Source organism: Flavobacterium sp. LC2016-23, assembly GCF_009674775.1.
GTDB lineage: Bacteria > Bacteroidota > Bacteroidia > Flavobacteriales > Flavobacteriaceae > Flavobacterium.
This window is the reverse complement of the sequence record NZ_WKKE01000004.1, coordinates 115,344-230,686: the sequence shown is the minus strand read 5'-3', so window position 1 is coordinate 230,686 and position 115,343 is coordinate 115,344. Positions and strand designations below refer to the sequence as shown.

The following is a 115,343-nucleotide window of genomic DNA, read 5'->3' as shown; positions in this document are numbered from 1 at the left end:
ATTATTCCGGATTTAAAATTCAAGTCTGCTTTTTCATTGGAGTATTCCAACTTAGTTGAGGATTCTTACGTTCCGTCAGGCACAAATAAATCTAAAACAGGTGAAGGTATTTTTGCGACCTATGAGGAAACCAACTGGCTTGTTGAAAATACTTTAAACTACAATAAACAATTTGGCGAAAAGCATAATTTCGGAGGTATTTTAGGCTGGACAATACAAGAAAATGAAACTCGTTTTTCAGACCAGTCCGGCGTAGGATATGCTACCAACACAACATCCAGTATTTCAGCAGCAAGTACAATTATTGCCAGTACTTCGGGTAGAAATCAATACGGTTTGCAGTCTTTTTTCGCGAGAGCAAACTATGTTTACGATGATAAATATATTGCATCATTTACGGTGAGAGCTGATGGTTCTTCCCGTTTTGGAGAGAACAATCAATACGGTTATTTTCCGTCAGGATCATTGGCGTGGAGAATCAACAAAGAGAAATTCTTTAAAATTGAAAGCATTTCTGATCTTAAAATCAGAGCCAGTTACGGACTAACAGGAAATCAGGAAATTGGTTCAAACTGGAGAGGAACTTATACTTTGAATGCTAATTATAACGGAGTTCCCGGAATAGCCCCTAATCGATTAGAAAATCCGGACCTGGGCTGGGAAAAAACAAAACAACTCGATATTGGTTTAGATTTTGGATTGTTTAAAAACCGAATCAATTTTACGGCTGATTATTTCAACAAACAGACAGATGACCTTTTATTGCAGGCTAAAGTTTCGGGACTTACAGGCTTTAATTCTGTTTATCAAAATGTTGGAGCCATAGAAAATAAAGGATTTGAATTTGGAATTAATGCTGCTGTCTTTGATGGAAACGATTTTAAATGGAATACAGGAGTAAATTTAACGTTGCTTGACAATAAGATTAAAAAATTAATCAATGACGGAGAAGAAGTAGGAAGAAATCATATTCTTAAAGAAGGACAGGAGGTTAGTACTTTATATTTAATTAAATTCTTGGGTGTGGATCCGCAAACCGGAGATGCAAAATTTGATGACGTGAATAAGGATGGAATTATTGATTTCTCAGACAGGCAGATTGTTGGTGGCGCATTACCCACTTATTTTGGCGGATGGAGCAATAATTTTACTTACAAAGGATTTACCCTGACAGCAAACTTCGTATTCTCCGGAGGAAATAAAATATTCAATCAAAGCCGACATGTTTATGACAATTATGGTTATACAAAAAGCGGTATACCCTATTCTAATATAAGCGAAAGAGTATATGATAATTATTGGAGAACGCCAGGCCAAATTACTGACGTACCAAGACCATCTACAAAAGATGGACAAATGCAGCGTTTTAGCACTCAGTTTTTGGAAGATGGTGATTACATACGATTGAAAACTTTAAGTCTTGCTTATAAATTGCCTTCTAATGTCATTCGCAAAATGGGGTTGACTAATCTTTCTCTTTACCTGCAAGCCCAAAATTTATTTACCATCACAGATTATTTAGGTTTTGATCCTGAGGTTTCTACAAATACCTCGAGTCAGCAAGATTTGAATAGCATGCAAGGGGAAGATTTTGGCACTTTAGGTCAGGCGCGCACCTTTACATTAGGATTAAGTACAACATTTTAAAATTTAAAATCATGAAAAATAAAAAGATATATTTATTCTTGTCTATGTTGCTTGCCTTTACAGTTTTAGGATGTGACGATGTATTGGACACGAAATTAGATGATGAAATACCGGCGGAAACTGCAATAACTGATAATATTTCATTAAAAGCCGCCGCTGTGGGGTTATATGATCTGATGCAAAGCGGCACGTACTATGGTGGTGAATTCATATTGGCACAGGAATTAACAGGCGGTAATGCTGATGCAACAGGCTTTCAGGAACGTTTTGTGCAGTTGGATAATGCCATTGTTCCGCCATCAAATGCTTATATTCAAAGCAATTGGGTAAATGTTTATTCACTTGTTAATGCGAGTAATTTAATTTTGCTAAAAATGAAAGAGCTTCAGCTAAATGATGATAATGCTAAAGGTACGGCACTTTTTTGCAGGGCATTAGGCCATTTTGATGCATTGCGTCAATTTGGACAATTTACAGATCTGAACTCAAAATATGGAATTCCTGTTTCAACTACATATTTGGATGCAAAATCGGCTACTGAAGTTTCCAGATCTACTGTTGCTCAGTCTTATCAGCAGATTATTTCAGATTTAAAAGAAGCAATCGCAATTTTAAAATATGACAGTAATAGATTTTTCATTACAAAAGCGGCAGCTGAAGCTTTGCTGGCAAGGGTTTATTTATATCAAGGTGATTATGATAACGCTATATTGTACGCCAGTAAAGTAATTAGCAACACTACGTATAAATTAAACACAAAATTTAATGATATTTATGATGTTGAAGGTTCGGCAGAAGCAATATTAGAATTACAGTTTTTAGGAATTGACGGTAATAGTTTAACGGAGTATTTATCCGTTTCGCCTCCGGAGGTTTCAGCTGACTATAGTAATTTTTTCAAAGCCATGGACGATGACAATGACCCAAGAAGCTATAAATATTACGATTCAGGAAAAGAAGTGTATTGCGATAAATACGGAACCCGTGACAGCGAAATAGATGGAAACGCAATTATCATTAAACTTTCAGAAATCTATCTAATTCGCGCAGAGGCATTAGCCAAAAAAAATCCCCAAGATTTAACTTTGGCTTTGGCTGATTTAAATGTGGTGCGTCAAAGAGCACTGCCTGCCAAACCTTACACTTTGGCGGATATTCCAAATCCAGATGCTTTTGTTAATGTTCTGATTGAAGAAAATAAAAGGGAATTGGGCTTTGAAGGACATCAGTGGTTTACGATGGTTCGATTAGGAAAGGCATCCTCAATTTTAAATATTCCTGCTTTTAGAACAACCTATCCGATCCCACAAAATGAAATTACGATTGCGCGTGGCAAATTAGAACAAAATCCAGGATATTAAAAATACCCACAGGAAGCTGCTAATGCGGAATTCATCAAAAAAAATGTATTTCGCTTAGCAGTCTTCTTTAAAATTTAAGAAAAAAGAAAAAAGAAAAAAAAATGATAAATAAAATACCATTTGCACTTTGTATACATGGAGGCGCGGGTGTAATAACGCCTGAGAATCTATCACAAGCAGATAAAAAGAAAATAAAAGAAGACTTAATTCTTGCTCTTAATGCAGGAGAAGCAATTTTAGCAGAAGGCGGTAATGCCGTTGATGCGGTTACAGCTGCAGTTGTAGTTCTGGAGAACAGTATTCATTTTAATGCAGGAAAGGGAGCCGTTTATTCCCGGGAAGGCAAGCATTTGCTGGAAGCGTCAATAATGGATGGTGCTACTTTAGAGGCCGGGGCAGTAGCGAACAGTATGAAAATTAAAAACCCTGTTTTATTTGCCAAAAGCTTACTGGAAAATAAAGAACTTATAATGATATCTGGTGAAGCTGCTGATAATTTGGCAGAACAAACTAATCATGAATTAGTGGAAAACAATTACTTTGACACTGATTTTAGAAAAGAACAATTTTTGGAGGCGAAAAAAATTTCTGAAACAGCAACTTTTCTGGATCATTCTAATTTAAAGATGGGAACTGTTGGTGCTGTTGCTCTTGACAGAAATGGCAATATAGCTGCCGCAACTTCGACTGGAGGAATGACCAACAAATTGGACGGACGTATTGGTGACTCTGCAATTATTGGAGCTGGTACTTATGCCAATAATAAAACTTGTGGCGTATCATGTACAGGCGTTGGAGAATATTTTATCAGAGCCACAGTCGCTTCAATGGTTTCAAATTTAATGGAATTTGGAAAAATGTCTTTGGAGCAGGCAACTGAAACAACCATCAAAGGACATTTGACACAGCTGGGAGGAGAAGGAGGGCTTATAGCAATTGACAAGGATGGAAATGTTAATTTTTCTTATAACTCTGAAGGAATGTATCGGGGTTACGTTAGTGAGAAAAATAGTGAGAAGAAAGTTTTTATTTGGGATCTGGAAGAAAAAAATTAATAGCAAAGAATGAAAACTTTCAAACCATTAGCAATGATAATTTTACTCATAAGTTTATCGTGCAAATCAAAACAAAATACTTCGGTCAGGCAAGAAAATTTACCCGCAGGCAAAATTGTAAAAAATACAGCCAAAGGAACGTTATTTATAATGGGAGGCGGTAAAATATCAAAATCACTTATTGAGGAATTAATAAGCACCAGTAATTTAAAAAATGACGATTTTATTGTAATACTTCCAATGGCAAGTGAGGAGCCAGACTCTGCGTCATACTATGCTAAAAAAAGTTTTGTTGAAGTACAAGTCAATCCTGATAAAATAAAAACATTCAATTTAAAAAAAGAGCAACAAAGCATTTATCAGATTGATTCTATAAAAAAAGCATCTTTAGTTTACATTACCGGCGGTGACCAAAATTTATTTATGTCCCAAATTCTTCACACACCGGCATACGATGCCATACACACCGCATACCTAAATGGTGCAACAATTGCCGGAACTAGTGCTGGTGCTGCTGTAATGAGCCGTGAAATGATAACAGGTATTGAGTATAAACATTCTCAGTACAGCGGTAACTTTCGAACTATTGAATCAGAAAATTTTGAGATTAAAGAAGGACTTGGACTAATGCCCTCTGCAATAATAGATCAGCACTTTATTTACAGAATGAGAATGAACAGACTGCTTTCAGTTGTCTTAGAGCATCCTGATAAAAAAGCAATTGGGATTAATGAATCAACTGCCATAATTGTTCATGGTGACTCGGCAGTAGTCGCTGGAGAATCACAAGTTATCATTTTAAAAAACCCGAATAAAAATAGTGTTAAAACAAAAAATGGTCTTTTGGGCGGTGAAAATATTCTTATAGACATTCTTCTGCCCGGAGAAAAATTTAAACTTTAAAAAAAAATGAAACTACTACAAAAATTTCCAGATACAATCACTATTATTTTAGTGATCACTATTCTTTTTATTGGTTTAACCTGGGTTATTCCTGCAGGAGAATTTGACAGGCTACAGGGAAACAATACTGAGAAAATTATTGCAGGTTCGTACAAACATGTTGAAGCATCTCCTCAGGGAATTAAAGCTTTTTTAGAAGCTCCGATTAAAGGTTTTATTTCGGCATCGCAAATTATTGCTTTTGTCTTTTTAGTCGGAGGAGCTTTTTCCATCATAAATCTGACAGGCGCCATAAATGCCGGACTTTTTAATGTAATTGTGTTTAGTCAAAAAAAACCAAAACATAAAATTTTCATTATTCCTTTTTTAATTATATTATTTTCTTTTGCCGGTGCTACTTTTGGAATGAGCGAAGAGATTTTAATCTTTATTTTAATTACGGTGCCCATGGCAAAAGCAATGGGTTATGATGCAATTGTTGGTGCCGCTATTCCAATTGTTGGTACTGGTGTAGGTTTTGGAGGAGCCTTTAGTAACCCGTTTACTATAGGTATTGCGCAAGGTATTGCACAAATTCCAATTTTTAGCGGAATGGAATACAGGATTTTTGTCTGGTTTGTTTTAACAACTTGTGCTTGCGTTGTAATTACGCATTATGCAATAAAAATTCAAAAAAATCCTGAGAAAAGTCTATTATTTGGTAGTATTGATGAAAAAGAGAAAAGCAATGTTGAGGTGTCAGATTTTAAACTGAACGGCGCAAGGAAAATAATTTTATATGCGCTTTTTGCTTCAATTATCATATTAATTTATGGGGTAAGTAATTATGATTGGTATATAAACGAAATTGCGGCTTTATTTTTAGCCTTAGCCATTTTTGTTTCCATTATTTATAGAATGTCTATGTCGAAAGCTATAGATGCTTTTGTCTGCGGAGCTAAAGATATGATGACTGCAGCTTTGGTAATTGGACTAGCTAAAGGACTTTTAATTATTACACAGGAAGGCAAAATTATTGATACTATACTTAATTCCATTGTATCAATAACGCAGGACACGCCGAAGGCTATTTCTGCTGAATGTATCTTTTTTTTCCAATCGTTTTTAAACTTTTTTATTCCTTCAGGATCAGGACAAGCTTCTTTAACGATGCCTATTATTATTCCAATTTGTGATGCATCAGAAATAAGCAGACAAATGGCAGTCCTTACTTTTCAATTGGGTGATGGCTTTACTAATCTTATCATTCCAACAAGCGGCGTTACCATGGGAGCACTTTCTTTGGCTAAGATACCCTACAGTAAGTGGTTTAAATGGATGCTGCCTAGAATGTTGGTGTTTTTAATAGCATCCATGTTGCTGATTCTTCCGCCTTTATATTTATTTAATTGGTAAAATCAAACTCAAATGAAAACACTAACGATAACTTTTCTGTTGATTTTAAGCGCATGCTCTTCTGAAAACAGCCCGGAAAATTCAGTTCCAAAAACACCAGTAGTGAAAAACTACATGTCCTATTTTACAGGAAATAAAGTAGATAAAATTACTTTCCCACAAGGCGGAATCTGCTTAATGGGAGGAGCCACTGAAAATGATGAGGCAATGAAATGGTTTTTGCAAAGGGCAGATGGCGGAGATATTTTGATATTAAGAACTTCTGGATCTGATGGTTATAATTCTTATTTATATACTTCTCTGGGTATTGCCGTTAATTCTGTTGAAACGATTGTCTTTAAGAATGCTGAAGCGAAGTCAGATAAGTATATACTGGAGAAAATAAATAATGCAGAGGCGATTTGGTTTGCAGGGGGAGATCAATGGGAATATATTTCGTATTGGAGAAACACTCCAATTTCTGAAGCAATTAATAAAGCTATCACCAACAGAAAGGCAGTTGTTGGAGGAACCAGTGCCGGTATGGCTATTCAGGGAGGTTTTTATTTTTCGGCTCAAAACGGGACGATAACTTCCCAAGAAGCATTACTGAATCCTTTTGATACTAAAATTACAGTATCAAATGATTTATTTTTAGATAATACCATATTAAAAGATGTAATTACCGATACACATTATGATAATCCTGATAGAAAGGGAAGACATGTGACTTTTTTAGCCCGAATTATAAATGATTATAAAGTTCAGGCAAAAGGAATTGCTTGTGATGAATATACATCGGTATGTATAGACGAAAAAGGAATCGCAAGAGTCTTTGGTAATTATCCCTCAAAGCAAGATGCCGCCTATTTTATAGTGCCAAATTCGGAAATTCCAGATAATAAGCCAGAAATTTTTAAACCAAATAATCCATTGGAGTGGAACCAGGGTCAAGCTGCAATTAATGTGTATGAAATTAAAGGAACCAGTACAGGAAGTAATACATTCAATTTGAATAATTGGAAGGACGGAAAAGGAGGTATCTGGAAAAAATGGTTTGTAGAAAACGGTAAATTGAAAGAGTAAAGATGCAGAAGGGAATGTTTTTTAGAGCAAGCACTAAAAAACCAAGTAGGAATAAAATTAAGAAGAAATCATTTTTACCTTCAAAATATAATAGCGTTATGTTGCAATTAAATATAAAGAACGAAACGTCAAGATTACGTGCCGTAGTTTTGGGCACAGCCGTTCATAATGGGCCGACTCCATCTGTTGATGAAGCCTACGATCCCAAATCATTGGAACATATTAAAGCAGGAACCTATCCGATTGAAAAAGATATGGTTGCTGAGATGGCAGCTTTTAATGCTGTGTTTCAAAAGTATGATATAACTGTTTATCGCCCCGAATCGATAGAAAACTACAATCAGATTTTCGCTAGGGATATTGGTTTTGTTATTGATGATACTTTTGTGAAATCTAATATTTTACCGGACCGAGAAAGAGAACTGGATGCCATTCAATATGTAATTGACCAGATGGATGCAACAAAAGTGGTTCGTCCGCCAGAAGAAGTTCATATTGAAGGAGGAGACGTAATGCTCTGGAATGATCATATTTTTATCGGAACGTATAAAGGAAGCGATTATAAAGATTACATTACTGCCCGGACTAATATGCATGGAGTGAGGTATATTAGAGAATTGTTTCCTCATAAAATTGTCAAAGAATTTGATTTGGTAAAATCTAAATTAGAAGCCAGAGATAATGCTTTGCATTTAGATTGCTGTTTTCAGCCAGTAGGAAAAGATAAAGGAATTATTTATAAAAGAGGTTTTCGCGAGGAAGCTGATTATTTGTATCTGGTAAATCTTTTTGGAAAAGAAAATCTGTTTCATATTGAGAGAGAAGAAATGTACCATATGTTTTCGAATGTCTTTTCGATTGATGAAAATGTAGTTGTTTCCGAGAAAAATTTTACGCGTCTGAACAATTGGCTTCGGGTCAATGGTTTTACTGTAGAAGAAATTCCATATGCAGAAATTGCCAAACAAGAAGGTTTGCTAAGATGTTCCACTTTGCCATTAATTAGAGACTAAAAAATGAGTTTCAGGTTTCAGGTTCACGTTCTTTACGAAACCTGAAACCTGAAACCTGAAACAAAAAAATATAAAGATTATGAAACAAACAACAAATGCAATCGTAATGATTCGTCCGGTTGCTTTTAGAATGAATGAGCAGACGGCAGTAAATAATTACTATCAAAAAGTATTAGACGGACTTTTGTCAGATACAGTAAATGCAAAAGCACAGCAGGAGTTTGATGCTTTTGTTGAAAAACTAAGAGCTGTAGGAGTTGATGTAACAGTTATTGAAGATACGCTGGAAACGGATACTCCGGATAGTATTTTTCCAAACAACTGGGTTTCTTTTCACGAAAAAGGAGATGTAATTCTTTATCCAATGTTTGCTGAAAATCGCCGTCGCGAGCGTCGTGAAGATATTTTAGATACTCTTCAGGAAAAAGGTTTTGAAATTTCTACTATTATAGATTATACATCGGCTGAAGAAGATGGTTTTTTTCTGGAAGGAACAGGAAGCCTGCTTTTAGATCGTGCCAATGCAAAAGCATACTGCGCATTATCACCACGCGCCGATAAAGAATTATTCATTAAATTTTGTGAAGATTTTGAGTATGCACCTGTTATTTTTAAAGCTTTTCAAACTGTTGACGGGGAACGTAAACTGATTTATCACACTAATGTGATGATGTGTTTAGGGGAAACTTTTGCAGTGATCTGTGCAGATTGTATTGATGATAAAAAAGAGCGTAATATGGTTTTGGAGAATTTAAAAGCTGATAAAAAGGAAGTTATTTTAATTACAGAAGATCAGGTCAAAAATTTTGCTGGTAACATGTTGGAAGTAAGGGGGGAAAATGATAAAAAATATATCGTTATGAGCGCATCGGCACATCACAGTCTGACTTCAAAACAAATTAGACAATTAGAAAATCACGGTGAAATTTTGAGTTCAAGCCTGGATACCATCGAAGCTTGCGGAGGCGGAAGCGCCAGATGCATGATGGCTGAAGTTTTCTTGTCGAGGCCTCCCGGTACTTTACGCGAAAAAATAAAAGTTAATTTCAATAAATACTAAAGGTCATTGTTATCCAAAAGACATAATTATTCAGTCAGTATATTTCAAATTAAGATTTGCCCTTAGGAATAGATTGAGTGCGCAGGCATTTCTAATTAAAGCAATTAGTAATTTTCCAGTCTTCATCTGCCGGTGGCATACCTTGGGCAGGATAAGATTTACCATGTTTATTTTTATTGCACTGCTTTCCTTTCAGCTCCACGGCTATCAGAATGAAGCGAAATTTGCTATTTTGATTGCTTCAGTGCTGGCAGGAATTGGTGGCTTTCTGCTTTTAAAACTTTATAATAGAAAGCAAAAAAAGATTGTATGAGTAATGTTTCTTTATTGTTTTTTGAAAAGTTCGACATCTTTAACCATAAGCCTTTGATTGAGCCAGTTTCTCAGCTTTTCCTGATCGGGTATGCTAAGGCTGCGCGGGCTGTCATAAATCACTGCAGTTAAGGGGATAAGGCTGTCTTTCTGAGTCGTTAAAGTGCTTTTTGTTATTGATAATGAAATGATAGAAGGAAACAGCGCGCGGCTTTCTTTCAGCAGCTGCTTGCTGTCAAATTTATTTGCAGCGAGCTGCTTTTCGAGCTGCATAATTTTTACATCCTTTAAGTTCATTTCGTTCTCGCTTCCTTTTATCTGACTCAGAATATCGCCCTTAAGTGCATTAAACCTGTCTGTTGTATCTTGCCGGATAAACAGATAGGCGCCTTTGAGGTACTGATTATCATTAATTTTATCTTTTAATGCTTTTATTTCAAGCGAATCAAATCTTTTGGAGAGAAAAGCCAGTTCTATTTTCTTTTTCTTTGGATTAAAATCGGTTTTTTTATACACTACTGTATAGCCTTTGCTGCTGAACTCATTTTCTATGAAAAGCTCCACATTTTTTTTAAACTGCTGTTCCCTGTATAAAGAGAAGGCAAGGTAACCGCTGGGCAGAAGCATGGCGGTAATAAGAAAGGCAATGATAAATTTTACCCTTTTCTGCTGTTTTTCGTCCACTTGTTTTACGGCCGGATAATTAAGGTATTTTATAATTAAAAAAGTAGCAATACCGATAAATACACAGTTGATGCAATAGAGATAAAAAGCGCCTAAGAAGAAGGTCCATTGCGAAGTAGCAATTCCGTATCCGGCCGTACATAATGGGGGCATGAGTGCAGTGGCAATGGCTACTCCGGGAATAGGATTTCCTTTTTCAGCTCTTGTTATGGCAATAACTCCGACAATCCCTCCAAAAAAAGCGATCAGGATATCATAAATATTCGGAGAGGTCCGGGCCAGTAATTCGGACTGTACGTCCTTAAAAGGACTCAGGTAGAAATATAAGGTTGAAACCGTTAGGCTGACAGCCGTAGCATTTAACAGGTTTTTCAGTGATTTTTTTAAAAGTTTGAAATCATAAATACCCAGAGCAAAACCGGCACCCAGAATAGGCCCCATCAAGGGTGAAATAAGCATCGCACCGATAATTACCGCTGTAGAATTTACATTCAGCCCGACTGAAGCCACAATAATCGCACAGGCGAGTATCCATAGATTGGCGCCTTTAAATTCAATGTTCTTTTTAACATTTTCAAGCGTTCTTGCCCTGTCATCTTCTCCCTCTTTTAAATTTAATATGTCCGTGATTCGTCTCATGATTTTTTTATTACAAATAGTACTATTGTCTTGCATTCTTTCTTAAAGATAAAAAAATAATACCAAAGGTCTTTTAAATTAAGTTTTAAAAACGTTTTCGGTTCTTAATATCCCATTCTCAATCAGGCTTCTTCAATAGTTATTCTAAGTCTATTATTTTTCAGTGAGTATATTTAAAATTAAGATTTACACTTAGTTACCGCGATGTTGAAGGAATAATCAGGATTAGAGGAGTGCTTGTGGATCATGCCATTATTCAGCGTTAGGTTTGTAAGTTTACATCTTTCATTGAATCATAGATGATCAAGAGAAAAGGCAGAGTGGAGGCGATTTGGAAATTGAATGAGACCTATATCAAAATAAAAGGTATTTGGTGTTATTTATATCGAGCGGTAGATAAACCAGGTAATACTGTGGACTTTCTTTTGACCAGAAAAAGACAGAGAATGAGTGCGTAGTCATTTGTAATTTTAAATCAATTTATACATAAGTAGTTTAATTTCTAATTACTAGTCATGTTTGATTCTGAAAGATGTGGCAGAATCAGATATCTTCATACTATCTTTTAGAAGTAATATCTTTTAAGTGGAGAATTGGAACTACGGATTTAAAAACTTTCAATTTGCAAAAGAATCGTACTTACTAGCTTGGACTGTCAAATATTCCAGAACTGTAAGACTTCGGTAATAAGGTTTGGTTCTGTTTGCACTGTTGTTATTTTGTTTAATAAAAATCGATTTATATTAAACAAAATAGTAGATTTGCAATATAGTTTTAAAACCATATAATGAAAGATATACACCAGGAAACAGAGTTCTGTTCTAATGATACAGCGATAATCAGTCAAGGCCTTATCGCTTCCAACGTCGCTACACCGATTAGAGAAGATGCTTTTAACGTTTCCAATGAGGAAAAAAAGAGCAGGATTGCAGTACTTTTTAAAGAAATCATGGAAGTAATGGGGCTTGATCTGAGCGACGACTCCCTTCGGGGAACTCCTGAAAGGGTAGCAAAAATGTATATCGAAGAGATATTCTCCGGGCTTGATCCTGCCAATAAGCCTGCAAGCACACTCTTTTTGAATACCTATGCTTATAACCAGATGATCATCGAAAAGAATATTACGTTATATTCCTATTGCGAACATCATTTCGTGCCTATTATGGGAAGGGTACATGTGGCCTACATATCTTCAGGCAAGGTCATAGGTTTATCCAAGCTCAATAGGATTGTTCAGTATTTCGGCAGGCGTCCACAGGTGCAGGAGCGACTGACCAACCAGATCGGCGCTGAACTTGCTTCGGTACTTGAGACCGATGATATTGCTGTGATTGTGGAGGCAAAACACCTTTGTGTCTGCTCGCGGGGAGTTGCTGATGACGCCTCATCTACCACTACAGTTTATTATGGCGGACGTTTGAGTACTGCCGATAAAATTGCAGAGCTGCACAATTACCTGTTCCGTTAAGTTGCTGCTGGTATTTCTTATTGTATTTTAAAAGGCTGGCCCTAACGCAACGGCATTGGGGTCTAAGGTACTGGTATATTCTTTGACCGAGCGGTAGGTTTGCAAGTTGCTATAATGATTTTTTTCAACCAGACTGCTACAGCGACCGCAGATAATCAGTTGGCTGTTTTCTTGTTTTAATACTTTTTCCTGCATTTCGCCTACATATCGGCTTGTATCGCCCGGTGATTGCTCTATGGTAAGGTAGGTTACAAAGGTGACGTTACCGAAAATCCTGCCAATGTTCACGATATCCTCCATTGGTACACTCTCTCCCAGATATACCGTATGGAAACCGTAATATAGCAGCTCATAATTGATGAGCATCAGTCCAACCTCATGGATTTCGCCTTCCGGGAGGTAAAGTACATAGGTTCGGTCTTTTATGGTGTTTTCCTTAATCTGCTGCCGTTCTATATTCAGTATTATTTTTTGCTTGATAAGGTTACTGATAAAGTGTTCATGTGAGGCAGTAATTGTATGGGTCTGCCAGAGCATACCCATCTCGTCGAGCAATGGGATGAAAGAATCGTAAAAAATATCCCGGAAGGATTTGGTATTCAAAAGGCTGTTATAGGTAGCAAGGAATAAGCGTGTATCAAAATTCATCATTGCTATTTTGAAATCACTTATAGCATGATCGTTTACTGTCTTATCGGTCAGGATTTCCCGAACCAGTTCAGGAATACGGCCTTCCGCCATTTTTGCAATATGACTTATTTTGTAACCGTGGCTGTTTAAGGTACAGATGTTTAAAATCTTTTGCAGGCTCGCGGTGTCGTAAAGCCTGAAATTTGCACTGGTACGGATGGGCTTCAGAATTGCATACCTTTTTTCCCAAATACGTATGGTGTGGGCCCTTATACCGGTAAGGTGTTCAAGGTCTTTTATGGTAAAAGTGTTCTTTATGTTGTCCATCTGCTTTTGAAAATTGTTAAAAAAAACTTACTATGTTCCAACATATGGTACCCCTGTGGTTATCGCTTCTGACTCACGACTGACTTATGCTGCTCTATCACGGCCTTAGCCGCGTCCTCTCCTGATAGTAGTGCAGCATTTAGTGAACCGTTGGCAAGCATATCACCTGCAAGGAAAATGCCTTCGGAGACTATTAGATTCTTTGGTCTGTAGGACACATCTTTTAAGTCGGGTAACGCCTTGGGGATATGATATAACTTTACAAACCTAAGATTCGTAAATCCGCAATGCTCCAGCAGTTCCGCTTGTACTTTTTCAATTAGTTCCTTATTTTCCAAAGCGTGTTTTTTTACGATGGTTACCGAAAGCATCACCTCGTTATCCTTTTGAGTAGCGACCCTTTGGGCGTAGGAGAGGGTATTGATGATTGCGTCAGGCCCCGGAATCAGACCTATCAGTTGTTGATTACCTGCGGGATGTGCTGCCTTGAAGTATAATGTTGTACATTTTTTCCACAAGATCGCGTCAGTGTTGTATCCGGACAGCACTTTGTTCGAATTCGTGGCCAGTATAATGTAATCGGCCTCAAGAACCTCGCCGCTTTCGAGATGTATACGCCTGCTGTCCTGTTCGATTTTTACCACAGTTGTGCTTGTCCTGATTACCGATCTGGTCAAGGGTCTGGCAAGCGCTTGTGCGACATCGTTTATGCCATTTGCCGGCACGGCTGCTTTCCCCTGGCTAAACATCTTATAAATGAATTCGAACATCCTAGAAGAAGTAGAGAGCTTGTCTTCCAGATAAATGCCCGTGAAGAACGGCATGAAAAAATTCTCAATTATAACAGGGCTAAAGCCATACGCTTTAAGGTATTCAAGAGTTGAAATTTCGGGGGTGTCGAATATTTCATCGATTGTCTTTGCTTTAAGATGCCTTGTAAGGCGGTATATCAGGAATTTATCCTTCATGGAAGCAGCAGGCGAGAGTAAGGTTTTCAGCAGCATTGAAGGCTTTCGTAAAGGGTCTCCCAATAGAGATTGCCTACCGCCCCTAAAAATCACAGCCCCTGGCTGGAAATAGGTGAGATTCAGGCTGGCAAGGTCAACATATCTTTTTACAGCGGGATAATCGGTCAAAAGTACCTGGAACCCATGATCAAGGGCATATCCTTCGATGATGTCGGTCTGCAGGCGTCCCCCAATTTTTTTCTCAGCTTCCAACACTGTGGCAGAATAGCCATTATCTTCAAGCACCCTTGCAGCAGCCAAGCCGCTTGCTCCGGCTCCTATTATATATACAGATGGATTTTTAAGCATATTTTGTTTAATCTAAATCGGTTAAAGTGAAACAAAAATACGCTTTTAAAACGTTTGATTGGCATTAAATAATTTAATAGATAGTGAGCCGCCGGGTTCTGTCGCATCTGCGAATAACTTTTGCATTTAGAATTTTAAACCTATCGGAAAATGAATACGAAAAGTTAGTGCTATGTGAAGTCTATTATATCGCACGCAGCATATTTTAAGCTTAGGTTTAGTTATCGGCATGTTGAAGATATCATGAAAATGCGGGGAGTTGATATTGAATTTCGATTGAACTTGTTTTCTAAAAGAAGTAAAAAACAAGACCAGGCGTGCAATTTGATTTTTTTGTGCCAATACCGTTACTGTAGAAAATGACAATTTAACCGGAGACAAAATCACCATTCAGGCTACTGATAAACACTTGTTTTAAGACGGTTAAGATTGTCGTATAAATAAGCATATCCGCGTAATATAGGCGTCGCATCTGAAGTACTGCTCCAAAAGGCATCCGCTGTATTTCAGTTGTAAAGGCTTTATCTACGTGATAGTAGGTGTATTGTTGTAATTGATTTTAAAAGCAAATAAATGCTTTGCATCTCCCGTTTTGCTTAAGGCAGCAACATCATTAATGCCTGTCAGCCAGTCACGGATGTTATAGGTATAATTGATCTCCAGCACATCTTACCATACGTCTGATATATTTAATTTTAGCAGAATAATTTACGAATTTGGTTTTTAGTTCTAAAGTTTATCTACTCGACTGTTATAGTTATGAAAGCGTTTTTTATCTATTACTCGGTATAAGATTACATAAGGTACTTACATGTCTTTTTTATAGTATAATATTTACTTGTGCTCAAACACATTTTGAAATTGTATAAAAAATATTAAAAATACGTAATAAAATACTTTCAAAAGTTTAAAATACTGTGTTCGAACACATTTTTTTCTGGTAATTTATTGAAAATTAAAGTACAATATTTACTTTAGTAAGAAATAAGCTTGTTTATAGTGTTTCAAGAAAGAATAAAACAGAATATTAATTACTGTTTTTATCTTCTAAAATTGAAATAAAGGACAGGCATATTTGAAATAGAAAATATTGCAATATTTTATATATAATTTTTTTGAGTTATACACTTAGCTGCTTTTTGATAATCAGTTGATAGAAGTTGGTTTTTCCATTTAATGTTATAAACAACTATAATGATTGACATTAGAACAACACTTAGTAAAATAAATAGCTAATAATAAGTTCTTTCTAAAATTACTTAAGTGTATAACTCAATATTTTTTTTAATTGTTAAATCCAAAATATCAAATTATGAAAATCAGAAAAATTACATTTATTATTTTATTGTGTTTTGTGCAGGGCTTTGCCCAGACGTATGTCTCTACAACCGGAAATGATGTTACAGGAACAGGAACGGCTGCCTTACCATTCAAGACCATTGCAAAAGGAGTTCAGGTGGCTCCGTCCGGCGGAACCGTATTGGTTTTATCAGGAACATATCCTGTTACAGGACCTATTTTTGTCGGGAAACCACTGACGATTCAAAAAAGCGGTTCGGCTGCTGTGGTTATTAACGCTTCCGGCTGGACAAGCTCGGATACCTATGTATTGGGAATTGTCAATACAAGTAGCGTGACCGTTGATGGTTTGACTATTTCGAATAAAATCGCAAACGGAAGTAAGGGAATTTGGATTTTAGCCAATTCAGGCGCAACGGCTAATCTAAACAACATCACGATCAAAAACTGCATTGTAAAAAATATCGGATGGATCAGCAACAATCTTTCGTCAATTCCTGCCAATAGCGGGATTGTAGCCAATGCCATTAAAGTTGACGGAGGGAATGCCACGTATGCGATTACCAATGTTAAAATTGAAAATAATGAAGTAGCGAACTGTGCCACCGGTTGGGGAGAAGCCGTAACCGTAACCGGAAATGTAAATGGTTTTTCGGTTTCAGGAAATACGGTTTATGATATTGCCAATATCGGAATTGTTGCTGCCGGAAATTATACATCGACAGGGGCGACAAGCAATAACCAGGCAAGAAATGGTGTGATCGCTTCCAATGAAGTTTTTAATTGTATGAGTGCCGTTGCGAATAGTGCCGGTATTTATGTAGACGGTGCCTTAAATTGTACGGTACAACGAAATGAAGTGTACCGATGCGGAGTCGGAATTGCAGTGGGTTCTGAACAGAATAAAGCCACAGGAAATGGTGGTCAGTCTACCGGACATATTGTAAATAATAATTCGGTTTATAGTAATGTAGTGACCGGAGCTATTTTTGGCGGGGTTATCGGAAGCGGATATACCACAAGTGTCGGGAATACTAAAATTTTTAATAACACTTTTTATAAAAACAGAACAGGAGCGGTTATTAATGGCGTTACGACTATTGCAGGTGTTGCCGTGGGAACAATTGCTGATATTTATGGAGGTGAAGTCCATCTTCAGAACAGCTCGGGAATTACCTTCAAAAATAATATTTTGTATGCTACAACGGGTAAAAAACTGCTTCTGGCTTCTTCCGGTTATACCGTATCAAGCTTTGTATCGAACTATAATTTATTTTACAGAGAAACCAATACGGATTTTACTATTGATTTAACAGGAGTAAGTTTCAACGGAAGTTCAACTACAGGTTCTTATAATCCAACGACATTTGCGACAGCTACAGGTCAGGATGTTAATTCAGTAGTAGGATTGCCCGGATTTGTAAATGCAGCGGCTTTTAATTTTACTTTAGCTTCCGGAGCTTTCGCCACAGATAAAGGAGATCCGACTTACAACAGCACGTATTCCGGTACCTTAGATTTTGACGATGATATCCGTAAGAGAAATGGCAGAATCGATATTGGCTGTTCTGAATTGCAGACAGGATCGACCGCTAAAAAATCTGCAGCAGTGGAAGTAACCAAAGAAATCACCCCGGGCTTTGCTGTTTTTCCTAATCCGGCTTCAGACGTAATTACGGTTAATTTTGGCAAAGAAATTAAGACCGCAACCATTTCTGTATTGGATCTAAACGGAAGAGTACTTGCAAAAGGAGTGTATAACGGGGTCAATACGGCAACCCTTAGCGTTTCTGATTTAGAGAAATCGCAACTGGTTATTCTTCAGATTAATGCTGATAACGAAATCAGTAACAACAAAGTATATCTGAAATAAGACTAATTTTTAAGGGGCAAAAGAGATTTTTCTTTTTTGCCCCTTTTTTTATTTTTAAAATTTCGTACCTTTTTAAAATGAAAAATTACACTGTCAATCGTATCGAAGAAAACATTCTGCAAATAAATGGTTTGGGGGATAATCCGCTTTGGCAACAAGCCACAATACTTACCGATTTTAGTTCTCCGTGGGATCATGAACAAGTGGAAAAAATTGAATTTAGAGCTTTATGGGATCTCGAAAACATTTACTTTTTGTACACTGTTTATGATACTAATATTCATATCGACAGAAAAGATGATTCTGTGCACAGCATTGCAGAGTCAGACAGGGTCGAAATTTTTTTCAGGACAGATGCAGCACTGAATCCTTATTACTGTTTAGAAATTGATCCAACACCCAGAATCATGGATTTTATTGCCTATCCGGATAAAAAGTTCGATTATGCCTGGAATTGGCCTGCAAATGATATTAGTGTAAAATCACATACAAAAGACGATTATTTCGTGGTCGAAATAACCATAAGTATTCAGTCTTTAAAATACTTCCATTTAATTCAAAACAATATTATTGAAGCCGGACTTTTCAGAGCTAAATACAAAAAACAGCAGAATAACATGTTTGAACCCACCTGGATTTCATGGGTAGATCCGGATACGGAAACGCCTAATTTCCATATTTCCAGCTCTTTTGGTACTTTGACTTTAGTTTAAAATTAGCTGAATGCTGATTTAAACGCAAAGTGCGCTAAGGTTTACGCAAAGCACGCTAAATTATTTCTCGCAAAGTCTGCTAAAGTTTGTCCAAAGCAGGCTAAATTATTCGCGCAAAGTCGCAAAGTCGCAAAGCTTTTTTTAGTTTTTCTTTGCGACTTTGCGTGATTAAAAAAACAGCTTTGCGAACCCTGCGTAAACCTTAGCGAACTTTGCGGTTAAACCATTCTATAAAAAATAATCTTTAGCATTTTCGGTATTGATAATATCAATGGGCAGCAATTTTTCGGCACTGATTTCTTTTTCAAAAATAAAGTGTTCAATGAGACTGGTGGTTCCTAAATACGCCTGTCTTTTCGGATTTTGGTGAATCAAAAAGTCGATTGTTTTATTATTCAGATATTCAAGATTATCCTCAAGTAGATCATAACCTACAAGCGCTATTTTTCTTTCAGGATTTTTAGCAATAATTTTTGCTACCTGATATGCTTTTGAAGTCGTAACAAAAAGACCGCTAATGTTTGGATTAGCTTCCAGATATTCTTTAAGCGTTGTTTTAAATTGCGGATGTTTTACCTTAAAAGTTTTGATTTCAAATTTTCCTTTACCAGACTGGTCAAAATAATCCCGGAATCCTTTTTCCTTTTCCTGCATGTGAATGGCATTCTCATAATCTTCATCGATATGGACGATGGCGATAGTGCCTTTCTGAAGCAGCAATTCCAATAATCTTGCAGCAATTCTTCCGCTTTGAAATAAATCCTGACCCACAAAACTTTTTATAGAACTGGATTTGAGCTGGTTATTGAAAATACTCGTGATAATGCCTTTGGAATTATACGTTTCAATAGCCTCATTCGCTTCTTTATGAAAGAGAGGAACTAACAAAACAGCATCCGGCGAAGCCGCTAAAACTGCTTTGTTTGTTTCTACAAAGGATACGGTGCTTGTCGCATCAAACAGGAAAATTTCAACCTTTACATTAAAAGACTTGAATTCTTTTTTGGCTTCATTGATACCGTCAATACAAGGCTGCCAGTACGGATCGTTTTGAGAATCCGGCAATAAAACACATATGGAATAGATTTGTGTCTTCTTTAAACTTCGTGCCATCAGATTGGGCTGATAATCAATCTTATCCAGCACTTCATTCACCCTGTCAAGGGCATCCTGAGAGACTTTTCCTCTTTTATGTAAAACGCGGTCTACAGTGCCTTTAGAAACACCCGCAAGTTCTGCGATATCCTTAATTGTATAAATTTTTTCCATATAGAAACAAATATATATAAAAATCAAATATGAGAAAATATTAAATTTTATGTGTTCGAAAACATTTTAATTGTGTTCGAGCACATTTTAACACAATTTTCTTTTTTTATAGAATATTAATATATATTTTAGCCGAATATTAATCATATAGTTTATGATATTAACGTAAATATTGTCAGATTAATATTTATTTTTCGATTTATAAGAGAAGTTTTCAATATTGAATAAGATTTTTTCAGGATGCTTTTTTGAAATGAATTTGAAAATAAAATCCAACCAAAAACAATTAAAAATAATAAACCATTAATATACTATTTAAATGAGCAAAAGTAAACCTACTCTCGTGATCTTGGCGGCAGGTATTGGAAGTCGATATGGAGGATTAAAACAGTTAGATACATTTACTCCTGAAGGAGATACCATTATGGATTTTTCGATATATGACGCATTGCAGGCAGGCTTTGGAAAATTTGTATTTATTATAAGTAAGAATATAGAAGAAGAATGCAAAGAAATATTTAATAAAAAACTGGAAGGAAAAGCCGAAGTAGGATATGTTTTTCAGGAAATAGACAATGTTCCGAAACAATATCAAAATCCCGAAAGAAAAAAGCCCTGGGGAACCGGACATGCCCTGCTAATGGCAAAGGATGAAGTAACCGAAAATTTCGCTATTATAAACGCCGATGATTTTTACGGAAAAGAAGCTTTTGAAATCATGGCAAAAGCCTTGACGGAAATGGATAAGGAATCCTACCATTTTAATATGATGGCCTATCTCCTGAAAAATACGGTTTCCGATCATGGTTTTGTATCAAGAGGCGAATGTCAGGTAGATGAAAATAATTATCTGACCGATGTTACCGAACGTACCCACATCGAAAAAATAAACGGTAAACTGATGCGTAAAGATGATAACGGTGATTTTATTCCCATTGATGAAAACACAATCGTTTCTATGAATTTCTGGGGTTTTACGCCAAAATGTTTTGAATTTGGCGGTGCTCTTTTTGAAGAATTCCTTAAAGAGAACGAACACGATTTAAAAGCCGAATTTTTTATTACCTCTGTTGTAAATGAGATTTTAAAATCAGAGAATGCATCGCTTGAAGTACTTCAGTCAAATGCAAAATGGTTTGGAGTTACCTACAAGGAAGATAAGGAAATTGTAAAAAAAGAAATCGAAAAACTGAGAGCCCAAAAAGTTTATCCAACTAACCTCTGGTAATATGGAAGCGGAACATTTAAAATTTATATTTGACCAGTTTGACCATATCGGGGTTTTCAAAAGTTTTGAAGAATTGGCCTCCGGTCATATCAATGATACGTATTTGATTACAACTGATAGTCGTAAACAGTTTATTTTACAGCGCATTAACGATGGCGTTTTTAAAGACGTTCCGGGCCTTATTGCCAATAAGGTCAGCGTAAGCAAACATTTGCTGAAAAAACTCAAACATTTATCGGAAGATGAACTAAAACGTCGTGTTTTAACTTTCATCGGCACCAGAAAAGGTATTTTTTATTATCAGGATGCAGCCGGAAATTTCTGGAATATGATGGTGTATATAGAAGGAAGCCTGACTTTTGAAACCGTTAATAATGAGGAAATTGCCTATGAAGGCGGGAAATTATTTGGTGAATTTTTAAATCTTACCAGTGACTTTGATGCCAGAAAACTAACAGAAGTTATTCCGAATTTTCATAATATGGCGTTTCGTTACGCACAGTTTGATATTGCCTTAAAAGAAGCTTCGGTACAACGAATAGAACAAGCTAAAACTTGTATTCAGCTGGTTCACTGTTTTAAAGAAGAAATGCATGTTTTGCAAAACTTAAAAGATACCAGAAAAATAAAACTAAGAGTTACCCACAACGATACCAAAATATCGAATGCACTTTTTGATACCAATAAAAAAGGGCTTTGCGTCATTGATACCGATACGGTGATGCCCGGAATTATTCATTATGATTTTGGAGATGCCATACGAACCATTTGCAATACCGCTGCCGAAGATGAAAAAGACCTGGAACTGGTGAATTTCAATTTACAGTATTATAAAGCCTATGTAAAAGGTTTCCTTGAGAAAACAAATGCGTCACTTTCCTTATTAGAGATAAAATACCTGCCGCTTGGAGCCAAAACGATGGTATTTATCATGGCCCTTCGTTTTTTGACAGACTTCTTAAATGATGATGTGTATTATAAAACCGAATACCCGGAACACAATCTGGATCGCTCCAAAAATCAATTCAAACTAATTGAAAGTCTTTCGGAACAATTTAAGGAAATGGAAGAGTATAATCTGAATTTCATCGGATCATTAAAATAATACAAATGAAAAAATATGTCATTACCGGAGGTGCCGGTTTTATAGGAAGCCACATTGCCGAGCATTTATCAAAAGAAGGACACCAGGTTACTATACTTGATAGCTTAAGAACGGGATTCGAACACAACCTGAACGGTTTAAATGTTGATTTTGTACAAGGAGATATTCGCGATGAAAATTTAGTAAATGAAGTAGTAAGCGGAGCAAGCGGAATTTTTCATCTGGCTGCGCTGGTCAGCGTTCCTGAATCGTTATTAAAAATTAAAGAATGTATCGAAATTAATACTATCGGAACCATCAACATTCTCGAAGCTGCGAGGAATAATCCAGGTTGTAAAGTGGTGTTGTCAACATCGGCAGCGAATTATGGCAACAATCCTGTTTTACCAAAAGTAGAAACCATGTTTCCGGAACCTATGACACCTTATGCGGTTACAAAACTAGACGGAGAATATTATTTAAAAATGTATCTCGATCAGTATCAGGTTCCAACAGCATCGTTACGTTATTTCAATGTCTTTGGACCACGCCAGAACCCCGAATCAGCTTATGCAGCCGCAGTCCCTATTTTTATTAATAAAGCGCTCCAAAACGAACCGATCACTATTTACGGAGACGGCTCGCAAACCAGAGATTTTATTTATGTCAAAGATGTCGTAAAAGCAAATATCCTGGCTTCTCAAAAAGGAACCGAAACCTACAATGTAGCACTGGGACACAGCACTTCGGTATTAGAATTAGCCGAAAAAATCATAAAAATTACCAATTCAAAGTCGCCGCTAAAATTTCTCGAAGAAAGACCCGGAGACATCAAACATTCGAAAGCGAATCCTGAAAAATTCAATCAGCTGGGTTTCAAACCCGAATTTACAATTGATAAAGCTTTAGAAGAAACCATTCTTTTTTATGAAAAGGAATTAGTCAGTAAATAAAAAAAATAACACATAGAAACATAGATTTTGTGCTGCCAAAAAGAGGTATTTCACTTACAATAAATTGTATAGATTATGAGAATAATTACGATTTCAAAGATTTTTAATTTTTAATTCTCAATTGTTAATTTTTAAAAACAATAACTAACCCAAAAACCAATACTATGTCAGAAATCGATATTACTTTAAAAAAAGAACAAAGCAGTACTTTGATTCCAATGGTTATTTTAACCTCCTTATTTTTTATTTTCGGATTCGTGACCTGGCTCAACGGACCGCTAATTCCGTTTTTTAAATTAGCTTGTGAGTTAACCGAATCACAATCGTATTTCGTGACCTTTGCGTTTTATATTGCTTATTTCGTCATGGCAATTCCGTCTTCTTTCCTAATCGAAAAAGTAGGGTACAAAAACGGAATCTCATTAGGATTACTGGTTATTGCCTTTGGAGCATTATTGTTTTATCCCGCTGCCGAAGCCCGTACTTTTGGGTTGTTCTTAATCGCCTTATTTGTAATGGGAACCGGTTTGGCTGTTTTACAGACAGCAGCCAATCCGTACGTCGTTGTAATTGGCCCGCGTGAAAGTGCCGCCGCACGAATCAGCGTACTGGGGATCGCCAATAAACTGGCAGGTTTTCTGGCTCCGTTACTATTGACGTCATTGGTTTTGTCAAATATTGGGGATTATTCGGCAGATAAAATTGCTGTGATGACTTCGGTTCAAAAAGAAAGCGCGCTCGATTTACTGGCTTTGCAACTGCAGACACCTTATATGTACATGGCGGGAATTATGCTGGTTCTGGCAGTTTTGGTAAAGTTTTCCCCGCTTCCCGAAATCAATTTAGACAATAAGGGACAAGTAGCGCATCTGAGTATTTTCAAACAAATAAAAGAAGCCTTCAAACATCCGCAACTGGTTTTTGGTGTGATTACGCTAATGGTGTACATTGCTGCCGAAGTTCTGGCCGGAGATTCAATTGGAGGTTTCGGAAAACAGTTAGGGGTTTACGGAGAGAATGGTTCCTTTTATCTAAAACTGACGTCATTTACCATGACCGCAATGGTCGTTGGTTATATTTTAGGAATTACACTTATTCCCAAATACGTTTCGCAGGTTTTTGCCTTAAAAGTATCCGGGTTTTTAGGTCTTGTTTTAGTGGCATTAATCGTAATACTTTCTCCAAAAATAATGATTCAGTTACCCGGAATTCCACAATTGCCTTTAATCGTTATTTTGGTCGCTCTTTTAGGATTAGCTAATGCACTTTGCTGGCCGGCCATCTGGCCAATGGCACTTCAGGATCTGGGCGGATTTACTAAAATTGGAGGTGCAGTACTGATTATGGGAATCATAGGCGGTGCGGTTTTTCCTTTATTCTATGGTTTGCTGGCAGACAATATCAATACGGCAAACATAGCAGCAGGTACTGTCGCAACAGCAAAAAGCGGAAATCAACTGGCCTATTCAATATTAATACCGGCCTATCTTATGATCGTATTTTTTGCCTTCAAAGGGCATAAGTACAGGAAATGGTAGGGGGAAGTTTTTAGTCTCAGTCTCAGTTTTCAGTTTTGGGTTTCAAGTTTCAAGTTTCAGGTTTCAGGTTTCCAGAAGTTTGCCAAAGCTGGCCTCCTGAAGGAAGTCGAAAGATCATACTAGAAAATCGACAAAGGAATTCAATTAAGTTTTTTGAATAGCCGTTGGTTTTAACCAACGGATTACATTTGATCAGCCTTGGCTTTAGCCGAACTTTTAATTCAGCTAAAGCCAATCTGACTACCTTTTTTAAACCTCCGGCTAAAGCGGGAGGCTATTCAAAAATGAAAAAGTTCAGATAAACATAACATTTTATTCATAGATCTGATTTTCAGATCACCACTAAGTACTCCAATTAATATTTGATGTGCTCCGGGGCAGCTTATGCCTTTTTTTAGCCAAAAGGCTGTTTTAAAATAAAGAAAAACACAATAAAATATATTTCAAAATGATAAAAAGTAATATAGACAAAGCAACAGGTTTCGAAAAACGATTTGAAAATATTAATACCGTTGTTTTCGAAAATTCAAATGAAGCTTCAAAAGCAGTTGCCAAAGAAATTGCGGTCTTAATTCAGGCAAAACAAAAAGAAAACAAGCCTTGTATTTTAGGTCTTGCCACAGGATCTTCTCCAAAAGGTCTGTATGCAGAACTGGTTCGTCTGCATAAGGAAGAAGGATTAAGTTTCAAAAACGTAATCAGTTTCAATCTGGACGAATACTATCCGATGGAACCGAACTCCATCAACAGTTATGTTCGTTTTATGAAAGAATTGTTGTTTGACCATGTTGATATTTTACCTGAAAATGCCCATGTTCCGGACGGGCTTCTAACAAAAGAACAAATTGCGGATTATTGCCATGATTATGAAGCTAAAATTGAAGCTCTGGGTGGAATCGATTTGCAGATTCTGGGAATTGGAGGAAACGGACATATCGGTTTTAACGAATCGGGTTCCTTGCAGAATTCGAAAACACGTTTGGTCGCTTTAGATCATATTACAAGAGTTGCAGCAAGCAAGGATTTTTTTGGATTAAGCAATACACCCCGAACAGCCATCACACTGGGAGTAAAAAAAATCATGGAAGCCAAACAGGTTATCTTAATGGCGTGGGGAGAAGGAAAAGCCAATATCATTAAAAAATCGGTGGAGGACGAGGTTACGAACCAGATTCCGGCTTCGTTTTTACAGGAACATAACAATGCGGTTTTTATCCTGGATAAGGAAGCTTCTTCCAAACTTACCAGAATCAACCGACCATGGCTGGTAGAAAAAATAATCTGGACAGACAAACTCATCAGAAAAGCAGTTTTAGGATTGGCACTTGATCTTAAAAAACCAATCTTAATGTTAACCGATGCCGATTATATCGAAAACGGAATGAGCGATTTACTGGCTGATTCGGGTCCTGCTTACGATATCAACATTAAAATATTTAATAAACTACAAAATACGATAACAGGCTGGCCGGGCGGAAAACCCAATGCCGATGATTCCAATCGCCCGGAAAGAGCACAACCGGCCAGAAAAAAAGTACTGATTTTCAGTCCGCATCCTGATGATGATATTATTAGTATGGGAGGAACTTTTATGCGTTTGCAGGAGCAGGGACATGAAGTGCATGTAGCCTACCAAACCTCCGGAAATATCGCCGTTGCTGACGACGAAGCCTTACGTTTTGCAAGATTCGTGATTGATTACAATGAAAAATTCGGAATCAAAAGCGCTGAAGCCGATACGATCTATCAAAAAGCACAAACCTTTCTGGAGAATAAAAAGAACAGTGAAATTGACATTCCGGAAGTGCGTTACATCAAAGGACTGATCCGAAAAGGAGAAGCGAGAGCCACAAGTCATTTTGTGGGTCTGACAGACGATCAGATTCACTTTATGGAACTGCCGTTTTACGAAACCGGAACAATCGAGAAAAAACCAATCGGCAAGGAAGATATTCAATTGACGATGGATTTAATTGAAAAAATTAAGCCACACCAAATCTACGCAGCCGGGGATTTAGCTGATCCGCACGGAACCCATAAAGTCTGTCTGGATGCTATTTTTGAAGCTGTCAAAGCCTTAAAACCAAAGTCCTTTATGGACAACTGCTGGTTGTGGCTGTACCGCGGAGCATGGCAGGAATGGGGTATTGACGAAGTCGAAATGGCAGTACCAATGAGCCCGGATCAGGTATTGGCCAAACGCCACGGAATCTTCAAACACCAGTCACAAAAAGACGGGGTTGTTTTTCAGGGAACCGACGCCAGGGAATTCTGGCAGCGAGCCGAAGACCGAAACAGGGAAACGGCACAAGTATACCAACAAATGGGTCTGGCAAGTTATGCCGCTATGGAGGCTTTTGTAAAGTGGGAATATTAGTTTTCAGTCGCAGTTTTCATTCTCGGTCTCAGTCTCGGTTTAAGCGACTGTTAAGTGCAAACCGGGAAGTTATTCTACGATAGAGAGTTTGCCACGAATTACACGAATTCACACAAATTAAATTCGTGATTATTCGTGCAATTCGCGGCAAAAAATCACTCTAATCCTTTAATCTGTGGCAAAACACACACGTAACTTACTTCAATCACAAATCTTTGCGACCCTTGCCACTCAAACTTCAGCATAAAACCTTTGCGGACTTTGCGGTAAATTCAAACACAAAGCTTTGCGGTTAAATTTTTAAGCATAAATAATACTAAATAAAAATGGCTTTAATAAAATCAATTTCAGGAATACGAGGCACAATCGGGGGAGTTGTAAATGAAAACTTAACTCCTGTGAATGCCGTCAAATTTGCTGCTGCCTATGGCATGTGGCTAAAAGGACAAAATCAAAAAAAAGAATTAAGTATCGTTTTAGGACGGGATGCCCGAATTTCGGGAGAAATGATCAGCAATCTCGTAGCCAACACGCTAACAGGGTTAGGGATTCATGTCACAGATATTGGCCTGTCGACCACACCAACGGTTGAGGTTGCCGTGACTTTGGATCAGGCAGATGGCGGAATCATCATCACCGCAAGTCATAATCCAAAAGAATGGAATGCCTTAAAATTACTGAACGAAAAAGGAGAATTTTTGAATGCTGCTGAAGGCGAAAAAATCCTGAAAATAGCGGAAGAGGAGACTTTTGTATTTGCAGAAGTGGACGATCTGGGAAAATACGAAAAGAAAGAAGGTTATATAAAACGACATATCGAAGAAGTTTTAAAATTAGCCTTAGTAGATGTTGAAGCCATTAAGAATGCAGGATTTAAAGTAGTTGTCGATGCTGTTAATTCAACAGGCGGAATTGCGATTCCGGCTTTACTGGAGCAACTGGGTGTCGCCTGTATCAAATTGTATTGCGAGCCCAACGGCCATTTTCCGCATAATCCGGAACCTTTGAAAGAACATCTTACCGATATTTCGGCATTGGTCGTAAAGGAAAAAGCTGATTTCGGAATTGTGGTAGATCCTGATGTAGACCGGTTGGCTATTATTTGCGAAGACGGGTCCATGTTTGGCGAGGAATATACTTTGGTGGCCTGTGCTGATTATGTTTTAGGAAGAACCAAAGGCAATACGGTTTCCAATTTATCTTCGTCGAGAGCCTTATGGGACATCACTTTAAAACATGACGGAAAGTATCAGGCCAGTGCCGTGGGAGAAGTCAATGTCGTGGAAGTAATGAAAGCTTCTGATGCCATTATCGGAGGAGAAGGAAACGGAGGAATTATTTATCCTGCATCCCATTATGGCAGAGATTCGCTGGTAGGCGTGGCTTTATTTTTATCACATTTGGCGCAGCTTAAAATTTCGTGTAAAACGCTTCGTGAAAGTTACCCGGATTATTACATGAGCAAAAGCAAAATTGAACTGACCCCGCAAATTAATGTAGATGAAATTCTGGAAAAAATAGCACAGAAATTCAGTAACGAAAAGCCGAATTGCATCGACGGAATCAAAATTGATTTCGAGACGGAATGGGTACATCTGAGAAAATCAAATACAGAACCCATTATCCGAATTTATACGGAGAGTGTTTCACAGAAAAAAGCAGACGAATTAGCCCAAAAATTTATTGTTGAAATCAAAGAGTTACTCTAATTGTTATTGCTATAAATTCCCTTTTTTTAAATTAGGATTATCATTTCAAAATACAATTAAAAGCTTGATTTAGATATAGAAATGTTAATTTTTATTGCGTTTTTTAATTAAATGAATATCAAATTAAAAGACATATTTTTTAAAGTTAAATTAATTTTTTCTGGTAATTATTTAAATTCTTTCATGGTGAAATTTAAAAATAAGTAGGAATTTAATAATACTTTTTCTAAAAAATGTGTTCGAAAACACTTTTTTTATGTGCACGAACACATTTTCTTGATTTTACCATTGTTTATTAAAAAATATTATTTAGTTTAGCCAATAAGAAGTTAAAAAAGAACTTTTTTTTCCGTCTTTTCTGAAGTTAAAATTGACTTTAGACAGTAAAAAAAAAGAACAGTAAATTTTAAAAATATAGTATCCCGGAAGGAGTCAGAGAACGGATAATTAAGAAGAAAGAAAACGCACAATAAAGAACAGACTAAAAAAATAACCAAACGAAAACAAGACAAAAAACAAAAACCGAAAAAATTATGAAACCAAAAGAAACATAACCTGAACCTCTTCGCTTTGTGTCTGCTAAAATTCCTAACCAAATTTTTTTTACCCACACAAAGTATGCTTTTCACATTAACCATTAAACTAACCAGAATAATATGAAAAAAAGTAACAAGTTACTGTACGGTAACTATCAGGAATTAAAATTTAATTTAAAAGCAATAATTACAGTTTTAGTTCTTGTAGTCACTGTTGTTAAAGTAAATGCTGCATCGTCCACGGATAGCAGTAAAAAATCAGAAATTACAAATAAAAAATCAGAAGCCGATATTACCATTAAAGGTGTTGTTCTGGACGAGTTGGGACAGCCAATGATTGGAGTAACGATTGTCCCGAAAGGATCACCAAGAGGCACAACAACTGATTTTGACGGAACATTTACAATCATAGTGCCTTCCAATACCGAAGCTTTAGTATTTTCTTATGTTGGCTATGAGAACAAAGAAGTTTTGATCGCTAACCAGACGAATATCAAAGTTTCTATGGCACCTTCATCAAAAACCTTAAATGAGGTCGTTATTGTAGGGTACGGAACTCAGAAAAAGAAAAATGTATTAGGAGCAATGTCTTCCGTAAAAGGAGAAACACTGAATTTATCTTCGGCACCTTCCGTTTTGACAGCACTTCAGGGAAAAGTAGCCGGTTTGCAGATCACGCAGAACAGTGCACAGCCAGGTGGTGGATTTAATATTCAGATTCGTGGTGCAGGTTCTATTAATGCCAGTAATGATCCTTTGGTGGTTATTGATGGATTTCCGGTAACAAATTTGCAGCAGCCCGGAACAGGAAACCGTTACGATGGCGGTACGCAAAGTATTCTAAATTCATTTAACCCAAATGATATTGAATCGATTGAGGTTTTAAAAGATGCCAGTGCTTCTGCCATATACGGTGCAAGAGCCGCAAACGGGGTCATTATGATTACGACTAAAAAAGGAAAAGAAGGCGATGTAAGAGTGGATTATTCCGGTTCTTATTCCTTCCAGAAATACAACGATAGCTATGACGTTTTAAACTTACAGGAATGGATGCAGTTGCGAAACGATGCTTCAAAAGAAAACTGGGAGTTTATCAACAGGGTATATCCGTATTCATCTAAAACTTTAGAAGAGGCCAATGCGGCTCCGGTAAACGGAATTCCGTACAAAAGAATATACTCCGACGAACAGATCAGAAATGCGGGAGCGGGTACAGACTGGTTGTCACTGGTGACAAGAGACGGAATGGTGAAGCAGAATAATTTATCATTACGAGGCGGAACCAAAACTACCAAATACTTTTTGTCAGGAAATTTATTCGATCAGGAAGGAATTGTTAAAAACTCCGGATTAAAAAGAAGTACGGTTCATTTTAGTATCGATCAGAAACTGACGGACTATATTAATTTTGGTATGAATATGACCAAAAGCCGCATTAAAAATCAAAACTCACAATTAGGAGGGGATCAGTTCGAAAATTCCGGAATTATCAGGTCAGCTATTCAGCAGGGACCAAACATTGTGGCGATTGATGAGCTTGGCAATTATCCAATTAATCCCGATAATGCCTTAGAGCCGAATCCATATTCCTTGTTAACCATTTCTGACGAAGGTGTTATTGACAGAACCCTGACCAATTTTTATGCGGAGATAAAACCTTTGAAAGGTCTTACAGCAAGATTTCAGGCAGGTTTTGATCAGGGAAACACCAGCAGAAGTACCTATTTGCCAAGAACAACATTATACGGTGCATTGGAAAACGGTAAAGCGTCTATCAATTCACAAAAGAAAGATGACGATTTATTAGATATTATTTTAACCTACAACACCAAAATAGGAGACGACAACTCTTTTACTTTTATGGCGGGTTATTCTCAATCGACCTTTAGAAATGAAAGAGCATCATTAGGAAACAGTAATTTTATTACCGATGCTTTTTTATGGAACAATATGAATGCAGGAGCGGGAACAAAACTAACGACTTCATCAAAAAACGAAGATAGTTATCGCTCGTATTTTTCAAGAATAAACTATTCGTATAAGGATCGATACCTGTTGACGTCTACGATACGTCGTGATGGAGTAAGTTTTTTTGCTGCCAATAAAAAATACGCTTTGTTTCCTTCTATTTCAGTAGGCTGGGATGCTTCTCAGGAGTCTTTTATGACTGGAATCTCAGATTATGTATCACAACTTAAATTTAGATTTGGTTACGGTGCGGTAGGAAATTCTGCGGGACTTTCTAAAGGTGCATTTTATGCACAGCCGGCTTATCTGAACGCTGATGAATCGATCTGGACAGGTGTATTTGCAAGCCGTTTAGAAAATCCTGATTTGAAATGGGAAACCACAACAGAAAAGAATTTTGGTGTAGATTTCGAATTATTAAACAGAAGAATTTCAGGTTCGGTAGAGGTATACGACAGAGTAATTTCAGATCTATTGATGGAAAAACCGATCAATAGCTACCATGAAATAAATACGGTTTGGGCTAACGTTGGAAGCACACAAACCAAAGGGGTTGAGGTTACAATAAGTACCGTAAATGTCCGTACCCCTGATTTTAAATGGAATACGACTTTTACCTACTCACAATTTAAAACCAACTGGAAAGAAAGAGCTCCGGACTGGAAACCATCGGTTTACATGAGTTATAACGATCCGTTACGGGCACAATACAGTCAGTTATCTGACGGAATCATGCAGATTGGTGAAGTAGTACCGGCGCAGCCTGATTTATTTCCGGGACAGATCAAAATCAAAGATATCAATGGTTTTGTAAGGGATGGAGCAGGAAATCCGGTGACAGATGCAAATGGTGTATTTTTAAGAACCGGTCAGGCTGACGGAAGAATTGACGAAGCCGATACTGTTTTACTGGGCTCGGCAGATCCTGATTTTTCAGCAGGTTTAAGCAACACGATTACCTGGAGAGACTTTCAGCTGAATTTTGTTTTCAATGGAATGTTCGGAAGAAAAATCGTAGATCAGACCGATTTTGCATACGGAGTAACCGCAGTAGGAGTAGCACAAAACGGAAGAAATGCGCTGCGCAGCGTATACGACAGATGGACACCGGATAATCCGACCAATACACGTCCGGCTTCACACTTTGGATACACACAATACGGTTCAGGAGATTTCTTCCTGCAGGACGCCTCATTTGTTCGTCTGCAAAGTGTATCATTAAGTTATAATCTTCCAAAAAGATGGTTTGGAAAATACATGCAGGGGGCAGCTGTCAGAGTAGACGGGCAAAACCTTTTTCTCATTACCAAATATAATGGTATCGATCCTGAAACAGATGGTTATGCAGCAGCATATCCAAATGTAAAAACATACACAGTAGGAATTGATCTTAAGTTTTAATAAAAAAGAGATGAAAAATTTAAAAAATTATACAATAGTTTTACTATTACTGGTTTTCTCAGGATGTAGCGAAGATATAGAGTCTGTTAATTACGATGAGATTAACCCAAGTATTTTCCCCAGTTCAGAAGCAGATATTCAGGCTATAGTAGCTTCAGCGTACTATCCGCTGAGAGGATCTTACGGAAACGGAATTCATTCCACTTCAGAAAACGGACTCATGTTTATACTGGATGCCACAACCGAAATCCTTCAGGGACCTTATGGTGTACAGCAGGAAGCTTCTTTACACAGCTATAAAGCCAGTTCTACAGCTTTTACCCGATTTTATGATGTGTTTTATAACAAGATCAGCAGTATGACGCTGAGCATTGACAGAATCGAGAACTCAAAAGTAAACGACTTGATTAAAAAACAGGCTATTGCCGAAATCAGATGTGCCAGAGGATTATTAGCGTATGAACTTTTTGATTTGTACGGACCGCTCGTTATAGCACCTCTTGAAGTACTTAAAAACCCATTGAAAGAGGAGCCTTTGGCAAGACTTTCTAATGCCGAAATGGTAAGTTTTATTGAAAATGATTTAAAAGCCGCCGCTGAGAATTTAAAATCCCCTGCCGAAACACCCTACGGAAGATTAAGCAACGGAATGGCAAGAATGGTTCTGGTACGTTTGTATTTACACGAAAAAAGATGGGCTGAGGTAGAAGCACAAACCAATGCGATCATTGGTATGAATTACTACGGATTAGAAGACGATTACGTGGGGCTTTGGGATGTGAAAGCACCGGTAGAAAGCAGGGAAGTAATCTGGGCAGTTCCGGCAGATTATGCAGGAACCAGCGAAAACCAATGGCAGTTAATGTGTTTGCCGGCTAATTTTCCCGGAAGAGGAGGTTACGGTACCATTCAGAGTTCCTGGAAATTTTATGATTCTTTTGAAGCAACAGATATTCGAAAAAACGCACTTATTGCCGAATATACCGGTACAGATGGTGTTACGTATAACAGGGCAAATCCTGCCAATTATATGCAGTTGGGACCAATTCCGTTAAAAATTGATCCCGATGCAGCGAGAACAACCGCTTTAACGACAGTAGACATTATCGTATACCGTTATCCGGATGTGCTGTTATCTAAAGCAGAAGCACTGGTAAATAAAACCGGAACGCCTACACAGGAGGCTATAGATTTGGTTAATGTAGTACGAAAAAGAGCCAAGATCAGCGAATTGCAATTGGTAAATTATGCCACGCTGGACAAGTTTAACGATATGATCCTGCTGGAAAGATCACATGAATACTGGTGTGAAAACGGACAATACCGTTCCGATTTGATCAGACACGGGAAATTTACAGAGCATGCCAAAGCCTTAAACGGAGCAGCAAGCCAAAGTGAACCTTACAAAGCTTTATTCCCTTTTTCATTAGCCAGAATAAGTGAAGGTAAAGGTAAATTTATCCAGAACACCGGATATATTAATTAAAAGACGGACATCACGCTTTGTGAATAAAACAATATAATCAGATAATTTAATTCTATAAAAATGAAACATTTACTAATCGTAATTGCTCTTTTCTTAAATATTGCCTCGGGCTGTCAGAGTGATGGAGGCGGCAATACGGAAGAACAAGCCGTAAGCGGAACTGAAAAGGTTACCTATGCAGTTTCTAATGAAGTGTTTACAAATCCGGAGCGCGGGTTCATGCACACGTGGCAGGTAAACGCAGAAGGAGCGGCCATAACAGCGGCATCTTTAAACAATCTTAAAAAAGAAAATGTAAGCCTTATTCTGCGTTTGTATTATCTGGAGAAATTTAAAACCACTCCTTTAAGCCAGGCACAATTAGATCTTATCAAAACCGATTTTACCCGTTTGAGGGAATCGGGTTTAAAATGTGTGCTGCGTTTTGCTTATACGGATGCGCAGGATGGTACAGATGCTTCTGTTGCCGTTATTTCAGGACATTTGGATCAGTTAAAACCCATTCTGGAAGAGAATAAAGATGTTATTGCCTTTGTTCAGGCTGGTTTTGTGGGCGCCTGGGGAGAATGGTATTACACCACAAACCAATTGACTACGCCGGCGAATAAAAAAATAATCCTTGATAAACTTTTAGAGACTTTTCCAAAAGAAGTAAAAATCCAGGTTAGGACTCCAAAAATCAAACAGGACTTCGTGGCGACTACAACGGCTATGGATGCAACAGTGGGTTACGGAACTACAAATACGGCCCGTTTAGGTTTTCATAACGATTGCTTTATGGCAAGTGTAGACGATTATGGTACGTATATTAATGTGACGGCAGAGAAAACCTATATAAGTAATGAAGCCCTTTTTGTCCCAACAGGAGGTGAAACCTGCCCGCCAACAGACGTTCCCGTAGCGAGCTGCAGTATTGCTGAAAAAGAAATGACAATGCTAAAATGGACGTACTTAAATCTTGATTATTACGGTCCCGTTTTACAGGAATGGAGAAACAACAATTGCTTTACCGATTTCGAAAGAAAGCTGGGTTACAGACTTGCACTGGCATCGTCGGCTGTCAAAAAAGAAGCGGCCGTAAATGGAACTTTAGAGTTTAATGCACTGATTAACAATTCAGGTTTTGCCCCAATTTACAATTCAAAAAATACATTCTTAATCCTTAGAGCCACTTCCGGCGGTACGGTCTATAAGAAAAAACTAAACTTTGATGTTCGAAAAGTGGTGCCAAGAGTGACTTTTGACCTGAAAGAATTGGTATCCTTATCCGGAATTCCGGCGGGAACTTACGAACTGCTTTTAAAGATCGAGGACAACTCTTCAAAACTGGCAGACAGACCGGATTATTCGGTTCGCCTTGCCAACACAGGAGTATGGGAAGCTTCAACTGGTTTCAATAAATTATCACAAACGGTTATCATTAAATAGTTATTAAAAACATTTAAATTAAAAAACCATGAAAAAAATAAAACTAACCAAATTCATCACAATGCTCGCTGCATTGTTACTACTGGCAGCCTGCTCCAGTGATAATGCATCATCCGATTCGGCATCAAAACCGGTAGCAGATTTTTCATTTACCAATGACGGAAGCACGTTTACCTTTACCAACCTTTCTACAAATGGTACCAAATACAGATGGGATTTTGGAGATCTTTATTATACATCAGCAGAAAAAGATCCGGTGTATACCTATAAAATTGGAGGTGAAATCAGAGTTTCGCTGACCGTTACAAACGAAGCCGGAGAAGAATCCTTTATTACAAAAGTTATCACCGCACCAAGAATTATAATCATCGACATTAAAATCGACGGGAAATTTAAAGACTGGGATGATGTGGCCGTAACAGATCAGAACACCTCCGGAAACGGTTCTATCCAGAAAATTAAAATCTGGGCAGGTGGTCCAAATATAAATGTGTATCTGGAAGGAAACAAAAAAATGCTGATGGAATTAGTCGATATGTACATCAACACAGATGGTAATACACAAACTGGGTTCCTGCACGGCAACTGGTCAGAGGGATCAGGAGCAGAATTTTTGTTTGAAGGTCCCGTAGTAAGCAACGGATGGGGCGCTTTTTATAACTACACCGGTACAAACGGAGCATGGGGATGGACACCTATTGCAGGTTCAGGTTCCAGTATAACAGTATCTTCTCTGGTAAGCCTTTCAGATACTACAAATGCAATTGAATTTAGTATTCCAAAATCACAGTTGGGAACTTTAGGAAGTTCGATAGGTATCGCAATTACCGAAATGACTTCAGGATGGGCAGCAGTTGCCAACTTCCCGGAAGCCCCTAAATTTTCTACATTAAAACTTTAGTTTGTCATCGATAGCCGGTCAAATGTGCCATTAGAAGAAGGGTTTTTTGAAGATTTAATTTTTGAATCTAATGGCATATGCTATCGAGTAAAAATAATTTTAAAAGTAATCCCTGATGTTTTGCTATTGGGGATTGCTTTATAAAAAGCCAGTCATACAGCAATTAAGAAAAAGAATGAATAAAACCATACCCCATAACCGACTGATGTCTGTAGATGTGCTGCGTGGATTTGATCTTTTGATGATCATCGTGGCAGACCGTTTTTTTTACAACTTAAATACAGCGGCCAAAACTAATTTTACAAAGAATCTGGCAGACCAGTTTGAACATCCGGAATGGATCGGTTTTCATTTGTACGATGTTATCATGCCTTTGTTTCTCTTTGTGGTTGGCGTTGTTATTCCGTTTTCATTGGGAAAAAGAAGCACAGAATCGGGATCGGACAGCAAATTGTACCGCCATATTTTAAGGCGATTTGTAATACTGTTTATTTTAGGATGGATTGTTCAGGGCAATTTATTGTTTCTGGATCTTTCCAAATTTCAAATATTCAGCAATACGCTTCAGGCCATTGCGGTAGGATATTTATTTTCGTGTATCGCATACCTGAATTTATCCAAAAAAGGAAGGTATATTTTCTTTATCAGCTGTCTGGTTTTATATGCAGTATTATTGTCAATTCCAAGCTTCTTCGGGCACGCTTTTGAATTACTGCCCAATAAAAATCTTCCTATTTATATTGATCAGCAGGTTTTCGGGCGTTTTTACGATCAGACGCAATATTCATGGTTATTAACCGGATTAGGATTTACGGCCACCACCATGTCCGGATTGTTTGCAGGCGAATTGCTGCTGTCTTCGTTGTCAAGACAAAAAATAGCCGGGTATCTTTTTATGATCGGTATCGCGGGAATCGCGCTGTCGTTAATCATAGGGATATGGCATCCCCTTATTAAAAAAATATGGACGAGTTCCTTTGTTATATTTTCCTCCGGAATAAGTTTTGTTTTGCTGGCTTTATTCTACTGGCTTGTTGATGTAAAAGGCTACACAAAATGGGCCTATCCGTTTCGGGTTATTGGCCTTAATGCCATCGCCGCTTATGTGGGTTCGCATGTTTTAAATTTTTCTCTGATAGCCAAACAGGTTTTTTACGGCTTCGAACAATTCACAGGAGTCTATTATGATGCATTTTGTGATTTGGCAGGTTTTGGAATCCTTTATTTCATACTTTGGTACATGCATAAAAACAAGACCTACATAAAAGTATAAGCAAACAAATAATAACGAGTAACTCACCTCAATATAGTATCAAAAAACAAAAAAAATGAAAAGTTCAAGTTTAAAAATTTTATTGATAGCCTTTTTACTATTGAAAATTGGCAATGTATCTGCACAACTCATAAAAACAAAAGCACCCAAAAGAGACAAAGGCCAGACCGATGTATTGCGTTTGGCTACGCCCGCAATTCCTGTTGTTCACGTAGCTATTGTTGGTTTAGGAATGCGTGGCACAGGAGCCGTTGAGCGTATTACCCATATTCCGGGAGTAGAAATTGTGGCACTTTGCGATATGGTCGAAGCAAGAGCAAATGCAGCCAACGACACTTTGGTAAAACACGGAAAGCCAAAAGCAGAAGTGTTTTTCGGAGAAGATTCATGGAAAAAAGTAACCGCACTTAAAAATGTGGATCTGGTGTATATTGTAACCGACTGGAAACATCATGCCAGTATTGCTGTTCAGGCCATGAAAGACGGTAAACATGTGGCGGTAGAAGTACCGGGCGCTTTAACCATGAAAGAGATATGGGACATCATCGATACTTCAGAAAAAACACGTAAGCATTGTATGATGCTGGAAAATTGTGTGTATGACTTCTTTGAACTGACCACCTTAAATATGGCACAGCAAGGTTTGTTTGGAGAAATTCTTCATGCGGAAGGTTCTTATATTCACGGTTTACAGCCGTATTGGAATGAATACTGGAACAACTGGCGTATGGATTACAACCGCAAACACAGAGGCGATGTTTACCCGACACACGGAATGGGACCAGCCTGTCTGGCGTTAAACATTCACAGAGGGGACAAAATGAATTTTCTGGTTTCGATGGATACCAAAGCAGTCGGAAATCCTGCATTCATCAAAGAAAAAACAGGAGAAGTGGTAACCGATTTCAGAAACGGGGATCACACCATGACGATGATTCGTACTGAAAAAGGGAAAACAATTCAGATTCAGCATGACGTGACCAGTCCGAGACCGTACAGCAGAATGTATCAGTTATCTGGAACTAAAGGATTTGCCAATAAATATCCGGTTGAAGGCTATGCCATCGATGCAAAGGAAGCAGGAGGAGAGATTTCTAAAAATTACCAAAACCTGAATGCAGAAGAATTTGTATCAGAAGATGTCAAAAAGATATTAATGGAAAAATACAAAAACCCGATCGTAAAAGATATCGAAGAAATGGCCAAAAAAGTAGGAGGTCACGGCGGAATGGATTTTATAATGGATTACCGTATGTTTCGCTGTCTGCAGCAGGGACTTCCGTTAGATATGGATGTGTACGATCTGGCAGAATGGTCTTGTCTGAGCCCGTTGACCGAAATCTCGCTGGACCATAATTCAGCCCCGGTTGAAATTCCGGACTTCACTCGTGGAGGCTGGCAAAAATTGAATACGGTTGAGTTTTCAAAGTAACAAAACATAGCAATCGTAATAATTTGGTTTTTATTTTGTAGTTAGATTTAAAGCTTCTGTTGGTAACAGAAGCTTTTTGTATGATATTATATTGTATTTTTAACGCTTCATTTATAGCTAAGTTTAAGCATTATTTGCAATGAAAGATAAAGGCAAATCTCATTGTATTTTTTAGAATTATCTGCCTGAATTTAATTTTAACCTTTTTAAATCGTATGAAATGCTAAAGAAAATCGTTCTGTTATCTGGTTTGTTTTTATTGTTTGGCTATCAGCATGAACCGGACACCAACTTTGTAATTGATATGAAACAGGTCACTAACGATACCTTAAATCTCAATTTTTCGTATGTAACGACCGAACTGATTTCATTAGACAGAACGCCTATTTTTAAAGAAAAAGTAATAAAAAATTATATTGGGGTTCCTGCGCATGATTCCATACAATATTATGGTAATTTTCAGGAAACACTTCAATTTTTCTACGATTTATATAAAGTTAAGCAATATGATAAAAAGGATTTTCTGGAATTAGTAAACAAAATACATATCGATACTTTGAGATTCTCGAAAAAACCGCTAAAACAGGGCGTAATTTCCATTGTCGGGTTTTATAAAGATAAACAATTTATTATTGGGGATTTCAACAGGAATCAGGATTTTAGTGATGATATTAAATATGAATTCGATATCAATTTCAGAAATAAAACGATTGAAGAGAACTTAGCAATTATTAATAAATTGCCCAAAAGTGACTACTGTTATGAAACCTATTCTAAAGGCACTATTCACACTTATAAAAGAAAAACTACTTTATTCCCATGTGCGAATATCTATGACCGAAAAATAATAGTTACAGATAAAGAAGCAAAATACCTTTCCAGTTTTAGGTTTAAGGATTACTGGAAGGGCGAACAAATTTTAAACCATACCGTTTACGATTTTTCGTATCAGGCGCTTGATCATAATTTTGGGGCCATTTATATTAAGCCAAAAAAAGTTGCCCTGAGAAAAGATGAAATTTTTAATTCGCAATTCATGCACTTCACAGAAGATACCATTGCACTTGGTGACGGCTATTACAAAATAGACAGCATCAACAGAAAGATATCTAAATTATATCTTAGAAAAATAAAGGACAAAGAAGAAAAATACGGTCAATGGGTTGGAAGCTATTTTGAAAACAGGGTTATTGAAAATTTAGAAAACGGAAAATTCAGTACCGATTCTATAATTAAAAAGAAGAAATATACCTTAATTGATTTTTGGGGTACCTGGTGTGGGCCGTGTCTGGATATGATACCAAGAGTAGTGGATCTGCATAATAAATACCCTTCTACATTAGGAATCATTAGTATTGCCAACGATCAGGATAAAAATTCGGTCATACAATGTGTAAAGAAAAATAAAATGAACTGGACACACGGCTTTGTGGATGGCAGAAAGAACAACAAAATATATAATGATCTGGCCATACAGAGATATCCGACGTTTATTTTAGTAGATTCCAGCGGAAAAATTTTATTAAGAGGAGGTCATGAAGAGTTTAATAAAATAGAAAATCTGATAAAATAAGTTTTGTTAGCCGGAAAGTCATGCTGCAATTCGACTGACAATCTGACTGAAAAGGAGCAAATGCTCTAAAAATCCCAAACGAATTTTCCGTATACGAGTGACGGACCGGTGACGGAAGAGTGACGGTACGGTGACGGAGAAGTGACGGGTGCAAAAATAATGTCAAACTGGCAGAATTAAGGTTGAAAACCCTCATCTGCAGTTCTCCTTCGATATCATTTTTAGTATGCGTTTTTCTTTTAGTGAAGGTTGGAGGAGGGATTTATAAAAAGAGTTAAAAAAGAAAAACCTCCCAAAACAGAAAAGAGACTCGAAAGTCTCTTTGTAAAATTATATCTTCTCTAAATGATTATTTATTGATCAATTTTTCAAGCCTTGTCATCATTTCATCTTTCTCTTTTAGCATACGCTCAAACAAAGCGATTTTCTCTTCATGAAGTTTTTTGATTTCCTCAATCGGATTGTTATTAAAAACTTCAATCTTATTATTGAACATTGCATTATCTGAGAAATTACACGAAATTAAATTCACTGCTTGTTCCTCGTCAAAGTTCTGAAAAGCTTCCACAGGAATTTTTAAAGAATTAGAGATTTGATCCAGTATATCGTCTTCAATTACATCTTTTTGCTCCAGCATCGAGATTTTCTTCTGATTCCAGTCATTTCCCAAATCAAAAGCCAATGCCTCTTGTTTGATGCCCAACATTTCTCTGAAGCGTTTTACGTTTCTTCCCTGATGTATTTTCTGTTCCATAATCCGTATCAATTTTCTGAAGGCTCAAAGATAAAGCCATTTGGTTTAAAATCCTGAATTTCAAAGATAAAAAAATATCCCGTAAAACATTATTTTTGTCAGAATATTATAGATGTATTCCGAATAGATTATCCTTTGGAAAGAACGGAACTTCACTTATGAATTTTAAATTTGCTTATGATAAAAAGAGAAAAACCCTCGAAACCCGCTTTTGGGAAGTGTTTGTGGGAGAAAATTCATTTAAGGTCATTCAGGGCTATTTTGATAACAGAAGTACAAATGCTTCGGCAGCATCTTTTAATGCGAAAATAAAGCGTTTAGAGCTCAATTCAGAGGTATTAGAAATATAGATTTCTTCTTATTCGGATTGTCTAACCTATTTGCCTAATTCCCAACTTTTGCAACTGATCCCTGATTCATTCGAATTTAGAATTTGGGATTTAGAATTTAGAATTTAGGATTTGGGATTTGGGATTTAGAATTTGGGATTTGCAAATTTTAAATTTTAACCATAAAAAAAGTCCTAATTTTCATTAGGACTTTTTCGTGGGGAGAGCAGGATTCGAACCTGCGAAGTTCACACAGCAGATTTACAGTCTGCCCTCGTTGGCCGCTTGAGTATCTCCCCGAAGCTTGTATTGATGCGCTTTGTTTTGCTAAGCGGTTGCAAATATATAAACGTTTTTGATGTTTACAAACTAAAATCGCACTTAATTTTAAGTTATTTTCAAGATATTTTTTAATTGGTTGGTATTGAATAAAATAAAAAAATCTCCACCAGGGAGATTTTTTTATTTTATTCTGAATATTGGTATTATTTAGCTAAAAGCTCTAATATTTTTGCTCTTAATTCAGGGCCTCTTAAATCCTGTGCAACTATTTTTCCTGTTGCATCAAGTATAAAAGTTGCGGGAATCGATTCAACATTGTATTGTTTAGCGATTGGCTCGTCCCAGTATTTTAAGTTTGAAACCTGTGTCCAGATTAATCCATCTTTTGCGATAGCTTCTTTCCAGGCACCAGCTTCTTTATCTAAAGAAACACCAACAATATTAAGTCCTTTAGCATGTAACTCTTTATAAATAGCTACAACGTTCGGATTTTCTTTTCTGCATGGTCCGCACCATGAAGCCCAGAAATCAACAATAGTTACTTTGCCTAAACTTTGTTTAAGAGAAATTACTTTCCCTTCCGGGTTAGGCGCAGAAAAATCTGATCTTCATTTAGCGTTACCAACAGGAGGAGCTGTTGCACCAACTGCAGGCATTTTTGCTTGACCGATTTTTGTTTTGATTTCTTTACCAGGAGCTGTATTTTTTAATGACTCATCTAATGAATTGTACAAAGCCTCAGCTTTTTTAATGTCAGTAGAAGGATCTCCTAACATACCTTGAATAATTAAAGCAGAAATGTATGATTTTGGGTGACTTTCAGCGTAAGCTACATATTTCTTTTTAGAATCAGCCTGTACTTCAGTTTGAATCGTCATGTATTGTTTCATCAAACCGTTGATAGTTGCAGTATCCTGAGCTTGTTGAGCCGCTTGCATTTTCTGAGTGTTGTTTTTCTGAAAATCAGCTAATCTTTTTTGAGTTTTAGTAAGTTCTTCATTGAATTTTACATACTCATCATTATTATAAGTTCCTGAAATTTTAGATTTATGGATACTGTCTTTGTCAATAGCGATAGTAATTTCTCCGGTTTCTAAGATAAAAGGAATTGGTCCGTTAGCACCCTGAAGGATTAACGTATGGAAAGCTGGTTCAGTTACTTTTCCTTTTATTTCAAATTTTCCGTTTTCAACTTTTACAGTATCAAGAGCTACTGCCATTTTTGTAGTAGGATCCTGTCCTTGTAGGATGATCGTTTTTCCGTTTTCAATTCCTTTTGCAGTTCCTGTAATTAGGTACTCTCCGTCTTTAACTTTGCTGCATGAAATGATTGCTACAGTAGCAGTAAGTAAAAAAAATATTTTTTTCATTATAAAAAATTAATTAGTTAATTGATTTGTGCAACAAAAGTATCTAAAAATATAAAATATAAAGAATTTTGTTGCCTAAAATTTTGTTATAGTTTTTTTGTGCTTAATTCTCATATTATCAGGGTGTTTGTTTGTGAAATTTAACTTAAAACTTTTAATAATATCAGAATTGTGGCTTTAAAAGCATAATATTTTAATTTTAAAGCATAAAAAAAGCATCCTGTTTCCAGAATGCCTTTATAGATAATTGAGATGTAAATCTATTCCTGATTCGTTTTTTTTCTCCATGTAAAAGAGTTCAGTATATGTCTTTTAGCAAATCTTGCAGGAGAATCTGCGTTTACCATTTTTACATAAGTAGCTTTAGGAACACTGATGTATTCGTAAACACTGCCGTTAGAGAAATCGATAATTAAACGACCTTCTACAAATTTATAATCTGTAATAGAACAAGTCGAAATTGTTTCCGTATATTCCGGTAAGTTAGCTTTAATCGTTTCAGGATTAATGCTTACCAAAAAGTGATAAGCTTCAATGATAGCTTTACTTTTTTCTTCTGCAGCTTTCAGACCAGCTTCATCACCTTGAAATTTATCAGGATGAGATTCTTTCATCGCATTGCGATAAATGGTTTTTAAATCTTTAAGTTCTGCAGTTTTTTCTACATTTAATAACTTACGGTATTCAACTATTTTTTTCATAAATAAAAGGTAACTTATTGTCTATTAGTTTGAAATGTCTATTTAATACTTCAAAACGACAAATTTTTTGCAAAGGTACACTTTTTTTTAACTTTTTAGTTTTCACGGAAAAAATATTCCTAAATTTTATAGTCTCAGTCTCAGTTTACAGTTTCAGTTTTAACATACGGGTAAACCAAGACCACGGCTGCGACTGAAAACTGTGACTGCAAACTAAAAACTACTTCTGCTCCGGCTTATAATTGGCCTTATCGAAGTTTTTAGACTTCTTAGGGTACTTGTCGTAGCTGATATCGCTGGGATTTTCAATAACAGATTTTATGGTAATCATATCACCTACATTAAAATTGGAGTGCGCTAATTTATAATCCAAAAGATATTCTCCACAAAAATAATTATTGTTTTCATCTTTCTCAATGATGCCGGTATAAACTCCTTTTTGCAACATTTTTTCGTGTGATCCTTTCGACATGACTTTTTTATTTTTAGAATTGAAGCTGCAAAGTTAATCAATATATCGTTTGGTTTGGGGAGTTTGGGACAATCTCAGTATATTTGCACATGCAAAAAAACTTTAGACCCCATCCGAATTCTTTTAAAAATACATTTTGTGTTTTTCATGAAGTTTTGCAGGATGAAATTACCGGTTTAAAAATTCAGTTCGAAAGCAAAGCCGGAAGCACCTATTATTATACCGAAAAAGGAATGTACCGGGTTTCGAATCACTGGGGGAGACTGGCGAACAGCAAATGGCGCCTGGTTGCCATGGAACCGGAAACACCATCGAAAACTAAAATAGGTTTTGCTGCCTGGAATGAATTTTACCCGGACAATGCCTCAGAAAAACTGTATTACATTCAGGCCGATTTTGATCAGAATACCGTAAATTACCAGCATAAGAATAATCCGGATTATGATACAAAAGCAATTTTAAGAACGAGCTTTGAAACCACAAAACGAATCAAGCAAATTAGAAATTTGCAGCAGCTGACTTCCTGGGCAAAACATTTTGAAGAGAATATTGATGTTTTGAGAAAGAAGATTATCACTGAATTGATTTTTACCGAAAAAACTTTAGAAGAAATTAAAAGAGACATATAAAATGGGACGCAACAACGAAAGAAATATTAAAAAGCACAACGATAAGCTGCATAAAGCGCAGGATAAAGCTAAACAGGCCGTAATTGCACGAAAGGAAAAGCTGAAAGAAATCGTTAAAAAGTTTAACGAAGGTAAAAAGGAAGAATAGAAAAATAGTTTCGGGTGAAATTTGAGAAGTGAAACTTAAAGCTTGAAACTTGAAACAAAAACAATATTAAATATGAATACGAAATTTGAAGATTTAAAAGCAAGTGTACAGGAAATAATTGATCTGATTGCAGCGAAAAATAACAGAGAAGCGAATAATAAATTACTGGAAGTAAATGAAACCTTAGACGAACTGCTTGATCACGCAGAAGAAGATGAAGATTTGAGAGAGATCAGCAGATACCAGGTTTTACTGAATCAGCTGCATGTAAAAATCAACGGAGAAGAAGAGGTTGATGGAGAGTAAAAAATGTTTTTGTGATACAGGTTTATTGTTTGAAGCCTGTTGCGGATTGTATCTTCAGCAAAATCAAAAAGCACCTAATGCATTAGCTTTAATGCGTTCGAGATATTCGGCTTATGTTACTCATAATGCTGATTATCTCTTAGAAACGACACATGTTTCAGAAAGACAATATTATTCAAAATCAGAAATCCTGAAATGGGCGACCAGTAATCAATGGCAAAAATTAGAAATTTTAAGTTCTTCTGAAGATACCGTTGAATTTAAAGCCTATTTTTTAAATGCAGATCTGCAGCCTCAGACACATTACGAATTTTCAACTTTCAGATTCGAAAAAGATTCCTGGTTTTATGTGGACGGAAAGTTTGAATAATCTATAAATTTATGGCTAATTTCTGTCTATTAGACCATGTTTTTTTAACTAAAAATTAATAAATGTTTCTTTTTTCGTAATTCTAAAAAGCCGTAATTTTAGAATTATGAAAAACGAATTTAAAAAAGGTTTTTATTTTAAGACGTACGAAGCCCCGTTTCAGTCTCCGTTTGAAAAACTTTTTGGTATTTTCAAAGAGCTGATCACCCATACTTCGGGTGATTTTGATGAAGCGATAGACTGGCTTAGGGAGCTCGATAAAGAATATAAACTTACCGACGAGAACTACACAATCGATGATTTTATCGAAGATTTAAAAAAGAAAGGTTACATAAAAGACGAAGCCAAAGACGATGGTACGCCGGGCTTTGGAATCACTGCTAAAACAGAACGGGCGATCAGACAGCAGGCCTTAGATCAGATTTTTGGTAATTTAAAGCGTTCCGGAAGCGGAAATCACAAGACCAAACATGCCGGAAACGGTGATGAGCATACCGGAGAGTTCCGTGAGTTTAATTTCGGAGACGGGTTAGAGCGTATTTCTCTCACAGAAAGTTTAAGAAACGCCCAAATCAACAATGGAGTGGAAAGCTTTATGCTTACCGAAAATGATTTGGTGGTAGAAGAAACCCAGTACAAAGCACAAATGAGTACCGTTCTGATGATCGATATCAGCCACAGTATGATTTTGTACGGTGAAGACCGAATTACTCCTGCCAAAAAAGTAGCCATGGCTTTAGCCGAATTGATCACCACCCGTTACCCGAAAGATACACTTGATATTTTGGTTTTTGGAAATGATGCCTGGACAATTCCCATTAAAGATTTACCGTATCTGCAAGTAGGACCTTATCACACCAATACGGTTGCGGGACTTCAGTTAGCGATGGATATTTTGCGCAGAAAACGAAATACCAACAAGCAGATTTTTATGATTACTGACGGGAAACCAAGCTGCGTGCGTGAGCGTGACGGTTCCTATTATATGAACAGCAACGGTCTCGACGATTATATTGTAGATAAATGTTACACACAGGCACAGCAAGCCCGAAAATTACACATTCCGATTACCACTTTTATGATTGCAAACGATCCTTATTTACAGCGTTTTGTAAATCATTTTACAGAAGCCAATCAGGGAAAAGCATTCTATACTGGACTGAAAGGTTTGGGTGAAATGATTTTTGAAGATTATGAAACGAACAGGAAGAAGAGGGTTCGTTAATTTTAAGGTTCAAAGGTTCATAGTGACAAAGGTTCAAAGGTTTTTATAAATAGGTTTCGATTGTACAGATGAGCGGAGTCGAAGCGTTTTTTTAGAGAACGCATATCGTAGATGCGCACAGCAGTGCGTCTGCTCAAAGAGGTACATTTGTACAAAATAAAAATGATCAATAACAAAATACATATTTCAATAAAAATGGAAATAAAGAACATAACCACATTAGGTCAGTTAAAAGCCTCAGGATATAAAAGTACAGGTATCAAAGACGAATTACGAAATAATCTTCGGGAGAAGATCAAATCCGGACAGCCTGTTTTTGAAGGTGTGCACGGTTTTGAAAATACGGTAATTCCAGAGTTGGAAAGAGCCATTTTATCCCGTCATAATATCAATTTATTGGGGCTTCGCGGACAGGCAAAAACACGTTTGGCCAGAAAAATGATTGAGTTACTGGACGAATACATTCCGTTTGTTTCAGGCTCTGAAATCAATGATGATCCTTTGAATCCGATTTCCCGTTTTGCAAAGGATTTGATTGCGGAAAAAGGAGATGAAACTCCAATTTCGTGGTTGCACAGAAGTGAACGGTTTTTTGAAAAACTGGCTACTCCCGATGTAACGGTTGCCGATTTAATTGGCGATGTCGACCCTATTAAAGCAGCAAATTTAAAATTATCGTATGCAGACGACCGCGTGATTCACTTTGGAATGATTCCAAGAGCGAATCGCTGTATTTTTGTTATTAACGAATTACCGGATTTACAAGCCAGAATTCAGGTGGCTTTGTTTAACATATTACAGGAAGGCGATATTCAGATCAGAGGTTTTAAATTAAGAATGCCGCTTGATATGCAGTTTGTTTTTACTGCAAATCCGGAAGATTACACCAACAGAGGAAGCATTGTGACTCCTTTGAAAGACAGAATTGGTTCTCAGATCTTGACACATTATCCCGAAACAGTAGCCATTGCAAGAACCATTACCGAGCAGGAAGCTAAATTAGATCAAAACCAAAGTGACATTGTATATGTTCCAAGTCTGGCTAAAGACATACTGGAGCAGATAAGTTTTGAAGCCAGGGATAGCGAATACATTGATAATAAAAGTGGTGTAAGTGCCAGAATGAGTATTACGGCTTTCGAGAATTTAATTAGTACCGCAGAACGTCGTGCTTTAATCGCCGGGGCAGATAAAACTACGTTACGCTTGTCTGATTTCATCGGAATCATTCCTGCTATTACCGGAAAAGTCGAATTGGTTTATGAAGGAGAGCAGGAGGGAGCAGCTTCCGTAGCGCAGACTCTAATAGGATTAGCAGTGAGAACTTTGTTTTCGGAGCATTTTCCTAAGATTGAAAAATTAGAAAAACCAGGCGAAAAAACGCCTTATTCTGATTTGATTGAATGGTTCTTTGCAGAAAGCGGTTTCGAATTGTTAGACGATTGTTCCGATGCAGAATACCAAAATATCTTAGATGAAGTGACTCCTTTGGATGTTTTACTGAAAAAATACCAGCCGCAACTGGATAAAAAAGATCAGTATTTTATGAAAGAATTTATCTTGTGGGCTTTGGTTGAATATAAAAAACTGAGTAAAGACCGTTTTGCAAAAGGACATCAGTTTAAAGATATGTATGGAAGTTACATCAGTAAGTTGTAAATATTTCTGATACTTAAAAGTTTCAAGCCCGACAGGTTTTTAAAACCTGTCGGGTTTATTTTTTTTACAGGTTAGTAAATTTGATTTACGGTTTATTATTTCTAAAAACCCCATTACCAGTTTAAAATCAACTACCTTGTTCCGTTGGCTGTAATTGCAGTCTTTCCTAAAAACAGAATGGAAGATAGTTTTGAAGATTTGATTGCTTCGTATATCGAAAATAAAGTAGGCATAGCGGAGCATTTTTTAACCCCTGAATTGGCCAATCATTTAAAACAGAATTTACTCGATTTAAATCAGAAAAAGTTATTGTTAACCGCCGGAATTGGAAACTCGGATAAACTGTCGTACGATGGTGCCATCAGAAGCGATTCCATTTACTGGCTGGATAAAAAGCATAATAATGTTTTCGAAAATGAATTTTTTGCTAAAATCGAGGCTTTTATATTGTATCTGAATAAAAGTTGCTATACCGGAATTACGGGTTATGAGTTTCATTATGCTTTATATGAAAAAGGAGATTTTTACCTCAAACATTTAGATCAGTTCAAAAACAATCCCAGTCGTAAATATTCAATGATCAGTTATCTCAACAGCAATTGGCAGGAAGCTGATGGCGGAGAATTATTAATTCATCAGGTCAATAATAATCAGAAGATTTCACCCACACAAGGTAAAACGGTTTTCTTTAAGAGCGATGAACTGGTACACGAAGTTCTCGTGACTCAAAATACGCGAATGAGCATTACGGGCTGGCTGAAGAGTGATTAATATTCTTTTTTTTGGAAGTTATAAAAGAGATAAACGTTATTTTTGCATTCAAAAACAAGCCTTATGTTATTTCTAGTTTTAAGTATTATTTGCAGTGTTGTGGTAGGAGTTATTTTTAAAATCACCAGAAAATACGATACGAATCCAACCCAGATTATTGCTTTCAATTATGTGTTTGCCCTGCTGCTTTGTTATTTTACTTTCAGTCCAGATCTTAACGAAGTGAATGTAAATTCACCCTGGACTATTTATATTGCAATTGGTTTGTTGTTGCCTGTTGTATTCCTGTTTTTGGTAGCATCTATAAAACATATGGGAATTGTAAAAACAGATGCAGCCCAGCGTTTATCGTTATTTATCCCTATTTTGGCTGCCTGGTTTATTTTTAAAGAAGAATTCAACAGCTATAAAGTAATTGGACTTCTGACAGGTTTTCTGGCACTTTTATTCATTTTAAGAAAACAAACTGCAAATACCAGCAATAAATGGATATATCCGGCAATTGTTTTATTGGGTTTTGGTGTTATCGACATCCTTTTTAAGCAAATCGCCCTTTATACCACATTGCCTTATCCCACTTCCTTATTCGTCGTTTTTGCAATTGCGTTAGTTGTTGCGTTGCTAATTGTTGCTTATGAATTTGTAATTAAAAAAGCTCCATTTGAATCCAAAAACATTCTTTTTGGAGGTTTAGTTGGTCTCTTTAATTTCGGAAATATTTTGTTTTATCTCAAAGCGCATAAAGCATTTTCGGATAATCCTTCGACGGTTTTCGCCGGAATGAACATGGGAGTCATTATTCTGGGAAGTGTTGTCGGCTTGCTTTTTTTCAGGGAAAAACTTTCCAAAATTAACTTCATTGGAATCTTTTTAGCGCTAATTTCCATTATTTTTATTGTTTTTTCACAATTGAAGTGATTTTTTTTATTACATAAAGTCTTTATTTACAGTCTGTTTTGTAATATATTTTGTTTTATTTGAATTAATTCTACTAATTCCATAGAATATATAAAGTAATTTATATAAATTTGCAATGACAATGAAAAACTATAGCCAAAATAGCAGTCCGTTTATGTGCAGCTTCACGATGTGTTGCATGATGAACGCTGTAATGAAATGGCCTTAATAGAAAATGGACTTGTTAGTTATTTTTTTTTTTAGCCTTTCATGCACCATGAAAGGCTTTTTTTAGAACTATTAAAAAATGATACGATGAGATCAAATAGAAATACAAATATTATGATGCAGTGCTGTCTGATGAAAATACCATGTTGTATGCGTTATAAAAATTAGAAGAGCTGAAGATAAAGGAACAACCCCAATTTAAAATATAGATAAAAATGAGTGCAGAAATAATTAAACAGAATCCCTTTCAATCGATGATTGATCGCTTTAATATCGCCGCCGATATTCTTAATTTAGACGAATCCATCAGGCAGAAATTGCAGCGTCCTGAAAAGCAAATTGTGGTGAATTTTGCGATCACTTTAGACAACGGAACAATTCAGAATTTTGAAGGATACCGTGTCATTCACAATACGGCATTAGGCCCGTCTAAAGGCGGAATTCGTTACGACACAGGCGTTAATCTTGACGAAGTAAAAGCGCTTGCAGCCTGGATGACCTGGAAATCTGCTGTGACAGGAATTCCATTTGGAGGAGCAAAAGGCGGAATAATTTGTGATCCAAGAACACTTTCGAAAACAGAATTAGAAAAAATAACCAGAGCGTATACCAAAGCATTATCTGATATCTTCGGACCCGAAAAAGATGTTCCTGCGCCTGACATGGGAACAGGGCCTGACGAAATGGGCTGGCTAATGGATGAATTTTCATTGGTTCACGGCAAAACGATTCATGCCGTAGTGACCGGAAAACACCTGCATTCCGGAGGTTCATTGGGCAGGGTAGAAGCAACCGGGCGCGGGGTAAGCATCATAAGTATTCTGGCATTGCAAAAGCTGAAAATCAGACCTGCGAGAGCTACGGCTGCGATTCAGGGTTTTGGAAATGTTGGTTTGCATTCGGCTTTGTTTTTATTCGAAAAAGGATTGAAAATCGTTGCCGTAAGTGATGTTTCGGAAGCTTTTTATAATCCGGACGGACTTAATATCCCGGAACTGATTTTGTATTACAATCTGAATAATAAATCCATAAAAGGCTACCCGAATTCCGTAGCTATCAAACACGAAGATTTATTGCTTCTGGATGTCGATGTTCTGATTCCGGCTGCGAAAGAAGATGTTATAACAGGAAAAAATGCCAATGACATTCGTGCTAAAATTATTGTAGAAGGCGCAAACGGTCCCGTTTCTTCCGATGCCGATAAAATATTGCATGACAATAATGTCCTGGTCGTTCCGGATATTCTGGCCAATGCCGGCGGAGTTACCGTTTCTTACTTTGAGTGGCTTCAGAATTCACTTTTGGAATCATGGAGAATTCACCAGATCAATAAACGTCTGGAAGATATCCTGGAGAAAGGTTTTGATACGGTCTTTAGAGTTGCAGCAAAATATAGTGTAACGCCGCGTATTGCCGCCTATATTATTGCTTTGAAAAAAGTCGCGGAAACACAGTCCGTTAAAGAAGTGGCGGCCGATACACCAAAGTACAAACAGAATTAAAAATTTACTCTAAACACAGAGGAAAATCATTTTCATCAATCAATACTTTTCTGTCGCGGAAAATAATATTGACTGGTGAAAATATTTTCTTTTTGAATTATTTATGAATACACAAAGTAATTTTTAAAATGGAACATATTAATTTTCTTGCTTTCGCAATGCCTGCTTTTTTTCTGTTTTTATTTATTGAATTTAAGATCGCACAACGAAAAAAAAGACCGGAAATTTTCAATTATGAAAGCTCCGTTTCGAATATTAGTATTGGTATTGCCGAAAGACTGATCAACCTGTTTATCGCTGCAAGTTTTTATCAGGCATATTATTTCATTTATAATAATTATCGCCTTTTTGATATTCCGGCGAATGTTTTTATCTGGTTTGCTTTAATTCTGGCTACCGATTTTGTCTGGTACTGGTACCACAGGCTGGGGCATGAGGTCAATTTTTTCTGGGCAGCACACATTGTCCATCATCACAGCGAAGAATTTAATTTTACCGCTGCGGCGAGAATTACCACTTTTCAGGCCATTATCCGTACCGGATTTTGGTGTGTTCTTCCTTTTATAGGGTTTCATCCCACAATGGTGATTACGATGCTGATTGTTCATGGGGCTTATTCTTTTTTTACCCATACACAGCTTATCGGAAAAATAAATTGGCTGGAATATGTTTTCGTAACGCCTTCTGTTCATGGAATCCATCACGCCTCCGACGAGAAATATCTCGATAAAAACTATGGAGATATGTTTACTTTCTGGGACCGTCTCTTCGGGACTTTCCAGACAGAAGAAGAAAAACCAAAATACGGATTAACGCATCCACTAAAAAGCTATAGTTTCTTATGGCAGCATTTTCACTATTACTTTGAAATCTATGAATTGATGAAACGCTCTAACGGTTTCAAAGCAAAATGGAAAGCCGTTTTTGGAAGCCCTGCACACATGGATCAGGACATTCGGCCTATACTCGAAAAACGGTTTTTACAGGATAAAGCCAATCCGAATCAGCGTCTTCGATTCAAAAATTATCTTTATATCCAGTTGGGAATTTCGACTTTACTGCTAACTGTTTTTACATATTACTTTGAATTTTTGAACGCCTTCGATAAAGTTTTTGTACTGTCTATTATATTGATTACCCTCATTAATTGCGGAGCTTTACTGGAACAGCGAAAATGGATTTATTATCTGGAATATGCCCGTATCTACATGATTGCAGTCTATTTTTTATACGAAGAAGGTTTGATGATTTTTTTCTTTATACCGCTGGGAATTATGATTTTCGCTGAACAATTGTTTTCCCTTAGTACCCGATATCAGAATGTGGTGCTGCAGGTTGAGTCTGTGGAATGAAGGAATGTTTGGTGTGAATAGTTTAGAAAAAAGAGTAAAGAGTAAAGAGCAAAGAGTAAAGAGCAAAGAGTAAAGAGTAAAGAGTAAAGAGTAAAGAGTAAAGAGTAAAGAGTAAAGAGTATAGAAAGAAGCACGATTTTAGGAGGTTTCGTTTTTTTTTTTTTGCCACTCGCGATAGCTATCGGGATAAAAGATTTTAAAGATTTTCTAACCTGTGTAAATCTGTACAATCAGTGTAATCTGTGGCATTATTTTTCACCACTTGCGATAGCTATCGGGATAAAGGATTCAAAAGAGATTAATCTTTGCGAATCTCTGCCATCTGTGGCATTTATTTTTAAATCATATCGTTTTAATCGCCATGATTTTCTCTTCAAAAGTGTCTTTAAAGTCGGATTTGCTTTTGATTCTTGTTTTGTACGTGTAAATTGTAGCTACAGAGAGTTCGAGAAATTCGGCCATTTGACTGCTGTCCTGAATTCCCAGTCGATAGAGGGCGAAAATTCGAAGCTCAGTGTTCAAAAGTTCTCCCTTCTTTACGATGCATTTATGGTCGTTCGGAAATAAATGGTTAAAATCGGTTACGAAAGTCGGGAATAACTTCAGGAAGATTTCATCAAACTGATGGAATAAATTCTCGCGTTCTTCCTTTACATTATAACGTTTTAAACTCGCAATCACTTCATCTGTTTTCTTCGTAATGATCTTGTGAAGCGTACTCTTCTGGATATGATCTATTTTGTTAATGAATGCTGATGTTGCTTTAATAAAATAGGTAATATATTCTTCCTTGATCGCGTTGGCCTCACTCAGGCTGATGTTCATTTCCTGCAGCTGACTGTAGGAAGAAGCCATTATTTTTCGCGCCTTATTTCTTTCTTTTAGCTGTTTGAAAATAATGATCGAAAATAAAATGATGATTACCGTAAGTATTGTCAACAGCATAATGATTCTTTCCAGTTTATCATTTTTTTCCTTTACATTATTTAGTTGCGCTTTTTCGATAATCGGTAAAATTGACGAAATCTCAATTTTGCGGTGTCTGGCGTTATAGAAAGTCGCGTCATCCATGGCAATGTTGATGTATTCGTTGGCTTTGTCCAGATACCCCATTTTAAAGAGTTCGTTGGCCAGATTTCGTAAGGCGACGGTTTCTTTAGTCGCATTTTTGACGTCGGCAATGGCAGCAAGTGCGAGGTACTGAATCGCTTTTTTGGTGTATCCTCTTTCCGAATAAATATAACCAAGGCTTGAAGTGGCAATTCCGTAGTAATCCGGTGGCAGGTTATAATTGTTAATCCAGTAACTAAACGCAAATTCAGCGCCACGCCAATCCTGCTGCTTCAGTCTTTTTAAACTTTCGGCAGCCCAGTATTCGTTGGTGTTCGTTCCGATTAGTTCTAATGCCTTTTTGAGAAAATGATTGCCCTGTTGTACATAATGGATATTAAAGCGCTGATCGCGGTTGTAATCGGCTAAATCATAATAAGCACGGGCTTTTATATTGTAATATTCAAATTTGTTTCTGGGGTCCAGTTTTTTGTCGTCAACGACATTCAAAGTATCAATAGCTTCCTTAAATAAACCGGAAGAAAGGAGTACAAAACCTTCTTTGATTCGGCTTTTGGCCAGATATTTTGGATCTTTCAGAACAATCGCCTTAATTTTGGCTTCTTCTAAATAATAATAGGCAGAATCATATTTAAAGGATTTGTATTCTTCAAACAACGACATATAGCAATTATAAAGAGCTGTGTTGTTCTGGCTTAATGTGAATTTTGATACATTCTTTTTTAATGCTTCTATTTTCTGATATTTCTTTTTGAGATATACTTCTTTTTTAAGGAGCACTTTATCTAATTCTTCCAGAACAGGATTTGTCTCTTTCGCAGCCAGAGAAAAACCTGCAATGAAAAAATATAGCATTACTATTTTTCGCATAGTCATGTTTTGGTTTAGGGGGTATAAAATAGTTTTTTGGTTGGTTTGAGTTAATTCGTTTTTAATTCAAAGTAAGCATGAGCGCTTATGCTTGTAACTTTTAGGATTTAACAAATTTAGACGTAACACATTTAAAAACAAGGGTTCGTTTATTTGAAAAACAAGATCTAAATGTTAAAAGTAGTTTAATAATTTGCAATTATACAATAAAAAGCAATTATATATATGCATAGTTAAAAAAATGTATACTTTAATTTTGATATTGTCATTTATACCATTAAATATCTGCCTTTTTTTATCTAAACAACATCTTGATTTTTTCTAATACAAAAATATTATAAATACTTGATTATTAGTTTTTTGATTTAATATTGGTTCGGTTTTTATCTTGATTTTTCGCAGATATTTTTTTTAATATTTTTTTAACTTATAGTTTCGCTCTGTCCTTTACGGATAAAAAAACTAACAATCAAACCACAAATTTATGAGATGTAAAAGTATTTATTGGTTGGCTGTTGTGATGAGTTTAGCAGCTATTGGCTGTGATAACACTGACGACGGAAGCCACGTTGATCCCATTACCATTTATGAAAAAGTAAACGGAAACTGGGGATTAACAAATCTGAAAATGGTTGATGAATTTGCCAAAGCAAATAAAATCGAACCAAGCGAAGAAAACTTGAGTACCTATTTTAATTACGAGGATTTTAAAATCAGCTTCCTAGTAGATGCTCAAAATAGACCTACAAGTTACGAGGTTACCGGAAATGTTCCTCCCTTATTTGCTCCAAAAGGATATTGGGCATTAAGCTCAGACTTTCAGCAGACAAATGCCAGTGCCATACGAATCTATTTGTACAGTGATGCTCAGAAAACTCAAAAAACAGATGAGCTCAGGATCATTTCGGTTCCGGGTAAAAACGAAGAAATGCAGCTTCAGCTGATGCGTACTTCCGGCGGAGCTGATTTCGTGTCTTATGTATTCAAATTAAACGCTATTAATTAAGAAGTACTATGAAAAAGTTTATATATACAATTTTACTTGCCCTTTTGATGGCTCCGAATTTTGTGACGGCGCAGGAAAATGCAGGAGCCGTAGGGCCGATGTCATCCTATCCGGTTGTGTACAAATATGATGAAGAAGTTACCTGGTACTTTGATCTTTCAGGAACCACCTTTGCAGAAACAGAAGATCTTTATATCTGGATCTGGTCACCCTCTGAACCGGACGCAGGCAATTGGGAAAACTCTTCTGATTTTGCAAAACTAAAATACGAGGGCGATAAAATCTGGAGTTTTAAGCTGACCCCGACAGCTTATTTTTCTAAAACTCCGGAAGAAATCGCCGCAAGTGCCGGATTTTGGTTCCGTCTCAAAAACAAAAACGGATCGAAGCAAAGTGATGTAGCCAACATGGCGTATACTGATTTTTCGTCCTTTTATACTGCTAATGAATTAATCAGATCTTATCCTTCAAAACCAACAATTGATAAACCGGTAAGTATTTTATTTAATTCTAATTTAAAAGACGGTTTCGCAGGCGTTCCAAGTGTTCACTTCCATAGTGGTTTAAACAACTGGGCAGTGCTGCAGGAATACCAGGCCTGGCTTCCGGACGTTTCCGAGAAAACAAAACTAAAGGATTTAGGAAACGGTTTTTACAGAATGGATTTGATTCCGCAGGAATATTACAATACAGAACCTGGTTTTGTGATGGAAAACATAACGTTTCTGATGGTCGCAAAAGACTGGACTACGAATTCCGGGGATCAGATTATTTATGCAGGCGAATTTGTGCCGCCACCGCCACCGGTTTTTGCTTTCTTCCCTTTGCAGATTAGTCAGAGAGACTTTTTGGGAATGTCAAGAAAAAATAATGAATCGGGTGTAAACAAATTGATTTACACGATTACAGCCGGCAGTAAAACCATTTCTGGTGAGTTTATGGGAGGAACTGCTGAAATCAAAGGATTTGTCAATTTAGTTTCAGAATTAAACGGAGTTCCGAATTTAACTGAAATCCATGTCCTGGTAAAAGACAACAAGGACAAGACGATTTCGGATACTTCGATTCCCCTTAAAACGTTAGACAAATAATTCACTATCAAATTAAAACACCAATTCTAATGAATAGTAAAAATATAAAAGGAGTCCTGCATCTAATGTGGACTACTAAATCGGCGGTATGGATGATTTTCATGCTTTTTCTTTCGGCAGGCGTTTTTGCCCAGGGGAAAAAGCAGGTATCAGGGACCGTTTATGACAATACCGGAAGTGTATTGCCGGGAGCTTCTGTTATGGAGGTGGGAACCAAAAACGGAACCACTACAGATTTCGATGGAAAATTCACCTTGCAGGTAGCCGTAGGAGGTGCGATCGAAGTATCCTTCATTGGCTCGACAACTCAAAAAGTTCAGATCACTGCAACAACGGCTAATCTGGAGGTTCGCCTGCAAAATGACGGGTATACACTGGCAGAAGTTCAGGTGGTTTCTGTCGGATACGGAAAAGTCAAAAAATCAGACTTAACAGGTGCGATTTCTACCGTTGGAGCAGATGATTTGGTAAAAGGAACGATCTCTTCAACCGAGCAGGTTTTGCAGGGAAAAGTAGCGGGATTGAATATCATTCGTCCTTCCGGTGATCCGGCTGCGGGAGCTACCATACGTTTGCGTGGCGGAACTTCGCTTACCGCCAGTAACAGTCCGCTGATCGTAGTAGATGGTATTGCAGGCGTTGATATCAATGTAGTGCAGCCTTCGGATATCAAATCGGTAGACGTTTTAAAAGATGCTTCGGCAACGGCTATTTACGGTTCAAGAGGTGCCAACGGAGTCATCATGATTACAACCAAATCAGGTACAAAAGGAGTTTCTGTGGTTTACAGCGGCTTATCAAGCATTGGTTATGTAGCAGATAATTTAGATCTTTTATCAGCCAATCAATGGAGAGGTTATGTGCGTCAAACCGGAAATACAGATGCTGTAGATTACGGTGGAAATACTAACTGGCAGAAAGCGATCGAACAGACGGCTATTTCGCAATCACATACGTTAAGCATCAACTCGGGAAAAGCAGACAGCGGTTTCAGAACTTCCATTTCCTATTTGAATAATGAAGGGGTGATCAAAAAATCAGGTCTGGAAAGAATCAGCGGGAATGTTAGTGCTTACCAATATCTTGGCGATAACAAAGACGTGAAATTTGATATGGGATTGTTTGCCAATATCGATAAATGGCACCCTATAGATTACAGAATTTTTGAACGTGCTTATAATTTAAATCCAACGATTCCGGTGTATGATGCCAATGGAAATTTCTCTTCCGTGAGTGGAAATATCTACGAAAATCCGGTAGAAATTCTAACCAACAGAACCGTTAACAATGAAAGACACAGACTTTTGGGCTATTTTAAAACAGAAGTTAAATTTCTGAAAGATTTTACAGCTTCGGCAAATATTTCATTGGAGCATAATGCCGTAAAAGGAGGGACTTACAAACCATCGTACGCGGTTATGGAAGGAAGAACAGAAGACGGTTATGCACAAAGAACCTATGCGGAATACACCAATGCGCAGGGCGAAATCTTTGTAAATTACAACAAAACTATAGACAAACACACTATTGGTGCCTTAGCCGGATATTCATATTTCGAAAATATATATGAAGGTTTCGGAGCACAAAGAAGCGGTTTTGTGACCGATGCTTTCGGATATAACAATTTAGGCGCTGGTTACAATTATCGTTTGGGCGATGTGTATTCGTATAAAGGAAAATCAAACCTGGTTTCGTTTTTTGCCCGTGCGAATTATTCATACGACGGAAAATACCTTCTGACCGCTACGGTGAGACGTGACGGTTCAAGCCGCTTTGGTGAAAACAATAAATGGGGAACTTTCCCGTCTGCTTCTGCGGCCTGGAAAATTTCAGGTGAGGAATTTATGGATGCTTCCAAAGGCTGGTTAGACAACCTGAAACTAAGAGCAGGTTATGGAGTTACAGGGAATCAGGACGGAATTGGCGAGTACAAATCACTTTCTATTTTAGGAGTTGGAAACGACAGTTACTACGATCCGGTTACCAAGACCTGGAGTCTCGCCTATTCTCCAAAGCAAAACCCGAATCCTGATTTGAAATGGGAATCCACACAACAAATTAATATTGGGGTAGATTTTGGCTTATTCAACAGAATTACGGGTTCATTCGAATGGTATTCCAAAACGACAAAAGATTTGTTGTATACCTATGAAGTACCGCAGCCTCCTTATTTAGTAGGAACGATGCTGGCCAACGTGGGTGAAATGTCCAATAAAGGTGTGGAACTTACTTTGAATGCCAACATCATAAAAGGAGATAAATTTACCTGGGATGCTAACCTGACGCTGGGACACAACATTCAGAAAATTGAAAAATTATCAAATCCAACCTATAAAACAGATGTAATTTACAGCGGATCTTTACACGGATTAGCCGGTATGTCCGGACAATATTCTCAGGTGATTGCCGAAGGATACCCGGTTGGAACTTTCTGGGGATTTCAAAGTGCCGGACCTGATGCTGATGGAAAAATGTTGTACTACAATGCAGCAGGTGAGACGGTAGCAGAGAGTGCTTTGGTAGATGCGGATAAAAAAGATTTAGGAAATGTACAGCCGGATCTGACTTTAGGAATCGGAATGAATTTTACCTACGGAAATTTTGATCTGGGTATTTCAGGATATGGAATGTTTGGACAAAAAGCTTTAAATGCGACCAATATGATGCTGAACGATCCGAACAGGCTTCCGGCTTTCAACGTTCCGGATGATTTCCTGTCAAGCGGAATCACGTCAGCACCGAAATATTCCAGTTACTGGATCGAAGATGCTTCTTTTTTCAGGCTTCAGACTCTTTCTGTCGGGTATACAGTACCGCTGAAATACAAAGGCTCTAAGTTCAGAATTTATGTAATGGGAGAAAACCTTGCTGTATTTACAAATTACAAAGGAGTAGACCCGGAAATTGGCTTAAATGCACAGGATGGTGCAGACCAAACCGGATTGGCTGCGCCCGGAATTGACCGATACAACAATTATCCACGACCAACAACAATTTCTGTTGGATTAAATTTTACGCTGAATAACTAAGCGAATTGATAACCATAAAATATTAAAAATGAAAATCAAAATAACAGCAGCGATACTTTTAAGCATGCTTTTTACGGTGTCATGTACAAATTTGAATGAAGATCTGTATGATAAAGTAGAAGACGGAAATTTTGGAAATACTTCAAAAGAAATTGATGCGCTGGTAGGTGGAGCTTATTCTTCGTTAAGAGGATTTGCAGACGGTATATCCAATAATTACCCAACTTGTGAATATGTTTTCTTTTTGAATGAAGTGGTTTCTGATGAAGCGACCATTCCAACCAGAGGAACAAACTGGTACGATGGCGGACAATATCAGGACGCACAGAAACATACCTGGAAAGCAGACAACAGAATGATTCTTTCGGCCTGGCGCTACAACTACACCGGAATTGCCAAAATCAATGCGATCATTTATCAGATAGACAAATCTTCCCTGACTGCTCAGGCAAAAACACCGATTTATGCGGAGCTAAAAGCGTTAAGGGCCTATTACTATTACAACCTTTTGGATATGTTTGGTAATGTGCCCATTGTAACCAATTTTGAAGATAAGGATTTACCGTCTAATTCGACAAGAAAACAGGTATATGATTTTGTAGAGAAAGAATTACTGGATGCCATTCCGCATCTGAATTCGAATGTGGTGTATTCTAAACTGACCAAAAATGTAGCCTATTCTATTTTGGCGAGATTGTACCTTAATTCAGAAGCATTCATCGGGACACCGCGCTGGCAGGATTGTCTTTCGATGTGCCAGAAAGTGACAGGTTATACTCTGACACCGGATTTCTTTGCCAATTTTGCCACAGAAAATCAAACATCGACTGAAATTATTTTTGCTATTCCTTACGATTCAAAAGCAGGAACAGTGGGGAATTATATGAATTCAATGTCTTGTCATTATTTGCATAAACTTACGCTTTCCCCAACAGGAAACTATCCGTGGAGTGCCAATGGAATGTGTGCACAGCCGGGTGTTTATTCTGCTTTTGCCGATACAGATAAAAGAAAAAAATGCATGATTGCCGGTGATCAGATCAATCTGGCAACAGGATCTGTTATTATTATGGATAACGGAGAACCGCTTACGTATACAGAAAACCTGACGAGCTTAGGCGATGCTAAAGAAAATGAAGGAGTTCGTTTGGGTAAATATGAAATGAAAGCCGGAGAAAACTGGGAACGCGATCACGATTTTGTCCTGATTCGTTATGCCGAAATTCTAATGATGCAGGCAGAATGTTATGTGCGATTGGGTTCGCCTGAGTTAGCGAGACCGTTTTTACAACAAATAACAGCGCGTGCCGGAGAAGAAATGCCCGCAACAATAGATCTTCATTTTATCGATCAGGAGCTGCTTAAGGAATTTACTTTCGAAGGAAAAAGAAGAACCGATAACATTCGTTTTGGAACTTTCTTTTTGCCTTGGTGGGAAAAAGGAACTACTGAAAAATACAGAGCGATTTTCCCGATTCCGACCAGTGTTTTAACAACCAATAAAAATCTGGTTCAGAATCCGGGGTATCCCTTAAATTAGATTCTGGAATGTCAGTCTTCCGTGTTGGTTAGTCGTGGAAGGCTGATATATTTTAAATACTCACTTTCCAAAAAAAAGACAAAATTAAATTTTCGCAGACATTTTTAATTAGAGTGAAAGACGAGGTATAAAAACAAATATCAATTCAAATGAAAAAATACATCACATTATTATTTTGTGTAATTGTGAATTTTTTAGTGGCGCTCGGTTGCAGCAGCGACGATAAAAATTCAGACATACCAACAACGCCGGAAACCGTTGAACCCGTTGCGATTGAAAAAACCAACAGCACCAAAATTTATGTGCATTATATGCCCTGGTTTGAAACCAATGAAAGCAGTGCCGATAAAAAATGGGGCTATCACTGGACAATGGCCAACAAAAACCCTAATAACATAGATGCCAACAAGCGCAGGGAAATTGCATCTTATTATTACCCGCTTATCGGTCCTTATCACTCGGGCGATAAAAATGTGATTGAGAATCATTTATTATTGATGAAATATTCAGGAATTGACGGTGTTTTGATCGACTGGTACGGTACTTATGATGTTTACGATTACCGAATGGTTAAAGAAAATACAGAACAGCTTATTACCATGCTGGATAAAGTTGGATTGGAATACGCGATCGTGTACGAAGACAGAGTAACAAAAAGTGCTGTCGATGCGGGAAAAGCCATTTCAGTGACCAGCGCCGCCAAAACCGATTTGGCTTATATGGAGAAAAACTATTTCGACGATAAAAATTATATCAAAGTAAACGGAAAACCTTTGCTGCTGAATTTCGGCCCCATCATTTTGCAAACTCCGGCAGAATGGACCAATGTTTTTAATACCCTGACTACCAAACCTACTTTTATCACCCTTTGGGATCAATCAGTTGAAGCCGGAGAAAATGCTTCAGGCGAATATGCCTGGGTGTATAAAAACAGCACCTATCTGACTAATTTTTATACCAATACAAAACCCAAACTTGGTGTGGCAATAGGCAGTGCTTATCCGGGATTTAAAGATTTTTATGCCCAGGGAGGCGGCGGAGCAGCAATCGGGTGGACCATTGAACCCAATAACGGAGCAACACTCGATGAAACACTTGCGATGGCTAAAAATGCCAATCTGAATTACCTGCAATTAATTACCTGGAATGACTTTGGAGAAGGTACTATGTTCGAACCTACAGTGGAATTTGGCTACAGCTATATCGAAAAAGTGAAAGCTTTTGCCGGAGTTAAAAATACCGAAAATGTATTCCCCGATATTAGCCAGTTATACAATTTACGCATACAAAAGAAAGGCAATGCCGATGCCCAGAAAAAACTGGATCAGGCCTTTAATTATTTTGTTTCCATGCAGTCTGCTAAAGCAAAACAGTTACTTAATGAAATTAAATAAGAGTTGTCATTAATACAATTAGATAATGAAAAACATAAAATATAGTTATTGCCTGATTACTTTAGCTTCCGTGCTGATTTTTGCCTGCAGTACTAAAAAAACATACACTATAAGTTCACCGGATAAAAATTCCAAATTAGTTTTTGAATTAACAGCCTCGGGACAGCCTCAATACAGTTTTTCTTCGAATGGGAAATCGGTTATCGAGCCTTCTTTATTAGGATTTGAATTTCAGGGCATCCAAAAGATGACAGAAGATTTTGAGGTCCTTTCCACCGAAGAGAAAATGGCTGATGAAACCTGGGAACAGCCGTGGGGGGAATTTAAAAAAGTAAGGGATCATCATACCGAAATGATTGTTCATTTGAAAGAATCCAAAGGGGAAGAACGTTTGGTTGATATTATTTTCCGGGTTTTTGATGATGGTTTAGGCTTTCGCTATGAATTTCCGAAGCAACCCCATTTAGGGAAAGTAAAAATCTCCAATGAAGTCACCCAGTTTACTTTCAAAGATACTAATGAAGTCTGGTGGATTCCGGTGCACCGCGAAAACAGCTATTACGAAAGCACCTATCGCAAAACGCTGATGAGTAAAACCGATACGATCAATACACCGGCCACTTTTGAAACGAAAGACAAATTGTATGTTGCGATTCATGAAGCCAATCTGACCGATTTTGCATCAATGACTTTACTAAAAACATCGGATAAGCAATACAAAAGCGATCTGGTGGCATGGGCTGATGGTGTAAAAGTATATGCGGAAACCCCTTTTAAAACGCCATGGAGAACAATTGTAGTAGGTAAAACCCCAGGCGATGTAGCTACTTCAACCATAATGCTGAATTTAAATGAACCTTCCAAAATTGAAGATTTATCATGGATCACACCTTCCAAGTATATTGGAATCTGGTGGGGCATGCATTTAGAAAAATTCACCTGGGGACAAGGTGCAAAACACGGTGCGACCACTAAAAATACTAAAGAATATATTGATTTTGCTGCGAAAAACAATTTTGACGGCGTTCTGGTGGAAGGCTGGAATGAAGGCTGGGATGGCGACTGGACTGCCGACGGATCTGCTTTCAGTTTTGTAAAAGCATATCCGGATTTTAATCTGGAAGAAATTACCAAATATGCCGCCATGAAAAATGTTCGCTTAATCGGACATCACGAAACCGCCGGAGCCACTAAAAACTACGAAAACCAGTTGGAAGAGGCTTTTAAATTGTATCAGAAAATGGGGGTAAATTCGGTGAAGACCGGTTATGTCAACAAGTTTTTAGATAAAAAAGAATGGCACGATAGTCAGTACGGAGCACGTCATTACAGAAAGGTTATCGAAACAGCTGCGAAATATCACATCATGATTGATAATCACGAACCGATGAAAGGAACCGGAATCCAGCGTACGTATCCAAACTTCATGTCACAAGAGGGCGGAAGAGGACAGGAATACAACGCCTGGTCTGCAGATGGCGGAAATACGCCTGAGCATTTGACAACCCTACCTTTTACCAGAATGTTATCAGGGCCATTTGATTATACGCCGGGTAATTTCAATTTTGATTATAAAACGCCTTCGGGAGCCAGGGTAAAAACTACTTTGGCCAATCAATTGGCGTTGTACGTAATCATTTTCAGTCCGTTGCAAATGGCTTCAGATTTACCCGAAAATTATGAAGGAAAACCGGAATTTCAGTTTATTAAAGACGTTCCCTGCACCTGGTCTGATACAAAAGTTTTAGATTCTAAGATCGGAGCATATACTACCATCGCCCGTAAAGACTGGAATGAAAAAAACTGGTATCTGGGTTCTATTACCAACAGTGATGCCCGTGACCTGAAAGTAACATTATCATTTTTAGATCACAACAAAGAGTACGAAGCAGAAATATACGCAGATGGAGTGGGGGCAAATTATAAAACAAATCCATATCCCGTTACCATTTCGAAGCAAAAAGTAAATAACAAAACAGTTTTAGATTTAAAACTGGCATCCGGCGGAGGTACAGCTATCAGGTTTATTCCAATAGAAAAATAAGTTAGTTGAGTTTATTTAAGTTAAGTTGAGCAACAAACCCGGTTTCTGAAAAGAGGCCGGGTTTGTTTTTTTGAGGTTCAGAGGTGAAAAGATGCAAGATACAAGATGCAAGATACAAGATACAAGATACAAGATGCAAGATGCAAGATGCAAGATGTAAGATGCAAGGTTTAAGGTGTAAGATGTAAAATATAAAGAAGGCAAAGGCTGAAATTCTTCTGGCTCAGTCAAATTTCTATCTTCTTTACTCTTCCTTCTTCCTTCTTTCTTCTATGCTCTTTCCTCTATTTTCTATTTTCTATTTTCTATTTTCTTTCTCTTAAACCCTGTTATAATCCGCTTTCCAGTGCACAATTGCTTTTTTGATGGCGGTTCCGGTCAGGTTGTTTTTAAGAGTGTCTTCTACAAGTGGTAACAACTCATCGTCCGGGGCAAATCGCAGGGCGAAGATCTGATCGTCGGTTAATTTATATTCAAATTCCTCGAATCTTTTTCCCGAAAGTGTAAAATACCGATACCGAAGTTCGAGTCTGACAATTCTGTTTTGCAGCGTTAAGGCATAATGCTGGCGCAACATAAAAGCAAGGCAAAACAAAAAGATAAACCCAACACTGATAAAGGCCCAGATTAACTTTTCATCTTCGGTACAGGCAAAGTAAATACTGCCAATTAAAAATGCAGTCAGAATCGGGTAGTATACAAAATGGTGAGGAGGATAAAACCGAATATGATTTTGGTACGTTTGAATTTTCATAATAATTTGGTTTAGGAGAGATGTGGTAAAAGTATAAAAGCTATTCTAATAAAAGAATAGCTTTTTTTTCAAAATAAACTAACAACCAATATTTTATAATTTAAATCTTTGAATGTAATTTATAAGAGTGAGTTTTTATAAATACTAAGAATTTAAATTATTTCAATACCTTAAAACCTTTTGGTAAAATTATCGGATTACCTCAGGAGACTGTTACATTTTAAACTGATAATCTTATACAATTCAAATATCATATCGATTTTTCTAAAAGTGAAGTAATGACTTTCCATTCCTCTAATTTAGATTCAAAAGACTTACTGGCATTTGCCGGGCTTGAAGAAGGTAAAGTAAGAAGTTGATATGTTTTTTCCATCTGAACATATTTTTTAAAAAAGGCAGCTGCTTTTTGTCCGTTAAAAAGGATGGTTGTAATGTTGGGGTGCTCCTCTAAAAACAATTCAAAGTCATTGGCAATTTCATTTTTTATGGCACTGTCTAAACTTCCTACTCTGTCGCAAAATTGTAAAACGTCCCACAGGGCAATTTTATGTTTTATCAGAATTGTTTTTTTAGTTTCATAATCGGATGATATATTTTCTTTTAAAATGGTGAAGATAAACTTCCAGAAATTATTCTGGGCATGGCCATAATATTGATTTAATTCCAGCGACTTTGTTCCGGGCATTGTGCCCAGTATCAAGAGGTTAGCGTCCTTAGCGCTTATGGGTGAGAAAGAAAAACTTTTCATGTTTTTTATTAGAGTAGATAGTTGTATTTAAGGTAGTCATTTAGAGTTAATTATAAAACAATTTACAAAAATTATATAACAACTTTCCCTCTTGTTTATTGCAACTTTGAATTAGATATTTTAAAGAATTTCTGTACAAACGGGAAATCCCTTTTTAATGATCGATAAGTAGCAGATTATCAAATTTTAAATACAGGCAAAATGAAAGTAGTTACTATAAATACAGAGAAAATTAAAGATATTTTTGAAGCTTTGACTTTGAATATTGGAGGTAAAGTAACTTTTGATTTAGACGAATATACTTTAGAGTTCAATAATAGTTTCGCTAAAGGGTCTATTATCGGATCTTCCTTTAATGATGCTATTTCCTATGTTCAGTTTGATATGACTTTTTCTGCAGAAGTAAGGATGAATATCACAAATCCAAAATCATCGCCTGTTTACTTTGCTTATTGCTCAAAAGGAAACTTGTCCCATAGTTTTGGAATTCTGGGGGAAGAGAAAAAACTAAAAACCTTTCAGACCGCTATTCTTTCTTCCAAAAAAGAAGATGAAAATGTTTTGTTTTTTGAAAAAGATATCAAAACTAAATTTACGCTGATTATTGTTGGAACTCATCTGGCTGAAAAAAATCAGACTAATTCGCTGAATGTAAAAGTAAAAGAAACGTTTTTTGAAAATAGTGTACGGGAAGATTTCTTTTATCTGGGTTCTTATAATTTGAGAATCGGTGAAAAAATAGAACAATTAAATGCGGTAACCCAAACAGGTATTGTTCGGAATTTACTGAAAGAAGGTATTTTACGAATTATCCTGGCTATGGAAATTCAGCAGCATACTGACGATTTGGCTGCTAAATCCAAAGAGACCAATTGTCTGACTTTAAGAGAAATGGAAGAAATAAAAGAACTTTCAGAAGTTATAAAAGCAAACCCCGAAGAAGCCTTTACTATAAAATCATTAAGCAAAAAATCCGGTTTGTCTCCAAATAAACTGCAGGAAGGTTTTAAGATGATTCATAATCGTACCGTTAATGATTATATCACCCATATGAGAGTTTTAAAAGCTGAAGTCCTAATCAGAACTTCCGATTTAAATATTTCAGAAATAGTATATTGTATAGGATTTACCAGCAGAAGTTACTTCTCTAAAATCTTCAAACAAAAATTCAATTGCAGTCCGAAAGAATACAAATTCAATTTGAATCCGTTGGCTATTACAGCTTGATTTATATAAGGTTCTAAGTCACTAAGAGGCTAAGATTCTAAGTTTTTTTTCTTATTAAAATTAGGAGCTCAGCACCTTAGTACCTAAAAAAACAATTTGAACCCTTTGCTTATTATATCTTGATTTATATAAGGTTCTAAATTACTAGGAAGCTAAGACTCTAAGAAAAAAGCTTAGAAACTTAGTCACTCAGCACCTTAGTATCTTAAAAAAAAACATATATTTGCATAACTAATTATGTAATCAACTATAAAATGGGTTTTTTTGATAAAGTAGGCAAGGTGGCTTTGGGAAGCCGTCTGCGATTGATGACTGCAGCAATTACAGATGATGCAGCCAAAATATACAATTTGTATGGGCTTAATTTTATGCCAAAATGGTTTCCGGTTTTTTATATGCTGATGGAAGAAAGAGAAATCACCATCACTGAAATCGCTAATAAGATTGGACATTCGCAACCGTCGGTGAGTAAAATTATTCAGGAAATGACAACGGCAGGCCTGGTTCAGGAAAATTTAAAAACAACCGACAAACGCAGAAACAGTGTTGCTCTTACAGAACAGGGGATATTTATTTCGAAAGAATTAAAACTCCAGTGTATTGATGTTGAAGCGGCTGTGGAATCTTTGATAACAGAATCAAACCATAATCTATGGGCTGCACTCGAAGAATGGGAGTTTTTACTGGAACAAAAATCACTGCTGAAAAGAGTAATTGAAAATAAAAAAATTCGAGAAAGCCAGGACGTTCAGATTGTCGCCTTTGAACCAAAGTATCTTGACGCTTTTAAAGCCCTGAACGTAGAATGGATTTCAACTTATTTTGAAATGGAAGAAGCCGATTATAAAGCCTTAGACAATCCGCAGGAATATATTCTGGACAAGGGCGGTAAAATTTTTGTGGCTTTATACCAAGATGAACCTGTTGGAGTCTGTGCCTTAATCAAAATGAAGGATGAAAACTACGATTTTGAAATGGCAAAAATGGCGGTTTCACCAAAAGCACAAGGAAAAAACATAGGCTGGCTATTAGGGCAGGCTATTGTAAAGAGCGCAAAAGAACAGGGAGCGAAGAAAATATACCTGGAGAGTAATACGATCCTTAAACCCGCAATCAGTTTGTATCATAAAATGGGATTCCAGAAAGTTTCGGGTCTTGCAACACCTTATAAACGCTGTAATATACAGATGGAGTTGGTTATTTTATAAAGGTGCTGAGGTTCTAAGTTGCTAAGAAAAAAACTTAGTGCCTTAGCAGCTTAGAACCTTAGAACCTCAAAGAACTATCTATGAAACCTATAATAGTCTAAATCCTTATGTTTCTTACCTTCAATAGAACATAAAACCGAATTCATTCCGATGACACTGAAGGTAATTCCGTTTCCTCCGAAACCTAAAACGTAATGTTCGTTTTTATTCGGATCTGGTTTTCCGAAATAAGGTAAACCATCCTTTGTTTCTCCAAAAGTGCCTGCCCAGGAATAATCAATTTTAAAATCGATATTCGGGAATTTTCTTTCGAATTTTTTCAATAAAAATTGTTCTTTTTTAGGTAGTAGCTTATCTCTCTTTTTCGGATCCTTAAAATCTTCGTCACCCCCGCCCATAATGATTCGGTTGTCCTGCGTACTTCGAAAATATAAATACGGAGATGAGGTGTCCCAAAAGATCGCATTCTTAAAAGCTTTTGGTAAATCCGGAAGACTCTCTGAAGTAATTACATAGGTGCTTTTTAAGTCAACAACCTTTTCCGTGAGTGTTTCGGTGCTTTCATAGCCGCTGCAGTGTATAATATGATCAGCTGTAATTTTACATTTGTTCTCTGTATGTGCAATCAGTTTTCCTTTTTGATCCTGAGTTGAAGTAATATTGGTACGATCCAGAATTTGCATTCCTTTTTTCTCGCAATAGCGGATTAAATCCTGGGCCAGTTTGTACGGGTCCATTACGGCCGCAGTATGAGATTCAATAGCTGCTATGGCATTCACGCCTAATTTTTCTAGATCCCATTTTTCCAGCCAGTTTACATCGAAACCATTTTCTTTTCTTGATTTAAATTCGGCTTTCAAAAAAGGAAGATCCTTTTTTAAGGAACAGAAATAAATGCTTTTTTTGAATTCAAACTCGCAGTCGCTCTTTATGGTATCGATTATATTCCGCAAGTCAAAAATGGCTTTTTTTCCATTCTTGTAACTATCAACAGCACATTCTAATCCCCTGATTTTTATTAATTCATGCAAAGACACATCTATTTCATATTGAAGCAGGGCGGTACTCGCAGCAGTACTGCCGTTGCAAATATCACGACGGTCTGTCATAATTACTTTTTTTCCTTCGTTGATGAGTTTATAAGCGATGAGCGCTCCGGTTATTCCGGCACCGATAATTAAAATTTCAGTCTCTAAATCTGAGTCTATTGACGGATAACTTACATCCATCGCATATTTTAATGGCCATAAGGTTTCTGTTGAACGTAGCTTCATTTTTTTGTGATGTTTTTGGTACGCATTTTTGTCCTGTTTTTATCTTTTCGTTCGTGTTGCTCATGCGCTTCTGCAATAGAATGCGATGTTCTTACACTTTCCTCTTTTTTGGCAAGTTCACTAAGTCTGTGATAATATTTTTGTACGATGATCATTTCTTCTTCGGTCATACTTTCAATATCCACCAGACTGTTGCTCGAATATTCGTTTGAAGCAACCAGTTCGTTTAATTTCAGCTGAATGGCCAATGAATCTTTATTCTGTGCCTTCTGAATTAAAAAGACCATCAGAAAAGTAATAATGGTTGTTCCGGTATTGATCACCAGTTGCCAGGTTTCAGAATAATCGAAAATGGGTCCAGATGCGGCCCAGACGACAACAATTAAAAAAGCCGTTATAAAAGCAGTAGTACTTCCGGCTGCCTTAGAAACATGTGAAGCGAATTTTTCGAATGCACTGGTGCCGTTCTTTTTTTTATTTTTCATTTCATTTAACTTTTTGTTTACTCACTTTTTCTTCCCGAATTACTTTATTGTTTTTTTCGTCATAGACGGCGTCGTTTATTTTTTGGCCTGTCTTACTGAAAATCTTGATTTTAGGAGCATCATGCGTTCCTGTAATGACAATTGGGAATCCGATAAGGCCAAATAGCGGAAGCCCTAAACGCATTCGTAAATCCAGTAATCCGTCAAAACTTGTCGTTCCCTTTATAGTCGGTCTAAAACCAGATACGGAGAAAGTAAAAGGCTCGATATGAATCAGATTGTTATCAATGCTTGATCTAATTTCAATGCCTTTCAGATCCGGATTATTTAAATCTTTCTGACCTGTGTGAGCACTTATTCCGTCAAATAATTTCATACCTTTTACCTGTACATCACGTAAATTCAGAATTCCGCCACCTTCCAGAGATTCATAAATAGGTCCCATATTTCCGTTCAGATCTCCCTTTATGTTATAATCTACAGAAATGATTCCCTGTGCTTTTTCGGCTGCACTAGCTATATCATGAAACATCGGAATTTCTTTATAAGCCCTTTGTACACTGAAATCTTTAGCGGTAAAATGAGCATCAAAATGTGCGGAGGTAGGTGATTCATCTTTATAACTGCCGTCAACACCCAAAAGGCAGTCGATAATGTTCAAAGTAGTTTTTTCCAGATAGAAATTACCTTTTGTAATACCTATTTTTCCCGAAATTTTATTGAAGATCAATCCATTGTATGCTACTTTGTCTACATTTGTTTTCAATCCGACCTCTAAATTTTTAGGAATAATGACCACACCACTCATTTTCGGATGATCTTCTTTGGCATAATCAACCTCAATATTCCGATCTTTATTATCTCCTTTTTCAAGTGCCATGAATTCATCTACATTGATCAGTTTTGATTTCATATTAAAATCCCCGGTCAGTGTTCCATTTGATTCCAGAAAGTAATTAATGGTATTCAGCAGGTATCCGTTAATGGCAAAGTCTGATTTTCCATAAGAAGCATCAAATTTTTCAAACCACATCTTCTCGTTTTGAAAACGGAAATTTCCTTGTTTGATAAAAAAAGCTTTTGGAAAAAGTTCCGATGTAGCCGTGATGTTTTTAAGGATTATGGTTCCTTTATTGTCTAATTTGTCATATTGTCCGTTGGTGGCATAACTTTGTTTTCCTTTTAGGGAAAGGTCTGCTTTTGCGTAGCCGGTTATATCAACACCTTTTCGGGAAAAGACTTTGTAAATACGTCCAACATTGAGTTCCCCTTTTATTTTAGCATTGTAGGCCAAATCACTAAAATCCGAAAGTGTCGCATTTACATACACCGGATTTCCTTCAAAGGCAAAAGAAGCAGGTGCCACAGAAACAATCAGATCCTTGAATGTTCCGGCTTTGTTGAGTACATTGGCGATAAAGGTAATGTCGGTAATTGGATTTGGATACGATTCTGTTTTAAGCCAGCCGTTTCGCAATGAAATTCCGCCAATCGTTTTAGGGAATAGTTTTTTTGAGCTACTGAAAGTTCCTCTTGCCTGAATATTGGTTTTTAAGATTCCTTTTAACTCAAGCGAAGTCAAACCCAAAGCAGCATCAACCGTGGCGAGGTCCAGAGCACCTTTTACGCTTGCGTTTACATCCATTTCGGTAAAGCCTTTGCTATGAAGATAGGCATTGAAATAATCTTTTTCCCCTACTTTAAATTGAAGTGTACTTAAATTAATGAGCAGTTTTTCAACATCAAGCGAAGGCATGATAGCACTCAGGTTCATCTGAAAATCTGTTAGCGGAGCGGGGGCATTTTGATAATTTATGGCGCCTTTGTCAATTTTGAGATTAAACGCTAAATCCGGTTTTTGCTTTTTGGCGACGTTATAATTTCCCTTAAAAGTAAAAAGCAGGTCACTGTTGCCTGAAATTTCGGTTTCGTTCATCCACGTTAAATATTCCGGAGGCATTACAGAGAATAAATCTTTTAAGGTTGTTTTCTCTGATGCCGCTTTGATGTTGATTTTGTACCCATCTCTTAAAATGGTTAATAATCCGGTAAATTTGAGCGGGAGTTTATTGATTTTTAATTCATTTTTCTGAAGAATAAACGAAAGGGCATGTGTATTGATCCGGGTAATTAAATTAGCGCGCAGTTCTTTTTTTCTCAGGTAAGCGGTTCTGTTGTAATAGAAATCTACGCTGTCAATTTTTGCATCTGTATTTAGATCAAAAATATCTTCGCTTAAGTTTCCTTTTCCAATATAATTAAAACCTTTGGCATCTACCAGAATTTTAGCGGAACGATCGTTGTATTTAATATGACAGTCTTCGAGGTCAATTCGTTCCAGTCTGATGGCAGTTCCTTCTTCAGCACCTCCTTTTTGATTTTTTTTATCTTCAGGAGCAATATAAATATTATAATTGGCTTGTCCTTTTTGGTTGACCATAACATTTATTAAGGCCCTGGAAACATATAGTTTATTGATTTTAACTTCATTGTCGAAAATCAGCCTTTTAAGGTTGATTCCAAAAGCCACCTGTTCTGCTTTCAATAAAGTATCATTGCCAAAAGGAGCAGAGCCTGTCATTGACAAATCATCTAAAGAGACGGTTAAAGAGGGGAAATGGGTAAAAAAAGAAAGTCGGGATTTCGTGAAATCCATTTTGGTATCCAGGCGCTCGTTGGCAATTTTCTTTACTTCAGAAGCGACTTTTCCGGGAAATAAAAGCGGAATCAGGAATAATAACAACAGAATTCCTGCCAGTACTATTCCTGTTATTTTTAAAAATTTAAAGGCGGTATGTCGGAATGAAAATGGCATGTACAATAGATTTAAAAATTCATATTCAGGATTGAAGCGTTACTCCATACATAAAACCGAAGATTTTAATTTTGAAAAACGCAGCGTTCTGATACATTTCCCAAATCACATTTCAAAAAGGAATTATTTTTTCTCTTTTTGAGCTTCTGCTTTTTTAGCCTCTTCTTCTTTTTGTTTTTCCTCTTTCTCTTTTTGTTCTTTCTCCTTTTTCTCTTTTTCTTTTTCAGCTTTTTCCTGTTGCTCTTCTTTTTTCTCTTTTATTTCTTCCTGTTTTTTCGCTTTTTCTTTCTCTTTTTTCTTGTAGTAGCCTCTAAGCAGGAAATTGCTTTTTGCAGCTTCCATATTCTGACTAAAACCTTTGGTTCCGCTTTCCAGATTAGAGAGTGTATTAGAAACACTTGCAGCCATTTTATCATCTCGGACCAATCGGGCCAAAGCTCCGTTTCCGTTATTCATGCTGTGGCTGAAAATGGCAAGTTCATCGGTGATGACGGCAGCATTATCAACACTTTTCTTAACGCTTTTCATTAAATCCTGCATCTCAATGCCGTTAATAGAAGCAATTGCACCGTTATTTTCAATCACTTTAGTAGATTTCACTCCCGGAGAAATAGTCAGGACTTTATCGCCCATTAAACCATCAGAACCAATACTGGCACGGGCATCTGTTTTAATAAATTCGCGGACATCATCTTTTATAACCATTGAAACAACCACAGAAGAATCGTTTATTAACTGTATTTCTTCAACTGTCCCGATATTGATTCCTGAAAAACGAACATTATTTCCCACCTCTAAACCGCTAACCGTTTTAAATTGTGATGTGATGTGAAATGTTGATCCAAAAAGATTTTTTTGTTTTCCGATGAAATAAATTGCCATTATAAAAAGCAACAATCCAACTGTTACAAACATTCCCAATTTCCAAGTATATCCAGATTGCTTATCCATGATTTCTAATTTTATTTTTTAAGTTTATTCAAAAAAAGAGCGTACCCACTCGTCTTCGCTTTTCTCCAGTTCTTCGTAAGTTCCTTCAGCATGTATTACACCCTCTTTTAAAACCATAATGCGGTCTGCAGTACGTTTTGCACAGGCCATATCGTGTGTAATAATGATTGATGTTGTTTTACGCTTGTTTTTTATATCTACTATCAGCTCACTGATTTCTCTCGATGTAATAGTGTCCAGTCCTGTTGTGGGCTCGTCGTATAAAATAATTTCGGGTTTAAGAATTAAAGTTCTGGCCAGTCCAATTCTTTTTTGCATGCCGCCTGATAATTCAGAAGGCATTTTGTTTATTGCATCGCTTAAACCTACATTATCCAGTGCTTCAACCACTTCCGCTTCAACTTCTTCCGGAGTTAAATCGCTTTTATGTTTTTTCAGTGTAAAAGCTAAATTTTCACGAACGGACATGGAATCGTACAAAGCACCACTCTGAAATAAAAATCCAATTCGGACTCTGATTTCATTAAGTTCTTTTTTGCTGAGATTCAGTACATTTTCATCGAATACTTTTATTTCTCCTTTGTCAGGTTCAATCAAGCCTACGATGCATTTTATGGTTACTGATTTTCCCGAGCCTGAGCGTCCCAATATCACAAGGTCTTCACCCTGATTAACCGTAAGATTGACGCCTTTTAAAATCGTATTATTTTTGCCAAATGTTTTGTGCAGATTTTTAATCTCGATTATGGGCGTTTTACTTTTTGCCTTTGGTTCTTTTGGTGTATTTTTCTCTTCCTTAATCATCTCTAAAAAAATAAGTCGGTTATTTGAACAGCTACCATGTCAATTATAAAAATGGCCAGTGAAGCGGTTACAACAGCAGAATTTGCTGCTCTTCCCACACTTTCAGTTCCGTTGGAAGCATTAAATCCTTTATAGCATCCAATCATTCCAATAAAAAAACCAAAGAAAAAAGTCTTTATAATGGCCGGAAATAAATCCAGAAATTCTAATGATTGGAGAATTTGTGTCAGATAACGATAAAAATTTACATCACCGTGAATATTAATACCGATGTATCCGCCAATAATTCCGACAGCATCAGCAAAGAAGACCAATAACGGAACCATAAGGGTACAGGCTAAAATGCGGGTGACAACCAAATAATTGTACGGATTAATTGCCGAAACTTCCATGGCATCAATTTGCTCTGTTACTTTCATGGAGCCTAACTCAGCACCAATCCCTGAAGATATTTTTCCGGCACAGATCAAAGCCGTAATTACAGGAGCAATTTCACGAATTAACGAAAGTGCGACCATCCCCGGCAACCAGGATTCGGCTCCGAATTTTACCAGAGTTGGTCTTGATTGCAGCGTAAGAACCAGTCCCATGATAAAGCCTGTTATAGCCACCAGTGGTAATGACTTATATCCTATAAGATAGCATTGCTTCATGAATTCTTTTGCCTCATAAGGAGGTACAAAAACTTCCTTAAAAAACTGCTTTGCAAACAGGGTTGCATTACCTATCTCTTCGAATGTATTTTTTAAAGTGACAATCAAAATACTACTGTTTTAGTTAGTTAAATTTTTGAAAATTAATATTTTAACATATCTGTATTTTCCTTTGTTATTTAAGGATAAAATTACCTTAATAGTTAACAAAAATTCTTACACAACTTTTTTGGATGTTTATATAATTTACATAACAGCACAATAATTTTGGAAAGTTAACGTTGCCTAAACACTTCCGAAAAACAAAAAATCCCTTTGTGAAAAAGGGATTTTAAGAGTAAACGGCAAATGATTTGTTTACTTAGTTAAATGTGTAGTTTAAAAATAGTTAAGAGTTAATGGCAATGTTGTTTTTTGCTTTCATTAACGGAATTACTTTACTGTCGGATAGCTTTAAATTTTCCATTATTAATCTGGCGGTCAGATAACATACTGTTGATTCGGCACCCTGATTCAGGTTTACATTTTCTTTTTCCAGTCCATCGTATCCGCCTCCGCTTACCGGATTATACATGATTTGATTTAAGTGATTTTTTCCTAAAAACCAGTTAAAGGCAATTTTCATCTGTTCTTTGTATTCCGGATTTTTAAAGGCGTTGTAAAATGAGTTTAGTGTCTGAATCATATAGGAAACATCAATGGGCTGTTCGCCATATTCCTGTGGTTCTGAATCTTTGTGGTACCAGCCGTTGTTTGAAATTACTTTGAAGTTATCGCCATTATAAGTTTTTGAAATTAGAAAATCCAATGATTCTAAAGCAACTTTTTTATAGATAGGTTTATTGGTCACCAGATAGGCGTATAGCATGGATTCCGGCAGAATTCCGTTTCCATAAGTCATATAATTTTCGAACCATTTCCAGTCTTTTGTCGCATGGATTTCATAGTTAGAAAGCAATTTGGCATTCAGTTTATTGATAATCGCGGCGACATATAAATTAGGAACGACGCTGTGATATAAATACAGCCCTTTTGTAGCAAAACCTATAGAACGCGGTGACTGAATAGTTTCAGCCCATTTTAAAGAATTTAATAAACATTTGGAAGCTTTCTTCACAATGGAGTCCGGCAGAATTGCGGAATGTGAAACCACTGTTCCCAAGGCCCAGATACCGCGTGCATTTGAATCTTCGAGATTTACTTCTGCATTTTGCTCAATATGTTCCCTGTTATTTTCATCAACATAATTCATGAAATTACCTTTCGGTTTCTGACAGCGTTCTATAAAATCGAGGTAAATTAAAATGTAAGGCAGATCATCTTTGTCTCCCGTTAGCTTATAGTGCATGCAAACTGCGACCAAAGCTCTTGCATTATCATCCAGCGTATAACCGGAAGAAATATCAGGAATAGAAATTTTGCTGAACTGGATAATACCAAGTTCGGTAGTCATTTTTTTGAGGTGAGCCAACCGAATGGAAGGATAGCTATACTTGATTTCATACGTTTTATCCATCAGTTTTTTATAGGTATTCATGTGTGTAATCCCTACATTTTCCCAGGAAGAAGCCCGTGTTTTTCTGAAGGCATTTTTCCCCATTTCTTCTCTAAGATTTTCATCATTAAGTATTTTAATGGCAGCTGCAGCAAACTGATTTTCATCTCCAATATCGACTAAGATTCCTGAATCTTCTGTCAGAACTTCTTTGGTATGCGGAATTTTTGAAGCGACTATCGGGCAGGCACAGCTCATGGCATAAGAAAAAGTACCGCTTACAGCCTGATTCGGATCTTTGGAAGTAAACATATAAATGTCTGTTGCCTGCAGATATTCTAAAAGTTCATTTGTTTCAAGATATTGGTTTATAAAACGAACATTGTCATGTAATTCTAATTCATTAACAATGCCTTCAAGTTTTTCACGGTACGTATCAACTCCGTCAATAATTAAATTTGGATGTGTTCTTCCAATAATTAAATAAAGTGCGTTAGGTGTGTTTTCTACAATTTTACCTAAAGCCCTTAAACCCGTTTCGATATTTTTTCCCTCACCTAAAAGTCCAAAAGTAGATAAAACAGTCCTGTCTTCAAATCCTAACTTTGCTTTAGCTGTTTCCGGTGCTTCGTACACCACAACGTGAGTTCCGTGAGATATTGTGGTGATGAATTCTTTTGGAATATCATAATCATTAATCAATATTTCTTCAGATCTGTTTGTCATAACAAATACTGAATTACTGTACGTAAGAAGTAATTTTACAAATGTTCTTAATTCGTTGTTAGGACCGGGAAGCACTGTGTGAAATGTAAAAGTTACCGGTTTCCTGATTACATTTAAGAAATCTAATAAATGATCACCGTAGTTTCCTGAAAACAAACCAAATTCATGTTGAATATGAACCAGTTTAATACTTTCATCTGCATTCATTTCTTCGGCAACGCGAGTATAATCTTCTCTTTTTTTCGTGTTTAAGGTAAAGGCCTGTGTTGGTTTTGCATTTGGTTTGTCGACCAGTTCACAAATTTCACAAGTAACAGACTTACCATATACATCGGTAATTCCTTTGATTGTATCCTGCGTATAGGTAGCTATTCCACATTGTGTTGGTGGAAAAGTAGATAGAAAAACTATTTTTAATTTAGTGGATAGTGCTTTCATGGGGATTATTTTTTAATTCATTTAGTAATTATTAAAGATCACAAAGGCAATTATAAGTATGTCATCTTTCTTCTAAAATGACAACCTTATTTTTGTAGCCAATTTCATCTTTCGGGCATCTGATTTTATAATGTTTAAAATTAGAACGAACATAAAGGTACGATTAATCCAATCCGCTAAAAAATTAACTCTAAAGCATTTACATGGAAATTCTGTAAGAAATAAATTGAAATTCTGATAATTGTGCAACATTCCCGGAATTATTGTATTTTCTGTTTGATTGCGCTAATAAAAAAATGGATAGAGTTAAAGGAAGCTGTTTTTTAAAAAGAAATTTGATATAACAAATCAGACCTCATAAGTCATTTTATAAACTAAAAATCAAATCATATGTTACGTTGGACAGTCATTTTTATTATTCTTGCTATAATTGCCGGAATATTTGGCTTTGGTGGAATTGCCGCCGGAGCTGCTAGTATTGCAAAAGTTTTATTCTTCATATTTTTAGTCTTATTCGTTATTTCATTAATAAGCGGAAGAACAAAAGTGTAGTAGTAAGTCATTAATCTTATAAATTAAAAGCGTCGCGAGTTGTTACTTACGACGCTTTTAGTTTTTATATAAAAATTAGATGATTAGATAATTAGATAATGTGATAATGTGAGAATGTGAGAATGTGAGAATGTGAGAATGTGCGACCGAGACTGAGACTGCCACTGCTATTTCGGCCGCTCATGAGACTGAGACTGAGACTGTCACTGAGACTGCTTTACTTTTCTATCACAACTTTACCAATCGCCTGCAACTGATTTAAATGTCTCTGGATGTGAATGAGTGCAAAACTAACCCATTCGTAAATGGTAAATTTGCCGAAACCGGGAACTTCAGAATCCAGACAGGTTAAGGTTAAATCATAGGTTTCGGAAACATTTAATAATTCCTTTTCAATTTTTAAAAGAGATAGTGTTAATGTATTTTTGTTATACGTTATATCTGACGGAATAATAGCTTCCGGTGATTTCATTTTTAGATCGTAATTGAAGAAAAGAGCTTCAATATCTTTCACTTTTTGGTCTGGTTTTCCGGACTTTTTTTCGGTTTTACCGGCACACATTTCCGGAAAACCGGAACATCCCATAATCAAATGCTGTATCACTTGCCCGGCGGTCCAGCTTCCTTCAAACGGAACTGTATTGAGTTCTGTTTCAGAAAAAGAGGCGAGTTTGTAGTTTAATTCTTTAAATGTGTCGATTACATTCTTTTGAAGTTCCGCTTTCATTTTTTCTGATTTAGAAATTATTTTTTTACAGATGTAATCCACCAGACATTACCAAAAGGATCCGTTACCCCACAGGCTCTGCCATAATCCTGGTCACCTGGCGGCATAAGAACTGTTGCACCGGCCTGAACTGCTTTTTCAAAAGTTGCATCGGTATCCGGGACATATATAAACAAGTTTGCGGTTTGTTTTTTCCAGTCTTTAGATTCATCTGTAACCATGATGGTGCTTCCGTCAATACGTATTTCGGCATGCATTACAGTTCCGTCGTCCCGAAGCGATGACTGGCCGGAGGTTTCGGCATTAAAAACATTTTTGGTAAAATCTATAAATTGTAATGCGCCCTCTAAAATTAAATAGGGCATTATTGACTGATGGCCGGCAGGTAATTTCATAGGTATAGTATTTAACGATTAATAACAATTAATGCTTTAGATGATATCTAAAAGTTATGATTTACGTTTTAGCTATAATAATACTTCACAATCATATCCATACGAGTTCACAACTTCAATTATTCTTTGGTTTGAAATTGATCCTGAATGAATCCTCAAAATCTTATCACAATCTTCAAGGTCAAAAGTAATGACGCTGTTTGGAAAATGTTCAAGAAGCTTCATTACAATCATTTTTGACTGCTCCATTTCCTGAACATTTGTTTTAAAAACTTCGATCATTGTTCCTGAAGTTTATAACGCGATATTTTTATGTCGCTCAATTTTATGATAATAAAAATAAGATATTAGAAGAATAACCAGAATGATTAATGGGAAAAAGGACTGAAATCCGAATCCGTCTACTGCGAAATGGCTTATAGAGGCAAATAAAAAGTCAAAAGTAAAACCGGCGTAAGCCCATTCCTTGATTCTGTTTGGCACTTGAGGAATAACCAGCGCCAAAACGCCCAACACTTTAAAAAACACCAGAGCATTACCGAAATATTCCGGATAGCCTAAATGCCTGATACCTTCTTTTGCCATTTCGGACTGGGAAGTAAGGGCCGGCATAACGCCTTCAAATAGAAAAATAATAATAGTCGTAATCCAGAAAATAATTTTTGCTTTCTTCATTGGTTTGTTTTTTAAATAGTTAAGTTAAATATTTAATACAAATCTACTACTGTTATTCTTTTTTTTGAATACGTATTTACGACTTTTTTAGGGGCATTTGCGACAGTTTTTTTTGGAAGGAGCAAAGGTTCAGAGTTGCAAAGGCTCAAAGGTTTTGGGGCGCTGAGTTGGAATTTGGGATTTGTAACCTGGAATTTTTTTGAAGAAGCAAAGGTTCAGAGTTGCAAAGGTTCAAAGGTTCGGGGCGCTGAGTTGGAATTTGGGATTTGTAACCTGGAATTTTTTTGAAGGTGCAAAGGTTCAGAGTTGCAAAGGTTCAAAGGTTCGGGGGCGCTGAGTTGGAATTTGGAATTTGTAACCTGGAATTTTTTTGAAGAAGCAAAGGTTCAGAGTTGCAAAGGTTCAAAGATTTTGGGGCGCTGAGTTTGAGTTTGGGATTTGTAACCTGGAATTTTTTTGAAGGAGCAAAGGTTCAGAGTTGCAAAGGTTCAAAGGTTTTGGGGCGCTGAGTTGGAATTTGGGATTTGCAACCTGGAATTTTTTTGAAGGTGCAAAGGTTCAGAGTTGCAAAGGTTCAAAGGTTTTGGGGCGGTGAGTTGGAATTTGGGATTTGGAATTTGCAACATTGAAACTTGATTTTGATTGCAGCGTTTCTGGTGTGATCCTTCGTTCCTCAGGATGACAAGATTGGGCTAAAAATTGTGGTTAAAAATCAAAAAAAATCCTTACAAACCCGCGTCATCCGCGTGCCCTGCCAACAGCAAAAAAAACGCTGCAAAATCGAAATCCTGCAGCGTCACTCAAATAAATAATTAAAAAACGGGTATTATTTCCAACCTCCGCCCAATGCACGATATAACTCGGTATTGGCGGCTAATTGTTCTCTTTTTAAGTTAGCCAGTTCTAACTCGCTTTGCAATAAATTAGCTTGTGCCGTTATGACTTCCAAATATTCGGCCATTCCGTTTTTGAATAACAGATTCGAATTTTTGATGGCCAGCTGTAATGTTTTGACACGTTCCTGAAGAAAAGTTTTTTGTTGTTCCAGTTTCTCCACTTTCACCAAAGCATCAGATACTTCGCTAACAGCCACCAGAACAGCCTGTCTGAAACTCAAAACCGCTTTCTCTCTTTCGGCTTTTGCAATATTGTATTGTGTTCTTACTCTTTTGTTATTGAGTAAAGGCTGGGTTAAACCTCCGGCAACAGTTCCGAATAAAGAAGCCGGAATGTTGAACCAATTGCTCGTTTCGAAAGAATTCACACCGCCCTGAGCTGTAATTCTAAGGGATGGATACAAGTCGGCTTTTGTAATGCCAACATTCGCATTGGCTATTTTTAAAGCTAACTCGGCACTTTTTACATCTGGTCTTCTGCTTACTAATGAAGACGGAATTCCGATTGCGGTATTGTTTTTTACTTCAATTGAACTTAAAAGAATACTTCTTCTTTTAGCGTTCGGAAAAGATCCTGTCAATACGCTTAAGGCATTTTCCTGAATCGCAATATTTTGTTCCAATAATGGAACCAGCTGTGCGGCACTTAACTTCTGTGCCTCCGATTGCTGAATGGCCAATGAAGTAACCTGTCCGGCATCGTATTTTAATTTGATGATATTGGTAGTACTGTCATTCAACTGCACATTTTTCTTAGCAATTTCCAATTGCGCATCCAGCATCAAAAGATTGTAATATCCTTTAGAAACATTGGCTACAATAGTAGTCTGCAATGCTTTTTTTACTTCTTCCGACTGTAGGTAACTGGCGAAAGCCCCTTTTTTCTGACTACGGATTTTACCCCAGATATCAGCTTCCCAGGAAAGTGTCGCTCCGGCAGAATAATCGTCAATGTGTTTCTGGCCTAATGCCTGGCTCAGGTTTTTTCCTGTAAAACTATTGTCAGACGGATTACTGGTACTTGCTGTTACGGATAAATTTACCTGAGGAACATTGTTCCATTTCGATTGTGTGAATCTGTACTGTGCAATTTCGATGTTTTTAACAGCGATTTGTAAATCGTTATTTCGGATTACCGCACTGTCGATTAATTCGATAATATCTTTTTCCGTAAAGAAATTTTTCCACTCCACATCACCGATACTTGTTGTATCTTTTGAAACCGATGCACTCCTGAAATTTTCAGGAAATGCATCTTTTGGAGTTTCAATATCCTTCGAAACCTTACAGGATATTACGGTAATGATCAGAATAGCGACCATCACGATTTTGGTTATATACTTTTTCATTTTATATGTTGTCATTAAATTTCTTTACAAGTATCTTTTCTGGTATCAAGATCTCTTGAAATTTTATAGGATAGGTAAGCGATGCCCGTAATAATGGTCACCAGTATTGTCGTTATATAATTTTCCATTTTTATTTTTCTTCGTTATGAATTACAGCTACCGGTTTTCCGGTAACTTTTTCTTGTAAATACTGGAATACGATGAATAAAACAGGGATGATAAACAAGCCCAGAATTACTCCCGAAATCATACCTCCGGCGGCACCAATACTAATCGAGTGGTTACCCTGAGCCGATGGGCCTTTGGCACTCATCATCGGAATCAATCCAACAACGAAAGCTAATGACGTCATGATAATCGGACGTAAACGCAGTTTGGCGGCGTCTATGGAAGCTTTGACCAATGCCTGACCTGATTTTCTTTTTTGTACCGCGAACTCGACGATCAGAATTGCATTCTTGGCGAGCAATCCGATAAGCATTACCAGTGCAACCTGTACGTAAATGTTATTTTCGATTCCTGTTAAACCAATCGCTACGAATACTCCAAAAATACCTGCAGGGATAGATAAGATTACAGCCAGTGGCAAAATGTAACTTTCATATTGTGCAGCAAGTAAGAAATAGATGAATATCAGACACAATAAGAAAATGGTTGCCGACTGTCCTCCGGAAGAAATTTCTTCACGGGTTTGTCCTGAGAACTCATAACTGTAACCTGCAGGTAATTGCTGTGCTGCCACTTCTTCAATCGCTTTGATCGCATCTCCCGAACTGAATCCAGGTTTTGGAATCGCATTGATCGAAATGGAGTTGAACAGGTTATATCTCGAAGCGGTTTCCGAACCATAAATACGGGTTAGTTTTACTAAAGTATTGATCGGAACCATTTCTCCGTTTTTGTTTTTGACAAACACACGGTCAATAGCGGACGGATCGGCTCTGTCGGCAATATCAGCCTGAACCACCACTCGGTAATATTTACCAAATCGGTTAAAGTCAGAGGCTTGTGCACTACCAAAATAAGCCTGCATCGTCTGCAGTATATCTTTGACTTTTACGCCTAGCTGATCGGCTTTCTCATCGTTGATATCCAATTGTAATTGTGGATAATCGGCTTTGAAACTCGTAAAGGCTACGGCAATTTCCGGACGTTTCATTAATTCTCCAATGAACGTTTGTGAGATGCCGCTAAACTTATCCAGTTTACCACCGGTTTTGTCCTGTAAGACTAAATCCAAAGCTTCCACATTACTAAACCCCGGTACAGTCGGGAAACTGAATACGAAGAAGCTTCCTCCTGAAATCGCGCCTAATTTGCCACGAACCTGATTCATGATTTCGTCGATATTTTTGATATCCCCACGTTCTTCATTTGGTTTCAGCAATACGAAAACAACTGCTGAAGATGGACTTGTAGAGTTCGTCAATAAGTTGAAACCGGAGATTGCCGTTACGAATCTTGAAGCATCCAGACCTCTTAACGTATTTTCTGCCTGAGTCATTACTTTTTGAGTTCCATCCAGTGATGTTCCTGAAGGTGTATTCACCGCAATCGCAATAAATCCCTGATCTTCTGTCGGAATAAATCCGGCAGGAGTTGTTTTAACCATTACAACCGTAGCGAAAGTAATTAAAGCCAAACCACCTAAACTTACCCATTTGTTACGGATTAAGAATTGTAATCCGCTTACATAACGATTGGTTAAAGCATTGAAACTATTGTTAAATCCGATAAAGAATTTTTCTTTGAATCCTTGTTTAACGTATGGTGTTTCTCCGTCATTTGCTGCATGATTATCTTTTAAGAACAAAGCGGCAAGGGCAGGGCTTAAAGTAAGGGCATTTACAGCCGAAATTACAATTGCAATGGCCATGGTGAAAGCGAACTGGCGGTAGAAAACCCCTGTTGAACCTTCCATAAAACCTACCGGCAGGAATACAGCAGCCATTACCAGCGTAATCGAGATAATAGCACCCGTAATTTCGTGCATTGCTTCATGAGTTGCTGCTTTTGGAGACAGATGTTTATGCTCCATTTTCGCATGTACGGCCTCGACGACCACAATCGCATCATCGACCACAATACCAATCGCTAAGATTAAAGCGAAAAGTGTCAGAAGGTTAATCGAGAATCCGAATAACTGCATGAAAAAGAACGTTCCTAAAATTGCTACGGGAACAGCAATTGCCGGGATTAATGTTGATCTAAAGTCCTGAAGGAAAATAAATACCACAATAAATACCAATATAAAAGCTTCAATCAAAGTATGTTCCACCTGCTCGATAGACTGGTCCAAAGAAACTTTTGTACTATAGAAAATATTGTGTTTTATTCCCGAAGGAAAATCTTTTGAGGCTTTAACCATCAATTTGTTGATCGCAACCTGAATATCATTGGAGTTCGAACCTGCTAACTGGATAATACCAATTACAACTCCTTTTTTACCATTAAGACGTGTTAAACTGTTGTAAGAGTATGCACCAAGTTCTACTCTGGCCACATCTTTCAATCGAAGTACCGAACCATCAGCATTAGAACGAATGGCAATGTTTTGGTAATCTTCGGGTTTGGTTAGTTTTCCTTTGTATTTAATAACGTATTCGAAAACTTCTTTACTTCTTTCTCCAAATTTACCCGGAGCAGCCTCTAAACTTTTATCCTGAATAGCGGCCATTACTTCATTTGGCGTCACATTATGGGTTGACATTTGTGTTGGGTTTAACCACACACGCATGGAGTAATCTTTGGTACCACCAAAAATAGCAGCCGAACCTACACCCGGAATACGTTTGATCTCAGGAATAATATTGATTTGGGCATAATTGGCCACAAAAGTCTGGTCATATTTGGCTTCGTCTTCGGTATACATACCGATCGCCATAATAAAACTGTTTTGTTGTTTCGCAGTGATCACACCTTGCTGTACAACCTCTGCGGGTAGCTGGCTGGTAGCCTGCGCGACCCTGTTCTGAACGTTTACAGCAGCCTGATCGGCATCTGTACCCAGTTTAAAGAAAACGGTAATGGCTAAAGTACCGTCATTACTGGCTGTTGAACTCATGTATGTCATGTTTTCAACCCCGTTTATAGATTCTTCTAAAGAAGGGGCAACAGAACGTAAAACCGTTTCTGCATTCGCTCCCGGATAAACTGCTGTTACTAAAACCGATGGCGGCGCAATATCAGGAAACTGTTGTAAAGGCAATTTCGTAAGACCAAGTATACCTAATATCACCAGTAAAATGGAGATAACGGTTGCCAGTACGGGTCTTTGTATAAATATTTTGAACATTTTCGTAAAAATTATTTTTTGTTAGTTATTTGTGCAACCTTGGCAGTAGCCGCTTTCTCAGGCTGTATCAACTGACCTTCCTGAAGTTTGTCGATACCGCTTAATACAATTTGGTCACCCGATTTTACACCATCCTTAATAAGGTAGTTGGTACCGCTTTTACCGATAACGGTAATAGGCATTTTGGTCACTTTATTGTCAGTTCCTACAGTAAAGACAAAGACTTTATCCTGCATTTCAATCGTAGCCGATTGCGGAACCAAAATAGCATCGTCATGCTGAAGTCCTAATCGAATTTTTCCTGTGTTTCCAGAACGTAGCGTTCCGTTTGCATTAGGGAAAGTAGCTCTTAAGGTAATAGCACCTGTAGTTTTATCAAACTGACCGTCCACCATATCAATTTTTCCGGTTTGCGGGTAGGCATTGTTATCGGCTAATATTAAGGAAACCGGAGGTAATTTTTTGATTTTGTCTCCAATGCTGTTTCCGGCATATTGCGATTTAAAGTTGATGAAATCTGTTTCACTTAAAGAGAAATAAGCAAAAACTTCATGTACATCAGAAAGCGTTGTTAAAGCTTCAACATCTGTTGCTGAAACCAGACTACCTTGTTTTTTAGGCAATCTTCCGATATAACCACTTACAGGAGCCGTAACATTCGTATAACCTAAATTGATTTTAGCTGATGCTACCATTGCTTTTGCCTGCTCGATGTTGGCAGCAGCAATTTTCTGAGATGCTTTTGCCGTTTTCAGCTGATAGTCGGAAACTACTTTGTTTTGTACTAAAGGAGTCAGTTTATCTACTTCTAACTGCGCATTGATTAAAGCAGCTTCATAAGCGTGAAGACTTGCCAAAGCATTGTTTAACTGTTCACGGAAAGGGCGTTCATTTATTTTGAATAAAGTCTGGCCTTTAGAAACATAAGCTCCTTCGTCTACCAGAACGCGGTCTAAGTTTCCACTTACCTGTGGACGGATTTCTACATCTACAGTTCCTTGTATCGAAGCAGGATATTCAGCATCAGTAGTGGTGTTGGCACTTGTGATTACCGAAACTGGTAAAAGTGGTGCCGGTGCAGCAGCTGGTGCCTGTGATTTATCGGCACAGCTACTCAGTATCAATGCCAGGATAAAGCTGGTTATAATTACATTTTTCATTTTAATATTGGTTTTAATTTGTTGGACATTCTCGTTTTTTAAATATTTATTTTGGGTATTCTCTGAATTCATATTTAATGTTATTAAATTTTCTAACGTTGTTAAGTGAATAAGTGCAAAACTTCTTTATATCATACTTGCCAAATCTATTTCATAATAGGTATTAAATTATTTATCACTGTTAAGTAATACAGAAAAAAAACTCTGTATTACTCTATTAAATTTTCTAACGCTGTTAAGTAAAGTAGTAAAAAAATAGTTTGCTAAATTACCTATTAAATCATTTATCACTGTTAAGTAAAAATGAAATTTTTTTTATTGTATTGATTTTATGATACCACTAATGGCATCTTTTAAGATTTGTGCGTTTATGGTAGCCATGATATCACTTTTGTTAATGATGTTAATGGCGATTAAACCATGAATAACAGAAAAGAAAGTAAAATACTTTTGTTTGATGATTTCTTCACTTGGATTGCTGTCTTTCATAATTTCAGCAATAACCGAAGTAAATAACTTATAAGGTCTTTCCTGAGCCGAACATTTTTGCGAACAACAGTTCATTTGTACCCCAAACATTACCTGATACATTTCGGTATCTGTAAAGGCGAAATCCCAATAAGCCATCCACATGGCTTCTAATTGTTCTTCCGGTTTTTCAAATTTATCCTGGGCTTCCTGGAGTTCTTTTGCTAACTTAATAAAACCTTTTCCGGTTAGTTCATTTAAAATTGCTTCCTTATTTGAAAAGTATTCATAAATGATAGGAGCCGTGTATTCAATCTTGTCAGCAATCTTTCTCATACTCAGACCCTGCCATCCTTCTTCTTTGACGATAGCGTAAGCAGCCTCAAGAATGTTAGTTCTTGTCTCTTCTTTTTGTCTTAAAATACGATCTTTACTTGCCATTTTGATTAAGTATTAAATTGTTTAACACCGTTAGGCAAATGTAGGACGGTTTTTCTGATTATCATATAATTTCATTATAATATTTTCTTATTGTGGTATAGAGTACTGTAAAAAAATGCCGGAAGTTCTTATTTATAAGGGCTTCTTACTTAAAAATTATTTTTAAGAACCAGTTATTTTGTATTTGATCGCTTATTAAGTGTGCATTTTTTTAGCGCCTGCGTAAGATTTTATCCTTTTTAATGATTCCGTAATTATAATTCTTTATTTTATCGGATAATTATCGGGATTTTGTGACGTATGAAAAATGGCGTTTAGAAAAACAGTTTTTGAAGGTTCGTCTACCATATAAAAAGCTACGTAAGGAAATTTTTTGAAGGGCAAAAAACTATAATTATTATCGTGAATTTGATAGAAAGGGTTTATTTGTAAAGCTTTATAAGTTTTTTTGTAATCATTAAGAAAATCTAAAGCTACTTTTTTATTCGCTTTTGCAATATAATATTCAAGAGCTTTTTCAATATTCTTTAATGCAATAGGAGAAACGATAATCTTATAACTCATACTTCTTTTTTAGATCTGCATAAAGTGATTCAGCGTCTGTATATAATTTTTCATCGGGGTTAACCTGACTGTCCAAAATTTCTTGCTGCTTGGCAGATAATTTATAAGGTTTCACATTTTCGATCTCAAATTTTATCTTTAGTGCTTTCATGAAATCTTTAACAGCTTCTATCTGAGAAGCATCTTTCGTATATGCCGTGATGTTGATTGCTTGCATGATTTAAAATTTACTAAAGTTGATAAACAAAGTTAATACAAAAGTCTAATTTTCATATTACACATTATTATTTATTTTAAAATCATTTTGAGTAAGAGTATTATAAAGGAATATTTACCAATTCTGCACTTGAACGAATTACAGGTATAAACCAAAAGCAAATTCAACATTATGCATCCGGGCATCGCAATCCAAGGGCAGAGCAACGTCTGAAAATTGAAAATGCGTTACATCGTCTGGGTAAAGAACTTTTGGCGGTAGAATTATAACGTAACCACGAGTTCGTTATTGATCTATTTTACATAGTTGGGTGATACGCAGGCTTCCCAATAACTAACAATCGTTTTAATGGTTTCTTTAATATCCTTATAAGCTGTAGGTTTAACAAAAAAGCCCTGGATAGATTTGGAATAAGCGTCTATAACATGTTTTTGTTCTGCACTGGTAGAAAAGAATAAATACGGAATAGATTTCAGTCTTAAATCTTCATTTTCATGAATTTTTGCCCGAAGTTCCATACCGCTTAATTTGGGCATATTGATATCAGAGAAGATAATGAAAGGCTCAATTTCTGTAGAGGTTAGGTACTCTAACGCTTTTTCGCCTTCAGTAAAGAAGATGATTTCATTTTTATAATCAAGCTCTTTAAAAATATCAGTTAAAATTTCCTGATCATCTAAATCGTCTTCTATAATAATAATCGGCCCGCCTTTGTTCATTTGGTGTTTTTGGCGAAGGTAGTTTATTTAGGCATAACTATTTCAATTCATTATATTTTTCAAAAAACACTTCTAATTTTTCAGGATCGATTTTAAATTCCTTGCTAATAACATTTTCATTTAACAGGGCAAAAAAAAGATCTGATCGGCCAATAATTTTTGCATTCGAAAACTTCTTGTTTTCTACTACAAATGTAATCACACTGCTAAATTTACCATCGCCCAGAGAAGTAATATCGCCAATAATCAACTCATTATTATTTAGGTCTGATACTGAAAAATGATTTCCATCTTTTCTATAGTTAAAAGCCTCCTGCTTATTTAATATAATCTTATCAGCTTTAAATTGTACTTCATTTATGATTCGCTCTATTTTTTCCTGAGCATTCATATTAAGTGTCATCAAAACTAGTAATGTAGAGAGAACGTGTACGATTTTCATATCTTTTTTTTTAAGGTGCCAAATATAATTTATTTATGGATTGACACATTAAAATTTCTTAAAGCGCGGAGAAATTTATGAATTGTTACTTATACGAGATAACTTTTGAAGCTGTGTCAAACTAATAAAAAGAATAAATTTGCAACCATTTTCGTTTCAAAATTTATGTTTCAAAAAAAAGAAACAAAAACTTTGAAACTATTTTTGTGACAAAGTCGAAATAAAAATAATTTTGTCACAGTTTATATTATCTGATTAAAGTTCGAATTGATTTTATGTTCTTTTTTTTATTGTTTCCTTTTTTAGAACATTGCGATACATAAAAAAGTAAGAAAAATCTTTTAAAATGTAAAAGTTTATTCTTATGTTTGCAGCTCTTAAATCTTCACATTGAGAACGTATTAAAGTCGCCTGGAAACAGGTTTTATATTCACTAAAAATGGAAGATATGAGTACAAACACATTTTCAAAAGAAACTGAATCAAGATTAATTGATTTTTTTAATCACACCATGGCCCCTGAGGATATGGCGAAGGTAATCCGAAAGGTAAATTATACAATGGCCTTAGGTGTGATGCGGGAAAAGGAAACTCCCCAAAACGGAATAGAAAACAACTTTTACTGGCTGAATGAACTAGCCGAAATTTTAAATCCTTATCTGGAGGTGGAATAAGTTTGGTATTATTATTATTATTATTATTATTATTATTATTATTATTAAAATGAGAAACCTCGATCTTTAATTTGGTCGAGGTTTTTTTGTTGTATAATTATTTTTTGTTCAGTTGCGTGAAGTTAGTGCCAAAACAGGAGACTTCAAAAAATACAAATGTTCAATTTTAGTAGAACTACTAATCTACAACCAACTTTAAATCATTAATATTTCCATTGGAAAGTGTTACTTTGATAAAATAAATTCCAGTTTGTAGTCTACTTACATCATATTTAAGTTCTCTTTTTTCCTCTTTATTCAATTGTTCATCAATCTTTTTTCCTGTTGAATCCCATAACTGAAATTTAACGATTTCAAAATCATTAACTGATTTAATAATTACGTACTGATTTGAGGGATTAGGATAAACGCTTACTTGCTTTATATTATTGTTTTGAGAATTGTTATAGTCAGAAATTCCCAATGAAGAAGTATTTATTTTTGTGATGTAAAGCTCGCTTCCACTAATATCATTTCGTGCGGCGAAATATAAATTATTATTACTTGCGGCTAATTCTTCTATATTATCAACTCCGTCAAAATTTTTACCGTTTACAACATTTATATTAATATCTAAAGGTTTAGTCAAATTATTATTGACCAACCAAATTTTGTGGGGAAACGTTTCAGCTAAATACAATAGATTATCATTGTAACAAGTAAGATTTCTGATAGATGAAGATTCATTTGCCTCTTGTTCTGTAATTTTTTCTGTTATTGAACCATTCGTTCTCCATAATTCTTTATCGGTTCTGGAAAGCTCGTCCTGAACGGAAAAATATACATAATTTCCGCATGTTAAAATATTTTTGATTGTAAAATCTGGAATTGTTGTATGAGTTGTTTCGTCAAATAATAACATTGTACCTTCAACTGTTCCATCTGTTTTATAAAATACAGTTCTGAGGCTATTCGGACTCTTGGCAACAAAGTATAATTCGTTATTAAGAGTAGTGGTAATATGAATATCACTATCATAACTATCTGCGAAAGTTTTCAAAAGCTTTGTGCCTGCTGTAGTTCCATCTGATACCCATAAATCACGTGGTCCATAACCTGTTCCTGATGTTTCTGCTACAATAATCAATTTATTATTTACCGTTTTTAGCACTCTTATATCATTTAAATTTATTATTTTAACCGTTCCCGATGCAGTACCGTTTGTAGTCCATAATGCCGATCCGGAATTATCATCAGCAATAAAATAAATTATATTGTTAAGTACAGTAAAGTATCTGGGGTAACTACCATCATTGTAAATTCCAGAATTAGGCTTTATGTCTTTTATCATATAAGTTCCTGATTCAGTTCCATCACTTCTCCATAATTCAAAACCATTCACACCATCATCAGCATAAAAATATAGAATATTATTTATTACACTAAAAAGTTGTGTTTGGTTATAATTCAACATGCTGCTGTTGTTGCCGGGATTTATATCTTTCACCATAACAGTACCGACTTCGGTTCCATCACTTTTCCATAATTCATAACCATGTGTACTATTACCTCCGCTAAAAAATAAATTGCCATTTATTACTATATCAGAAAGATTATCGATTATAATATCTTTCATTAATTGAGTACCTTCAATTGAACCATCACTTTTAAACAATTGTGTACCATACGGTGTTGATCCTGCTCTAAAAAATACATTGCCATTTGCATTTGCAAACTTAGAAGGATTACTTCCGTTTGAATAATTTACATCTGCAAACAGAGATGTTCCGGAAACTGTTCCATCTGTGCTCCATAGTTCCATTCCATTTCTTTCATTTTCGCCGCTTAAAAAGGTACGATTTTTAATAGTAACGAAGCTTTCTATTACTCCTGAACCATTATAGGCTTTAATATTTGATATTTGTAATGTGCCGTATAATGTACCATCACTAGCCCAAAGTTTTCTGTCAGAAGAATTATCACTGGTCGTAAAAAACAGGAGCTTGTTATTTATTTTATCAACATGAAATTTTTCTATCCATACAGACGAATTCCCATTATTAATATCTTTTAATAAAATTGTACCAGCAGCTGTTCCGTCGGTTTTCCATATTTCACCTCCATGGATATTATCGTCGGCAATAAAATAAACTTCATTCTTAAATTCTATGAATTTACTATTGTATGACATTATACTGTTACTACTTGTATTGTTAATATCTCGGATCATTGAAGTTCCGGATTCTGTTCCATCGCTTTTCCATACTTCAGCGCCATTAATTCCGTTATTGCCTTCAAAAATTATTATATTATTTAGTACAGCTCCTTTTAATGCCAATTGGCTGAAGTTATTGCCAGCTCGTATATCTTTTACGATTTGTGTTCCGGATTCTGTTCCATCACTCTTCCATAACTCATAACCTTTTATTCCATCATTTGCGAAAAAATAGAAGTTATTATTCATAATCAGGAATTGATTTCCAGCATATAAAGCTGTAGAATTTGGATTGATATTTTTAAGCATAACAGTTCCAGATTGTGTTCCGTTACTTTTCCATAATTCAACTCCATTTGTACCATCATTTGCGATAAAATATAAATTATTATTAAATACAAATAAACCATCTGGATTACTATCGCCATTAGGATTTATATTTTTGAGCATGTAAGTTCCAGATTCAGTTCCGTCGCTTGTCCATAATTCACTTCCATTAATACCATCTGTTGCCGTAAAATATAATTTACCATTAAAAGCCACTAAATTTGATGGACCATTAAAATCGTTATTGTTAGGTCTAATGTCCTTAATCATTGATGTTCCAACTTCTGTTCCATCACTTTTCCAGAGTTCACTTCCTAAAATCCCATTACTTGCGGTAAAGTATAGGATATTATTAAGCCAAATTAAAGAATTTGGAGAAGAAGAATTTCCTCCAGGATTAATATCCTTAACCATTGATGTTCCTTTTGGTGTACCATCGGAATACCATAATTCTCTGCCGTATTTATCAAAATCACCATCTGTTGCTGTGAAAAAAAATCCAGACGTCGAAGCAGTAAGGTTTTGTGGGGCACCATCTTCATGAAAATTAATCTCGAGTAATGTTGCATCTACCGTTTGAGCAGTCGAAAAATTAAAAATAGCTACTATAAAAATAAGAGTAAAGTTATATTTCATGTGTTTTTTTGGCTTATTGATAATTAGAATTTTTTAAAATTTTGGGTCAAATGTATTTATATTTTTTTTAAAATAATTCGAAATTAATATTTGATTTCTAATAAGAAATATCAATAGAACTAATTGACATTAAGAAAGCTTCAGACCTTCTCCAAAAAAAGAATGCAATTTTGATTTGTGCAGTCTTATTGCCAAATTTAAATTTGCACTTCAAATCATCACCTTTTTTTTAAAATAGCCTCCTGCTTTAGCTGGAGGTCTATAACGAAGTAGCAAAAAGGCTTTAGCCAAAATACGCACATTTGGCTAAAGCCCCGATTTCCATCATACAAAATTCCTCCAGCTAAAGCAGGAGGCTATTGATGTGATTTAATAAAAATAAGGTATTCAGTAAATACCAGGTTTCTGTCTTCATAAGCCTTCTCCCGAGGCTTCGGGACGCTAAGGGTGAAAAATTGGGTGCCAGTTCGTGACTTTCTATGGAACCCTTCTAAACAAAAAAAGGACAGCACTTTTGAATGTGCTGTCCCCTAGGTAAATGGTACAGATTTTTGGTAATCTACTATAAAAGGCTAAACGCAGGTTATTCGTTTATAATGTCGCCTTCTTTAGTTTCTTCGCTGGCAATTTTCACCAGTTTATCTTGCGGATTCAAATCGCCGAAAATTTCAATTTTATCGTCGATTTCTCTTCCTCTTTTTACGTCTACTCGTGTTGCTTTATGATTCAGTACTTTGATTACAAAAGTACCTTCGGCAGAATTGACCAATGCCGATTTTGGGATGACAAACGTGCTGTCTTTTGCGTTAAGCGGTAAAAGCACTTCGGCCACCATTCCCGGTAGTAAGTTTTTCTTCGTATTATGAACGTCCATTTCTACACGTTCCGAACGCAGTTTCAGATCTAAAGCTCCCGACATTCTGGTGATCGTAGCTTTAAAGGTTTCCGGTAATGATTTTACATTAAAACTCATTTCGTCACCATTGTGTAAATAGCCGGTGTACAATTCCGGAACCGAAACAGCCAAACGCAATTTGTCTTGTTGCTGAATCGTCAGTAAAGGCAAATCTGACCCTTTTCCGGCAGGGCCTACAAAGGTTCCTAAGTTTACATTTCTGGCTGCCACAACACCGTCAAAAGGCGCACGGATTTCAAGATACCCTCTCATGATAGACACTTCTTTGTGTGCTGCCACTGCGGCCTGATATTGGGCGTAATCGGAGTTTTTCTTTCCGTTGGCCATTTCTAAATCGTTTTTAGAAATCGTTCCTTCTACTTTGCTTGTTTCGTACAAGCGGTTGTAGGTACTTTTACTCGTAGCATAAATGGCTTCCATCGATTTTAATCGCGACTCGGCTGCGGCCAGTTGTGAACTGATTTCAGGTGCTTCCAGAACAATCAGAAGCTGTCCTTTTTTTACCTGAGTACCAATATCGACTTTCAATAGTTTTACGAAACTGCTTACTTTGGCATATAAATCTACTTGTTGAAAACCGGTTAATTCGGCCGGCAAACGCAATTCTGTCGTTAGCTTTTCTTTTTGCAAAAGAAAGGTTTCTGTTTTTGGCTCCAGTTCCGAAGTAACCGTTTCTTCTTTCTTCGAATTACAGCTGGCTAGAAAAAATACAGCTGTAAAAAATAATGCGGTCGATTGTATAATTTTATTTTTCATAAATATGAATGTTACTTTTTATAGGTCATTTATGTTATCGCCTTTTATTTGTTGGTATTTTTTACAAATTGTTTTTTGGGGCGATTTCATTTTCTGATTTTAAGGATGAGATATAATGGATGCTTTCTTCGTCTTCAGGATCTAAGGAGACCGATTGTGTCGTGGTATGTTCCTGTGCCCAGGCAAAGATAAGCGGGAGGATTAATAATACCGCAAAGGTGGAGAATAATAATCCGCCAATAACGGCTCTACCCAACGGTGATACCTGATCGCCGCCTTCTCCGTGTCCGATAGCCATCGGTAACATTCCCGCAATCATCGCAACAGAAGTCATGATAATCGGACGAAGACGCAAGGCTGCTGCTTCACGTGCCGATTCTAAGGCATTTCCGCTTCGTTTTCGCAATTGTTCTGCATTGGTGACCAGTAAAACGGCATTGGCGATTGAAACCCCAACCGACATAATGATACCCATATACGATTGTAAGTTTAACGTTGAACCGGTAATCGTAAGCATCAATAATGCTCCTAAAACAACCGCCGGAACGGTGGTTAAAATCACCAGCGATACTTTGAACGATTGAAAATTAGCGGCCAACATTAAGAAGATTACAAATATGGCAACCAATAATCCTACCTGTAAACTGCTTAATGTTTCTACCAATACCTTACTCATTCCAATTGGAGTGATGAATAACCCCCTCGGTAATTCTCCCAATGAGTTTATTGTTGCATCCACATCTTTTACGGCCGTCCCTAAGTCGGTCTGGCTAATGTTGGCTGTAACGGTAATGTATGGCATGGCCCCTAAATTGTCATTTTCACCACTTACAAATCCGGGTGTAATTTTGGCAACGTCACTTAATACTGGACGAAGCGAGTTTTTCAATACCGGAATTTCTCCGATATCGGTTTTGCTTTTCATTTTGTTCAAAGGCACCTGCACCTGAACGTTGTATGATAATCCGGCTCTTTCGTCGACCCAGGTATTTTTTTCTGTATAACGCGATGATGAAGTTGAAGCGACCAATGATCTTGAAATGTCATTCATATCCACACCCAATTCAGCAGCACGTGTTCTGTCAATATCAATATTCATGGCCGGATAATGAATCGGCTGACCAATTTGTACGTCTCTGAAATAAGCGAATTTTTTCAGTTTCTCTACAATCTGATTGGCGTACAATTCATTTCGTTTTTTATCTTTTCCGGCAATTCGCACTTCGGTTGGAGTAGGGGAACCCTGGCTCAACACTTTGTCGGTCAGTTCGATTGGCTCAAAAGAAAGTTTTACATCCGGAAGCACTTTTTTAATTCGGGCTCTGAAGTCGTCTTTAAAGTCATCCATATCGGTATGGTATTCTTTTAAACTCACCTGAAATACAGCTTCATGCGAACCTGCCATAAACAAATAAATCGGGTTGATCGAGAATAAAGACGGGTGTTGTCCCACATAAACAGAAGAGATTCCGATATGTTCCTTGCCCACCATTTTTTGCAATTCCTTCAGTACAATAATCGCTTTCTCTTCGGTACGTTCCAAACGAGTTCCGTCGGGAGCACGCATTCTTAACTGGAACTGGCTTGAATTTACTTTCGGGAAAACATCTTTTCCGATAAAAGAAATAAAGACTATGGCCAGCACCGTAATTCCGATAAGATAGACTAAAGCGGTTATTTTTTTATAAGGGAACAAACGATCCAACGTTCTCATGAAACGGATTCTGAAGCGTTCGAAAGCGCCAATTTTTCCGTTATTGTCCGTATCTGTTTTTTCAACATATGCTTTTTTCTGCGTGATCAGGTCTTTCTCCGATTCAGGCGTTAAGCCACAATCGTTAAATTCGGCTTCATCATCTGTAATATTCGGTCCGTGTTCGTGTTTCGGATGCGCTTTCATCAGCCAGTTCGCCATTACAGGAACAAAAGTCTGGGAAAGTAAAAACGAAATGACCATCGAGAATCCAATGGCTAAAGCCAAAGGCAAAAACAACGCTCCGGGAATACCCACCATAGTAAACGCAGGGGCAAAAACGGCCAGGATACAAAGCAGGATCAGTAATTTAGGCAAAGCAATTTCCTGACAGGCATCCCAAATAGCGAGTGCCTTGGGTTTACCCATGTCGAGGTGCTGGTGAATGTTTTCGATTGTAACCGTACTTTCATCCACCAAAATACCAATGGCCAGTGCCAGTCCGCTTAGAGACATTAAGTTGATGGTTTGTCCGAATAATTTAAGGAATAAAACTCCCGAGATAATCGAAATCGGAATGGTTAAGATTACAATTAAAGCCGCACGTCTGTCACCAAGGAAAAGCAAAACCATTAATCCGGTTAATACCGCTCCGATAATTCCCTCTGTAATCAAACTTTTAACCGAGTTGATTACATACACCGACTGGTCAAATTCGTACGATAATTTTACGTCTTCCGGTAATGTACTCTGAATTTTAGGCAATTCCGCTTTCAATTTCTGAACCACATCCCAGGTTGAAGCATCTCCCGCTTTTGCGATACTGATATATACCGAACGTTTTCCGTTTACCAAAGCATAACCGGCTGTAATATCGGCACCGTCTTTTACAGTCGCAACATCGCCTAATTTCAGGTTTTGAACCCCGCCTTTAAATAATGGAATCTGTTCAAAATCTTTAACTTCTTTAATCGTATTGTTGGTTGGCGTAATATAATTGGCATCGCCCATTCTGACATTACCGGAAGGAGCGGTCTGGTTGTTGATGCGGATTGCCTCAACTATCTGATCCGGCGTCATGTTGTGCGAACGCAATAAATCGGGATCTACGTTAACCTCGATGGTTCTCGGGCTTCCGCCGAAAGGCGCCGGAGATAATAAACCTGGAATCGAAGTAAACGAGGCACGAACGTAAACGTTGGCTAAATCCTGCAATTCGTTATTCGATCTTATTTTACTGCTCAGAACCAATTGTCCGATCGGTAAGGAAGAAGCATCAAAACGAATGATAAACGGTGGCTGCGTTCCCGGAGGAAATGCAGCCTGAATCCTGTTCGAAAGGGAACTCAGCTCGGCTGCGGCCTGCGCCATGTTGGTATTTTCATAGTAGGTTAATTTCATGATCATTAACCCCTGAATATTTTTGGTCTCTACCGATTTTACACCATTGGCAAAAGGTAAAATGTTGACATAAGTTTTAGCAAAATAAGCTTCCATCTGGTCCGGGGTATACCCTCCGAAAGGATGCGCAATATAAATTACCGGCAGGTTCATTTTAGGAAGAATGTCTACCTTAATGTCCTTGATGGCGCCAATTCCGAAGAAGAATAAACCAGCGACCATTACCAGGATGGAGATGGGTTTGCGGAGTGCGAAACGTATTAAATTCATTACGATCTATAATTAAAATTCATTTATAAATAAGTCAAAATTGCCTGTTGCGGCCACTTTTAGCAAATACGATTGCCATACATTATTGTTCGTAATATCACGATCAATTTCGGCACGGTTTAGCGTATACATGATTTGTGTTAAATCGGTAAGATCCGTTAATCCGTTTTTGTATAAGGTCGATTTTTGCAGGTAGGCTTTTTTCGCCGCATCAACCTGAATTGGTGCTTCGGCATAATTGTCTAAAGTAATTTTGATCTTATCATCGGCAAAATTCAGTTGCGATTTCAGTTCGCGGTCTGCCTGATTATATTCTTCCTGCAAAGCCTGAGAAACAAACTTCTGAGCGCTTACCTGTTTGCTCATTCGGAACGGAGTAGTCAGGTTCCAGCTGATTCCGATTCCAACCAGATAATTGGTGCGGTCCGGATTTACGCCATCCCAGTAGTTTCTGGTAAAAGCCGTCTGATCGGTAATATAATCAGACTGAAACCCTGAAGCTCTTGTCTGCAAAACACCAAATGCGGTCATGGTCGGGTAATAAAAGCGTTTGTATAATTTTGCCTGCTGATTGCTGTAATCAATTCGGGTTTTGTACAATTGAAGTAACGGATGAAGGCTATCAGTCGTTTTTTCAGCCAGTAATAGTGCTTTCGGAATATTGTTGACAAAAAGCGTATCGGCAGTAAAATCCTGAGGGGCAACGCCCATCAGATCGACTAATTTATTGTTTTGTTCCTTCACAAAATTTCTCGCGAGGTTCAGCGCAATTTTAGCTTTCGAAACTTCGGCTGTCGCTAAAGTAGAATCGACTCCGGCCAATAATCCGTTTTTTACCCGGGCAGCAGCGGTTCTTTTGAAAACTTCAGCACGGCTTAAATTCTTTTGCTGTGAAATTAATAAACGCTGACTTGCCAGCAAATTAAGATAAGCGGCAGAAATCCTGATTTCCTGTTGAAACATTTCCTGCTTTAAATCGGTTTCTTTGGTACGAACGTCCATTTTCGCCAGATTGATTTTTTCTTTCGCTTTTCCGAAAGTGAAAAAATCCCAGTTCATATTGACCAAATAAAGCGCCCCAAAAGCCGAATTCCAGTTTTGGTCCGGTAAAGCCGGTCCGGAAGAAGCCGTTCCTAATCCGTTGAAACCATACAAAGCACCGTTTTGTCCGTTGATGGTTCCGTAATCCTGTTGCGCCGACAGGTTCAGGTTGGGTAAATAATCGCGTTTGGATTGTTTTAGTGTCTCGCGCGAAGCATTGGTGTAGTTGTTTTTTGCTTTGATTGAACCGTAGTTTTCAAGTCCCGTTTTTATAGCTTCTTTTAAAGACAGGGTTTGTGAATAACCAAGAGCGGCGAAAATCAAGAAAAATAATAAAGTAATTTTTTTGAAGTACATAAAATTCGTGGTGTCAAATTATGAAACAAAATTATTTTACTTCCATTGATTTTTGTCATCTTAAATGATGTACTGAGATTATAAATGACCAATTGAATTGGTCATTTAATAAAAAAATAAAATAAAAAATTGTGGTTAATTTGTACACTATTTTAAGTTTAAAAAATGAACAAAAAATTTGATAACATATTGGATAACAAATGGTGGCAGGAAATTGCCGTTGTTGCCTTTTCATTTACGATCTATACGTTAAAAAATGACTGGATGTTATTTAGTTCTTTTACTTCCATCTCAATGGGTGTGTTTTTCTATTTTATTTTATACATGCACGCCCAGTTTAACCGTTTTTTACTGTTACCCATACTTTTCAAAACCAGAAGACCTGTAAGCTATATTTTACTAACGCTGTTTGGGGTATTTGTGTTTTCGATTGTCTTATACGAAATCACCATGCTGGATATGTTCAGCAATTGCCGTTTGTACCAGAATTCACATCAGAGAAGTTATGTCTACCAGCTCGCCAGCGTTTTAGGAACACTGGTTTGCATACTGAGCCCGATTATTGTTTTTAAGTTCTACAGAATTCACAGAAAACAAACGGATGAAACGTTGTTGTTCAATCAGATGCAGCTCAATTCGCTGAAAGGACAGTTGAATCCGCATTTTTTATTTAATACCTTTAATACCTTATACGGAATCAGTCTTGAATTTCCGGACAGAACGCCGGATCTGATTATGAAAGTTTCCCAGCTAATGCGTTATCAGCTGGAAAGTAATAATAAACAATGTGTCACTTTAGAAGACGAACTGGAATTTATAAACAGTTATGTACAGCTGGAAAAAGAAAGGGTAGGATACCGTTGTGAAATAACGTACGACTGCAAAATTGACAACGAAAACGCCTATAGAGTATCACCTATGCTGTTGATTGCTTTTATTGAAAATGCCTTTAAACACGGAACCTGCGCCATCGAAAAATGTTTTGTACGTATTATTGTTACGGTCGAAAACGGCTTACTGCACCTGCATGTAGTCAATTCAATTCCAACTAAGAAAACAGATGTTGTTTCGACGAAAATAGGTTTGAAAAATACAATTGAACGTCTGAACCTGATTTATGGAAAAGACTATAAACTGAATATTCAGGAGGATAAAAATACGTATATTGTTGATTTGAAATTACAACTGAAAAAGTTTGTAGAATGATAGAATCCAAAAAATGTATTATTGTGGATGATGAACCGGCATCACATTATGTCCTGGCGAATTATATTAAGCAAAATCCAAATTTGGAGCTTGTTTTTCAGGGCTATAATGGTATTGAAGCCATGAATTACCTTCGCGAAAATAAAGTCGATCTGATGTTTCTGGATATCAATATGCCGGAGATTTCAGGTATGGAACTGCTAAAAATTCTTCCCGTACATCCTAAAACAATCTTAACGACTGCCTATTCTGAATTTGCACTCGAAAGTTATGATTACGGAGTCATTGACTATTTGTTGAAACCCATTTATTTTCCCAGATTCCTGAAAGCGATTGACCGTTTTTTTGCCACTGAAAATGTTAAAGCAAAGGAAGACGAAGTGGTGGTCAATTCGGTCAGTGTAAAAGTGGATGGTTACCTGGTAGATTTAGAATTGGACCAGATTTTGTTTGCACAGAGTTTCGGAAATTACGTGAAATTGTATACAACCAAAAGAACCTATCTGGCTTCAATCACCACCAGTGAACTGGAGAAATGCCTGCCAGAAAAAAACTTTATGCGCATTCATAAATCCTATATCGTGGCGCTGGATAAAATTGAAGCTACCGAAAAGGATTTTGTCACCATAAAAAAAGAGAAATTACCAATCGGGATTACCTATAAACGAGAATTATCGGAGCGATTGAAAAAATAAAAAGTTTTACAGAAATTCATTTTAAATTCATTTAAAAGTAGTAGTTTTAGTACGCATTTTAAAGAGGTTTAATTTTAAAATTTGAAATCATGAAAAACTTAATTTTTGCTTTCATGCTTTTTTACAGCAGTTTACTGATGGCGCAAAACGGAATTATGCCAACAGGAGTAATTACCCCTCCTGAAAAAGTCAGATTTACTTTTGAAAAAGAATATCCGGGCAAAGTTCCGGTGTGGTCCATAGAATACGTAGGAGACGATAATGATGAAATCAGGTATGAAGCGAAGTTTAATGCCACTACTACTGCGAAAGCGCTGGCAGTTTATGATAATTTGGGAGTTTTAAAGGCATATGAATTACAGATTCCGCTGAGCCAGCTTCCGCCAAAAGCTCAGGCATACCTGAAAAATAATTATTCGGCTCAGGCCATTCGGGAAATTGCCGTAGTAGTAGACTATAAAAACAAAACCACTTATGAAGTCGGAATAGAAAAAGACAACAAATTTTATGATGTGGTCTTCGATAAAAACGGAGGTTTTGATGTCAGCATTCAAAAAGATTAAAAATAAGAATTCTTACTAACTCAATATATTCAAAATGACAAACCCTGCAGGTTTTAAACCTGCAGGGTTTTGTTTTGTAATTAGAATACGAAATAATACATTTAGATTATCAAACCCGACAGGTTTGAAAAACCTGTCGGGTTTAAAAACATCTAACGTCTAACATCTAACATCTAACGTCTAACATCTAACATCTAACATCTAACGTCTAACGTCTAACAATTATAAATTCATTCCTCCGGAAACCTCAATACGCTGTGCGTTTACCCAACGGGAATCTTCGGTACATAAAAAGGCAACAACACCTCCGATATCATCCGGTAAACCAACTCTTCCTAAAGCGGTTAGAGAAGCAATATATTGGTTGAGTTGCTCGTTGTCCCTTACAGCTCCATGACCAAAGTCGGTTTCAATAGCTCCGGGAGCCACTACATTGACTCTGATTTTTCGTTCACCCAATTCTTTAGCCTGGTATTTAGTCAATGTTTCAATTCCACCTTTCATAGAGGCATAAGCCGAATAACCAGCGAATGAAAATCGTGCCAAACCAGTAGAGATGTTTACAATTCCGCCTCCGTCATTCATGATATTCAATGCTTTTTGAGTTAGAAAAAACGGGCCTTTTAGCTGAATGTTACTCAATTCATCAAAATCTGCTTCTGTAGTTTCGATGTAAGGCTTGTGAATTCCGATTCCGGCATTGTTTACCAGAAAATCAAATTTATCAGTACTAAAAGTAGCTTTTAAAGCCTTTCTTACTTCTTCAAAAAAAGAATCAAAACTGCCTGATTCAGCCACATTCAATTGAATCGCAACGGCTTTTTGCCCTAAACTTTCAATTTCTTTTACGGTATCTTCGGCTTCTTCTTTTTTACTGTTGTACGTCAGAATAACGTTGATTCCTTTTTTAGCTATAGCCAAAGCCATATTTTTTCCTAAACCTCTGCTTCCGCCTGTTACTAAGGCGATTTTTGTATTTACTGCCATTTTGTATTTGTTTTAAATTTTGATTATTTGTATGAATGTAATCTGGTAGATTATAGAGTAAAGATTATAGAATATAGATCTTTAAAAATCCCCTGAATCTGCCCAATCTGCGAGAGAAACAAAAACATAGAAAATGTTTCTTAATTAGAATGCATGGCCTTAAAGTGATTTCTCAAATCTTCAGCGCTTGCGTGTAATCGCGTTTCACTGGTTCCAAAAGTCAGTTCGTCTTTTCCTTCTTTCAATTGCTCAAAGATAGATTCGATAAAACTGCTCACACTTGGATGTGCGTCATGGAGGCCGACTCCGCCAAGATCGGTGTTCAGTGCCGGCGGAATGATTTCGATCACTTCAATATTTTTTGACTTCAGGATATGACGAAGTGAAAGCGTAAACGAACGGAAAAAAGCTTTCGTTGCCGAATACACCGGAACTTTTGCAAAAGGTGAAAAGGCAAGCCCCGAAGTTACATTCATCACTGTGGTAAGTGATTTTAAATTCACAAATAAAGAAGTCAGATGCAAGGGTGCTTCAATATTGGTAGTAATTTCCGCCTTCATACTTTCGTAAAAATCAGCATCCGTAACCGAAACCCATTTTTGAATTCCCGCATTGTTGATTAGTACATTTAAATCGCTGTGATTTTCCTTAATCCATTCGTAAAGGGACACGCGCTCTGCTTCAACAGACAAATCGCATACTTTGGTTAGTACAGACGGAAATTGGGCCTTAACTTCATTCAAAACCGATTCTCTTCTTCCACAAATAATGACTGTATTGTTTTCTTCAATAAATCGTTGCGTAAGTCCGAGACCAATGCCGCTTGCTCCACCGGTGATTAAAATTTTGTTGTTTGATAAATTCATCTTTTCGATCTTTTAAATTGATAAGACAAAGGTACGGGCGAAGTAGTATCGGTGAATTGTAAATATCAAACCGATATTTGCGAAATTCAAATCATGAGGGTTTAAATTCCAAATTCCAAATTCTAAAATCCAAAATCCAATCTAAAATTAACTTCGGAAAGCTAAAGGCGTCAGTGTGGTTTGTTTTTTAAAGAAATTAGAGAAGTGCGCGAGTTCTTCAAATCCTAAAGAATAGGCAATTTCAGAGATGTTCCAGTCGGTTTGTTTTAAAAGGATTTTGGCTTCATTGGTCAGTCGGCTGCTGATGAGTTCAGTGGTCGTTTTTCCGGTATTTTCTTTTAAAACCTTATTTAAGTGATTGACATGCACAGATAAGCGGTTGGCAAAATCCTTGGCTGTTCTAAGCGCAAGTCGCTGATGCGGTGATTCTATGGGAAATTGTCGTTCTAATAATTCAGCAAATAAAGAAGAAACCCTTGCAGCAGAGTTATGTTTCGAATATAACGCCGTGAGAGGCTGCAATTTTTGCCCGAAGTGAATTAGTTCTGCCACATAATTCCGGATCAGATCGTATTTGTAGACGTAGTCGGAATTGATTTCTTTTTGTATTTTATTGAATATCAGTTCCACTTCTATAACTTCTTCATCAGAAAGCTGAAAAATCGGATAACCGTCCGTTGCGAAAATCGGAAGTTCATCAAGGTCGATTCCGCTTTTGTTTTTGGAAAGGAATTCAGCGGTAAACACGCAAAACTTCCCCGATTGATTCGTGTCCTGAGGAAGGTAATTATAAGGAATTTTGGGAGTGGCAAACAAGAGCGCATGTTGCTCTATTTCAATGATTTTGTCTGCATATTCAGCCCTGTTCCTGCCTTTTATCAAACTTATTTTGTAATAAGCCCTGCGATCATAAGGCATAATTGATTTTCCCTGAAGCCTGTCTAAGAGGTCTTTAATATTAAACACATTAAAATGACCAATTTCTTTTTTAATATCGTGCGGCAACAAAGAGCTCGGCTCAACAGCTGAACCTTGGGTAATGTCCTGGTAAAATGAATCTAATGATTTCATAACTGAATTGTAAAATTCAAATATACGAAATTTGTTTTGGGTTTCAGGTTTGAAGTTTCAGGTTTCAGGTTTCAGGTTTCAGGTTTCAAGTTTCAGGTTTCAAGTTTCAGGTTTGAAGTTTCAGGTTTGAAGTTTCAGATTTGAAGTTTCAGTTTTCGAAATTGACTAATTATCAAATTATCTCATTTTCAAATTTCAAAACAAACTTCCCTGTACTAATTCCGGTTGTGGGTTACTGCCAAAAGAAAAGGTATCAATGACAAAAAACTGTTTCTTAACGGGGTCCAATTCACGCAAAACCATTTCACAACATAAAAAATCAATAGCAATTGTGGTAAAAAGCTGCGATGCTATTTTAAGATTTTCGGGAGTTAATTTTCTGCCAACAGACAGGTGTGGATCTTCACTTTTTTTCAGTTTCAGAGGTTTTAAAACCTCTTGCGTTTTTTTAAGTATGGGTATTAAATTGTTTTTCGAATCTTCATTCGGAGCAATAAAAAAGGCGCCGCTATTTTCGTAAGAAGAAAAATGATCCAGATAAACCGGGAAAGGAATAAAAGTGTCGCAGATTCTCAAAAGCTTTTGTTTGTGTATCTCTATTTGAGAATGCTCAATAGTAAATTCGCAAATCGTAATATGGGCAGTTGAATTTTTACTGTTGTACCAGCCAATTTTGGTTTCCAGATAGTCCTTCAGCTTTTTAACAGCGTCAATTACATCTTGCGATGGATAAATGGCAACAGAATACTTTTTCTCCATTTGATCGGTTTTGGTTGGAATATGGTAATTAGATAATTTGAAAATGAGATAATTTGAAAATGAGATAATTTGGAATCCTGAAACCTGAAACCTGAAATCCCAAACTATAATTTCCCTTTCAGATGTAGCCTGTGGTAGATTTCGGATTGCAGTAACCCGCTTCCGCCGCCGAAATGTTCTATGACTTCTACTTCGGGCTGGTGTTTTAAACAAAAAGTGGAGAACTCTTTTTCGACATGATCCTCGATGGCAGAACTCAGTAAAACCATATCAATTTTGTTTTTTAGAAAATAATCCTGTGCCGTTTTTTCGTCATTAAAACCAACGGCATTCCAGTTTTCATTGGCGTTGACAAGTCTTAGCAGAATGGTTAAAATGGCTTCGTTTTTTCCGAGTATTAAGAATTCAAGTGCTTTCATAATCAAGAATTTTGTTTGGCAAATGTATTCGATAAATAACAATTTAAACTTAATCTGGATTAAGAAGTTGTTTTTTTTAAGCATCGAGTGGCGGTCTTAGTCTGTGTCTCAGTCTCAGTCTCAGTCTCAGTCTCAGTCTCAGTCTCGGTCTCAGTCTCGGTCTCAGTCTCGGTCTCGGTCTCGGTCTCGGTCTCGGTCTCGGTCTCGGTCTCAGTCTCGGTATTTGTTTTACAAAAAATATATTTTTGACAAATTTATTTCATTGCAAGCTTTGCTAACTTAATCTGGGACAGGGAAATATAATTGTCGAATTATAAATTATTAAAAAGATTTTGTTAGAATGTGGGAAACCGTAATTATTTCTCTAACAGAGCATGTAAATTTGCGTTACAGAAGCGGAATATGATCTATGTTTTTTGCCTTTTCAGTCAGTATTGAGGCTTCTGTGTTACTGTTTTTTTGGAGAAAAACAATTTTAGTTAAAAGGGAAACTGGACAAATTCATTTGATCGTGGGTTGCTTTGTATAAATTTACAATAATACAATAAAGTCTATTTTTCTATGGTCTATAGATTTAGTTATGTAATTAACCGGATCTATAGACTTTTTTTATGCTAGTAAAAGCAGTAAGGTGATCCGGAATTGTATTGCGAGCCATTTGCTTTCAATCATAGAATTCTTTAAAACTGTCAAAAACAGGATACCTCGTTACAGGCATATTTACAGAGTGCCTGTCTTACCTTATATGGTATTATTGTAATAATTGGTTTTAGAATTTATTGCTTTTTAGCCAGTCTTCACATTGTTTCGTCCAGTATTTACTGGTGTCGCCAACACCCAGACCGAAGCCGTGGCCTCCATTTTCATATAAATGTAACTCAGCTGTAACTTTATTTTTTTTAAGTGCCAGATAGTAATTAATACTGTTTTCAGGTAAAACAACTCCATCGTCTGTAGCGTGTACCAGAAATGTAGGTGGGGTTTGGGCAGTTACCTTTTTTTCATTAGAAAAAGAAGCAATTAATTCGGGAGACGGATTTTGTCCCAGCAAATTAATTTGTGAACCTTTGTGCGTGATTTCATTTTGCATAGAGATTACGGGATAAATCAAAAGAGAAAAATCGGGGCGCGCACTTAATTTAGAAGCAGTTTCATATACCTTATCATCGTAATGAGTAGCTAAAGTAGAGGCAAGATGGCCACCTGCAGAGAAGCCCATAACACCCACTTTATTGGGGTCAATATTCCATTTAGAGGCATTTTGTCTTACATAACGTATCGATTCCTGTGCGTCCTGCAACGGGCCGATGGTTTTGTCTTTCATTATTAAATCATTTGGCAATCTGTATTTTAGAACGAAAGCAACAATTCCAAGGCTATTAAACCATTCCGCCACTTTTGTGCCTTCTTTATCAATAGCCAAATGCATATATCCACCACCTGGAAAGATAACAACAGCAGTTTGATTGGGCTTGCTTTCTTTTGGCAAAAATACCGTTAAAGTTGGGGTTGTAACTAAAGTTGTACTTTGTACTTTGCCCTCTTTTAGGGTTTCTTTTTCAGTATAATCCGCAGTTTTGATCTCTCCCGGTATTTTATTCCAAAGTGGTATAATCTGATTTTGTGCCTGTAACTGATTTAGTATTCCCAGAAATAGAAACAGATTAAGTCCTATGTTTTTAAAGATAAGCGTTTTTAATTTTTTCAATTTTATAAAGGTTTAGTTATCGTTTGATTTAATGGATAAGGTTCAAATTTACTGTTTTTATTGCTTTAATCTTACAGATAAATTAATAATTGTGTTTTTCACACTAATAAATATTGGAAAATGATGTAAAAAGATTAATTTTAGGACAATTTTGACACCCAAAACGGATTTTTTTTACATATTGGCATTTAACAGATATATTGTTTAATATGTAATTTAGCATTCTATTTTTTGTGCGATGTGTTTATTTATAGAAGTAAAATAATTTTTTATGCAATTTATTTGGATTATTAAGATTTAAAACTATATTTGTGCAATCGATTACATTATTTGTTTTTTTTGTTGTATTCTGACTTTTGAAGAATGAAATCCCTAAGAGGCTAAAGTGTTGAAAATGTGTTACCAGAAATTATAAATTAAAAAATAAACCGTTACCATGAACCAGACAAATTCAGTTACTATGAGCCAGAAAAGCACCTCTGTAGGGAAATATCGTTGGAGTATATGTGCATTGTTGTTTTTTGCAACTACAATCAATTATTTAGACAGACAAGTACTTTCGTTGACCTGGAATGATTTTATAGCTCCCGAGTTTCACTGGACCAATAATGATTACGGAAATATTACCGCATTGTTTTCTATTTTTTATGCAGTTTCCTTATTGTTTGCCGGAAGATTTGTGGATTGGTTAGATACTAAAAAAGGATTTCTGTGGGCTATTGGAATTTGGTCTGTAGGAGCCTGTCTGCATGCATTTTGCGGAATTGCAACATCCGGAATAATAACAGGGGAATGGTTTGTTGGTTTTGAAGGTGCAAAAGATATAATTCGTACAGTGAAGGATACCGGAATGGTGATTAATGTGAGTGTGACCTTATTTATTTTTGCCCGCTTTGTTCTGGCAATTGGCGAGGCCGGAAATTTTCCTGCAGCTATTAAAACAACAGCAGAATATTTTCCTAAAAAAGACAGGGCTTTCTCTACAAGTATATTTAATGCCGGGGCTACGGTTGGGGCATTAGCGGCACCAATCTCAATTCCGTTTATTGCCAAATCTTTCGGATGGGAAATGGCATTTATTATCATCGGAGCTTTGGGTTTTGTGTGGATGGGATTTTGGATTTTTATGTATGATAAACCGGAAAGGCATAAAAGAGTTAGTGCTGCGGAATTGGAATATATTCAGCAGGATGATATTGCTGATGCTAAAATGGAGGGTTATGTGCCTGAAACTTCTACTAAAGTATCTTTTGTAGATTGTTTCAAATACAAACAAACATGGGCCTTTGCGTTTGGTAAATTTATGACAGACGGTGTGTGGTGGTTTTTCTTGTTCTGGACTCCGGCTTATCTAAGTTCTGTTTACGGAATGGATTCTACAGAAGCCGCTTTGCCTTTATTTGTTTTATATATGATTACGCTGCTTTCTATTATCGGAGGCTGGCTGCCTACCTATTTTGTAGAGAAAAAAGGAATGAATCCCTACGAAGGAAGAATGAGAGCGATGCTGATTTTTGCCTTTTTTCCTTTACTGGCCTTAATTGCTCAGCCTTTAGGGTACATAAGTTACTGGATTCCTATAATCATAATTGGTATTGCGGGTGCGGCTCATCAATCCTGGTCGGCAAATATTTTTACGACTGTTGGTGATATGTTTCCTAAAAAAGCAATTGCTACTATTACCGGAATTGGAGGTTTGGCAGGCGGAGTGGGTTCTACAATAATTAATAAAGGTTCCGGATTATTATTTGATTATGCCAAAGAAACCAATATGTCTTTCATGGGGTTTCATGGTATTGAATCGGGCTATTTTATCATTTTCTCCATTTGTGCCGTTTGTTACTTAACAGGCTGGATCGTAATGAAAACATTAGTGCCAAAATACAGTCCAATTACAGGTTTATAATATTTTACAAAACTTTAGTAGTTCAAAAATATGTTTTTTAAAGATAAAAATATAATTTTGTGCAATCGATTACATTAAATTAAAATTATGACAAAATATAGTTCAAGATACGCGTCAAGCCCGGAAGCGGTGAAAAAATACGATACACAACAGCTAAGAGATGAATTCTTAATTGATGATTTAATGAAGGAAGATGAAATTGTCCTGGTCTATTCTCATTACGACCGCTATATTGCGGGTTCTGCAGTTCCGGTGAAAAGTGATTTAACCTTAGAAACTATTGATCCTCTTAAAGCGCCGTATTTTTTAGAACGAAGAGAAATCGGAATTATTAATGTAGGTGGAAGTGGTTCTGTTATCGTGGAAGGAAAACTGTATGAATTAGGATTTAAGGATGCTTTGTATATCGGAAGCGGTAATAAGGAAGTAGTTTTTAAAAGTAGTGATAGTACTAATCCGGCTAAGTTTTACATCAATTCTGCACCCGCACATACCAGTTATCCAACGGTAAAAGTGAGCCTGGCAGAAGCCAATAAATTAGAATTGGGTACAGTGGAAACAGCAAATCACCGTACGGTCAACCAAATGATTATAGGCAGTGTTGTAACCACTTGTCAATTGCAGATGGGAATGACAGAACTGAGACCCGGAAGTGTATGGAATACCATGCCGGCACATGTTCACGATCGCAGAATGGAAGTTTACTTCTATCTGGACATTCCGGAAAATCAGGCCGTTTGTCATTTTATGGGTCAGCCGCAGGAAACCAGACATATCTGGATGAATAACCATCAGGCTGTAATTTCTCCGCCATGGTCCATTCATTCCGGTTCAGGAACCAGTAATTATACTTTTATCTGGGGAATGGCAGGTGAGAATTTAGATTACGGGGATATGGATGTTTGTAAAATTACAGATTTAAGATAAGATGATAAATTCATTATTTGATATAAACGGAAAAATTGCCCTTATCACAGGAAGTACTCACGGATTGGGAATGGCAATGGCAAAAGGACTGGGTCAGGCAGGAGCAACAATTGTTGTCAATGGCAACTCTTCACAGCAAAAAATTGATGATGCTGTAAAAGAACTTCAAAACGAAGGAATCAATGCGGTGGGCTATAAATTTAATGTGACAGACGAGCAGGAAGTGATGGCTGCGGTTGCAAAAATTCAAAACGAAGTAGGTCCAATTGCTATTTTAATTAACAACGCCGGAATTATCAAAAGAATTCCGCTGATTGAAATGGAAGTGGCCGATTTTAAAGAAGTGATCGATATAGACCTGGTAAGCCCCTTTATTGTTTCGAAACATGTTGCCAAAGGAATGATTGAAAGAAGACAGGGAAAAATAATCAACATTTGCTCCATGATGAGTGAATTAGGCCGAAATACAGTCGGTGCCTATGCTGCTGCAAAAGGCGGTTTGAAAATGCTGACTAAAAATATGGCTACAGAATGGGCAAAATACAACGTTCAGATCAACGGAATCGGACCCGGTTATTTTGCTACAGAACAAACCAAGCCGATCAGGGTAGACGGACATCCGTTTAATGATTTTATAATCAGCAGAACGCCGGCGGCAAAATGGGGAGATCCCGGTGATCTGGCCGGAGCAGCTATATTTTTATCTTCAAAAGCCAGTGATTTTGTCAACGGTCATATTTTATATGTTGATGGCGGAATCCTTGCAACCATTGGAAAACCTTCAAACGAAGAATAATTCTCAACTATATTTTAAAAGACATGAGCGCTAATAAGACCTTCATAAACGATAACTTTTTACTGGAAAATAAATATGCTGAAGAGTTGTATCACAATTATTCTAAAAATCAGCCTATTATAGATTACCACAATCACTTAAATCCGCAGTTTATTGCCGAAGATAAAATCTTTGATAATAGTACACAGGTCTGGATCAACGGAGATCACTACAAATGGCGAGCCATGCGTACCTTGGGTATCAATGAGCAGTTTGTAACCGGAAACGGTTCCGATAAAGATAAATTCTTAAACTGGGGAAAAACCGTTCCGTACACGATGCGTAACCCTTTATACCACTGGACACACCTGGAATTGGCACGTTATTTTGATATCTATGATTTGCTGAATGAAAAATCAGCAGAGAAAATCTATATCGAAACTTCGGAGAAAATAAATTCAGAAGCTTACAGCACGCAAAACCTGCTTAAAAAAGCAAATGCGGAACTGGTCTGTACCACTGAAGATCCGATCGATAATTTAGAGCATCACCAGAAAATTGCTCAAAATCCCTTCGGTACAAAAGTCAGTACTGCTTTCAGACCTGATAAAGCCATTTTGATTTCAAATGACGGGTATAACGGGTATCTGGACACCTTAGGAGACGTATCCGGAATCGCGATTCATACCTATTCTGATTTGTGTAACGCTTTGAAAAACAGAATAGAATTCTTTGCTCAAAATGGCTGTAAGTTAAGTGACCACGGACTGGATCAGATTTATTTTGAAAACTTTACCGAGAGCGAAGTAAATACCATTTTCAAAAAGAAAAGAGAAAATCAAATCCTAACTCCCGAAGAAGCTTTAAAATTTCAAAGTTCCATATTGTTGTTTTTATCGGAAGCATATCATGAAAAAGGCTGGGTACAGCAATTTCATTTAGGGGCCCTGCGCAACAACAATGCCCGTATGCACCGAATTTTAGGACCTGATACCGGCTGGGATTCCATTGGAGATTATCCGCAGGCGCAAAAACTATCGTCATTCTTAAATGCACTGGACAGTAAAGATAAATTGACAAAAACAATCATTTATAACTTAAATCCGGCTGACAATGAAGTAATGGCTACCATGATTGGTAATTTCAATGATGGAAGTGTCAGAGGAAAAGTACAGTTCGGATCCGGATGGTGGTTTTTAGACCAGAAAGACGGAATGACCAAACAATTAAATGCCCTTTCAAACATGGGATTAATCAGCTGTTTCGTTGGAATGCTGACCGATTCCAGAAGCTTTTTATCCTTCCCGAGACACGAATATTTCAGACGAATTCTTTGTAATCTTCTGGGAGACGAAATAAAAAGAGGGGAACTTCCAAACGATATGGAATGGATTGGTAAACTGGTTCAGGACATTTCTTATAACAATGCAAAAGAGTATTTCAAATTTTAAGGAGGAGGAGGAATATAGAAGAAAGAATATAGAAGAAAGAATATAGAAGAAAGAATATAGAAGAAAGAATATAGAAGAAAGAAGAAAGAATTTGGAGCTTGCAGATTAGGGTGATTAATCAGTTTTTTTAATCTTTTAATCCTTTGAATCTTTGGAAAAATAAAATAACCGTTAAGATTCAGACGTAATCTAATAATGGTAAAAAAGTAAAACTATATGAGTAAAATAGTTGCATTCGGCGAAATAATGCTGCGTCTTTCAACAGAGGGACATCTTCGTTTTTCACAGGCAAAACAGTTTGGAGCTTCTTAT

Annotated in this window: 95 protein-coding genes, 1 tRNA gene and 1 pseudogene (2 of these 97 cut by a window edge); 55 read left to right on the top strand and 42 right to left on the bottom strand. The window is 36.8% G+C overall.

Going from position 1 to position 115,343, the window contains the following annotated elements:
* The 9 genes from GJU43_RS05085 to GJU43_RS05045 form a co-directional block, all read left to right on the top strand.
* Positions 1-1,647: the 3' portion of a TonB-dependent receptor gene (locus tag GJU43_RS05085; RefSeq protein WP_154339737.1), read on the top strand. The gene continues 1,356 nt to the left of window position 1, outside the view; 1,647 of the gene's 3,003 nt are visible here — the last part of the coding sequence; its start codon lies off the left edge, out of view; its stop codon occupies positions 1,645-1,647.
* A gap of 11 nt (positions 1,648-1,658) precedes the next feature.
* A complete protein-coding gene (locus GJU43_RS05080) occupies positions 1,659-3,008 on the top strand; it encodes a RagB/SusD family nutrient uptake outer membrane protein (RefSeq protein WP_154339736.1) in 1,350 nt (449 codons plus the stop codon).
* Positions 3,009-3,109: 101 nt separating this feature from the next.
* A complete protein-coding gene (locus GJU43_RS05075; protein ID WP_154339735.1) occupies positions 3,110-4,063 on the top strand; it encodes an isoaspartyl peptidase/L-asparaginase family protein in 954 nt (317 codons plus the stop codon).
* Between the two features lie 9 nt (positions 4,064-4,072).
* A complete protein-coding gene (locus tag GJU43_RS05070; protein ID WP_154339734.1) occupies positions 4,073-4,966 on the top strand; it encodes a cyanophycinase in 894 nt (297 codons plus the stop codon).
* 6 nt (positions 4,967-4,972) lie between these two features.
* On the top strand, positions 4,973-6,361 hold the full coding sequence (locus tag GJU43_RS05065; protein WP_154339733.1) for a YfcC family protein: 1,389 nt from the start codon (positions 4,973-4,975) through the stop codon (positions 6,359-6,361).
* A gap of 12 nt (positions 6,362-6,373) precedes the next feature.
* Positions 6,374-7,426, top strand: a complete 1,053-nt coding sequence (locus tag GJU43_RS05060) for a cyanophycinase (RefSeq protein WP_154339732.1) — start codon at positions 6,374-6,376, stop codon at positions 7,424-7,426.
* Between the two features lie 98 nt (positions 7,427-7,524).
* Positions 7,525-8,439 carry a dimethylarginine dimethylaminohydrolase family protein gene (locus GJU43_RS05055; RefSeq protein WP_154339731.1) on the top strand — a complete coding sequence of 305 codons (915 nt, stop codon included), beginning with the start codon at positions 7,525-7,527 and terminating at the stop codon, positions 8,437-8,439.
* Between the two features lie 79 nt (positions 8,440-8,518).
* Entirely contained in the window at positions 8,519-9,499 is a 981-nt protein-coding gene (ctlX, locus tag GJU43_RS05050) for a citrulline utilization hydrolase CtlX (RefSeq protein ID WP_154339730.1), read from the top strand.
* A gap of 73 nt (positions 9,500-9,572) precedes the next feature.
* Positions 9,573-9,812 (top strand): Na+/H+ antiporter NhaA, encoded by a 240-nt coding sequence (locus GJU43_RS05045; protein ID WP_370455495.1) that lies wholly within the window; start codon positions 9,573-9,575, stop codon positions 9,810-9,812.
* Between the two features lie 11 nt (positions 9,813-9,823).
* Here the strand turns inward: GJU43_RS05045 and GJU43_RS05040 are convergent, their stop codons facing one another.
* A complete protein-coding gene (locus GJU43_RS05040) occupies positions 9,824-11,134 on the bottom strand; it encodes a TIGR00341 family protein (RefSeq protein WP_154339729.1) in 1,311 nt (436 codons plus the stop codon).
* A gap of 299 nt (positions 11,135-11,433) precedes the next feature.
* On the opposite strand from GJU43_RS05040, the gene GJU43_RS23230 reads away from it, so the two are divergent.
* Positions 11,434-11,592, top strand: a complete 159-nt coding sequence (locus tag GJU43_RS23230) for a DDE-type integrase/transposase/recombinase (RefSeq protein ID WP_154339728.1) — start codon at positions 11,434-11,436, stop codon at positions 11,590-11,592.
* Positions 11,593-11,921: 329 nt separating this feature from the next.
* Positions 11,922-12,602 (top strand): GTP cyclohydrolase I FolE, encoded by a 681-nt coding sequence (gene folE, locus GJU43_RS05030; RefSeq protein WP_154339727.1) that lies wholly within the window; start codon positions 11,922-11,924, stop codon positions 12,600-12,602.
* 27 nt (positions 12,603-12,629) lie between these two features.
* Here folE and GJU43_RS05025 read toward each other — a convergent pair whose 3' ends face one another.
* The 3 genes from GJU43_RS05025 to GJU43_RS05015 form a co-directional block, all read right to left on the bottom strand.
* Positions 12,630-13,559: a MerR family transcriptional regulator gene (locus GJU43_RS05025; RefSeq protein WP_154339726.1), complete on the bottom strand. Its 930-nt coding sequence runs from the start codon at positions 13,557-13,559 to the stop codon at positions 12,630-12,632.
* 59 nt (positions 13,560-13,618) lie between these two features.
* Positions 13,619-14,875, bottom strand: coding sequence for an FAD-dependent oxidoreductase (locus GJU43_RS05020; protein ID WP_154339725.1), 1,257 nt, complete (start codon positions 14,873-14,875; stop codon positions 13,619-13,621).
* Between the two features lie 525 nt (positions 14,876-15,400).
* Entirely contained in the window at positions 15,401-15,541 is a 141-nt protein-coding gene (locus tag GJU43_RS05015) for a hypothetical protein (RefSeq protein ID WP_154339724.1), read from the bottom strand.
* Positions 15,542-16,187: 646 nt separating this feature from the next.
* On the opposite strand from GJU43_RS05015, the gene GJU43_RS05010 reads away from it, so the two are divergent.
* Together GJU43_RS05010 and GJU43_RS05005 are read left to right on the top strand one after the other, a co-directional pair.
* The gene (locus GJU43_RS05010; protein ID WP_154339723.1) at positions 16,188-18,047 is read left to right on the top strand and encodes a T9SS type A sorting domain-containing protein; all 1,860 of its coding nucleotides are present in this window, start codon (positions 16,188-16,190) and stop codon (positions 18,045-18,047) included.
* Between the two features lie 77 nt (positions 18,048-18,124).
* Positions 18,125-18,760 (top strand): sugar-binding protein, encoded by a 636-nt coding sequence (locus GJU43_RS05005; protein WP_154339722.1) that lies wholly within the window; start codon positions 18,125-18,127, stop codon positions 18,758-18,760.
* 228 nt (positions 18,761-18,988) lie between these two features.
* Here the strand turns inward: GJU43_RS05005 and GJU43_RS05000 are convergent, their stop codons facing one another.
* Positions 18,989-20,029: a substrate-binding domain-containing protein gene (locus GJU43_RS05000; protein ID WP_154339721.1), complete on the bottom strand. Its 1,041-nt coding sequence runs from the start codon at positions 20,027-20,029 to the stop codon at positions 18,989-18,991.
* 319 nt (positions 20,030-20,348) lie between these two features.
* On the opposite strand from GJU43_RS05000, the gene GJU43_RS04995 reads away from it, so the two are divergent.
* From GJU43_RS04995 to GJU43_RS04935, 13 genes are all read left to right on the top strand, one after another.
* Positions 20,349-21,257, top strand: a complete 909-nt coding sequence (locus tag GJU43_RS04995) for a sugar phosphate nucleotidyltransferase (protein WP_154339720.1) — start codon at positions 20,349-20,351, stop codon at positions 21,255-21,257.
* A gap of 1 nt (position 21,258) precedes the next feature.
* Complete coding sequence (locus GJU43_RS04990; RefSeq protein ID WP_154339719.1) at positions 21,259-22,362, top strand: phosphotransferase enzyme family protein; 1,104 nt, start codon at positions 21,259-21,261, stop codon at positions 22,360-22,362.
* 5 nt (positions 22,363-22,367) lie between these two features.
* Positions 22,368-23,294: an SDR family NAD(P)-dependent oxidoreductase gene (locus GJU43_RS04985; protein WP_154339718.1), complete on the top strand. Its 927-nt coding sequence runs from the start codon at positions 22,368-22,370 to the stop codon at positions 23,292-23,294.
* A gap of 164 nt (positions 23,295-23,458) precedes the next feature.
* Positions 23,459-24,832, top strand: coding sequence for a sugar MFS transporter (locus GJU43_RS04980; RefSeq protein ID WP_154339717.1), 1,374 nt, complete (start codon positions 23,459-23,461; stop codon positions 24,830-24,832).
* A gap of 448 nt (positions 24,833-25,280) precedes the next feature.
* Positions 25,281-27,209, top strand: coding sequence for a glucosamine-6-phosphate deaminase (gene nagB / locus GJU43_RS04975; protein WP_154339716.1), 1,929 nt, complete (start codon positions 25,281-25,283; stop codon positions 27,207-27,209).
* 326 nt (positions 27,210-27,535) lie between these two features.
* Positions 27,536-28,918: a phosphoglucosamine mutase gene (gene glmM, locus GJU43_RS04970; RefSeq protein ID WP_154339715.1), complete on the top strand. Its 1,383-nt coding sequence runs from the start codon at positions 27,536-27,538 to the stop codon at positions 28,916-28,918.
* 656 nt (positions 28,919-29,574) lie between these two features.
* Complete coding sequence (locus tag GJU43_RS04965; protein ID WP_154339714.1) at positions 29,575-32,823, top strand: TonB-dependent receptor; 3,249 nt, start codon at positions 29,575-29,577, stop codon at positions 32,821-32,823.
* A gap of 10 nt (positions 32,824-32,833) precedes the next feature.
* Positions 32,834-34,309 carry a RagB/SusD family nutrient uptake outer membrane protein gene (locus GJU43_RS04960; protein ID WP_154339713.1) on the top strand — a complete coding sequence of 492 codons (1,476 nt, stop codon included), beginning with the start codon at positions 32,834-32,836 and terminating at the stop codon, positions 34,307-34,309.
* A gap of 60 nt (positions 34,310-34,369) precedes the next feature.
* Positions 34,370-35,737, top strand: coding sequence for a DUF4832 domain-containing protein (locus GJU43_RS04955; protein WP_154339712.1), 1,368 nt, complete (start codon positions 34,370-34,372; stop codon positions 35,735-35,737).
* Positions 35,738-35,765: 28 nt separating this feature from the next.
* The gene (locus tag GJU43_RS04950; RefSeq protein ID WP_154339711.1) at positions 35,766-36,638 is read left to right on the top strand and encodes a PKD domain-containing protein; all 873 of its coding nucleotides are present in this window, start codon (positions 35,766-35,768) and stop codon (positions 36,636-36,638) included.
* Between the two features lie 175 nt (positions 36,639-36,813).
* On the top strand, positions 36,814-37,911 hold the full coding sequence (locus tag GJU43_RS04945; protein ID WP_195760021.1) for an acyltransferase family protein: 1,098 nt from the start codon (positions 36,814-36,816) through the stop codon (positions 37,909-37,911).
* A 55-nt stretch (positions 37,912-37,966) separates the two neighbouring features.
* On the top strand, positions 37,967-39,343 hold the full coding sequence (locus tag GJU43_RS04940; protein ID WP_154339709.1) for a Gfo/Idh/MocA family protein: 1,377 nt from the start codon (positions 37,967-37,969) through the stop codon (positions 39,341-39,343).
* A gap of 220 nt (positions 39,344-39,563) precedes the next feature.
* Positions 39,564-40,916 carry a thioredoxin family protein gene (locus GJU43_RS04935; protein WP_154339708.1) on the top strand — a complete coding sequence of 451 codons (1,353 nt, stop codon included), beginning with the start codon at positions 39,564-39,566 and terminating at the stop codon, positions 40,914-40,916.
* Positions 40,917-41,265: 349 nt separating this feature from the next.
* Here the strand turns inward: GJU43_RS04935 and GJU43_RS04930 are convergent, their stop codons facing one another.
* Positions 41,266-41,670, bottom strand: coding sequence for a helix-turn-helix transcriptional regulator (locus GJU43_RS04930; protein ID WP_154339707.1), 405 nt, complete (start codon positions 41,668-41,670; stop codon positions 41,266-41,268).
* Positions 41,671-41,765: 95 nt separating this feature from the next.
* Here GJU43_RS04930 and GJU43_RS23050 point away from each other — a divergent pair, with 95 nt between their 5' ends.
* Complete coding sequence (locus GJU43_RS23050; RefSeq protein WP_229655003.1) at positions 41,766-42,020, top strand: hypothetical protein; 255 nt, start codon at positions 41,766-41,768, stop codon at positions 42,018-42,020.
* Between the two features lie 197 nt (positions 42,021-42,217).
* Here GJU43_RS23050 and GJU43_RS04920 read toward each other — a convergent pair.
* From GJU43_RS04920 to GJU43_RS04900, 5 genes and pseudogenes are all read right to left on the bottom strand, one after another.
* Positions 42,218-42,298: transfer RNA gene (locus GJU43_RS04920), tRNA-Tyr, on the bottom strand.
* A gap of 186 nt (positions 42,299-42,484) precedes the next feature.
* Positions 42,485-42,871: pseudogene (locus tag GJU43_RS23225) on the bottom strand (peroxiredoxin family protein); the annotation flags it as partial.
* A gap of 18 nt (positions 42,872-42,889) precedes the next feature.
* Complete coding sequence (locus GJU43_RS04910; protein WP_154339706.1) at positions 42,890-43,651, bottom strand: DUF4369 domain-containing protein; 762 nt, start codon at positions 43,649-43,651, stop codon at positions 42,890-42,892.
* 260 nt (positions 43,652-43,911) lie between these two features.
* A complete protein-coding gene (locus GJU43_RS04905; RefSeq protein WP_154339705.1) occupies positions 43,912-44,352 on the bottom strand; it encodes a KTSC domain-containing protein in 441 nt (146 codons plus the stop codon).
* Positions 44,353-44,572: 220 nt separating this feature from the next.
* Positions 44,573-44,824 carry a hypothetical protein gene (locus tag GJU43_RS04900; RefSeq protein ID WP_127336708.1) on the bottom strand — a complete coding sequence of 84 codons (252 nt, stop codon included), beginning with the start codon at positions 44,822-44,824 and terminating at the stop codon, positions 44,573-44,575.
* Positions 44,825-44,913: 89 nt separating this feature from the next.
* Between GJU43_RS04900 and GJU43_RS04895 the strand changes: the two genes are divergently transcribed.
* The 10 genes from GJU43_RS04895 (at position 44,914) to GJU43_RS04855 (ending at position 53,911) form a co-directional block, all read left to right on the top strand.
* Entirely contained in the window at positions 44,914-45,453 is a 540-nt protein-coding gene (locus GJU43_RS04895; RefSeq protein ID WP_154339704.1) for a hypothetical protein, read from the top strand.
* Position 45,454: 1 nt separating this feature from the next.
* On the top strand, positions 45,455-45,601 hold the full coding sequence (locus GJU43_RS22790) for a hypothetical protein (protein WP_195760020.1): 147 nt from the start codon (positions 45,455-45,457) through the stop codon (positions 45,599-45,601).
* A 72-nt stretch (positions 45,602-45,673) separates the two neighbouring features.
* Entirely contained in the window at positions 45,674-45,907 is a 234-nt protein-coding gene (locus tag GJU43_RS04890; protein ID WP_154339703.1) for a hypothetical protein, read from the top strand.
* Complete coding sequence (locus tag GJU43_RS04885; RefSeq protein WP_154339702.1) at positions 45,897-46,277, top strand: YchJ family protein; 381 nt, start codon at positions 45,897-45,899, stop codon at positions 46,275-46,277. The genes GJU43_RS04890 and GJU43_RS04885 overlap by 11 nt, the downstream gene beginning before the upstream one ends.
* Before the next feature lie 106 nt (positions 46,278-46,383).
* Entirely contained in the window at positions 46,384-47,502 is a 1,119-nt protein-coding gene (locus tag GJU43_RS04880; RefSeq protein WP_154339701.1) for a VWA domain-containing protein, read from the top strand.
* A 195-nt stretch (positions 47,503-47,697) separates the two neighbouring features.
* Positions 47,698-49,161, top strand: a complete 1,464-nt coding sequence (locus tag GJU43_RS04875; RefSeq protein ID WP_154339700.1) for a magnesium chelatase — start codon at positions 47,698-47,700, stop codon at positions 49,159-49,161.
* A gap of 177 nt (positions 49,162-49,338) precedes the next feature.
* On the top strand, positions 49,339-49,932 hold the full coding sequence (locus GJU43_RS04870) for a 2OG-Fe(II) oxygenase family protein (RefSeq protein ID WP_154339699.1): 594 nt from the start codon (positions 49,339-49,341) through the stop codon (positions 49,930-49,932).
* Positions 49,933-49,995: 63 nt separating this feature from the next.
* Positions 49,996-50,850 (top strand): EamA family transporter, encoded by an 855-nt coding sequence (locus GJU43_RS04865; protein ID WP_154339698.1) that lies wholly within the window; start codon positions 49,996-49,998, stop codon positions 50,848-50,850.
* Positions 50,851-51,272: 422 nt separating this feature from the next.
* Entirely contained in the window at positions 51,273-52,559 is a 1,287-nt protein-coding gene (locus tag GJU43_RS04860) for a Glu/Leu/Phe/Val dehydrogenase (protein ID WP_195760019.1), read from the top strand.
* A 128-nt stretch (positions 52,560-52,687) separates the two neighbouring features.
* Positions 52,688-53,911: a sterol desaturase family protein gene (locus tag GJU43_RS04855; RefSeq protein ID WP_154339697.1), complete on the top strand. Its 1,224-nt coding sequence runs from the start codon at positions 52,688-52,690 to the stop codon at positions 53,909-53,911.
* 342 nt (positions 53,912-54,253) lie between these two features.
* Here GJU43_RS04855 and GJU43_RS04850 read toward each other — a convergent pair whose 3' ends face one another.
* The gene (locus tag GJU43_RS04850) at positions 54,254-55,852 is read right to left on the bottom strand and encodes a DUF6377 domain-containing protein (RefSeq protein ID WP_154339696.1); all 1,599 of its coding nucleotides are present in this window, start codon (positions 55,850-55,852) and stop codon (positions 54,254-54,256) included.
* 484 nt (positions 55,853-56,336) lie between these two features.
* Here GJU43_RS04850 and GJU43_RS04845 point away from each other — a divergent pair, with 484 nt between their 5' ends.
* The 6 genes from GJU43_RS04845 to GJU43_RS04820 all read left to right on the top strand — a co-directional run bounded on the left by GJU43_RS04845 (position 56,337) and on the right by GJU43_RS04820 (position 65,956).
* Positions 56,337-56,858 carry a DUF5004 domain-containing protein gene (locus GJU43_RS04845; protein ID WP_154339695.1) on the top strand — a complete coding sequence of 174 codons (522 nt, stop codon included), beginning with the start codon at positions 56,337-56,339 and terminating at the stop codon, positions 56,856-56,858.
* An 8-nt stretch (positions 56,859-56,866) separates the two neighbouring features.
* Positions 56,867-57,949 carry a hypothetical protein gene (locus tag GJU43_RS04840; protein ID WP_154339694.1) on the top strand — a complete coding sequence of 361 codons (1,083 nt, stop codon included), beginning with the start codon at positions 56,867-56,869 and terminating at the stop codon, positions 57,947-57,949.
* A 29-nt stretch (positions 57,950-57,978) separates the two neighbouring features.
* Positions 57,979-60,978 carry a TonB-dependent receptor gene (locus GJU43_RS04835; protein ID WP_195760018.1) on the top strand — a complete coding sequence of 1,000 codons (3,000 nt, stop codon included), beginning with the start codon at positions 57,979-57,981 and terminating at the stop codon, positions 60,976-60,978.
* A 28-nt stretch (positions 60,979-61,006) separates the two neighbouring features.
* The gene (locus GJU43_RS04830; RefSeq protein ID WP_154339693.1) at positions 61,007-62,518 is read left to right on the top strand and encodes a RagB/SusD family nutrient uptake outer membrane protein; all 1,512 of its coding nucleotides are present in this window, start codon (positions 61,007-61,009) and stop codon (positions 62,516-62,518) included.
* Positions 62,519-62,667: 149 nt separating this feature from the next.
* The gene (locus GJU43_RS04825; RefSeq protein ID WP_154339692.1) at positions 62,668-63,912 is read left to right on the top strand and encodes a glycoside hydrolase family 71/99-like protein; all 1,245 of its coding nucleotides are present in this window, start codon (positions 62,668-62,670) and stop codon (positions 63,910-63,912) included.
* A gap of 25 nt (positions 63,913-63,937) precedes the next feature.
* Complete coding sequence (locus GJU43_RS04820; protein ID WP_154339691.1) at positions 63,938-65,956, top strand: glycoside hydrolase family 97 protein; 2,019 nt, start codon at positions 63,938-63,940, stop codon at positions 65,954-65,956.
* Between the two features lie 319 nt (positions 65,957-66,275).
* Here GJU43_RS04820 and GJU43_RS04815 read toward each other — a convergent pair whose 3' ends face one another.
* Positions 66,276-66,710 carry a DUF6526 family protein gene (locus GJU43_RS04815; protein ID WP_154339690.1) on the bottom strand — a complete coding sequence of 145 codons (435 nt, stop codon included), beginning with the start codon at positions 66,708-66,710 and terminating at the stop codon, positions 66,276-66,278.
* 250 nt (positions 66,711-66,960) lie between these two features.
* Positions 66,961-67,458, bottom strand: coding sequence for a DNA-deoxyinosine glycosylase (locus GJU43_RS04810; RefSeq protein ID WP_154339689.1), 498 nt, complete (start codon positions 67,456-67,458; stop codon positions 66,961-66,963).
* Between the two features lie 201 nt (positions 67,459-67,659).
* Here GJU43_RS04810 and GJU43_RS04805 point away from each other — a divergent pair, with 201 nt between their 5' ends.
* Complete coding sequence (locus GJU43_RS04805) at positions 67,660-68,685, top strand: AraC family transcriptional regulator (protein ID WP_154339688.1); 1,026 nt, start codon at positions 67,660-67,662, stop codon at positions 68,683-68,685.
* A gap of 254 nt (positions 68,686-68,939) precedes the next feature.
* Complete coding sequence (locus GJU43_RS04800) at positions 68,940-69,893, top strand: GNAT family N-acetyltransferase (RefSeq protein ID WP_154339687.1); 954 nt, start codon at positions 68,940-68,942, stop codon at positions 69,891-69,893.
* A gap of 74 nt (positions 69,894-69,967) precedes the next feature.
* On the opposite strand, the gene GJU43_RS04795 is transcribed toward GJU43_RS04800, so the two are convergent.
* From GJU43_RS04795 to GJU43_RS04765, 7 genes are all read right to left on the bottom strand, one after another.
* Positions 69,968-71,167, bottom strand: coding sequence for an FAD-binding oxidoreductase (locus GJU43_RS04795; protein ID WP_154339686.1), 1,200 nt, complete (start codon positions 71,165-71,167; stop codon positions 69,968-69,970).
* Positions 71,164-71,652, bottom strand: coding sequence for a low affinity iron permease family protein (locus tag GJU43_RS04790; RefSeq protein WP_154339685.1), 489 nt, complete (start codon positions 71,650-71,652; stop codon positions 71,164-71,166). Before GJU43_RS04790 ends, GJU43_RS04795 begins: the two co-directional genes overlap by 4 nt.
* A 1-nt stretch (position 71,653) precedes the next feature.
* Positions 71,654-74,467, bottom strand: coding sequence for an AsmA-like C-terminal region-containing protein (locus GJU43_RS04785; protein WP_154339684.1), 2,814 nt, complete (start codon positions 74,465-74,467; stop codon positions 71,654-71,656).
* A gap of 123 nt (positions 74,468-74,590) precedes the next feature.
* Positions 74,591-75,418, bottom strand: coding sequence for an MlaD family protein (locus GJU43_RS04780; RefSeq protein WP_154339683.1), 828 nt, complete (start codon positions 75,416-75,418; stop codon positions 74,591-74,593).
* A gap of 24 nt (positions 75,419-75,442) precedes the next feature.
* Complete coding sequence (locus GJU43_RS04775) at positions 75,443-76,222, bottom strand: ABC transporter ATP-binding protein (RefSeq protein ID WP_154339682.1); 780 nt, start codon at positions 76,220-76,222, stop codon at positions 75,443-75,445.
* A 2-nt stretch (positions 76,223-76,224) separates the two neighbouring features.
* The gene (locus tag GJU43_RS04770; protein WP_154339681.1) at positions 76,225-76,983 is read right to left on the bottom strand and encodes an ABC transporter permease; all 759 of its coding nucleotides are present in this window, start codon (positions 76,981-76,983) and stop codon (positions 76,225-76,227) included.
* A gap of 280 nt (positions 76,984-77,263) precedes the next feature.
* The gene (locus GJU43_RS04765) at positions 77,264-79,534 is read right to left on the bottom strand and encodes a glycosyltransferase (RefSeq protein WP_154339680.1); all 2,271 of its coding nucleotides are present in this window, start codon (positions 79,532-79,534) and stop codon (positions 77,264-77,266) included.
* A gap of 390 nt (positions 79,535-79,924) precedes the next feature.
* Here GJU43_RS04765 and GJU43_RS04760 point away from each other — a divergent pair, with 390 nt between their 5' ends.
* The gene (locus GJU43_RS04760) at positions 79,925-80,086 is read left to right on the top strand and encodes a DUF1328 family protein (protein WP_047777346.1); all 162 of its coding nucleotides are present in this window, start codon (positions 79,925-79,927) and stop codon (positions 80,084-80,086) included.
* 217 nt (positions 80,087-80,303) lie between these two features.
* Here the strand turns inward: GJU43_RS04760 and GJU43_RS04755 are convergent, their stop codons facing one another.
* The 11 genes from GJU43_RS04755 to GJU43_RS04705 form a co-directional block, all read right to left on the bottom strand.
* On the bottom strand, positions 80,304-80,813 hold the full coding sequence (locus GJU43_RS04755) for a DinB family protein (protein WP_154339679.1): 510 nt from the start codon (positions 80,811-80,813) through the stop codon (positions 80,304-80,306).
* A gap of 17 nt (positions 80,814-80,830) precedes the next feature.
* Entirely contained in the window at positions 80,831-81,208 is a 378-nt protein-coding gene (locus tag GJU43_RS04750) for a VOC family protein (protein WP_154339678.1), read from the bottom strand.
* 294 nt (positions 81,209-81,502) lie between these two features.
* Complete coding sequence (locus GJU43_RS04745; RefSeq protein WP_154339677.1) at positions 81,503-81,883, bottom strand: DoxX family protein; 381 nt, start codon at positions 81,881-81,883, stop codon at positions 81,503-81,505.
* Between the two features lie 826 nt (positions 81,884-82,709).
* Complete coding sequence (locus GJU43_RS04740; protein ID WP_154339676.1) at positions 82,710-84,128, bottom strand: TolC family protein; 1,419 nt, start codon at positions 84,126-84,128, stop codon at positions 82,710-82,712.
* A 130-nt stretch (positions 84,129-84,258) separates the two neighbouring features.
* Positions 84,259-87,423, bottom strand: coding sequence for an efflux RND transporter permease subunit (locus GJU43_RS04735; protein ID WP_154339675.1), 3,165 nt, complete (start codon positions 87,421-87,423; stop codon positions 84,259-84,261).
* Between the two features lie 11 nt (positions 87,424-87,434).
* Complete coding sequence (locus GJU43_RS04730) at positions 87,435-88,655, bottom strand: efflux RND transporter periplasmic adaptor subunit (protein WP_154339674.1); 1,221 nt, start codon at positions 88,653-88,655, stop codon at positions 87,435-87,437.
* A 243-nt stretch (positions 88,656-88,898) separates the two neighbouring features.
* Positions 88,899-89,492 (bottom strand): TetR/AcrR family transcriptional regulator, encoded by a 594-nt coding sequence (locus GJU43_RS04725; protein WP_154339673.1) that lies wholly within the window; start codon positions 89,490-89,492, stop codon positions 88,899-88,901.
* Between the two features lie 264 nt (positions 89,493-89,756).
* Entirely contained in the window at positions 89,757-90,056 is a 300-nt protein-coding gene (locus tag GJU43_RS04720; protein ID WP_154339672.1) for a type II toxin-antitoxin system RelE/ParE family toxin, read from the bottom strand.
* Positions 90,046-90,273, bottom strand: coding sequence for a DUF2683 family protein (locus tag GJU43_RS04715; RefSeq protein ID WP_154339671.1), 228 nt, complete (start codon positions 90,271-90,273; stop codon positions 90,046-90,048). The genes GJU43_RS04720 and GJU43_RS04715 overlap by 11 nt, the downstream gene beginning before the upstream one ends.
* A gap of 293 nt (positions 90,274-90,566) precedes the next feature.
* On the bottom strand, positions 90,567-90,992 hold the full coding sequence (locus GJU43_RS04710) for a response regulator (RefSeq protein WP_154339670.1): 426 nt from the start codon (positions 90,990-90,992) through the stop codon (positions 90,567-90,569).
* Between the two features lie 37 nt (positions 90,993-91,029).
* Entirely contained in the window at positions 91,030-91,434 is a 405-nt protein-coding gene (locus GJU43_RS04705) for a hypothetical protein (protein WP_154339669.1), read from the bottom strand.
* A gap of 448 nt (positions 91,435-91,882) precedes the next feature.
* Here GJU43_RS04705 and GJU43_RS04700 point away from each other — a divergent pair, with 448 nt between their 5' ends.
* The gene (locus GJU43_RS04700) at positions 91,883-92,107 is read left to right on the top strand and encodes a hypothetical protein (protein WP_154339668.1); all 225 of its coding nucleotides are present in this window, start codon (positions 91,883-91,885) and stop codon (positions 92,105-92,107) included.
* A 178-nt stretch (positions 92,108-92,285) separates the two neighbouring features.
* Here the strand turns inward: GJU43_RS04700 and GJU43_RS04695 are convergent, their stop codons facing one another.
* The 4 genes from GJU43_RS04695 to GJU43_RS04680 form a co-directional block, all read right to left on the bottom strand.
* Positions 92,286-95,264 carry an ELWxxDGT repeat protein gene (locus tag GJU43_RS04695; RefSeq protein WP_154339667.1) on the bottom strand — a complete coding sequence of 993 codons (2,979 nt, stop codon included), beginning with the start codon at positions 95,262-95,264 and terminating at the stop codon, positions 92,286-92,288.
* A 583-nt stretch (positions 95,265-95,847) separates the two neighbouring features.
* On the bottom strand, positions 95,848-96,936 hold the full coding sequence (locus GJU43_RS04690) for an efflux RND transporter periplasmic adaptor subunit (RefSeq protein ID WP_154339666.1): 1,089 nt from the start codon (positions 96,934-96,936) through the stop codon (positions 95,848-95,850).
* A gap of 61 nt (positions 96,937-96,997) precedes the next feature.
* Complete coding sequence (locus GJU43_RS04685) at positions 96,998-100,300, bottom strand: efflux RND transporter permease subunit (RefSeq protein ID WP_154339665.1); 3,303 nt, start codon at positions 100,298-100,300, stop codon at positions 96,998-97,000.
* A gap of 12 nt (positions 100,301-100,312) precedes the next feature.
* A complete protein-coding gene (locus GJU43_RS04680) occupies positions 100,313-101,698 on the bottom strand; it encodes a TolC family protein (RefSeq protein ID WP_154339664.1) in 1,386 nt (461 codons plus the stop codon).
* A gap of 165 nt (positions 101,699-101,863) precedes the next feature.
* Here GJU43_RS04680 and GJU43_RS04675 point away from each other — a divergent pair, with 165 nt between their 5' ends.
* From GJU43_RS04675 to GJU43_RS04665, 3 genes are all read left to right on the top strand, one after another.
* On the top strand, positions 101,864-102,904 hold the full coding sequence (locus GJU43_RS04675) for a sensor histidine kinase (RefSeq protein ID WP_154339663.1): 1,041 nt from the start codon (positions 101,864-101,866) through the stop codon (positions 102,902-102,904).
* Positions 102,901-103,599: a LytTR family DNA-binding domain-containing protein gene (locus tag GJU43_RS04670; protein ID WP_154339662.1), complete on the top strand. Its 699-nt coding sequence runs from the start codon at positions 102,901-102,903 to the stop codon at positions 103,597-103,599. Before GJU43_RS04675 ends, GJU43_RS04670 begins: the two co-directional genes overlap by 4 nt.
* 89 nt (positions 103,600-103,688) lie before the next feature.
* Positions 103,689-104,162 carry a hypothetical protein gene (locus GJU43_RS04665; RefSeq protein ID WP_154339661.1) on the top strand — a complete coding sequence of 158 codons (474 nt, stop codon included), beginning with the start codon at positions 103,689-103,691 and terminating at the stop codon, positions 104,160-104,162.
* Between the two features lie 222 nt (positions 104,163-104,384).
* Here the strand turns inward: GJU43_RS04665 and GJU43_RS04660 are convergent, their stop codons facing one another.
* The 6 genes from GJU43_RS04660 to GJU43_RS04635 form a co-directional block, all read right to left on the bottom strand.
* Positions 104,385-105,149, bottom strand: coding sequence for an SDR family NAD(P)-dependent oxidoreductase (locus tag GJU43_RS04660; RefSeq protein WP_154339660.1), 765 nt, complete (start codon positions 105,147-105,149; stop codon positions 104,385-104,387).
* A gap of 140 nt (positions 105,150-105,289) precedes the next feature.
* Complete coding sequence (locus GJU43_RS04655) at positions 105,290-106,015, bottom strand: SDR family oxidoreductase (protein ID WP_154339659.1); 726 nt, start codon at positions 106,013-106,015, stop codon at positions 105,290-105,292.
* A 147-nt stretch (positions 106,016-106,162) separates the two neighbouring features.
* Positions 106,163-107,086, bottom strand: a complete 924-nt coding sequence (locus GJU43_RS04650; protein WP_154339658.1) for an AraC family transcriptional regulator — start codon at positions 107,084-107,086, stop codon at positions 106,163-106,165.
* A 195-nt stretch (positions 107,087-107,281) separates the two neighbouring features.
* Positions 107,282-107,845 (bottom strand): 2'-5' RNA ligase family protein, encoded by a 564-nt coding sequence (locus GJU43_RS04645; RefSeq protein WP_154339657.1) that lies wholly within the window; start codon positions 107,843-107,845, stop codon positions 107,282-107,284.
* Positions 107,846-107,949: 104 nt separating this feature from the next.
* On the bottom strand, positions 107,950-108,264 hold the full coding sequence (locus GJU43_RS04640; RefSeq protein ID WP_154339656.1) for a hypothetical protein: 315 nt from the start codon (positions 108,262-108,264) through the stop codon (positions 107,950-107,952).
* A gap of 769 nt (positions 108,265-109,033) precedes the next feature.
* Positions 109,034-109,972, bottom strand: coding sequence for an alpha/beta hydrolase (locus tag GJU43_RS04635; RefSeq protein ID WP_154339655.1), 939 nt, complete (start codon positions 109,970-109,972; stop codon positions 109,034-109,036).
* Between the two features lie 436 nt (positions 109,973-110,408).
* Here GJU43_RS04635 and GJU43_RS04630 point away from each other — a divergent pair, with 436 nt between their 5' ends.
* From GJU43_RS04630 to GJU43_RS04610, 5 genes are all read left to right on the top strand, one after another.
* Positions 110,409-111,878: an MFS transporter gene (locus tag GJU43_RS04630; RefSeq protein WP_154339654.1), complete on the top strand. Its 1,470-nt coding sequence runs from the start codon at positions 110,409-110,411 to the stop codon at positions 111,876-111,878.
* Positions 111,879-111,965: 87 nt separating this feature from the next.
* On the top strand, positions 111,966-112,805 hold the full coding sequence (gene kduI / locus GJU43_RS04625) for a 5-dehydro-4-deoxy-D-glucuronate isomerase (protein ID WP_154339653.1): 840 nt from the start codon (positions 111,966-111,968) through the stop codon (positions 112,803-112,805).
* Position 112,806: 1 nt separating this feature from the next.
* The gene (locus tag GJU43_RS04620) at positions 112,807-113,601 is read left to right on the top strand and encodes a gluconate 5-dehydrogenase (protein ID WP_154339652.1); all 795 of its coding nucleotides are present in this window, start codon (positions 112,807-112,809) and stop codon (positions 113,599-113,601) included.
* A gap of 23 nt (positions 113,602-113,624) precedes the next feature.
* A complete protein-coding gene (gene uxaC / locus GJU43_RS04615) occupies positions 113,625-115,031 on the top strand; it encodes a glucuronate isomerase (RefSeq protein WP_154339651.1) in 1,407 nt (468 codons plus the stop codon).
* 216 nt (positions 115,032-115,247) lie between these two features.
* Positions 115,248-115,343: the beginning of a sugar kinase gene (locus GJU43_RS04610; RefSeq protein ID WP_154339650.1), read on the top strand. 927 nt of this gene lie beyond the right edge of the window; only the first 96 of its 1,023 coding nucleotides appear in the window; the start codon lies at positions 115,248-115,250; its stop codon lies beyond the right edge, outside the window.

Excerpts from the sequence above, each read along its gene's own strand:
- GJU43_RS05080 (WP_154339736.1), top strand. The coding sequence starts at position 1,659 with ATGAAAAATAAAAAGATATATTTATTCTTGTCTATGTTGCTTGCCTTT.
- GJU43_RS05075 (WP_154339735.1), top strand. The coding sequence starts at position 3,110 with ATGATAAATAAAATACCATTTGCACTTTGTATACATGGAGGCGCGGGT.
- GJU43_RS05070 (WP_154339734.1), top strand. The coding sequence starts at position 4,073 with ATGAAAACTTTCAAACCATTAGCAATGATAATTTTACTCATAAGTTTA.
- GJU43_RS05065 (WP_154339733.1), top strand. The coding sequence starts at position 4,973 with ATGAAACTACTACAAAAATTTCCAGATACAATCACTATTATTTTAGTG.
- GJU43_RS05060 (WP_154339732.1), top strand. The coding sequence starts at position 6,374 with ATGAAAACACTAACGATAACTTTTCTGTTGATTTTAAGCGCATGCTCT.
- GJU43_RS05055 (WP_154339731.1), top strand. The coding sequence starts at position 7,525 with ATGTTGCAATTAAATATAAAGAACGAAACGTCAAGATTACGTGCCGTA.
- ctlX (WP_154339730.1), top strand. The coding sequence starts at position 8,519 with ATGAAACAAACAACAAATGCAATCGTAATGATTCGTCCGGTTGCTTTT.
- GJU43_RS05040 (WP_154339729.1), bottom strand. The coding sequence starts at position 11,134 with ATGAGACGAATCACGGACATATTAAATTTAAAAGAGGGAGAAGATGAC.
- GJU43_RS23230 (WP_154339728.1), top strand. The coding sequence starts at position 11,434 with ATGATCAAGAGAAAAGGCAGAGTGGAGGCGATTTGGAAATTGAATGAG.
- folE (WP_154339727.1), top strand. The coding sequence starts at position 11,922 with ATGAAAGATATACACCAGGAAACAGAGTTCTGTTCTAATGATACAGCG.
- GJU43_RS05025 (WP_154339726.1), bottom strand. The coding sequence starts at position 13,559 with ATGGACAACATAAAGAACACTTTTACCATAAAAGACCTTGAACACCTT.
- GJU43_RS05020 (WP_154339725.1), bottom strand. The coding sequence starts at position 14,875 with ATGCTTAAAAATCCATCTGTATATATAATAGGAGCCGGAGCAAGCGGC.
- GJU43_RS05010 (WP_154339723.1), top strand. The coding sequence starts at position 16,188 with ATGAAAATCAGAAAAATTACATTTATTATTTTATTGTGTTTTGTGCAG.
- GJU43_RS05005 (WP_154339722.1), top strand. The coding sequence starts at position 18,125 with ATGAAAAATTACACTGTCAATCGTATCGAAGAAAACATTCTGCAAATA.
- GJU43_RS05000 (WP_154339721.1), bottom strand. The coding sequence starts at position 20,029 with ATGGAAAAAATTTATACAATTAAGGATATCGCAGAACTTGCGGGTGTT.
- GJU43_RS04995 (WP_154339720.1), top strand. The coding sequence starts at position 20,349 with ATGAGCAAAAGTAAACCTACTCTCGTGATCTTGGCGGCAGGTATTGGA.
- GJU43_RS04990 (WP_154339719.1), top strand. The coding sequence starts at position 21,259 with ATGGAAGCGGAACATTTAAAATTTATATTTGACCAGTTTGACCATATC.
- GJU43_RS04985 (WP_154339718.1), top strand. The coding sequence starts at position 22,368 with ATGAAAAAATATGTCATTACCGGAGGTGCCGGTTTTATAGGAAGCCAC.
- GJU43_RS04980 (WP_154339717.1), top strand. The coding sequence starts at position 23,459 with ATGTCAGAAATCGATATTACTTTAAAAAAAGAACAAAGCAGTACTTTG.
- nagB (WP_154339716.1), top strand. The coding sequence starts at position 25,281 with ATGATAAAAAGTAATATAGACAAAGCAACAGGTTTCGAAAAACGATTT.
- glmM (WP_154339715.1), top strand. The coding sequence starts at position 27,536 with ATGGCTTTAATAAAATCAATTTCAGGAATACGAGGCACAATCGGGGGA.
- GJU43_RS04965 (WP_154339714.1), top strand. The coding sequence starts at position 29,575 with ATGAAAAAAAGTAACAAGTTACTGTACGGTAACTATCAGGAATTAAAA.
- GJU43_RS04960 (WP_154339713.1), top strand. The coding sequence starts at position 32,834 with ATGAAAAATTTAAAAAATTATACAATAGTTTTACTATTACTGGTTTTC.
- GJU43_RS04955 (WP_154339712.1), top strand. The coding sequence starts at position 34,370 with ATGAAACATTTACTAATCGTAATTGCTCTTTTCTTAAATATTGCCTCG.
- GJU43_RS04950 (WP_154339711.1), top strand. The coding sequence starts at position 35,766 with ATGAAAAAAATAAAACTAACCAAATTCATCACAATGCTCGCTGCATTG.
- GJU43_RS04945 (WP_195760021.1), top strand. The coding sequence starts at position 36,814 with ATGAATAAAACCATACCCCATAACCGACTGATGTCTGTAGATGTGCTG.
- GJU43_RS04940 (WP_154339709.1), top strand. The coding sequence starts at position 37,967 with ATGAAAAGTTCAAGTTTAAAAATTTTATTGATAGCCTTTTTACTATTG.
- GJU43_RS04935 (WP_154339708.1), top strand. The coding sequence starts at position 39,564 with ATGCTAAAGAAAATCGTTCTGTTATCTGGTTTGTTTTTATTGTTTGGC.
- GJU43_RS04930 (WP_154339707.1), bottom strand. The coding sequence starts at position 41,670 with ATGGAACAGAAAATACATCAGGGAAGAAACGTAAAACGCTTCAGAGAA.
- GJU43_RS04910 (WP_154339706.1), bottom strand. The coding sequence starts at position 43,651 with ATGAAAAAAATATTTTTTTTACTTACTGCTACTGTAGCAATCATTTCA.
- GJU43_RS04905 (WP_154339705.1), bottom strand. The coding sequence starts at position 44,352 with ATGAAAAAAATAGTTGAATACCGTAAGTTATTAAATGTAGAAAAAACT.
- GJU43_RS04900 (WP_127336708.1), bottom strand. The coding sequence starts at position 44,824 with ATGTCGAAAGGATCACACGAAAAAATGTTGCAAAAAGGAGTTTATACC.
- GJU43_RS04895 (WP_154339704.1), top strand. The coding sequence starts at position 44,914 with ATGCAAAAAAACTTTAGACCCCATCCGAATTCTTTTAAAAATACATTT.
- GJU43_RS22790 (WP_195760020.1), top strand. The coding sequence starts at position 45,455 with ATGGGACGCAACAACGAAAGAAATATTAAAAAGCACAACGATAAGCTG.
- GJU43_RS04890 (WP_154339703.1), top strand. The coding sequence starts at position 45,674 with ATGAATACGAAATTTGAAGATTTAAAAGCAAGTGTACAGGAAATAATT.
- GJU43_RS04885 (WP_154339702.1), top strand. The coding sequence starts at position 45,897 with ATGGAGAGTAAAAAATGTTTTTGTGATACAGGTTTATTGTTTGAAGCC.
- GJU43_RS04880 (WP_154339701.1), top strand. The coding sequence starts at position 46,384 with ATGAAAAACGAATTTAAAAAAGGTTTTTATTTTAAGACGTACGAAGCC.
- GJU43_RS04875 (WP_154339700.1), top strand. The coding sequence starts at position 47,698 with ATGGAAATAAAGAACATAACCACATTAGGTCAGTTAAAAGCCTCAGGA.
- GJU43_RS04870 (WP_154339699.1), top strand. The coding sequence starts at position 49,339 with ATGGAAGATAGTTTTGAAGATTTGATTGCTTCGTATATCGAAAATAAA.
- GJU43_RS04865 (WP_154339698.1), top strand. The coding sequence starts at position 49,996 with ATGTTATTTCTAGTTTTAAGTATTATTTGCAGTGTTGTGGTAGGAGTT.
- GJU43_RS04860 (WP_195760019.1), top strand. The coding sequence starts at position 51,273 with ATGAGTGCAGAAATAATTAAACAGAATCCCTTTCAATCGATGATTGAT.
- GJU43_RS04855 (WP_154339697.1), top strand. The coding sequence starts at position 52,688 with ATGGAACATATTAATTTTCTTGCTTTCGCAATGCCTGCTTTTTTTCTG.
- GJU43_RS04850 (WP_154339696.1), bottom strand. The coding sequence starts at position 55,852 with ATGCGAAAAATAGTAATGCTATATTTTTTCATTGCAGGTTTTTCTCTG.
- GJU43_RS04845 (WP_154339695.1), top strand. The coding sequence starts at position 56,337 with ATGAGATGTAAAAGTATTTATTGGTTGGCTGTTGTGATGAGTTTAGCA.
- GJU43_RS04840 (WP_154339694.1), top strand. The coding sequence starts at position 56,867 with ATGAAAAAGTTTATATATACAATTTTACTTGCCCTTTTGATGGCTCCG.
- GJU43_RS04835 (WP_195760018.1), top strand. The coding sequence starts at position 57,979 with ATGAATAGTAAAAATATAAAAGGAGTCCTGCATCTAATGTGGACTACT.
- GJU43_RS04830 (WP_154339693.1), top strand. The coding sequence starts at position 61,007 with ATGAAAATCAAAATAACAGCAGCGATACTTTTAAGCATGCTTTTTACG.
- GJU43_RS04825 (WP_154339692.1), top strand. The coding sequence starts at position 62,668 with ATGAAAAAATACATCACATTATTATTTTGTGTAATTGTGAATTTTTTA.
- GJU43_RS04820 (WP_154339691.1), top strand. The coding sequence starts at position 63,938 with ATGAAAAACATAAAATATAGTTATTGCCTGATTACTTTAGCTTCCGTG.
- GJU43_RS04815 (WP_154339690.1), bottom strand. The coding sequence starts at position 66,710 with ATGAAAATTCAAACGTACCAAAATCATATTCGGTTTTATCCTCCTCAC.
- GJU43_RS04810 (WP_154339689.1), bottom strand. The coding sequence starts at position 67,458 with ATGAAAAGTTTTTCTTTCTCACCCATAAGCGCTAAGGACGCTAACCTC.
- GJU43_RS04805 (WP_154339688.1), top strand. The coding sequence starts at position 67,660 with ATGAAAGTAGTTACTATAAATACAGAGAAAATTAAAGATATTTTTGAA.
- GJU43_RS04800 (WP_154339687.1), top strand. The coding sequence starts at position 68,940 with ATGGGTTTTTTTGATAAAGTAGGCAAGGTGGCTTTGGGAAGCCGTCTG.
- GJU43_RS04795 (WP_154339686.1), bottom strand. The coding sequence starts at position 71,167 with ATGAAGCTACGTTCAACAGAAACCTTATGGCCATTAAAATATGCGATG.
- GJU43_RS04790 (WP_154339685.1), bottom strand. The coding sequence starts at position 71,652 with ATGAAAAATAAAAAAAAGAACGGCACCAGTGCATTCGAAAAATTCGCT.
- GJU43_RS04785 (WP_154339684.1), bottom strand. The coding sequence starts at position 74,467 with ATGCCATTTTCATTCCGACATACCGCCTTTAAATTTTTAAAAATAACA.
- GJU43_RS04780 (WP_154339683.1), bottom strand. The coding sequence starts at position 75,418 with ATGGATAAGCAATCTGGATATACTTGGAAATTGGGAATGTTTGTAACA.
- GJU43_RS04775 (WP_154339682.1), bottom strand. The coding sequence starts at position 76,222 with ATGATTAAGGAAGAGAAAAATACACCAAAAGAACCAAAGGCAAAAAGT.
- GJU43_RS04765 (WP_154339680.1), bottom strand. The coding sequence starts at position 79,534 with ATGAAAGCACTATCCACTAAATTAAAAATAGTTTTTCTATCTACTTTT.
- GJU43_RS04760 (WP_047777346.1), top strand. The coding sequence starts at position 79,925 with ATGTTACGTTGGACAGTCATTTTTATTATTCTTGCTATAATTGCCGGA.
- GJU43_RS04755 (WP_154339679.1), bottom strand. The coding sequence starts at position 80,813 with ATGAAAGCGGAACTTCAAAAGAATGTAATCGACACATTTAAAGAATTA.
- GJU43_RS04750 (WP_154339678.1), bottom strand. The coding sequence starts at position 81,208 with ATGAAATTACCTGCCGGCCATCAGTCAATAATGCCCTATTTAATTTTA.
- GJU43_RS04745 (WP_154339677.1), bottom strand. The coding sequence starts at position 81,883 with ATGAAGAAAGCAAAAATTATTTTCTGGATTACGACTATTATTATTTTT.
- GJU43_RS04740 (WP_154339676.1), bottom strand. The coding sequence starts at position 84,128 with ATGAAAAAGTATATAACCAAAATCGTGATGGTCGCTATTCTGATCATT.
- GJU43_RS04735 (WP_154339675.1), bottom strand. The coding sequence starts at position 87,423 with ATGTTCAAAATATTTATACAAAGACCCGTACTGGCAACCGTTATCTCC.
- GJU43_RS04730 (WP_154339674.1), bottom strand. The coding sequence starts at position 88,655 with ATGAATTCAGAGAATACCCAAAATAAATATTTAAAAAACGAGAATGTC.
- GJU43_RS04725 (WP_154339673.1), bottom strand. The coding sequence starts at position 89,492 with ATGGCAAGTAAAGATCGTATTTTAAGACAAAAAGAAGAGACAAGAACT.
- GJU43_RS04720 (WP_154339672.1), bottom strand. The coding sequence starts at position 90,056 with ATGAGTTATAAGATTATCGTTTCTCCTATTGCATTAAAGAATATTGAA.
- GJU43_RS04715 (WP_154339671.1), bottom strand. The coding sequence starts at position 90,273 with ATGCAAGCAATCAACATCACGGCATATACGAAAGATGCTTCTCAGATA.
- GJU43_RS04710 (WP_154339670.1), bottom strand. The coding sequence starts at position 90,992 with ATGAACAAAGGCGGGCCGATTATTATTATAGAAGACGATTTAGATGAT.
- GJU43_RS04705 (WP_154339669.1), bottom strand. The coding sequence starts at position 91,434 with ATGAAAATCGTACACGTTCTCTCTACATTACTAGTTTTGATGACACTT.
- GJU43_RS04700 (WP_154339668.1), top strand. The coding sequence starts at position 91,883 with ATGAGTACAAACACATTTTCAAAAGAAACTGAATCAAGATTAATTGAT.
- GJU43_RS04695 (WP_154339667.1), bottom strand. The coding sequence starts at position 95,264 with ATGAAATATAACTTTACTCTTATTTTTATAGTAGCTATTTTTAATTTT.
- GJU43_RS04690 (WP_154339666.1), bottom strand. The coding sequence starts at position 96,936 with ATGAAAAATAAAATTATACAATCGACCGCATTATTTTTTACAGCTGTA.
- GJU43_RS04685 (WP_154339665.1), bottom strand. The coding sequence starts at position 100,300 with ATGAATTTAATACGTTTCGCACTCCGCAAACCCATCTCCATCCTGGTA.
- GJU43_RS04680 (WP_154339664.1), bottom strand. The coding sequence starts at position 101,698 with ATGTACTTCAAAAAAATTACTTTATTATTTTTCTTGATTTTCGCCGCT.
- GJU43_RS04675 (WP_154339663.1), top strand. The coding sequence starts at position 101,864 with ATGAACAAAAAATTTGATAACATATTGGATAACAAATGGTGGCAGGAA.
- GJU43_RS04670 (WP_154339662.1), top strand. The coding sequence starts at position 102,901 with ATGATAGAATCCAAAAAATGTATTATTGTGGATGATGAACCGGCATCA.
- GJU43_RS04665 (WP_154339661.1), top strand. The coding sequence starts at position 103,689 with ATGAAAAACTTAATTTTTGCTTTCATGCTTTTTTACAGCAGTTTACTG.
- GJU43_RS04660 (WP_154339660.1), bottom strand. The coding sequence starts at position 105,149 with ATGGCAGTAAATACAAAAATCGCCTTAGTAACAGGCGGAAGCAGAGGT.
- GJU43_RS04655 (WP_154339659.1), bottom strand. The coding sequence starts at position 106,015 with ATGAATTTATCAAACAACAAAATTTTAATCACCGGTGGAGCAAGCGGC.
- GJU43_RS04650 (WP_154339658.1), bottom strand. The coding sequence starts at position 107,086 with ATGAAATCATTAGATTCATTTTACCAGGACATTACCCAAGGTTCAGCT.
- GJU43_RS04645 (WP_154339657.1), bottom strand. The coding sequence starts at position 107,845 with ATGGAGAAAAAGTATTCTGTTGCCATTTATCCATCGCAAGATGTAATT.
- GJU43_RS04640 (WP_154339656.1), bottom strand. The coding sequence starts at position 108,264 with ATGAAAGCACTTGAATTCTTAATACTCGGAAAAAACGAAGCCATTTTA.
- GJU43_RS04630 (WP_154339654.1), top strand. The coding sequence starts at position 110,409 with ATGAACCAGACAAATTCAGTTACTATGAGCCAGAAAAGCACCTCTGTA.
- kduI (WP_154339653.1), top strand. The coding sequence starts at position 111,966 with ATGACAAAATATAGTTCAAGATACGCGTCAAGCCCGGAAGCGGTGAAA.
- GJU43_RS04620 (WP_154339652.1), top strand. The coding sequence starts at position 112,807 with ATGATAAATTCATTATTTGATATAAACGGAAAAATTGCCCTTATCACA.
- uxaC (WP_154339651.1), top strand. The coding sequence starts at position 113,625 with ATGAGCGCTAATAAGACCTTCATAAACGATAACTTTTTACTGGAAAAT.